This window comes from Enterobacter sp. BIGb0383 (assembly GCF_003751845.1).
Lineage (GTDB): Bacteria > Pseudomonadota > Gammaproteobacteria > Enterobacterales > Enterobacteriaceae > BIGb0383.
The window spans coordinates 286013-397877 of sequence record NZ_RJKQ01000003.1 but is presented as its reverse complement, the minus strand read 5'-3'; the positions used below and the strand labels follow the sequence as shown (position 1 = coordinate 397877).

Genomic DNA, 111865 nt, shown 5'->3' with positions numbered 1-111865 from the left:
TGCCGATCGACTCCGCCCGGCAGTTGAGCAGTTTGATGGGAAAACGTTTCGCCGGACTTCTGCCCGGCGCGTGGTGAAACTGCGGCAGCGCGCTCTGCATAAAAACCACATCCTGAGCGGCCGAGGTCGGATCTAACTGGCAGGGTCTGTCCAGCAGATTGCCGGTAAAGGCCATATCCGCCGCGCCACTCCCGCTCAGACACAGCAGCATCAGACAGAGGATGAGCTTAGCCATCGTTACGCCTTCTCCGCAGCCGTACACTGGCTGCCCGTGCAGCGGAACGGCAGCGTCGGACGACCGCCGTAGTCGTTAATAAAGGTCAGCCACGGCGTTCGGGTCTGCGGCGCTTTCACGCTTAGATCTGACTTCGGCGCGACCATGACCGCCTCAAACTCCCCGTCCTCGGCATCTTTGCGGGTCACGCCAAAGCCGATAATGGTGATGTAGTACGGCGTCGGGTTAGTGATGCGATATCCACCCGCTTCCGGGTGCAGCACCACCTGATCCTGCCAGGCCTTGTTCGGCTCGGCCTTGATCGCCTCCGGGCGCCAGAAGAGTTTGACCTGGGTCTGCAGGGCTATCTGCAGCACATTTGCTTTATCACTCTTCGGAGGAATTTCGCGCAGGTTAAAATAGAAAAGGCTTTCGCGATCCTGGGGAAGCTGACTGATGCCGGGCGTGGCCATCAGCCTGAGCTGGCTTTTTGCTCCGGCTTCCAGACGCTGGACCGGTGGCGTCACCACCAGCGGGCCGGTAGTGATTTTTTCATGCCGCTCATTTTCCAGCCAGGATTGCGCCAGATAAGGCAGCTGCTCATTTTCATTGGCAATATTCAGGGCCACGGACTTTTCATCACCGTTATAAATAATACGGGTACGGTCCAGTGAAATAGCGGCCTGTCCTGCCGACGCGGCACAAATACCGGCGATCAGCAGCAGCGATTTAAATTTAAACATCTTTATTTCCTCTTACTCTTTCGTTACCGCGCTGACTGGCACGGCAGTAATAATTGTTGGTCGGGTTTAATCACGGCCGGAATATCACTGCGGCACTGAACTTTCCCGTCCCAGTTAATATTAAGGGTTTCACCCGGATTCACGCCGCTGAGCCAGGCAAGGCCGTCATCGCCGACCATACCTAATTCCCGCCCTTTGGCGTTGAGCACGGCGGCACCAAAAGGCGGGTGGCCGTTGTCCGCCATACGCAGCACGGCAAATAACCGCGCCCCTTTCAGCACGTCAAATTTGCGGTAGCCGATGGCACCTTCCGTGAGCGCCGATTCCACCACGGACTGCCGGGCTTCCATGTCCTCCGGCAGCTTGTTGATATCCACGGATACCCTGTTGCGGTAGTAGCTGCTGACATCCGTTACCACGCCGGTTCCCCACAGGTTAGTGAACACTCGCCCACCGTCCACGGGCACACCGCCGATGCCGTCCGTAGAAACCAGCATCCGCGTCCCGCCGTTCATCCCACCCGCGTGCAGAGCGGCACCTTTCGCCGTCAGCGTCGCACCACCGGAGGCGCTTAGCCCCAGCGTGCTGTAGCTGTTCTGCACCGTGGCAAAGGAGGCCGACATATCGGCCAGCGAGCTGTGGCGGCTGTAATAACCGTTCAGCTGTCCACCCCGGCTATCGCTATCGCCGTGGTTTAATCCGGCATTAATGTTGTAACTGTCCATCCCCTCATTCAGGGTGCTGCTATAACCCACCGTCTGCGTAAAACGGCTGTCGTTCATACTGCCGTTATAACTGAGCATGCCATTGCCCAGCGGCACGGAAATACGCAGGTACCCGGCGTCGTTATCGCGGCCGAGATATTTTGTTCGCGATGCCGTCAGCCCGACGGAGAGATTTTTCAGTCCCAGCGCGTCGAAATACTGGTTAAAAGAGACCGTGTAATAATTCGACGCGCCCAGATCCCAGAATGTCTGATGGCTGTACTGAAGATTCACCGACATGCGCTGTTCGGCGAAATATTTATTCAGCGAAACCGTATAGAGCTCTTTATCGCGTCCGGCAATACCTTCCCGATAGCGGGCATCGAGATAGCCCTGCATCGTCATATAATTGCGCTCGGAGAAGCGATAACCCGCAAAGGTGATATCCGTATTGGCCTCATCAAAGCGCTTCGAATAACTCAAACGCCAGGATTTCCCCGTTTGTGTCCCTCTGTCATCCAGACGCGCAACGGACTGGGTAACGTCCGTCGACAGCGCGCCCCACTCATACAGATCCCGACCAATCCCCAGGGCCAGGGCGTTATAGGCATCGGAAAAGACGCCGCCGCCGTAGACCGACCAGTTATTGTCGACGCCCCATGACAGTTCACCGCCGGTAAACACCGGGCCTTCAGTCTCGTGCCCGATATAGCGGGAACGCCCGCCAACCAGCTTGTAGCGTACCTGGCCCGGACGCGTCAGATAAGGCACATAAGCCGTATCGACGTTAAAGGTCTTTCTCTGGCCGTTGCTCTCAATCACCTCCACGTCCAGTCGGCCACGAACGGCGCTATCCAGATCCTGGATGCTGAACGGCCCGGCAGGCACGGTAGAGTCGTACAGCACGCGGCCCTGCTGGGTCACGATCACCCGGGCGTTGGTTTCCGCCAGCCCGGTAATTTGCGGCGCGTAACCGCGCAGCCGGGGCGGCAGCATCCTGTCGTCACTCTCCAGGCTGGCCCCCGTATAGGACCAGGAGCTGAAAATATCCGAGTTAATATAGTTTTCACCCAGCGTCAGCTTTGACTGTAGCTGTGGGATCGCGCGGTACAGATAAAAGCGCGTCCAGGCAGACTGTCGCTGCGTACCGGATGCACTGCCGCCCGTCCGGTTAATGCTCCCCTGATAATCCCCTCTGAATCGCCAGGCATCGACATTAGCGCCCAGGGTGCCGTTATAGCTCAGCGACTGCGTCTGCCCACCCTCATTCGGACGCGTCAGATTGCCGTTCAGGTTGTAATCCACCAGCAGGCCAGGAATACCGTTTTCCCAGCGGGAAGGCGGTAGCCAGGAAGCATCGGAATACTCCAGCAGCGCCCTCGGCAGATTGATATTCAGCACGCCAGCGGCAAGATCCGCCTGAACCGTCGTACCGGATAACGGCGCCAGATCGACACAGGCCTGGTTATTCCACCCTGTCACCTTGCTTTGTGCCGCCTCGGTTAAGCCAATCTGCGCCACCATCTCCGGGGTCAGACAGACTTTTGATGTCGACTGGCCTTCGCCATCCGGCACATCAATAAAAGAGACCGCCGTTTCGCCCGCCGAGACGTTCTGACCATTGACCACCATCTGGAGCTGGTACTCTCCCGGCATGATGTATCCGGCCTGCGAAAAACGGGAAAAATCGATATTTTCACGATCGCTGGAATCAATCACATCGGTATTAAACTCAACAGCCTGTGCGTTTTTAAAAAGACACAGACAGAGCGCGGCCATAGTCATTTTAATGATGGCAAATAGATTATTTTTCATTGCAATACCGGTCATCGTTAAAATAACTAAAAACCATCCCTGGTTCGCTCCTTCCCTGGAAGCAGGGCATCCTGCCCTGCTCCTCTCCGGATTTACTGGTAGCTCAGGTTAAAGTTCGCGACCGCAGTAAAATCGCCCGCAGCAACGGTTTTGCCGGTGGCCTGCTTCACCCAGGTCTGGAACTGCAGCGTGTTCTGACCGGCACCCAGCGGGATAAAGTTGGTGGCGGTACCAAAGCTCAGGTCCGCACCGTTGTTGATGATCACCGCGGTATTGGTCGGGCCGGAGGTCGCCAACTCGGTCGCTACCGGCACCATTGCACCGTCGTCATCCGGTGCAGACAGGGTATTACCGGTAAAGGTGACCTGGACGCCTTTGGCGACATTTTTGATATCGCAGTTAACGAGTTTGATATCCAGGGTCTTCTGCTTAGAGATACCGCCTGCGGCCAGCGTCGCTTTTGAGATCTGACCAAAGTCGATGGACTGATCCGCAGAGTCAGACTCAATCCCGCACGGGGAATCGACGACGGTGCCTTTAAAGTTCACAACGCCTTCGCCCTGCGCTGCGCCTGCGCCAAAAGTTGCCAGCAATACGGAAAGCGCGCTCAGTTTTACTAATTTACTCATCTGTAAATTCCTTGTTTTAGGTTTCATTTAAAAAAGCCATAGGTATACAGAGTCGAGATGACCCCAATTAAAACACCTGCTTTATTTCACTTCAGTTCACGCCCATTTAACTGGCGAGTTCGTTCATCGCTGCAAAAATAGATTTTGCAAACAGATTCGATTATCACACCCTAACTTCAGCATTAAGTTTCTGCGGTGGGTATAAAATGTTTTGTAATTAATGCCTAATTTATCTGCCATCTCCTGATGCGTCGCCCCAACCGACATTAACGCCAGGATCTCTTTTTCACGCTGGGTTAAATTTCTTTTGGTGTGATAGGCACCGGAATCACGCTTAAGCAAAAAAAAATCGAGGATATCCTGCACGCTACTTTTTTTGTCTAAGACGTGGGGCATACCAAATTTTTCAGCCTTATAAAAGGCAATATCATTTGAAACAAAGGCGACTACCTCTTTATCTTCTGGAACGGGAAGAAGATCTTCATCTGCATATTGGCAGTCGAGATCGAAAACGATGAAAAAGTCGTTAAGAAACTCCCGGCTTAACAAGCCACAGAGACCGTAAACGAAAAATGCATCATCTGAAAAAACAGAGTTCGATACAGTCATATTTTTAGCACATCAATTCCATTCGTTTAAAAAAACCAACGCTCGCCCGGGCGTTCTCTTTTTCGCTCAGGCACTACCAGCGTTCAATGCTGGATAAATTATGCAACACCAGCATCTTCCGCCCAACAAAAACCAAACCAAAGACATTAAAAACCACTAATTAATTAAAAAGCAGTCATAAAAACCAAACCAATCGCAACAAGTCAAAATTTAACCCCGGAAAACTTCACAAAGCTAAAACTTAATCCCACACACTTAATAGGATTTTTTTATAACCATCGCGAGCATTGATAGGCGCACCCTTTATCCAGGATTTTTCCTGGGTATCTTTCTTTCATTACGAGAGCTGAAGATTAATCGGCCAGTCCTTACCCCTCCACGGCGGCGATCACCAGGAATGAGGGCCATTGTAGATTTTTCTTAGAAAGTGGCTATTTGTATCGCAAAAAATCACAGATAAGGAACATAATTCTGATTTACAAGAAAATACCAGTCCAATACAGACCAACACACCAGACGCGGAATCCAGTGAAATCATATTTTTCTTTAGAAAAGAAAGGCGTTATGCTTTTTAAGATGATTCTTCCCCCGGGAGTATGGGATGTTCTACACCATTAATAACACCATAAACTTCAGGGATACTGACGGTTTAATCTGGCTGGATCATGATGAAGCCTCCAGCATCGCATTAACCACGACGACGAGCCGCCTGCTGGCTTTTTTACTGGAGAGGCAGGGTGACGTTGTCAGCAGGGATGAAATACTCAGCCATGTCTGGGATGCCCACGGTTTACGCTCCTCAAATAACAGTTTGAATAAATATATTTCCGATCTCAGAAACATTTTTCGCAACCTGGGGCTTAACGAAGAGATAATCGTTACGGTGCCGAGAATAGGATTTATGCTCTCCGCCGATCTGCCGGTTGAAAAACATGTGTTAGGTGAACGGCAGCAGGATGTGCCGGTCCTGGTTATCGAAAATGATCCGAAGAAAAAACGGGGTGCCACCGCCCTTTTCATTACCGCCGGGCTGCTGGTTCTTGTGCTATTTCTGATAGTTAAAGACAGCGTCTTTATCAGTAAAAATAGCGACGAACCGCTTAGCCAAAAAACCTGGTCGGTGGGCGAAGTGAATGGCTGCCGGGTTTTTTCTTTTACGCCCGCAACGCCGGAAACCATCCCCATCAAGCTGGCGATAGTCAAAGATATGCTTGATGCAGAGAAAATGACCTGCCGTCCTGATGGCGATGTCTATTTCCAGGCAGCGGAACCGGTGAACTATGGTTCCAGCGGCCGGGTGTTTTTATCCATCTGCAGAAATACCGATCCGGCCAGAAAGTCGTTCTCTTCCTGCTCCAGTATTTACGAGACAGCTTATGAAATTAAAAAATAAAAAAATCATAATTTCACTGCTCGTGGCGCTGATTATTGTCATACTCGCCACCCTGTGGATCCTGACCCTGCAGGAAAAAACGCAGCGTCTTTTCGGCTCCGACTGTTCGGCTACCCTTTCCATGCGTGATAAATCAGCCCGCTTCGCGGCGAACCTGAATATTTACCTGAATATGCGGGAAGATCGCACCGGCTACTTAGATATGACGGGAACGGTGAACAGCGGGGGAGTCGATGAGAGGGCCGCACGATCCTATAGCTTCGATTATGCACTTCAGAGCGGTAATACCCTGCATTTGACGAATATCGTGCTGGACAAAAGGGCCGCCGATACGGCGAATGACGGCCTGATGGATAAACTGATCTTTAGTATCGATTCTCGCACCGGGCGCTACGTTAAGATCGCGGCATTCAATAATGCCTGGGCCATCGGTAATCTCTACTCGCCGCTGTTCGTCTGCGTGATCAATGCATCTTAATGCTCAAAGACCGCCGGTTTGCGTCATAAACTGCTTAATCACGTTCTTCACTTTTCTCCCCATGCAGAAATCGATCCAGCGGTAGTAAAAGGTAATCACCAGGAACAGTACGCCATAGACCGCTAATCCCTGCATATTGCCGGCAAGCCACTGAGCAATATCAAGGGTAACCTGCCTCGCATTGAAGCCTCCAGCCTCGAAGGCAAAGTAACGATCCAGCCCAATAATGGCGCCATAGCCCAGCACGGGCAGCGACACAATCGCGGTCAGGATACTCGCGATTCGCTTACGGCCGCGGAGTGCCGTAAAGTCAGTGCGTCCAAGGTAGCGTTCAAGCTCCTGAACCTGCGGGACCAGTTCATCCTTAGAAGTAACCGGGATACACTTCGCCTCAATATGCTGATGTAACTTTTTTAACTGCCGTGTGTTGCTGAAAATGCCCATGACTCCCTTCCCTTCTCCATCGTGTTTATTGTTGTTATTGCACATTTATTAAAACGCCAGAGTCTACAAAAATGAAGCCCCCAAAATTGATACGGGTTCTTCTGCAACGCCTTCTTATTTTTCTCGTTGATTTGCTAAACCGGTTTAGTCATATTTATGCCATACACATTATGGGAGAATGACATGTCAGCTCGAGTATGGTGTCTGGGTGATGCCGTCGTAGACCTCTTGCCCGACGGAGACGGAAAGCTACTGCAGTGCCCCGGCGGTGCGCCGGCAAACGTCGCGGTGGGGATTGCGCGCCTGGCGGGCAGCAGCGGCTTTATTGGCCGGGTCGGCGGAGATCCTTTCGGCCACTTTATGCGCCGGACGCTGGCCGCAGAGCAGGTGGACACAACGTATCTGTCGGTCGATTCAGACCAGCGAACCTCAACCGTCGTGGTGGCGCTGGACGATGAGGGCGAGCGCTCCTTTACCTTTATGGTCCGCCCGAGCGCCGACCAGTTTGTGGAGATCGGCGATCTGCCCGCTTTCCAGGCCGGAGAGTGGCTGCACTGCTGCTCGATAGCCCTGGCCTGCGAGCCTTCGCGCTCCACGACCCTGGAAGCCATGCGCCAGGTAAAGGCCGCCGGGGGTTTTGTCAGCTTTGATCCTAATATCCGGGCCGACCTGTGGCCGGATGCGCGGGCGCTACGTCAGTGCCTGGCCGATGCGCTGGCTCTGGCGGACGTGGTGAAACTGTCCGGGGAAGAGCTGGCGTTTATCAGCGGCTCTGTGGAGATCGAAGGCAGGATGCCGCAGCTGGCGGCGCGATTCGGGCTGCAGCTACTGCTGGTCACGCAGGGCAAAGCGGGCGTTTTCGCCTGCTATCAGGGCGAAGTGACGCACTATCCAACGCTGCCGGTTACCAGTATCGATACGACCGGCGCAGGAGATGCCTTTGTCGCCGGTCTGCTGTGGGGTCTGGCGCAGTACGGTCTGCCGCAAAATACGGCCCAGCTGGCGGCCCGCCTGGCCGCCGCCCAGGCCTGTGGGGCGCTGGCCACCACGGCAAAAGGGGCGATGACAGCTCTGCCCCACCTTCCTCAGCTTCAACTGGCCCTTTCCTGAGGTCGGGCCGCCTCTCCGGCGGCCCGTTTTGCGACTCGTCTCACAATCACTAAACCGGTTTAGCTATTTTGATTGCGCCCTGAATTTAAGCGTGATTATGATTCAGCACCTAAACCGGTTTAGCAAACTATTTTCTGACGATAGCCCCTCTTCCTCAGGGATACACAACAATGAAAAAAAGCACGATCGCCATTACTCTCAGCATGCTGTTAGGTTCCGGTTCCGCATGGGCTAACAGCGATATCAACAGTATTGAAGCGCGCCTGGCCGCGATGGAGCAGCGCCTCCAGGCGGCAGAACAGCGAGCCAACGCCGCTGAAAGCCGGGCTAATGCCGCCGAGAAACAGGCGCAGCAGATGGCTCAAACTCAGCAGCAGAGCCAGGTCGCCGCGACGCAGGTGGAGCAGCGCACCGCGAAGCTGGAGCAGAAATCGACCACGGAAAGTGGCTTTGAGTTCCACGGCTACGCCCGCTCCGGCCTGCTGATGAACAACTCCGCGACCAAAACTCAGGGCGGCCCGACCGTCACGCCAGCCGGGGAAACCGGCGGCCACGTGGGGCGTCTGGGTAACGAGCCCGATACCTATGTCGAGCTGAACCTCGAACATAAACAGACCCTGAGCAACGGCGCGACGACCCGCTTTAAAGTGATGCTGGCCGACGGTCAGCGGACCTATAACGACTGGACCGCCGCCAGCAGCGATCTCAACCTGCGCCAGGCCTTTACCGAGCTGGGCCAGCTTCCGACCTTTACCGGAGCCTTTAAGGACGCCACCGTCTGGGCGGGTAAACGCTTCGACCGGGATAACTTCGATATTCACTGGATCGACTCGGACGTGGTGTTCCTCGCCGGGACCGGCGCAGGTATCTACGATATGAAATGGGGCGACGACGCCCGCAGCAATATCTCCCTGTACGGACGCACCTTCGGCGATATCGAGAACAACGAAAATACCGCCCAGAACTATATCCTGTCCCTTAATAACTACGTCGGTCCGCTGCAGCTGATGGTCAGCGGAATGCGCGCCAAAGATAACGACGACCGTCTGGATCTGGACGGCAATAAGGTGAAGAGCGACGCGGCAGAGACGGGCGTACACGCGCTGGTCGGCCTGCATAACGACAGCTTCTACGGCCTGCGTGAAGGCTCGGCAAAAACCGCCCTGCTCTACGGTCACGGCCTGGGGGCGGAGGTGAAATCCATCGGCTCCGATGGTGCCCTGCTGTCCGAAGCCGATACCTGGCGTCTGGCGACCTACGGCATTACGCCGCTCGGCGGCGGCTGGCACATTGCCCCGGCCGTGATGGCCCAGAGCAGCAAAGATCGCTATGTCAAAGGCGACAGCTACGAGTGGGCGACGGTCAATATGCGCTTTATTCAGGAAATCACGCAGAACTTTGAGATGCAGTACGAAGGGACATATCAATATATGGACCTGCGACCAGAGGGCTACAATAGCCGCAACGCAGTTAGCGGTAACTTCTACAAGCTCACGGTGGCACCGACCCTGAAAGCCAGCGACGTGGGCGAGTTCCTGAAACGTCCTGAAATCCGCCTGTTCGCCAGCTGGATGGACTGGGATAAGCGCCTTGATAACTATGCCAGCAGCGACGCATTCGGCAGCACCGGCTTCCAGTCCGGCGGCGAATGGAACTTTGGCGTACAGATGGAAACCTGGTTCTGATAACAGGCCCCTTCGGGGGCCGTTTCGCCGGTTCTGAATCACAAAAACGACAAGACAGAGGTTTTTATGGATTTTGCACAAATTTCCCGGTCGTTACTGCCGCTGCTGGGAGGCAAAGAGAACATTGCCAGCGCCGCCCACTGCGCCACCCGCCTGCGCCTGGTGCTGGTTGAGGACGCCAAAGCCGACACCGCCGCCATCGAGAAAATCGAGGGCGTAAAGGGCTGCTTCCGCAACGCCGGCCAACTGCAGATTATCTTTGGCACCGGGCTGGTCAACAAAGTCTACGCCGCCTTTATCGAAGCGGCGGGCATCAGCGAGGCGAGCAAGTCAGAGGCGGCGGATATTGCCGCCCGCAAGCTGAACCCGTTCCAGCGTATCGCCCGCCTGCTGTCGAATATTTTCGTGCCGATTATTCCGGCTATCGTCGCCTCCGGTCTGCTGATGGGCCTGCTGGGGATGGTCAAAACCTACGGCTGGGTGAACCCGGATAACGCCCTCTATATCATGCTCGACATGTTCAGCTCGGCGGCCTTTATTATCCTGCCGATCCTGATTGGCTTTACCGCCGCCCGCGAGTTTGGCGGCAACCCCTATCTTGGCGCCACCCTTGGCGGCATCCTGACCCATCCTGCGCTGACCAACGCCTGGGGCGTGGCGTCGGGCTTCCACACCATGAACTTCTTCGGCCTTGAAGTCGCCATGATCGGCTATCAGGGCACGGTGTTCCCGGTGCTGCTGGCGGTGTGGTTTATGAGCCTGCTGGAAAAACGGCTGCGTAAAATTATCCCCGACGCGCTGGATCTGATCCTCACCCCGTTCCTGACGGTGATTATCTCCGGCTTTATCGCCATGCTGATCATTGGCCCGGCGGGCCGTGCGCTGGGCGACGGCATCTCCTTTGTGCTGAGCACCCTGATTGCCCACGCTGGCTGGCTGGCGGGACTGCTGTTTGGCGGGCTCTATTCGGCCATCGTGATCACCGGCGTCCACCACAGTTTCCACGCTATCGAAGCCGGACTGCTGGGTAACCCGTCAATTGGCGTGAACTTCCTGCTGCCGATCTGGGCGATGGCGAACGTAGCCCAGGGCGGTGCCTGTCTGGCGGTGTGGTTTAAAACCAAAGATGTGAAGATCAAAGCGATCGCGCTGCCGTCGGCCTTCTCTGCCCTGCTCGGTATTACCGAGGCGGCCATTTTCGGTATCAACCTGCGCTTTATGAAACCCTTTATTGCCGCGCTGATCGGCGGTGCAGTGGGCGGCGCCTGGGTGGTCTCGGTCCATGTCTATATGACGGCGGTCGGGCTGACGGGCATCCCGGGTATGGCGATTGTGCAGGCCAGTTCCCTGCTCAACTATGCTATCGGAATGGTTATCGCCTTTAGCGTGGCCTTTATCGTCTCTTACCTGCTGAAATACAAAACGGACGCTGAATAATGGACGCTCAATCCCTGCTTCCCGCCATTTTACAGGCGGTACTTAAAGGCCAGCCGAAGGCGCTACGGGACGGCTACTACCCGAGCTGGCACCTGGCGCCGCCCACCGGGCTGCTGAACGATCCCAACGGCTTTATCCATTTTGCCGGGCGTTACCATCTGTTTTATCAGTGGAATGCTCTCGGCTGCCAGCATCTGCATAAGTGCTGGGGCCACTGGAGCTCGGCGGACTTAGTCCAGTGGCAGCATGAGCCTATTGCCCTGATGCCGGACCAGGAGTATGACCGCACCGGCTGCTACTCCGGCAGCGCCGTGGATAACGATGGCGTGCTGACCCTGTGCTATACGGGGAATGTGAAATTTGACGATGGCTCCCGCACGGCCTGGCAATGCCTGGCGGTGCAGAACGCCGACGGCGGCTTTGATAAGCTCGGTCCGGTCATTCCGCTGCCGGAAGGCTATACCGGCCACGTCCGCGATCCGAAAGTGTGGAAGCATGAGGAGAGCTGGTACATGGTGCTGGGCGCGCAGGACGCAGAGTTACGTGGCAAGGTTCTGCTGCTGCGGTCTGACGATCTGCAAACCTGGCGCAACCTCGACGAAATCGCCGGAAGCGGCCTCGGCGGGCTGGGGGACGCGGGCTATATGTGGGAGTGCCCGGATATGTTCACCCTCGGCGGTAAAAGCTGGCTGATCTGCTGCCCGCAGGGCATCGCCCGCGAAGAGAAGCGTTTTCTGAATACCCATTGTGCTGCGTATCTGGGTGGTGAGCTTGACTATCAGCAGGCGCGTTTTACCCACGGTGACTTTACCGAACTCGATGCCGGGTTTGAGTTTTATGCCCCGCAAACCACCGAAGACGCCAGCGGACGACGTCTAATGGTTGGCTGGATGGGCGTGCCGGGTGGAGAAGAGATGCGCCAGCCGACGGTCGCCGCAGGCTGGATCCATCAAATGACCTGCCTGCGCGAGCTGAGCGTGCGCGACGGCAGGCTGTATCAAAATCCGGTTGCGGAACTTCAGGCTCTGCGCGGTGAGAAACAGCATTACCAGGGCAGCGTCAGCCAGGCTCCGGCACTCGATGCGCAGCGACTGGAACTGCTCGTCGAACGCCAGGGTGAGATCACCCTCGACTTTGCGAATACCCTGGTTCTGCGCTGGCAGGCGGACGAGCTGCGCCTGGCCCGTCGCAGCCTGGAAACCGGCGAGTGGCAATATCGCTACTGGACCGGCGCGGCCAGTAAGCTGCATATCCTCTGTGACCACTCCAGCGTGGAGATTTTTATCAACGACGGTGAAGGGGTGATGAGCAGCCGCTACTTCCCGAACCATCCGGCCCGCCTCACCTTTAGCGGCGCGGGAGAAGTGCAGGCCAGCTACTGGTCGTTACGCCCCTGCATGGTAGAATAGGTGCTTGTTTCATTAACCGATGCGAAGTCGTGAGAAAAACAAAACGCGTTACCATCAGTGATATCGCCGCGCTGGCAGGGGTGTCCAAAGCCACCGCCAGCCTGGTGCTTAACGGCCGTGGCAAGGAGCTACGCGTGGCGCGGGAGACGCGCGAGCGCGTGCTCAACCTCGCCCGGGAACACCACTATCAGCCGAGTATTCACGCCCGTCTGCTGCGTGAAAACCGCAGCCATACGCTGGGCCTGGTGGTGCCGGAAATCACCAACTACGGTTTCGCCGTTTTTTCTCACGCGCTGGAAAATCTCTGCCGCGAAGCGGGGCTGCAGCTGCTGGTCTCCTGCACCGATGAAAACGCCGGGCAGGAAACGGTGGTGGTCAATAACCTGGTCGCCCGCCAGGTCGATGGCCTGATCGTTGCCTCCAGCATGCTCAGCGACAGCGACTATGTGAAGCTGAGTGAGCAGCTTCCGGTGGTGCTGTTTGACCGCCATATGAGCGATACCCAACTGCCGCTGGTGATCACCGACTCCATTACCCCAACGGCGGATTTAGTCGAACGCCTGGCGCGGGCCAACCCGGATGAGATCTACTTCCTCGGCGGCCAGTCGCGCCTGTCGCCCACCCGAGATCGTCTCGAAGGCTTTATGCAGGGTCTTGCGCGGGCGGGCGTCACGCCCCGCCCGGAGTGGATCATTCATGGTAACTACCACCCCGGCAGCGGGTACGAGATGTTTGCCGCGCTCTGCGCGAAGCTGGGTCGGCCGCCAAAAGCGCTGTTTACCGCCGCCTGCGGCCTGCTGGAAGGGGTACTGCGCTATATGAGCCAGCACCATTTGCTGGAGAGCGAGATCCAGATCGCCAGCTTCGACGATCACTATCTGTACGACTCCCTGTCGATGAAGATCGATACGGTCGAGCAGAACGTGCCGCGCCTTGCCCAGGACTGCTTTGAGATTATCACCCGGATGATAGGCGGCCAGGAGCCCATCGAGCCACAGCGCGTATTGCCAGCCACACTGCGTCTGCGATCCTGAGTCAGCGAAACCCCAGCAGAATGGTATTCAGATGGTGAAAGATAGTGTTCATCAGATCGTTAAAGATCGGTGCAAAGTTAACCATCAGCAGCAGTAGCGCTCCCAGACCGCCGGTAATAGCGAGGGGAAAGCCGATCACAAATATAGAGAGCTGAGGCGTCAGGCGATTGAGCAGGCCGAGGGTCAGATTGAGCGCCAGCAAAAGCGTAATCATCGGCATCCCCACTTTTAGCCCGCAGCTAAAGATAACCCCCGCCGTCTGTAGCAGAAGATAAAAGCCTCCGGCATGAAGGGGCGCGGCGTTAACTGGCAGCAGGGTAAAGCTGTCTGCCAGAACCTGAATCAGATACAGGTGACCATTCAGCGACAGAAAAAGCAGCGTGAACAGCAGGTTCAGCAGCCTGGCGATCACCGGCGTATTCTGGTTACCTGAGGGATCAAAAAAGGAAGCGAACGACAGACCCATCTGCAGACCGATAATTTCCCCGGCGTTGCGCATGGCCGCAAAAATAAACTGAATTGTCAGCCCGATAGCGCTGCCGATGAGGATCTGCTTCGCGGTCACCCACAGCCCGTCCGCTGACACCAGAACGACATGGCTGTCCGGTAAATTCTGCCCAATAAGAAAAGCAATCAGGACGGCCAGCCCGATCTTAACCTTCCTGCCCGCCACTTTTTCGCTAAAAACGGGTGCGGCGCTGAACATCGCCAGAGTGCGGGTTAGCGGCCAGAAATAGTGGCCGATAAGACTGTAGAGATCGGCGAGTGAGAGGCTTTGCATAGCGCTAGCGGATCATCTCCGGGATCGCGGTAAAGACCGTGCGCATATAGTCCATCAGCGTCCCCATCATCCAGGGACCGAGGACAATCATCACCACGACGATCGTCAGTATCTTGGGGATAAAAGAGAGCGTCGATTCATTGATTTGCGTGGATGCCTGCAGGATGCTGACTACCAGCCCCGTAAACATCGAGCCGAGCAGCAGAGGCGCCGCGATGCTTAATGCAACCTTTACGGCCTGGAAACCCAGGCCCATTACGCTTTCTGGCGTCATTTCAGTGTCTCACTTAGCTGTAAAAGCTCTGGGCCAGTGAGCCGATAATCAGCTGCCAGCCGTCCACCAGCACAAAGAGCATCAGCTTGAAGGGAAGCGACATGGTCGCCGGTGGAACCATCATCATCCCCAGCGCCATCAGCACGCTGGCCACCACCAGGTCGATAATGATAAAGGGGACGAAAACGGTAAATCCGATTTGAAACCCGCTTTTCAGCTCGCTGGTCACAAATGCCGGAAGCAGGATACGCAAGGGCACATCGTCCCGGCTCTGGTAATTGGGCTGTTTCGCAATGCGGGTAAAGAGCGCCAGATCGGTTTCACGCGTCTGCTCAAACATAAAGTTACGCATCGGCACGGCGCCTTTATCCAGCGCGTCCTGGAGGCTGATTTTGTCCTGCGACAGAGGGAGCCAGGCCTGATCATAGACCTGGGTAAATACCGGCGACATCACAAAAAAGGTCAGGAACAGCGCCAGCCCCAGCAGTACCTGGTTCGGTGGCGAGGAACCGGTGCCGAGCGCATTGCGCAGCAGCCCCAGCACGATAATGATGCGGGTAAAACCGGTCATCATCAGCAGGACTGCGGGCAGCAGCGTCAGGGATGTCAGCAGCACCAGGGTCTGCACCGGCAGGGACCAGCTCTCCCCGTTGGCGCCATGGCCAATCACAAGATCGCCACCTGCGGCCCACGCCGCCTGCAGGGGCATCATCGCCAGCAGGCAAAATGGCAGAAGGCGGAGAACTAACCGCAGTATGCGCCTCACGAGTTGGCTCCCCGTTTTTCATCCTGCGTCTGGGTCAGAGCCTGCTGGAAAGATCCTGGCGACGGCATTTCGCCCCCGGCAGCACCGGCCAGTTCAGTGAGCAGCGTAATACTGCCGGGCGTCATGCCGAGCAGGAACCGGCGTGCGTCAACGTTGACGATTGCCAGCTGCTCGCGCTGGCCCAGGGAATAGCGCTGCTCAATAGTCAGCGGTGTTTTGCCTTTCGCCAGCGAGGTTCCCCAACCGCGACGGCGAATCAGCCAGCCAATCGCCAGGATCAGGGCCAGGATCAGGAGCAGCGCGCCGCTTAGCTGGAACAGCATCGCGCCTGAGGAGACAGGGTCGGCCGCCATATGGATGGCCTGACTCTGCGGTTGAAGGGGGGTTTTCATTACCGGCTCAGTCGCTGCATTCTTTCTGAAGGCGTAATAATATCGGTGATACGCACGCCAAATTTATCGGAAACGACCACCACTTCACCCTGCGCGATCAGATAACCGTTGATCAAAATATCCAGCGGTTCACCCGCCAGCCCTTCCAGCGGGACCACCGATCCCTGGCTCAGGCGCAGCAGCTCTTTGATGGTCATTTTGGTGCGTCCCAGCTCCACGGTCATTTTGACCGGAATATCCAGGACCAGGTTGAGATCTCCCGACAGGTTCATCATCTGTTCGTCCCGGGAAAGCGCTGGCGTATCCGTGCCGCTGTCGCCGGAGAGCTGTTCACTCATCGCCTCTCCCCAGAGATCGTCCATGGATTGCTCGTCAGCCTCAGACGGCGGATTAGTGGCACTCATCAGGTTATTTCTCCTTATTTAAAGACAGTAGCGAGGAGGCGAGAATTTTTTCGACTTTGATCGCCAGCTGTTTATTAAGCCGGCCATATTTACCGGAAAAGATGGGGTGTCCATCGGCAAAGACTTCAACCTTTTCAGGTTTATCGAGAGGGATAACATCCCCTTTTTGCAGAGTCATAATGCGGGAAACATGCGTGGGAATGTCTGCCAGTCGGGCAATTAACTCCAGCTCCGTATCACGGATCTGCACCGCCATGGTGCTATGCCACTGCTCATCTTCCTGCTTCGAGTTCTCCCGGGGAGGGTTGGTTAACAGTTCACGTAAAGGCTCAATAATACTGAACGGAATACAGATACTCAGCTCACCCACATGCGAACCTATTTCGACGGTGAACGGTGTCGTGATCACAATGTCATTCGGTGACGAGGTAATATTGGTAAATTTTATCTGCGTTTCCGAACGAACATATTGCGTTTTAAGCTTGAAGATAGAACTCCAGGCCTCATCGTAGGAGGACTGTGCCATCGACATAATACGGCGGATAATTCGCTGCTCGGTCGGCGTAAATTCGCGCCCGTCCACTTTTGTCGGAAAACGTCCGTCGCCACCAAACAAGTTATCGACGGCCATCGAAACCATATGCGGTGAGAAGGCAAATAACGCCGTACCGCGCAGCGGATTCATATGCACGAGGTTAAGATTGGTCGGCACCGGCAAATTGCGTGCGAACTCATGGTAAGGCTCTATTTTCATATTGCCGACGGTCACATCCGGGTTGCGGCGCAGGAGGTTAAACAGATCCATCCGGAACTGACGGGCAAACCGCTCATTGATGATCTCCAGCGACTGCATACGATCGCGGATAACGCGACGCTGGGTTCTGGGATCGTAGGGCCGGATATCATCCGTGCCCTCCGGCTCCTGAACACTCTCACTCTCCGTGCTGCTACCGCCATTTAACAGACGGTCAATTTCAGCCTGTGATAATAGACTGTCAGACATATAATCTACCGTAGAATAAATGCATTAAATAATACATCACTGACCATCACGCTATGCTGGTCGGCGAGTGGAAGATTGACCACGTCTTTAATTTTACTCATTAATTCAACCTTCCCATTATCCGTTTCCAGCACGTCAACGGTTTGCTGAGAAAAAAGCATCAGTAAGCGACTGCGGATCTCCGGCATAAATTGTTGCAGCAGCATCTTTGAACCTTCATCTTTCAGGCGCAGCGTTAATCCAATATATAAAACGCGATCGCTGTCCGTTGCTCCGGACTTCAGGCTAACGGTAAAGGTATCTAATGGCACATAAATAGGCGGTGGTAGTGCAATCGATTTTTTTACCGGCGTGGATTGACCGATCTCGCTCTGTATTTCAGATTTCATATTTTTAATTTGATAAAATGCATATCCGGCCAGCACGCCAAGGGCCAGGATCGCCAGAATCATGATTAAAAAAAATAAATGCGTAACCCTTTCCGCGAGCGGATTTTTTTTGTTTTACTTTCGACATTACGTAGAAAAGTCCTGTATATAACTGTGCCAGGCCCGATTAAATTAGTTATCCAATAAGCGGAGCATTCTATTATATCCCCGCACAGAGTAATTGATTTAAAAGGTCGAATTAGTGTCGACAATTGTCAAAATTAAGTGCAACGTCAGGCAAATATATTCACCCCATGGTTATAACTGACTGTTCTGACGGGAGTTTCAACAACCTCTTCGGTTAATACGGCGGGATCCTGCGAGTGCTCCCCGGCAAATTTTTCCTGCGACGTTTGCCCGGACCGGGCCGGATCATTCCACCCGGAGAAGGTCTCTGCCCCTACGCTGCTCTGGCCCAGCTCAATGCCCGACTCGGCCAGGGAGGTACGCAGATGCGGCACCGCCGCCTCAAGCGCGGCGCGAACCTGGTGGCTGGCGGCAACGAAATGCAGCTGCGCCTGCTCGTCTTTCAGCTGTAAATTAATCTGGATGGAGCCGAGTTCCTCCGGATGCAGACGCAGTTCGGCGTGCTGAACGCCACCGCGGGTAAAGCACGCGATCTGCTGACCCAGAGACTGCTGCCAGGCCGGTGTCCCCATGGTTTGCGCCAGAGCGCCCGTGGCTGGCGTGTTGGCCATCTCCGACGCATGGGCTGCGGTGGCCGTCACGTCAGCCAGCGGCGCAAATGTCGGCGTCACGGCGGCCCGCTCGCTTTCATGAGAAAACGTGTCCACCTTCTCAGCAGGCGGATGGGCTTCAATCGCGGGCAGTGGCGACTTCACCGTCTCTGACGGGCTGAACACGGTGGAAACACCCGCATCAGGCTCAGCCGACTTTCCGGAAGCAGAAATGTGCGGCCTGAAGGCGCTGTTTTCACCTGTTTCCGTCACGGGTTCTTTACCCATCCCCGCAGGCGTCATCCCTGGCAGCCGCTGCGCAGCCGTCAGGGCATCGGTTTCTGCAGGCAATTCAGTCGATGGCGCGTCGCTCCCGGCAATCGGCAGTAAAGGGGGAATACCGTCAGGTGAAGGCGGTACGTTTTGCCCGTCAGCACTGTCCGTCAGCGAGGGCAGAGCGTTATCCCCGTCTTCCTCTTTCACGTCGACGCTTGCGTCCAGAGTCTGATTCAGAAGCGTCAGCAGTGCGCTGTTCGCTGTATCCTCCTCATCAACCGGCCGGGTGCGTTCAGCCATTTTATGGAGCGGCGCAGCGGGTGGCTGTTTTACACCCGGCGTCTGCGCGGCCTGTTTCTCACCCAGCACGCTGGCAAACTGCGGCCCCTCAGACGGCGTCTTTTCCGGCGATGATGCCGGGGCGCCCGTCGGGCCAGCGACCGCTATCTTTGCAACTATCATGCGGAGTGTTTCCTTAAAAAGAGTTGGCTGGCGAATTCATCCATCAGCTTCTGTTCCTGACGGTTCTCTTTGGTTCTCGCCATCTCATCAGCACGCGCTTTGAGCGTCGTAAAGGCGTTAAGTCGACGACGATCGTTTTGCCAGTCACCGAGCGTCAGGGTGACGGTACGTTCACAGTCGGCCACGTGGGCACCGTGCTGTTTCACCACCTGACTTAAGGCCTGAATAAACCCCTGGTAGCTGAGGAGATGCATGATGGGCAAGCCGCTGCCGAGCGCTCTGGCCGTCAGCTGCTGCCGGTACTCCTGCTGATATCCCTCAAGCTGGCTAAGCTGGGTCCGTGCCTTTTCACAGCGCTGACGGTCCCGGCCTAGCTGCTGTGTGGTGTCGTTCAGTTTTTCTTCTGCCCGTTCGCGTAGCAGATCCATCGCGGTACGTGGTGCCATGTTAAAGACTCACTTGCGGATCGGTATTTTCAGGGAAAAGGGCATTAAGACGATCAGAGGCTGCGTCATATTCGCAGCACTCTTCAATCCCTTGCTGTAGATAGCTTTCCAGCTGCGGATAGAGCGCAATCGCCCGATCCAGCGTGGGATCGCTGCCTGCCGCATAGGCGCCGACGCTGACCAGGTCGCGGTTGCGCTGATACACGGAGAGCAGCTGTTTAAAGCGCTGAACGTTCTTATAGTGCGTCTTCGCGATCAGCTCCGTCATGGCACGACTAATGGAGGCTTCGATATCGATCGCCGGATAGTGTCCCGACTCGGCAAGACGGCGCGACAGGACGATATGGCCGTCGAGGATCGCCCGGGCAGCGTCAGCAACCGGATCCTGCTGATCGTCGCCCTCGGTCAGTACCGTGTAGAAGGCGGTAATCGATCCGCCGCCTTTAATGCCGTTGCCCGCCCGCTCGACCAGGGCCGGTAGCTTCGCGAACACCGAGGGCGGATAGCCTTTGGTCGCCGGTGGCTCGCCAATCGCCAGCGCTATTTCGCGCTGCGCCATGGCGTAACGCGTCAGCGAATCCATAATCAGCAGTACATCCATGCCGCGTGAGCGGAAATCTTCGGCGATACGCGTGGCATAGTCCGCCCCCTGCATACGCAGTATCGGCGACACATCCGCCGGAGCGGCGATCACCACAGCGCGGCGAAGCCCCTCCTGTCCGAGAATATTTTCAATAAAATCTTTTACTTCGCGGCCGCGCTCGCCGATCAGCCCGACAACAATCACATCGGCTTTGGTGTAACGAGCCATCATGCCCAGCAGGACGCTTTTCCCGACCCCGGAACCGGCAAACAGCCCCATCCGCTGACCGCGCCCGACCGAGAGCAGGCCATTGATCGCCCTGACGCCAACATCCAGCACGTCTTTAATCGGGTCACGCTGCAGGGGATTGAGCGGCGCGCTAAAGAGCGAACCGGTGGTTTTGCAGGTGGGCGGCCCCATGCCATCAAGCGGTCGGCCGTTGGCGTCAAGGACACGACCCAACAGCTCAGGCCCCAGGGGCAGGCTTTTGCCGTGGGCCATCGCCCCGGGATGAACGCAGACGCGTGCGCCGGGCAGGATGCCATCCACATTCTCCAGCGGCATCAGGTACAGGAGGCGATCGTTAAATCCGACCACCTCGCCTTCGACAAAATCCGTGCCGTTGCAGGTCGTCCGCTCAATCAGGCAGAGCGTCCCTATCGGTAAGCTCAGGCCCACGGCTTCCATCACCAGCCCGGTTGCCCGGACCAGTTTTCCGTACTGTTGCCAGGCCGGGCGTGAGACGATTTGTCGCTCGCGTACGTCAATCGCGTCGAGCCATCTTTTCAGGCGCGTGGTCATGGTCGGTACGCTTCCTGGCTGAGATCGCACAACCGTTGCCAGTTAACGGCGAGAGTCGCATCCAGCTCGCCCTCCTCTGCGGTAATACGGCAGTCGCCAGGGGCCATTTTCCCCTCGACGCGTAATGCCCAGCGGCGCGCCTCTAGCGCGTCTCCCAGCTGCGCCTTGACCAGCGGAAAGTCTGCCTCGCTGACCCAGAGTTCAGGGTTGTTGACCAGGCGGAGGTTGTTCTGCATCAGTTGCTGGATCGTCTCCAGCAGACGTTCGGGATCGCAGACAATATGCTTACCCAGCATGGCGCGCACCGCGTTAATCGAGAGCTGAACCAGGCGAGCGGGGATCACGCTATCGAGGCTGTCCAGTGACGCCTCGAATTCATCCACCAGTTGCGTAAAACGGCCAACCAGCGCCTGCTGCCGGGCGCGGGCTTCGGTTTCGCCCTGCTCCAGCCCCTTTTCTCTGCCCTGACTAACGCCCTCTTCGTAGCCTTTCTTCTGGCCCTCTTCCCGCCCGCGACGCTCTCCGGCCGCATAGCCTTCGTGCTCTGCCTGCTGGCGCAGCCGGGCCAGTTCGGCCTGAACCTGCGCATCTGTCACCAGGTCGACAGGCAAACTGGGGGCAGGCACAGCAAGGGGAGGTTCGGGATCCTCCAGCAGGCTTTCAGGCTGCCAGCGCTGCCAGTCCTGATGGAGTCCGCTATCAGACATAGACATCGTCGCTGCCTCCAATCACAATTTCGCCGGTTTCCGCCAGGCGGCGCGCAATCAGCAGAATGCTCTTCTGCTCGGCTTCCACCTGCGACATACGAACCGGACCTCGCGAGTTGAGATCGTCTTTCATGATGTCCGCCTGACGCTTCGACATATTGCGGAAGAACGCATCGCGTAGCGGCTGTTCGGCGCCTTTCAGCGCGATAATCAGCGATTCGTTTTCGATCTCCTGCAGCAGGCGCTGAAGGCTGCGGTCTTCGATCTCTACCAGATTTTCGAACAGGAACATTTCATCGATAATTTTCTGCGCCAGCTCGTGGTCAAACTCACGTACGGCGTCTATCGCCGCCTCTTCCTGCTGAGATTTCATCAGGTTGAGGATCTCAGCCGCCGGGCGCACCCCGCCCATTTTGCTGCGCTTCATATTCTGACCCGTCAGCAGATTATTCAGCACTTCGGTCAGTTCCTGCAGCGCCGCGGGCTGGACGCCGCCAAATGTCGCAATACGCAGCATAATGTCATTACGCTCGCGCTCTTCGAATTTGGTCAGAACATCGGCGGCCTGGCCGCGTTTCAGGTGAACCAGGATGGTGGCAATAATCTGCGGGTGTTCTTCGCGGATCACATCGAAGACCGACTGTGGTTCCATGAAGTTCAGGGTTTCAAGCCCGTTCACCTTCGAATGGGAATCAAGCAGATCTTCCAGCAGGCTGGAGGCCCGTTCCTCGCCCAGCGCCTTGACCAGCACATTGCGCAGGTAGTCGTTGGTATTGAAGTTCAGCGCCGCGAACTCGGACACGTCGTGGCCAAATTCCTTCATCACTTCGGCCAGGTTATCGTGCGTAACGCCGTTCAGGTTGTACATCGCGCTACTAATCTGGGTCACTTCATGCGAATGGAGGTGTTTGAACACCTCAGCAGCGCATTCATCGCCAAGGGTTAACATCACCATGGCACATTTATCGGCCGCATTCATTGCTATTTCTGCCCCTTCATCAGCCACTTACGCACAACAGCAGCGAGAACATGAGGTTCCTGTTCCGCAATGCTTCGCAGATGCTGGGTGGTGATCTCGGTGTCCACTCGCTGCTGTGCCTTCGATTTTTCAATGCTCTCTTTCTTGCGGATCTGAGCATCCAGCTCCGCCTGACGCGCCTCTTTCTCCAGCTCAAGCCGCTGTAGCGCCAGTTCCTGATGTTTTATCCAGAACGGCTGCACCGCTTTGCGCCACAGGATCCAGGCCACCAGCGCAATCAGCAGATAACGCCCCACTTCCAGGAGGAGATGGATCGTTTCCGGCTGTTTCCACAGCGGGATCGTATTTTCTTCATCCGGGGCGCTGAACGGCGAGTTAACAACGCTGAGGCTATCGCCACGCTGAGATGAGAAGCCCATCGCCTCTTTCACCAGCGCGTTAATCTGGTCCATCTGCGCTTTGCTGAGCGCAACGGGCGTACCCGTTTTATCGACGGCATAGTTCACGACCACCGCCGCCGAGAGCTGTTCAATCCCGCCGGGACTGCGGCGAATATGCGTCAGGGTGCGATCGAGCTCGTAGTTGACCGTCTCGTCATTGTGACTGTTCCAGGGAACCAGCTTGCCGCCGTTGCCCGTCGCCGATGGCGCGGAGGTCGTCTGGTCGATGGGCGCCGACGTCGGCACCGGCGGCTGGTTACTTAATGCGCCAGGTACCCCGCCCACCGCGTCTTTCCCTCCCTGTTCACTGCCGCTGGCCTGGCGGCTGCGGACCGCTTTCTTATCCGGGGCGCTGTTAGGCTGGTACTGCTCTGCCGTCTGTTCGTTAACGGAGAAATCGATTTTAGCGGTGACCTGCGCCCGGACGTTGTTGCTGCCCACAATTGGCGCCAGGATGGCCTGAATGCGATGCTGATAGTCTTCTTCAATCTTGTTGGTATAGCGAAGCTGCGAGGTCCGGGTCGCCTGCTCCCCGCCCTGCGTGAGCAGGCGTCCGCTTTGGTCGACAATCGTGACGTTATCGGCGGTCAGGCCCGGTACGGCGCTGGAGATAAGATGAGTAATGGCGCTAACCTGCCCCTCATCCAGCGAGCGTCCGCCCGCCAGTTCAAGCGTTACCGAGGCTGAGGGCGCTTTCTGGTCCTGGATAAACAGCGACTCTTTTGGCGTCGCCAGATGCACGCGGGAACTTTTCACCGGCCCCAGAGTGTCAATGGTGCGCGAGAGTTCCCCTTCCAGCGCACGCTGGAAGTTAACCTGTTCACTGAATTCGCTGATGCCAAATTTTTCCTGGTCGAGCAGCTCAAAGCCCACCGTTCCGCCTTTCGGCAGCCCCTGCTGTGCCAGCTTCAGACGCAGGTCGTAGACCTGCTCTTCCGGCACCAGGATGGCCCCTTGCCGCTCATCAAAGCGATAAGGCACATTCATCTGCGTCAGCTGAGCGACAATGTCCCCACCGTCCCGATCGTTGATATTGCTAAATAACACCCGGTAATCGGGTGCTTTAGCCCAGAATAAAAGCGCAATAATAATAGAAAGCGCGGCGGCGGCGGCAATAAGAAATATAACTCTGGGATTTGAACGAACCCGCTCAATAATTGCCATCAGGTCAGCAGGTTTTTTTATGTTATTACCGTTAGTTGCGGCATTCATACCATATTCCTGTTAAAAATAATGCCACAATGTAAACGTACATTAACGATTAAGGCGCCATTCATTGATAAGCCGCCATGCCGTTATGGCATTCAGGCAAGATAAATCAAGCGGCATATTATGGACAAACTATCGGGAATGTTAATCGGTGATAAGCTAAAACTTCTGCCAGCTATTTACGTTATATTTTCAGCGCAGCCCTCTGTTATCCTGCAGCGGTTGCTCGGGCACTAGCACCGTGCAGGAAAACGTAACCAGGGGTTATCAGGATGTCGATTCAGTCAATGACGGGTATTCTCAATCAGATTCAATTTCAGGCCCGTCAGGCGTCAGGTCTGAATACCAGCGGGAGCGTGCCAGAAACCGCAGGAAACGGCACCTTTTCCGATATGCTGATGGGCAGTATTAATGCCGTTAGCCAGGCGCAAACCACCGCCAAAAGCCAGGCTCAGGCCTATATGAGCGGAGCTTCAGGTATTGAGCTCAATGACGTGATGGTGTCACTGCAAAAATCGTCTCTGGCACTCAACCTGGGGGTCCAGGTCAGAAATAAAATGGTCAGCGCCTATCAGGAGATCATGGGGATGTCTTTATAAACCCCATGCGTTTCGCTGGTGTAATCCAGGGTAAATTATCTTACTAACTATAATGCTGCCGACAGGGCAGCATTGCGTCTTGTATTTGATAAAAAATACACGGACATTTTTATACGTTAAAAAAACAAACACCTGGCCGACAGGAACCTCTGGTATGTCTGATGACACTTACACCCATAATAATGAGCTAACGCATCGCTACGCACAATGTAATCTGACGGAGCAAGAGTTAGCAAAAATCATTACGCTTATTTATCAACGTGCCGGCATTGTCATTACCGACAAGCGACAGGATATGGTTTACAACCGGCTTGCGCCCCGTTTGCGTGCGCTGGGAATGAACAATTTCAGTCAGTATCTGCATTTTTTAGAAAGTGCGCTGAAGCATGACGAATGGCAGCAGTTTATTAATGCGCTGACCACCAATTTGACCTCTTTCTTTCGCGAAGCCTATCACTTCCCGATCCTCGCAGAGCATGCCTCTCGCCGGGCAGGAGGTTACAGCGTCTGGTGTACCGCAGCCTCGACCGGGGAAGAGCCCTGGTCCATTGCCATCACCCTCGATGAGGTTCTGGGGCAGAGCGTTGCCGGACCGCGCATTCTGGCCACCGATATAGATACCAGCGTGTTAGAAAAAGCCCGTCTCGGCACCTATCGCCTGACGGATTTAAACAGTGTTTCCGGGGAGCGGCGAAAAAAGTACTTCTTACGTCGGGCGCAGGCTGGCGGGCAGGAGCAGGTAAAAGTGGGCAGTACGTTGCAAAATGCCGTGCATTTTCAGCAGCTGAATTTAGTGGCCCCGGTCTGGGATATTCCGGCTCCGTTTGACGCGATATTTTGCCGCAATGTCATGATCTATTTCGATAAGAAAAACCAAAGCCAGATCCTGAATCGTTTTGCAAAACTGTTAAAGCCCGGCGGATTGTTGTTTGTCGGTCATTCAGAACATTTTAGTCATATGGATAGCCCGTTCCGATTAAAAGGCCAGTCGGTGTACTGCCTGACGGAGAAAAAAACATGAAAAAAATCAAGGTGCTCTGCGTCGATGATTCAGCCCTCATCCGCAACATTATGACCAGCATTGTGAACCAGCATCCGGATATGGAGATGGTGGCGACGGCGCTCGATCCGCTGATCGCCCGCGACCTGATTAAACAGCATAACCCGGATGTGCTGACCCTGGATGTCGAAATGCCGCGTATGGATGGCCTCGACTTTCTCGAACGCCTGATGCGTCTGCGGCCCATGCCGGTCATTATGGTCTCCTCTCTGACCAGCAAAGGCTCGGATATTACTCTGAGCGCGCTGGAACTGGGCGCGGTGGATTTTGTCACGAAACCACAGATGGGCCTGCAGGACGGCATGATGCAATACAGCGAACTGATTGCGGACAAGATCCGCGCCGCGGCGAAAGCGCATATCAGACGGCGCGATGCGCAAAGCGGGCAGCCGCAGATTATCAGCAGTCCGCTGGTCGGCAGCGAGAAGATTATCGCCATCGGCGCGTCCACCGGCGGTACCGAAGCCATCCGCCATGTCCTGATGCCGATGCCGGCCACCTGCCCGGGCATTGTGATTGCCCAGCATATGCCGCCGGGCTTCACCCGCTCTTTCGCCGAACGACTGGATAAAATTTGCCAGATCTCGGTCAAGGAAGCGGAAGACGGCGATCGCGTCCTGCCGGGCCACGCCTATATTGCGCCGGGTGGCAGGCATATGGAGCTGACCCGCAGCGGAGCCAATTATCATGTGAAGCTCAACGATCTGCCGCCGGTCAATCGCCACCGTCCCTCGGTGGATATGCTGCTGAATTCCGTGGCGAAATCAGCAGGGAAAAACGCCGTCGCCGCGATCCTGACGGGAATGGGCCATGACGGTGCCAGAGGCCTGCTCGCATTGCACCAGACCGGCGCCAGAACCCTGGCACAGAGCGAAAAAACCTGCGTGGTGTATGGCATGCCGCGTGAAGCCGTCGCCCTGAATGCCGTCAGCGAAATTGTCGACCTTGAACTGATCGCCCAAACCATTCTGAAAAGTATTGTCGGGCAGGCTCGCAGAATTTAAGCGTGCGGCCTGACCGATTCTTCTTCATCCCTTTCGCCCCCTTTAGGGCTTTATTACACAGGAACGCCTTATGGCTGATAAAAATTTACGTTTTTTAGTGGTTGATGACTTTGCCACTATGCGCCGCATTGTCCGCAACCTCCTTAAAGACCTTGGTTTTAATAATGTCGAGGAAGCCGAAGATGGCCAGGATGCGTTAAATAAGATGCAGCAAACCCCTTTCGACTTTGTGATTAGCGACTGGAATATGCCCAATATGGATGGCCTGCAGCTGCTGACGGCCATCCGCAATCATGCCGACTGGAAGAGTATCCCGGTATTAATGGTGACCGCCGAAGCCAAAAAAGAAAACATTATCGCTGCGGCTCAGGCCGGGGCCAGTGGCTACGTGGTGAAACCTTTTACCGCAGCCATTCTGGAAGAGAAGTTGAATAAGATTTTTGAAAAAATTGGATGGTAAGCACGTGGACACTCTCACCAATACTGCAGCGGCAGATAATTTTAAAAGCATCTTTTCCCGAATTGGTCATCTGACGCGCCAGCTGCGCACCAGCATGAGCAGCCTCGGCTTAGATCGCGCGATTATGGACGCGGCTGAAGCCATCCCCGATACCCGGGACCGGTTAAGCTATATCGTCAGCAAAACCTCTCAGGCCGCCGACCGGGCGCTGACCTGCGTGGAATCAGCGCGTCCTTTGCAGGACCGCATGCATCAGCAGGCTTCTCATCTGAGTGGGCGCTGGGATGAATGGTTTGAGCAACCGATCGAGCTGCCCGTCGCGCGTGACCTGGTCAGCGATACCCGTGACTTTTTGCGTGACGTCCCTGAGCTGTGCAATCAGACCAATAATGAGCTGATGGAAATCATGATGGCGCAGGATTTTCAGGATCTGACGGGCCAGGTTGTGCAGCGCCTGATGCATCTGATTGAGACTATCGAAAAAGAGCTGATCCAGGTGCTGGTCGAAAATGTGCCGAACATGGTGCCCGACTCGGACAGAGAGCTGGAGAGTCTGAAAAACGGCCCGCAGATTGACCATACCCAGAGCGGCGTGGTGGCCACGCAGGATCAGGTGGACGATCTGCTCGCCGACCTGGGCTTCTGATAGTCGCTGACAAAGATGAATGTAGCCCGTGTCTGACGAAAGCGATGTAGAAAAGACGGAAGAGCCCACGCCCCAGCGACGACAAAAAGCGCGGGAAGAGGGGCAGATCCCCCGCTCGAAAGAACTCACTTCCCTGCTGATGCTGCTGGCCGGCTGGTCGCTGATTTTTATCAGCGGCGAGCGCACCGCCGACCGGCTCGCTCAGCTTCTGCATGACGGACTGGTGTTTGATCGCCTGCTGATTGCCGATCCCACCCGTATGCTGCACAGGGCCAGCGAGCTCCTTTCGCTGATGTTAACCGCCCTGCTGCCTCTGCTGCTGGGATTGTTCTTTGTCGCGATCGCGTCAGGCGCCATTATTGGCGGCCTGCATTTCAGCACTAAATCGCTGAAGGTGGATTTGGCCCGCCTTTCGCCCTTCTCGGGATTTAAGCGCCTGTTCTCATTTCAGGTGGTCTCCGAGCTGATGAAAAGTTTGATGAAAGCTACCCTGGTGGGCTGCGCCTTTATTTTTTATCTGATTAAAAATAAAAGCCATTTTCTTCAGCTGGACAATGAGTCGCTCTCTGATTCCCTGCACGATGCTCACAGTCTGATCTCCCACTGTTTATTGATGGTGATTTGCGCCCTTATCCCGATGGTGGGCTATGACGTTTTTTATCAATTAATGAGCCACGTTAAAAAATTGCGGATGAGCCGCCAGGAGATCCGCGATGAATTTAAACAAAGCGAGGGCGACCCGCATGTAAAAGGGAGGATTAAACAGTTACGCCGCACGCTGGCCCAAAGCCGAATGATGGAAAGTCTTCCCGACGCGGACGTGATCGTGAATAACCCGACGCACTACTCGGTGGCAATCCGCTGGCAGGAAGGCAAGATGTCCGCCCCGGTCGTGCTGGCAAAAGGCGCGGGCGACATCGCCCTGCGCATCCGCGAGAAAGGCGCTGAACTCCGCATCCCCATGCTGGAAGCCGCGCCGCTGGCGCGTGCGCTTTATCGCCACTGCGAACCCGGCGATCCCATCCCGACCGAGCTTTACAGCGTGGTCGCTGAAGTCCTCGCCTGGGTCTACCGCCTGCGTCGCTGGCACAAAGCCGGTGGCAGCCAGCCGAAAAAACCCGAAAACCTTTCAGTGCCGCCGGCGCTGGATTTCGCCCATGAGAGCCAGGAATGATGGCCAATCTAACCACAAAACTCCGTTTACCGAATTTTAAAGAGACGCAATGGCAAATACTGGCCGGTCCGGTATTGATCATGATGATCCTTGCCATGATGGTGCTCCCGCTGCCCGCCTTTGCGCTCGATACGCTGTTTACTTTCAATATCGTGCTTTCCCTGATGATATTGATGGTGGCAATGTTTACGCAAAACACGCTGGATTTTTCCTCATTTCCGGTCGTGCTGTTGTTCTCCACGCTCCTGCGCCTGGCGCTTAATATTGCCTCCACGCGCATCATTCTGATGAAGGGCCATACCGGTGCCGGTGCGGCTGGCCGGGTGATCGAAGCCTTTGGTCATTTCCTGGTCGGCGGCAACTTCGCCATTGGCATCGTGGTGTTCGCCATTCTGATTATTATTAACTTTATGGTCATCACCAAGGGTGCGGGACGCATCGCCGAAGTCGGTGCACGCTTTGTGCTCGACGGGATGCCGGGCAAGCAGATGGCGATTGATGCAGATCTCAACGCCGGTTTGATCGGCGAAGAAGAGGCGAAACGTCGGCGCAGTGACGTGACCCAGGAGTCTGATTTTTACGGTTCGATGGACGGGGCCAGTAAATTTGTCCGCGGCGATGCCATCGCTGGCCTGCTGATCATGGCGATTAACGTGATCGGCGGCCTGATTATCGGCATCGTCCAGCACGACCTCTCCTTCGCCGATGCCGCACAGACCTATACGCTGCTGACCATTGGTGACGGCCTGGTGGCCCAAATCCCGGCCCTGATTATCTCGACGGCGGCGGGCGTCATCGTCACCCGCGTCGCCAGTGAAACCGACGTCGGGGAGCAGATGGTCAGCCAGTTGTTCAACAACCCGCGCGTGATGGTGCTGGCTGCCGGTGTGATCGGTCTGCTGGGGATCATTCCCGGCATGCCAAACCTGGTGTTTTTACTCTTTACCGCCGCGCTACTGGGCCTGGCCTGGTGGCTACGGGGTCAGGAGCTGGAAGGAAAAGGCGGCGCGAATGGCCCTGCCCGGGTGCCGGAGAATGATGACGTCGGCGACGAGGCGCAGGCGCTGGAGGCGTCCTGGTCGGATGTTGAGCTGGAGGATGTACTGGGACTTGAGGTGGGCTACCGCCTGATCCCAATGGTGGATCAGACCCAGGATGGTCAGCTTCTGACGCGTATTCGCGGTATTCGCAAAAAATTTGCCCAGAAGATGGGCTTTCTGCCACCCGCGATACATATTTGTGACAATCTCGATCTCAAACCGACCGGGTATCGCATCCTGCTTAAAGGGGTCGAAGTCGGCAGCGGTGAAGTGAAGCCCGAGCGCTGGATGGCTATCGATCCCGGCTGCGCGGAAGGTGAACTGGACGGTCTGCCCGGGCTGGATCCGGCGTTTGAGCTGCCCGCCGTCTGGATCGATGAAGTCATGCGAGAACGCGCACAGACTATGGGCTACACGGTGGTCGATCCGGCCTCGGTGATCGCCACCCATCTGAATCATTTGATCGATATGCACACCGACGAGCTGTTCAGCCGCCAGGAAACGCAGCTTCTGCTGGAGCGAATTACCAAAGAGATGCCGAAGCTGGTCGAAGATTTTATTCCGGGAATGATCTCGCTCGCACTGTTCCATAAAGTGCTGCAAAACCTGCTGGCGGAACGTATTTCCATCCGCGATATGCGCACCATTATTGACGCGCTGGCCGAACATGCTGGCCCCCACAGCGATGCCGATGAATTGACCGCCCAGGTACGTGTCCGCCTGGGACGCGCTATCACGCACCAGTGGTTCGGCAATAGCCCGGATATCGAGGTAATTGGACTGGATCCGCAGCTGGAAGGGCTGCTGATTCAGGCGACGCAGAATAGCAGCGCCCTTGAGCCGGGCATTGCCGAAAAAATGATTGAACATACGGGACAGGCAATTAGCCAGCAAGGAGGCCAGGGTTTCGCCCCGGTGCTGCTGGTCAGCCAGCCACTGAGGCAGATGCTTTCACGCTTTTTACGCCGGGTCTATCCGCAGCTGGTGGTGCTGTCTAATGCTGAAATTGGCAATAATCGCACGGTACATATGTCCTGCACCATTGGCGGCGCATCATGAGATACCTGCTGTTAACGCTCTGGTTTGGGGTGCTGGCGGCGCAGGCGGCCAGCGGGACCTGGACGGGAGAGAGTGTGGGTGGCCGCGTGAGCGTGGGTCAGCAAATCCTGGCCAGCCGACCGCTGAGCGCGGCAGGTCCGCTATTCTCATCGGCCACGATAACCCGCCTGGCCTGGCATATTGAGCTACTGACGCCGCCCCCGCCCGGCCTGCAGATCAAGCTCTGCGCCCGTTCCGTCTGCTTTCCGCTGGCGGGCTTATCGGGTGTGAAACAAATTAGCGCCCCGCTCTCCCCGGATGAGACCTTTCGTTTTCTCTATTCGGTCAACAGCCGTGGGCCGCTGACGCCCGCGCTGCAGGTCATCAGCAATCAGTTAACGGTGAATTATCATACGCCGTAAGTGCCCGCTTACCGCCGGGACATCTGCGCGGCATACTCCCGGCAGCAGGTCTTACTCTGGTGCAGTTTTGACATCTGCATGGTCAGTACTTTCTGCCGGGAGGCGATACGCTGCGCAATCTCGGCATCATGCACCTGCAGCTGGCGGAGCTGCTTAGTCAGCACCCTTTTTTTATCCGCCGCCGTTTCCTGCTGTGCCTGTGCGATAGCCCGCTGCACGGCCTCGATATACGCCTGCGAGAGGGCCGGAAACGCTTCCCACGCCTCCTGGCGCAGCGTCTCAAGCAGCGCCAGGTTCATCTGCATAAGTTCCGGGAAAATGTCGTGGCCAGGCTCGTTCATCGCTGACCCGCCCTGGCATGAGGCGCTATCGCGTCCCAGGCGCTGGAAATATCCATAATGAATTTATCGGCCAGCATCAGTTTTTCCACGTCGCTGTGCAGATTTGCCTGTATCAACAGCCGGGAAATATAGTCATAGAGCTGTTCAAGATCGGCCGCGATCTCCATCCCTTTTTTATGATCCAGCGCGGCCCGTAGCCCGTTATCAATGATGTTGATCGCTTTGGAGATCATCTCCCCACGCTTTGCCACATTGCCATTTTCAAAATAGATCTTCGCCCGTAATACCGCATTGTGCGCTCCCTCAAACAGCATGGCGATCAGCTGATGCGGCGTTGCGCCTGTCAGCCGACTCTCAAGCGAAACCTGAGCGTAAGCCTGGGGGCCTGATTGTTGATACATGGTTAACTCCGGGAAGATAAACAGGGCGCAATGCCCTGTTCACAGACAGATTAGAGAGAAGACATCAGGGAGGTAATCGATGCACTCATGCCGTTCAGTTTCGACATCACGCTATCCAGATTCTGGAACTGCGTCTTGTAGCGGCTGACCTGGGCATCGATCAACGCCTGGGTTTTATCAATCTGCGTACCGGCGAGGGTAAACTGTTTGTTCAGGTTATCCGTGGCACCTTTGATAATCCCGTCGGTTTTGCTTTCGCTATCCCCGGCATATTTGGTGAGAACCCCTCCCAGGGCGGAGGCCAGCCCCTCAACATCCCCGCTGCCTTTGAACATTTTGCTCAGCTCATCGGCATTGTCGGCAATAGCGTTATCCAGCGTATTCTCACTCAGCGTCATCTGGCCACTTTGCGCATCGATGGTAATGCCCAAATCCGCCAGCGAACCATAGGTAGCCCCTGAGTCGCCGTACCAGCCGTTGGCTGCAGAGCGGATTTCACCGACCATGCCGCGCAGGGTCGAGTCCCCCATCAGCGCCCCGCTGTCATTGCTTTTTGTTGCGACATCATCGCTGCTTAATCCGCTGGTATCCGCGGCCACATATTTGCTCGCGGCCGAGGTTTTCGACAGCAGGGCGTTATACTGGGAGACAAAATCCTGTAGCGTCTTTTTGATTGCGGAGGTGTCTACGGTCAGGGTGAGCTGCTCGGGCTGCTTATCCTTCGAGACCGCATTCAGATTCAGCGTCACGCCGGCCATAATGTCGCTGATATTATTGCTGGAGCGGGTGTAGTCAATCCCGTCCACCGTCAGCAGGGCATCCTGCGCGCCGGTCACCATTGTCATATTGTCCGTGTCGCTGCCGCTTTCGTCGGACCCTTTCCCACCTTTACTGGTGTTAAGAATGCCCGCCAGGCTACTATCGCCGTCAACGCTGACGCTCATTTCACCGGCGGTCCCGGTTTTTTTGGAACTCAGCATCAGCTGATACTGACCGTCGCTGCTGCGCTGAACGGAGGCGTTAACGTTCCCGTCCTGTTTGTTGATCGCGTTGGCAATTTGATGCAGCGACGTTTGATCGTCTTTGAGATCGACAGACACCGTACTGTCGCCCTGCTTGATGGTCAGGGTGCGCGTTGCCCCGTCACCCGCCGGGGTCCCCAGCTGTTTATCCGCGTCATCAATGGCTGCGGTGGTTCTGAGTTTATGTGCCGTCGCGAGCTGGTTAACGGTCACCGAGTGCGCATCCGCACTGGCGCTGGCATCTGCCGTCGCGGTGAATGCCGTATTGGTACTGACCGTCAGGGTATTAAACGCGCTGCCGTTCAGCTTCTTCACCGTGGCCTGGAGCGTGGTCATCGCGCTGCCGATCTGTCCCCAGGTCGAGATCTTACTGCTATAGCCCGTCTGCAATGCGGTATAGGGGGTCAGACGCAGCTGTTCAGCGGCCTGCAGCTGCGTCAGCATGCTGGCGGTATCAATACCACCGGTGCCGACACCCATGGCTGAAAAGCCGGATGAAATAGAGGACATGGTTTCTCCGTTATGATTAAGGTCTTTATAAAAATATCGGCACCGGCAGAGAAAAATAAATATCACTGATAAAATATTCAGCTACGTGTCATACGGTGCTAAAAAAAAGAAATACCAAAGAATACAGCAATAGCGATAGATTCAATATTGCCAGATATGGACACTATTGCGCGCATTTCACGACAATAGAAAAACTTCAGAAGTTTTTCCCCATGCCGATACTTAATATTATGCGAACGAAATCCGCATGATTATTTTGATATTAAATTACGAACAGAGGAATTAATAATGGCACAGGTCATTAACACTAACGCCCTTAGCTTAGTCGCGCAGAACAATCTGAATAAATCTCAGTCCTCACTGGGTACCGCTATTCAGCGTCTCTCCTCCGGTCTGCGTATTAACAGTGCCAAAGACGATGCGGCAGGTCAGGCAATCAGCAACCGTTTCACCTCCAGTATCAACGGCCTGACTCAGGCTTCACGTAACGCCAACGACGGTATCTCTCTCGCTCAGACCACTGAAGGCGCGCTGAATGAAGTGAACGACAACCTGCAGAATATCCGTCGTCTGACCGTGCAGGCAAAAAACGGCACCAACTCCGATAGCGACCGCGCCTCCATTCAGGACGAAATCACCGAACGCCTGTCCGAAATCGACCGTATCTCTGCTCAGACCGAGTTTAACGGCGTTGCGGTACTGGCATCCGATCAGACCCTGAGCATTCAGGTTGGTTCAAACGACGGCCAGACCATCGATATCAACCTGAAGCAGATGGACGCCGATAAACTGGGCATGAAGGATTTTGATGTCAGCACAACATCCGACAGCGACACACTGCTGGATACCGTGGACAAAGCGCTGTCGCAGGTTGACTCCCTGCGTTCTGGCCTGGGTGCGACCCAGAACCGCTTTGACTCGGTGATCAACAACCTCGACAGCACGGTAAACAACCTGTCCCAGTCTCGCTCCCGTATTCAGGACGCCGACTTCGCTACCGAAGTGTCCAATATGAGCCGCGCCAACATCCTGCAGTCAGCCGGTACCGCCGTGCTCTCCCAGGCCAACCAGGTGCCGCAGAACGTCCTGTCCCTGCTGCGCTAATCATAAAAACGATGCCTCGTTAACCCGACCTCTGGTCGGGTTTTTTTGTCTCTGATGAGCGATGGATAGCAAAAAATAAGGCCAGCAGAACGGGTATCCTGCTGGCCTGGCGATAAGAGGGGTCGATTACGCGTCGGGCGCTAACGCGGCACTTTTCTCCACCAGCTCCATCTCTTCGCTGTTGAGCAGCTTTTCAATATCGACCAGGATCAGCATTCTGTCGTCAACCGAACCCAGCCCCTGTAAATACTCCGTTGACAGCGTCACGGAGAAATCGGGAGCCGGGCGAATTTGTTCCGGGACCAGGGTCAGAACATCTGAAACGCCGTCAACAATAATCCCGACAACGCGGTTATCAAAATTGAGAACAATCACCACGGTATTGTCATCAAATTCCGCCGAGGTCAGCTGAAACTTAACGCGTAAATCAACAATAGGGACAATCACGCCGCGCAGGTTGGTGACACCAGCAATAAAAGCAGGGGTGTTCGCAATACGCGTTACGCGCTCACAGCTGCGGATCTCCTGAACTTTCAGAATATCAATACCGTACTCTTCATCCCCCAGTGTAAATACCAGATATTCATGGCCGGTAATATCACCGGCGATCTTATTTTCCGAACCAGATAGATTCATTTTTTTTACCTTCAATGAGGATGTTGTTAATCGGCTTTTTCTGTTTGCCGCTTTTCTTTTGCCAGCGTGGCAAGGACAGCCACGTCAAGTATCAGGGCCACGCTGCCATCACCGAGGATCGTTGCTGCGGAGATGCCAGGCACCTTGCGGTAGTTGAGCTCCAGATTTTTCACCACCACTTGATGCTGACCAATTAACTGATCGACCAGCAGGGCATAACGGCAGCCGGCGCTCTGGACAATAACGGCAATATTCTCGGTAATCGCACTGGCTTCGCCAGGAAGGTCAAAGACCTTACGCAGCTCAATCAGCGGCAGGTATTCTTCGCGTACCTGCAGCATCATTTCGTCGCCGGCCATACGGTAGAGCGCCTTTTCGGTAGGAAGGCGTGACTCCATGACCGTTCCCAGCGGAAGAACGTAGATTTCCTCGCCCACGCGCACGGACATGCCGTCAAGGATGGCCAGCGTCAGCGGCAGAACAATGCGCATCGTCGAGCCTTTATTCTGCTCGGAGCGAATCACCACGTATCCGCCCATCTCCTGAATATTACGCTTCACCACGTCCATGCCGACACCGCGCCCGGAGACGTCGGTGACTTTCTCAGCCGTCGAAAAGCCCGGAGCAAATATCAGCATCCAGACCTCTTCGTCGCTGATGTTGTCGCTCACGGCAAGTCCCTGTGAGCGTGCCCTGGCGAGGATTTTCTCGCGATTCAGTCCGGCACCGTCGTCGATCACCTCAATCACGATATTGCCGCCGTGATGCTCGGCAGAAAGGATAATGTTGCCTTTCGCCGGCTTGCCTTTGGCCAGCCGCTCTTCGACGGATTCGATACCGTGATCGAGGCTGTTGCGCACCAGGTGAGTAAGTGGATCGGTAATTTTTTCAATCAGGCTTTTGTCCAGCTCGGCCGAACCGCCGCGCAGGGTTAACTCCACCTCTTTATTGAGTTTTCCGGCCAGATCGTGCACCAGCCGCGGGAAACGACTGAAGACATACTCCATCGGCATCATACGAATCGACATCACCGATTCCTGCAGATCCCGGGCGTTACGCTCCAGCTGGCTGATACTGCTCATCAGGGCATCATGCTGGGAAGGATCGAGGCGGCCAGAGAGCTGCGTCAGCATGGCCTGAGTAATAATCAGCTCGCCGACCAGGTTGATGATCTGATCAACCTTATCGACAACCACGCGAATGCTGCCGCTCTCACTCTGGGGCGATTTCGCCCGTGCTTTAGACCGGGCCGCTTCAGGCTCCAGCGCGACGGGCGCGGGAGCCGCGACGACCGGAACCGGATGGAATGTTTCCCCGGCGGCTGGCTCAGCCCCGGACGCGGCCGTAATCACAATCTGCTGCGGCTCCAGTACAAAACACATCACCGCAATAATGTCGTCAGCGCTGGCGTCGGTGTTAAGCGTGACCTCGATCCTGTCACCCTGCTGCTGCTGGTGCGTGATGGTTCCCAGGTTGGCCAGCTCTTCCGTTAATGGTCCTTTATCCTGCTCCTTAATGCCCAGCAGGGTGACAGAGAGCGCCGTGCCTGACGATGCCCCCTTATCGTCCGTTATCGGCATCAGCTCTGCCACCGTCGGTTCGGGCTGGAGCAGCGCGGGTGCAGCGGTCGGCGTCTGGACAGATTGACTTTCAACTGCAATCTGACGAAGCACCTCGCAAATATACTTAAAACTGTCGCTATCCGGCTCCTGCGAGGATTTATATGCATCCAGCTGTTCCTGCATAATGTCTTTACTCTCGAGAAAAATATTAATAATTTCACTGGTGAGCGATAGCCCCCCACATCGGGCGTCATCCAGCAAGTTTTCCAGTATATGGGTAGTTTCTTGTAAGACCGTAAAACCAAAGGTTCCCGCGCCGCCTTTAATGGAGTGGGCAGCGCGGAATATTGCGTTCAGCTGTTCTTTATCGGGAGAAAGAGAGTCAAGATCCAGCAGATGCTTTTCCATATCCGCCAGTAACTCATCCGCTTCATCGAAAAAAGTCTGATAAAAATCACTGATATCCATATTATTTTTCTCCCTGCTGCGGGTGAGTGACCAAAGGTTTTACAGAGCGCCCGGGGACGCGTGCATCAGGAGACATAATGGTTAACTCCGATTTTAATTTTGCCGTTTCAGGCGTCGCGGTTAATTTATTTAACAGCGCATCTTCCTTAAGAATCTCGGCTTCTTTTTCTTTGCTGTGGACCAGGAGGGTGATGCGGCGATTAAGCGGGTTGTCATGGTCGGTGCTGTCTACGCTGACGCCATCGGCCATGCCGATAACGCGCAGAAATTTGTCTGCGGCTAGCCCGCCGCTAATGAGTGCCCTACGTGAGGCATTCGCACGGTCGGCCGAGAGTTCCCAGTTACTGTAGGCGGCATCCCCACCGGCGTAGGGCAAGGAGTCGGTATGTCCGGAAAGCGTAATACGATTGGGCAGTTCATTCAGAGCCGGAGCCAGCGCCTGAAGGATCGCACGCATATAAGGTTCGGGTTCCCGGCTGCCAATTCTGAACATAGGTCGATCGTTGCTGTCGGTGATCTGAATCAACAGCCCGCTATCCGTTAAGCGCAGCTGTAAATTTGACTGGAAATTACTCAGACGTGGATCGTTTTTAATCAGGCTGCGAAGTTTATCGCGCAGGTTTTGTAATTTTTCATCCCCCCTGTTTTTTCTTTTTTCCTGGGTCTGTCTGGAAACCTCACCGTCCTGTTTGATGATGTCAGCACCGCCGCCGGGGATCACGCTGTCGCTTAGACTCGACTTGTCCCCGTGCGCCAACGCGACGCTTAGCGGCATCTTAAAATACTCGGCAATCTGTTCACGTGCTTCGGGCGTCGAGGAAGAGAGCAGCCACATCACCAGAAAAAAGGCCATCATCGCCGTCATAAAGTCGGCGTAGGCGATTTTCCATGAGCCACCATGATGGCCGGCATGCTTGCTCTTTCTCTTTTTCCGCACCACCACGGTGGTATGAGAATTTTTACTCATGAGCCCGCTTCCGCCGCCTGGCTCTGCGCGGCCGCTCTCATTTGATGGATATGTTCTTCCAGCTCATAGAAAGTCGGACGAACGGTTGAGAAGAGCGTTTTGCGGCCAAACTCAATGGCGATTTGCGGTGCAGAACCGTTAATCGCTGCCAGCAAAACGGTTTTAATACAGAGCAGAACTTTTATTTTTTCCGCATTTTTCTGGCGCAGCAACGCGGCCAGCGGAGCCACAAAACCGTAGGCCAGCAGGATACCGAGGAAGGTTCCGACCATCGCATGCGCGATCAGCGCACCGAGTTCCGCCGCCGGACGGTCCGCCGAGGCCAGCGCGTGGACCACGCCCATTACCGCCGCGACAATACCAAAGGCAGGCAGGGCATCACCCAACGCATTTAAGCTGTCAGCAGGGACATCGGCCTCATGTTCAGCGGTCTCAATATCCTCATCAATCAACGCTTCAATTTCAAAAGCGTTCATGCTGCCACTTACCATCAAGCGCAGGTAATCCACCACAAAATTCATTATGGCGCTGTCGGCAAGCAGCCGGGGATAGTTCACAAAAATAGCGCTATTGCCGGGATCTTCAATATCGCCTTCCAGCGACATCATGCCGCTCTGACGGCTTTTCGCCAGCAGCTGATACAGCAATGCCAGCAAATCGAGATAGCCGGATTTAGTATATTGCGCACCTTTAAATAACAGCGGCAGAGCCTTCAGCGTAGCCTTCATGGCCTTGCCGTTATTGCCGACAATAAATGCACCAAGGCCTGCACCACCAATAATCAGAAGTTCCGTTGGCTGAAAAAGTGCGCCAAGTTCCCCACCCGATAGCGAAAACCCACCAATAACGGCAGCGAAAACGACAACATAGCCTAAAACAACCAGCACAATGACCTCTTTTATCTATTAATCTTTTATTCGCATACGCCGTCAGAGGGTGCAGGAATGGATAGTGTTGGGGTTGGGAAGTTCCTCTTCCGCAGCCAGGGAATTCACCAGGTTTGTTGATAAGATAATACCGGCATGAATGCCCTGAAGGGCTTCAAGGCGGGAGTTTCTGGTGACAGTATGCAAAACGGATTCGTTATCAATACGCAGCCGACAGATTAGACGATCGGTTGACGCGATCTGAATTAATTGCGGCAACGACAGATCTTTTAATATATCAATCAGGCTATCTTCAATCCCCAGGCTGAAGCCAGCAGCAAAACGGTCCTGTTTTATCATACGCTGAGCCAGTAATAAATAAGAAAGATTCAGGACATAGATACTTTGCAGTCGTTCATCATAGCTGGTGATCATATTATTCACACGCATACCTCAGAATCATATTAATGATAACGCTGACAGAAGGAATGCCACCGAAAACATGACGTTATTTACCTGAATCCATTCTGGCACGTAAACGTTTAATGGCCTGGCTATGCAACTGACTGACTCGCGTCTCGGTGACGCCGAGGATATAGCCGACTTCCTTCATATTTAACTCCTGCTGGTAGTAGAGATTAAGTAACTGCTGCTCCCTCTCCGGCAGGTTTTTTATTTCCTGGCTGATATGGGCTGACAGGCGAGTAAAAAGCGCGTCGTTCAAAGGATTCAACGCTTCATGACGACCATCAGGTTGCTCAAAGCTGTCGCCATATTCTTCCTGAAGCTCCTCCAGCGAATAAATCATACTGTTGTTGCTTTCAGCGAGCATAGAATGATATTCCGCCAGCGACACATTCATCTCTTGTGCAATATCAGCTTCTGAAGCCGACTGACCGCTTTCTTGTTCAAGACGCTGAATCACAGCAGAAAGCTGGCGGGAATTGCTGCGTACACGGCGAGGAACCCAGTCGCGTTCACGTAATTCATCAATAAACGCCCAGCGAATACGCTGAATAAGATAACCGCTGAGGGCAATCCCTTTTTTCGGGTCATAATGCTCAATGGCGTTTAACAATCCAAGCGCGCCGGCCTGGATAAGATCGTCAAGTTCGACACTCGCCGGTAATTTAACCTGTAAACTCAGGGCTTCTTTACGCACCCAATACCGATACTTCAACCACAGCACGCTCTTATCTATAAGACCCTCGGGGGTATAGATCCCATCCAAAATAAAACATTCCAGTGCGACAAAACAGAATGTAATTATTGTCGATGAAGGTCTAATCAAATAGTCTGATAAGCGAAAAGAAGTAAGCGTACTTCGGTCGAAAAAATCACAATCACGTTAACAACGACACCATGCCGTTGTTAACGTGTGATATGACCTCGCGGCTTAGTTAAAAGCTGATCCAGTCCTCTTCCGCTTTGCTTTTGATAAAAGCAGGATCGCGATGCGCGGTTGGTTTTTTCATCACAGCCTGACCCGCCGTTTTTTGAGCACGGACTTCACTCCCCCTTGCACTCTTCTCAAGAGAAAAACGGGAAACGGTACGTTCCAGGTCGTGGGCATTCTCTTCAACGCTACGGGCAATACTTGCCGCCTGCTCGACCATACTGGCATTCTGCTGGGTGACCAGGTCCATCTCGTTGACCGCCTGCGCGATTTGATTGATACCGGTACTTTGCTCCTCAGAAGCAGAGGTGATCTCAGCCATGATATCCGTTACCTGCGTCACCGATTTCACCACTTCCTTCATCGCCGTCCCTGCCAGCTCAACTTCCTGAGAACCGGTATTCATATTGGCGACGCAGACATTGATCAGTTGGCGGATCTCTTTCGCCGCATCCGCGCTGCGCTTCGCCAGGCTGCGGACTTCACCGGCTACCACGGCGAACCCACGCCCCTGCTCACCTGCGCGAGCGGCCTCAACGGCCGCGTTCAGGGCCAGGATGTTGGTCTGGTTAGCAATGCTGTCAATCACGCCATTAATGTCCGCAATCTGGCGCGAGTTTTCGGTAATTTCACGCATAATGCCGTCGAGGTTGACCATGACATCGCCGCCTTTGCGCGCGCTGTTGCTGGCCCCTTCCACCAGCTGTTTAGCGCTGTGGGCGTTATCCGCATTCTGGCGAACGGTAATTTTTAACTCTTCCATACTGGCCGCGGTCTCCTGCAATGCGGAGGCCTGCTGTTCAGTACGCGATGAGAGATCGCTATTGCTGTTGGCAATTTCCTGGGCGCTACCGTAGATACTGGTGGTACCAAGACGGATATCGGACACCGTCGCGGTTAATGACTGGCGCATTTTTTCCAGCTCAACCAGCATCTCACCGATTTCATTGTGCGCGCCCGTCTCAATCGGTCGGCTTAAATCACCGGATGCAATAATGGTGAAATTCTCTTTTGTCTGATCCAGGCGTCGGAAAAGAGCGCTTTTGAGCCACATCCGGGTGAGATAGACAATAATAATGGAGAGGAGCAGAATCATACCGGCAACGGTCAGCATGCGCGTGTTTTGCTGCTCCGTATCCTGCATACGCTGGGCAAGGGTGGTGGACAGTACCCTGTTATAGCTATCCGTTTCGGCTTTTAGCGCTGAGCGCAGCGTGTTTACCTGTACCCCGAGTTCGGTGAGGCTGGGTAACGTTTTCGTCGGATCAATCAGCGCCTCTTTTTGCCTGAGGGTAAACGCCATCAGGTCATCAAAAGCTTTATAAACCCGCACCAGCTCAGCATGTTCTGCCTCAGAGATATCAGGCTGGTCAACAAAATTTTTATAACTTGCTGCGGAGCGCCCGATAAGCATATTAATATTATTGAATGTCTCTTTAGCAGGTGAATAATTTGCGATTCCGCTGCGTTGGTAGCTCTCAAGAACCACTAATCCTACGGAATTATTCAGGTCGCTCACCGCATCCTGCAGGGTATTATTCGCACTGGCGACACTAACGGCCTCGTTGATCTGGCCGGAAAAATTATGGACGTTATTGAAATTTAAAGCGGAGACTGTTGCCAGGAACAGGACAAAAACAATCATCAGAGCATTAAGCCCTGTCGAAATATTTAAATTCTTAAGCATGATAAACCTGTAAAAATAAGAAGAAGCGTAAAAAACTGCACGCCCAATTCGTTGCTTTTTAGCTCACAAAATTGAAAAGTGTCATTTTTTGCATGGTCTGAAATACCGTCATCGAAGAGCTGAGGGCAAACTCTGACATTTTAGACTGGGAGATCAGCGTAATCATGGTGTCGGGATCTGACCCCACCGTCTGCTGATAACGCGACTGTAGGGTGATTTTTTGCGCGTCAGAACTGAACCCGAGTGACTCCAGCTGCTGTAGATTAGTCCCGACCTGGGACTGGATTTTACCAATATTATCAACGCTATTTTTGACAACCTTGTTCACGCTGTCGAGCACGCTCTGTAGCGCGGTACGGTCGTCATCATCGGCGACCGGCTGGTTTAGCGCCGTCACGGCCTTATCAATTGCCGCCAGCAGATCGTTGTCGCTCCCGCTCATAAACAGCTGCTGGCCCGTATGGCCAACCTGCATCTCCACGCTGTCGCCAACCTTCTGCGTCATCGGCGTATCGCCACCGGCATAGCTGCCGTCCTTCGCGAAAGGTTCAGCCCCGGTTTTGTACCCGGAGAAAATATAGCGTCCACTGCTGTTGCGGCTGTTGCCCAAATCGCGCAGATTGCCGCGGATCCCCTCCAGCTCGGTCGCCAGCGCCTGACGATCCTGGTCAGAGTGGGTTCCGTTACCGCCGGACACAATTTTTTCGGACAGGCTTCCCGTGAGAATATTCGCGATACTGCTCAGGACGTTATCCTCCTGCCCTAATGCATCCTGAGCATAGGTTCTGGCCGTATCATACTGGCTCATATCGGCCAACGCTTTTTGATACGTAATCGCCTGCGACGCACCGGCGGGATCGTCGGACGGCGTTAATAAGGTTTGCCCGGCAGAAAGACGGGAATAAATATCATTTCCGCTGGACATTGCTTTAGTCATACTTTCAATATTGTGCTGAAACATATAGTGAGTACTGAGACGCATCGCTATATCCTCTGATTTATTTAATATTCAGGAGCGTATCGAACAGGCTGGTGGCCGTTTGTAGTACCTGAGCATTAGCCTGATAGTATTGCGTGTACATTTGCAGGTTAATGTACTCTTCGTTGATATCCACCCCCGCGACCGACTGCTGCTGCTGTTGCCACTGCGAAGCCACATTGCTTGCGGTCGTGCGGCCTGCGTCCAGTGAAGTCATGGCCGAACCTACCGAACTGGACAGACGAGCGTAGGCCTCGCTTAGCGTTGAGTTCCCGATGACCTGCTGATTCTTTATGTCGATCATCTTTTTGATATTTTCGTTGTTGCTCTCGTCGCTGGCGTCAGAGGAGCTGGATGCCGCAATCTTGTCGCCATCGTCGATCGCCACGCTAATCGAGTCCGCCGCGCCAGAGACTGGGTTAAACACAAAACTATCATTCGCTTCTGGCGTTCCCTGCGGCTTAACCGTCAGCCCGTCAAAGCTGAGCGAGCCATCATCGCCCAGCGTCGGGGTAATGGTCCTGCCATCGCGGGTGGTGACGCTCCAGTCGCTTGCGGAAGGACCGGTGAAGGTCATCGTGTAATCCTGCGCGTTGACGGCCGAAGTGTCGCTACGCGTGATAGCCAGTGAGGCATCACCCGCGTTATTACGATTAGCAAGAGCCTGAGGATCGGCAAGGGAGAAAAGATCCCCACCCGCATCGCCATTCAGGTCGTAGCCCGCTTTATTCACCTCGTTGAATTTATTCGCCATCTGCAGGGCCAGCTGATTAAGCTGGTTGCGGGCATCCGGCAGGTCCGTATTGCGAAAGCTGAACAGTCCACCAAGTGAGCCTTCACTCATGCGGTCTTCATCCAGACGCATAGCATTACCTGACGCATCAATGTACGAGACCACGGTCTTGTTGGGATCTTCCGGCGAAGGCTGGGCCTGTAGCGCACACACGCTATCGCCGTTGACAAGGGAATAACCGTTCGCCAGGGTGACATCGACTCGCCCGGTGGTGCTGTTCTCATTGACCCGGATACCGGTCAGACTGCTTAACTGGCCCAGCATCTGATCCCGTTGATCGAGCAGGTCTGACGGCAGGCTTCCGCTTCCGGCCTGCACCTTCGCGATTTGCTGGTTGAGGCTGGCGAGCTGCTTCGCGCAGCTATTGATATCATCAACCGCCTGGCCGATTTTGGTATTGGTACTTTTTTCCAGTCCGTTCAGCGTGTTGCTATTGCTCCGGTACTGATTAGCCAGCGCTTTGTACTGGGACAGCACTTCCTGGCGTGCGGCTCCGCTGACGGGATCGCTGCTCATTTTTTCCATCGCGCCAAAGGCATTGCCCAGGGTGTTGGAAACATTGTCGGTGTCGTCCCCGAGCATATCGTCAATCTGGCTAAGCTGTTCATAACGCCCCTGCTGCGCCTGGAATTGCGACGTGGCCCCACGAACCTGGTTATTTAAAAAGGCGTCATAGCTGCGCTTAACATCATTCGTCTGGACGCCGTAGCCGAAAAAGCCATTGCGGGTGGTTCGTCCTCCCGCCTCGCCCAGAATAATATTCTGTCGGCTGTATCCTTCCGTCGTCGCGTTACTTAAATTGTTACCAACAACGTTCAGGGCCGACTGCGCAGCGCTTAATCCGCCCTGGGCAATATTAAACAGATTCATTGATTAACTGACCTCATATGTTATGAGGCGAGAGCGCACTCTGGCCTGAAAAATTCACACTGTTATTTATATATCGTGAGTTACGAAAAAAACTAAAACGTCGAATTTCAAAATAATGTGTCAAAATCCTTCTTATAGTTTTCGGCAGCGCCAGAAAGATTCTTTTCAACGTAGCGAATTATATTCATTAACTTCTTCGCATAATTCGGATCGGTGGCATAACCTCCGTTCTGTAATGCGTGTGCCGCATGCTCCAGCGACGGGCTATTGATGACGTTTTGATAACGTGGGTTGCGGGTTAAAAAGGCGGCGTAATCACTCAATGCGTCGGCATAGTTTTTGTAAACCCGGAACGTTGCCTTCACTTTTTCGGCTACCCCGTTGATATATTCCGTGGTGGCTATCTCGGTGGTTGCACCTTTCCAGTCCGGCGTGGCCTTAATTCCAAACAGATTAAAGCTCGGTTTACCCTCGCGGGTCAGGATCTGACGATTCCCCCAGCCAGATTCCAGCGCGGCCTGCGCGATAATCAGCTGATGGGGGATCCCGCTTTTACGTGCAATATCCCGGGCAGGCGACACCAGGCGGGCGACAAAGGCCCCATTATCGGGTGATTCGTCGTCGACACCGGTCTCTCTCTCCGGGTTATCCTGTCTCAGCGCGGCGTGTGCCACCGTTCTCGGATGCTGAGTCGCGGCCAGAAACGAGGAAATCAGCGCCTCGTGGCCCTGCCCACTGGCCGACGCAGGATCGGAGCCGTGCAGCTGTCTGGCGATCAAATCGGCAAATCCCAGCTTGCCCTGGGCCGCAATGTCCTGGGAGATCTGCTGATCGTACAGGGAGGTAAACATCTCTGACTGTTGATTATCAAAGAGCCCCCCTTTAAAGGAGGCATCACGCATACTTTTCAGCATCATCTGGACAAATAATCCTTCAAGCTGCTGTGCCGCGGCTTTCAGACCCTGCTGCGGAGACCGCTTCGCCGCCAGCCTGATGGCATCCAGATTATGCACATCGAAAGCCGCCCCCGACATAACGCCTGGCTTGTCCATTAATCCGTCTCCAGACGCGCGTGCAGGCAGCCTGCGCTTTTCATGGACTGCAGAATCGACATCAAATCGTTGGGCGTTGCCCCCAGGCTATTCAGCGCCCGCACCACGTTATTCAGATCGGCGCTGGTATTGACCCGCTGGAGCGAACCCCCCCCGGATCGGACCGCTACCGACGTATTGGGCGTCACCACGGTCTGCCCACCCGCAAGTGGCGTGCCGGGCTGGCTGACCTGATTGGTGCGCGCAATCTCGACCGTTAAATCCCCCTGCGCAACCGCGCAGGCATCCAGGGTGACATGGCGATTCATCACCACTGAGCCGGTACGCGAGTTGATGATAATTCTGGCATCGCCGGCCCCGGCGTTAATCGGGATATTCTGGATAGTGGCGAGGAAACGCACGCGGGCGGCGCTCTCCTGAGGCGCATACAGGCGAATCGTTCTGCCATCTTCCGCCGCCGCCGTTGCTCCACCGAAGCGACGATTGATCTCATCGCTGATCTGCTGAGCAACGGTGAAATCCTCTTCATTCATTTGTAATTTGAGCACGTTGCCGTTGGCAAAGTTGGTGGGGACTTCACGCTCTACCGTTGCACCGCTGCTGATACGCGCGCCGTTCAGCTGATTCACCTGGACCCGACTGCCACCGGCCTGGGCACCCGCGCCTGTCACCAGCAGATTCCCCTGTGCCAGAGCATAGATCTGGTTATCCACGCCTTTAAGCGGCGTCATCAGCAGCGTCCCGCCGCGCAGACTCTTTGCGTTCCCCATCGAGGAGACCACCACGTCAATTCGGTCGCCGGCATGAGAAAAGGCCGGGAGTTCCGCGGTGACCATCACCGCAGCCACGTTTTTCAGCTGCATATTGGTCCCGGCGGGGACCGTGATCCCCAGTTGAGAGAGCATATTGCTCAGGCTTTGGGTGGTAAAAGGCGTCTGCATGGTCTGATCCCCTGAACCATCCAGCCCGACCACCAGGCCATAGCCCATCAGGGAGTTACTGCGAATGCCCTGCACCGACGTTAAATCGCGGATGCGTTCTGCATGCGCGGCAGGCAGCGCCAGGAGATTCAGGCAAATGCAAAGCAGCCCCAGGGTGCGTGTAAGAAGTGCAATTTTCATGTTCGATGGACTAAAAGGGAGAAAGATTAAGGAATAAACGCTGTAGCCAGCCCATTTGCTGCGCTTCGTTAATGTAGCCATTGCCGACATATTCGATGCGCGCATCGGCGACCTGCGTCGAGGCGACGGTATTGCTGCCGCTGATCGTGCGCGGATTCACCACGCCGGAGAAACGGATAAATTCCGTTCCCTGATTGATTTCAATCTGTTTCTCCCCGACCACCAGCAGGTTGCCGTTTTCAAGTACCTGCTTCACCGTCACGGTGATGGTGCCGCTAAAGGTGTTTTGCGCCGCCGCTCCGCCTTTTCCTGAGAAATCATTTTTGCCGCTAATGGTGGTGTTCGCCCGATCCCCCCCAAAGGCGCCAGCCAGAAACCTTGGCGTCGCGTCGAATGCCAGGGAACCGGAGCCTCCGCGGCTGGTATTCGCGGATGAACTCTTACTGGCACTGACGTTTTCCTGTAGCACAATCGTCAGAATGTCACCCACGTTACGCGGTCGGCGATCTTCAAACATGGGCTGGTAGCCGTAATTCATCGCCTGCCCCGCCTGAAATACCGAGCCATTGATTGTGGCAGGAGCCGTTGGCGAGGGGGCTGCCGTTGTCTTGCCCTCGATCAGAGGCTTGTGCGGAATATAGGCGCAGCCGCTGAGCAGTAGCGTCAGCGTCGAGCACAGTGAAAGAGTGCGCAGGGAGTGCCGCACTGGAAGAGGCGCGATAACCGGTATCGCAGAGCCAGGCTTATTACGCATTTCACAACCAGGTAGTCATAAACGGCGGCAGGCCGCCGTCAGATTTAAAGATTCGATAACCGCTGCAGCATCTGATCCGATGTCGAGACGGCCTTGCTGTTTATTTCATAGGCGCGCTGGGTCTGGATCATATTGACCAGCTCTTCCGCGACGTTAACGTTCGAGGTTTCCACATAGCCCTGCTTCAGCGTGCCGCCGCCGTTAAGACCCGGCGTGGTTTCATTCGGCGCGCCGGAAGACTGGGTTTCGCGATACAGGTTCTCGCCCAGGCTTTCCAGACCGGACTCATTAATAAAGGTGCTGAGCGTCAGCTGGCCCACCTGCTGCGGGGCCGTTTGTCCCGGTACCGTGACGCTAACCAGGCCATCGTTGCCGATGGTCAACGACTGGGCATCCTGCGGGATGGTGATCGCCGGTTGCACCGGATAGCCGCTGGAGGTCACCAACTGGCCATTCTGGTCGAACTGGAAAGCGCCATCGCGGGTATAGGCTGCGGTGCCATCCGGCATCTGGATCTGGAAAAAGCCCCCGCCCTGGATCGCCACATCCTTGGTGTTATTCGTCTGCGTCAGGCTTCCCTGACTGTGGATGCGTTCCGTCGCCACCGGACGCACGCCGGTACCGATCTGCAGGCCGGAAGGAATGGTTGTCTGTTCAGAAGACTGGGCTCCGGGCTGGCGCAGGGTCTGATAAATCAGATCCTCAAATACCGCACGCTGGCGTTTGAAGCCGTTGGTGCTGACGTTCGCCAGGTTGTTGGATATCACATCCATATTGGTCTGCTGTGCTTCGAGACCGGTCTTTGCAATCCATAAGGAACGGATCATGCTCTACATTCTCCTCGCCGGGGATTAGCCCAGCGTTAGCAGCTGATTAGCGTTTTTTTCGTTGTCATCAACGGTGCTGATAATTTTCATATGCATATCGAAGCTGCGGGCGGTGGCTATCATATCCACCATGGTTTTCACCGGGCTGACGTTGCTGCTTTCCAGCATCCCCGGCATCAGCCGCAGATTCGGGTCCATCGGCAGCGGCGCATTGCTCCCTGCTGGGGCGTTATCGTTGGGATGAAATAGCCCGTCGTCGCCCATATGCAGGGCGTCAGCCCGGGCATTGACCATCTTCACTCGCCCCACCGCCGCCAGCGCCTTTGCCTCATCCCCCGCGTTAAGCACACTCAGGGTGCCGTCCGTCCCGATGGTGACCTTCGACTGCGGCGGTACGCTCAGCGGGCCGCCGTCGCCCATCAACGGCAGGCCACGCACGCGCAACCCTCCCTCGCTGTCCACCTCGATATTGCCATCCCGCGTATAGCCTTCACTGCCGTCCGCCATCTGCACGGCAAGCCAGCCATCTTTTGGCAGGGCAACATCCAGGTCGCGATCGGTCTGGTGGACCGCGCCCATCGTGGTGTCGTTAAAGGGGGTAGATTCAGTCACCAGGGTACGTGTCGCTACGGACGGACCGTTCACCGGCACCGCCCGGTACGCCATCAGCTGTGCGCGAAAACCGTTGGTTGAAGCGTTAGCCAGGTTATTCGCCGTAACCGCCTGGCGGTTCAGTGCGGCATTTGCCGCACCCATTGCCGTGTATATCGCACGATCCATAATGCGTTAGCCCAGGTTAACCAGGGTCTGGAGCAGCTCAGACTGGGTTTTGATGGTCTGTGAGTTAGACTGGTAATTGCGCTGATAGACGATCATGTTGACCATCTCTTTACTCAGATCCACATTGGAGGCTTCCAGCTTATTACCGTACAGCGTGCCAAGGTTTCCCGAACCGGAGGTGCCGGTGACCGGCTGACCGGATTCCGGCGTCTCGGTCCAGCAGTTATTCCCCTGCGAGGAGAGGCCGCCCGGGTTGGTAAAGTTGCTTAATACCACCTGTCCCAGCAGCTGCTGCTGGCCATTGCTGTAGGAGGCAATCACCTGGCCGTTATCACCGACGGTATAGCCGTTCATCAGACCCGGCGCATAGCCGGTGGTGCTCGGGCTATTCATCGCCGTTTCAGACGCCTGCTGCGTCATGCCCGTCAGGTCGAAATCAAAATTCAGCGCGTTCCCGCCGTTATACGCCGCACCCTGAACGTTAATCTTTGCCGGATTGGTGGTCAGCTGACCCGAGGCATCAAATTCGAGATCGGTCTGCTGATAGCTGTCGCCCGGCGCGGTAGAATCTTTAGAATAAGCGGTCCACTTGTTATCGGCCGTTTTGGCAAAGTAGATGTTGATGACGTGCTTATTGCCCAGGCTGTCATAGGCGTCGGCCTGCGTCACCGAGCTGTAGCTGGTGTTATCCGTCGGATCGAATGTCTTCGTGGTAACAACATCGGTACCGGAATCGAGGTTGCCGTTAAGCGTACCGGCGTCCGAGGCGCGCGCGGGCATCTGTCCCGTCGGGATTTGAATCGCCCCCACGGCAGCACCCGGTTGGATCGTGGGCGGCGTGCCGGTAGCCTGGTAGCCGGTCAGGAACATCCCCTGATTATTGATGATGTAGCCATTGGCATCGCTTTTGAACTGGCCGTTGCGGCTATAAAAAACGCGGCCGGCTTCATTGGTCAGACGAAAAAAACCGTTGCCCTGGATGCCCATATCCAGGCTGCCTGTCCCCTGCCCCAGGACCCCATCGGTGAAACTCTGGTTAACGGAGGAAACCTGGACGCCCATCCCAATCTGCGAACCCGCAAAAACATCGGCAAAGGCGATAGAGCCAGACTTAAAGCCAACGGTCTGGGAGTTCGCGATGTTGTTACCCACGACATCTAGGGCTTGAGACGCGGCATTCAGACCGCTAAGGCCTTGTGAAAAACTCATTGCTCTTTTTCCTGACAGCTAAACAAAATATTGAAAATTATAAGATTTCGTAAACATCGCCGAGTGAAGCCGTACCGTCGACCCCCAGCTGTAAAACGGAACCCGTAGAGGAGAAGGCCACGCTCTCAACCTTCGCTTTTTTGAGCGACACAATTTCAGGCGCATCACCGTCACCGTTGGCCGCAGCAAAAGACACGCTGTAGCTTGTTCCCCCCGGCGGGGCTGACGGCTGGAAATTACTGATATCATCGAGGCTGTAACTGTGGATCCCCGCCTTAACGTTTTTCAGCTCACCACGGTACGCGTTGCCTTCTTTGTCGGTTAAGGTCACAGCAACCGTGTCCGCATCGCTGTTCAGCGAGAATGAGAAGGATTTGTTCGCACCGTCGGCATCGGTGTTATTCACCACCGGCTGCCCTTCCACCATCACCGTGCGACCCACCCACTCTGCCGCATTCATCTGCTGCATACTGGAAACCAGGGTGCCGACATTGTTTAAAGTGGAGTTCAGCTGCTCCACGCCGGCCGCGGTGTTAAACTGCGCCAGCTGGGAGGTCATCTGATTGTTATCCATCGGGTTAGTCGGGTCCTGGTTTTGCATTTGCGCGACCAGAAGCGTCATAAAGTTATTCATCAAATCGGCGGTGCTGGTCCCGGTTACGCTATCCGCCGTCGTTGCGGCCTTCGTCTTCACACCGGTATTTGCACTGCCCATGACTGGCGCAACTGCCATTCTGTTATTCCTTTATTGACCAAGAGTTAGCGTTTTAAGCATCAGTGACTTCGCCGTATTCATCACATCGACATTGGCCTGATAGCTGCGCGACGCGGAAATGGTGTTGACCATTTCACCCGCCACGTCGACATTCGGCATGTGCAGATAGCCTTTACCGTCGGCTAACGGATTTCCCGGCTCATACACCAGCCGATCCGGTGCCGTGCTCTCCACCACATCGCTGACGCGTACCCCGCCAGTCTCCTCACCGGGAGCGCCATCAACGTTAAAAATCACCTGTTTTGCCCGGTACGGTTTACCGTCCGGCCCGGCAATGCTATCGGCATTGGCCATATTGCTCGCGCTGACGTTGAGTCGCTTAGACTGGGCGGTCATTGCCGAGCCTGAAATATTGAAAATAGTGAACAGTGACATATGGATAATTAGCCCTGATTAATCACACTCATCATGTTTTTAATTTGCGTACCGAGGATCGTCAGGCCGGATTGATACCTGACGCTGTTATCCGCAAAGTTAACCCGCTCGCGGTCCATATCCACCGTATTCCCATCGGCCGAAGGCTGATCGGGAACGCGATATAAAAGACGGCCATCATCGATAGCCGGTGCCGCCGCTGCAATATGTCGACCGGACGTCAGGGTTAATGCCAACGGCCCATTCACCCGCTCATCCCGGGCAACGGCATCTTTTAGCTGGGCTGAAAAATCAATATCCCGGGCCAGATAGCCGGGGGTATCCACATTAGCAACGTTGGCAGCCAGAATATTCTGGCGTTTATTCAGTAACGTTAATGCTTCCTGCTGAAAGCGCAGTTCGCGATCGAGTTTATCAAGCATAGTTTTTTGCTTCAGATAGTTTAATGCCTGCATTTTAGGGGAGAATAAAAAAAACCTATAACCTGAGAAATAAACACAACCAACGTTATTTGGCTGCTTTACTTTCCGCGTGATGAAAAAACCGCTAACAATTGATAAAAATAGCGTCATAGATGCCCGCACTTTCGCCATCCAGAAATTTAATTTTTGCGTACAATAACCTGGCAAAGAAAGTCGGGATTATTACTATGCTTACCTTTTCAATACGTTTTCTATCTATTCTCAGCGAACGACGAGCGCTCTTTCGGGCAGCAACATTGCTACTCTGTTTCGCCGCAGGCATTATTTCCCCGGCGCAGGCGGACGAGACGTCACTCGTCGCTAACATCACGACCCTGGTCAGGGGTTATACGCATGCGCCACCGCAGGCCGGGCTAACTCTGCATGTCACACTGCGCACGCCGCCCGGGCAGCTGGCCACTCTCTGTACCGATCCCGAGCTTTCCCTGAGCGGCAACCTGACCCGACTGGCAGGCCCTCATACTCTTATTGCCCGCTGCTCAGCGCAGCGGCACTTTATCCAGATTGATGTTGATGCCACCGCGACCTGGTGGCAGGCCGCGTATTTATTGCCTGCAGGACAGGCGGTCAGCCAGAACGATATTCGCCCCCAGCGCGGTTCGCTTGCACATTTACCCACAGGGCTGATCCTCGACCCACAGCGGATTATCGGCCGCGTCACCCTGCGCGCCGTGCACCCTGGCGAGAATATTGTGGAGAGTCAGCTTCGCCTGCACTGGGCTATCAGAGCCGGGCAGAGGGTAGAATTGACGCTGGCAGGAACCGGATTCAGCATCAAAGCCACGGGTAAAGCGCTGGAGAATGCTGCCCTCAACGCTCCGCTTCGCGTCCAGACCGCCTCAGGCCAGATCGTTGCCGCTACGGCTATCGCCGACGACAAAGTCGTCATAACGGCAGATTAGCCAAAAGGGGTAAAAGATAACGGCTCGCCACCTTTAGTATTTCCGGAAACTCCCGATTATTAATTAAAGGACTTAAAAATCATTTAGCGAAGCGCTTTTTTGAGGAAAATGATGAGCATCGAACGCACCCAACAGATCTCCCCGGCCACGCTGTCTGAGATCCACCAGGACAGCACCCGACGTGCAAACAGGAATATTTCCCGGCCCGCCTCTGACGCCAGCACGCCCCGCAACGGCACGAAGGTGAGTCTGGGTAATCACATTCAGGCGTTAAAAACCGACGACAGTCAGGATATTAATATCGAACGGCTGGATAAAATAAAAGCCGCGCTGGCCGCGGGCGACCTGCCGATTGATACCGATAAAATTGCTGCATCGCTGACCCAGGATATCTTTCAATTACGTTAATAAAGAGTTGTAAGCAGATGAATAGTCTACGTGCCACACTGAGCAAAATGCAGCACTTACTGGAGGAACTGGAATCGGTACTCTCGGAGGAGCTCAGTCAGTTAAAACGTCCCCAGGTTAATCCCGTTTCTTTGCAAATGTTATCCGACAGTAAAAGTCGGCTGCTATCCGCGATTAATTTTTATGATGAACAGCGTAAGACGGAGGAAAACCTGGCAGGAATTATCGCACCTTATCCCCACCACGCGCCTCTCAGGGCATCCTGGAGCAAAATCGTCGCCATCGTTGCCGTGACAAAAAAACTGAACCTCAGCGTTTACCCTCTTATTGAAATCCATATGCAAAAAGCTGCTTCGCTAAAAAATATGGTTAATAAAGCGGGTTCCGGCACCTCACTGTATAACGCTCACGGAAAATCACAGGATCAGGATACGGGAAAGGCTTACAATATTACTATCTGATTTATTAAATACATTAATATAAACACCTTTTTAAAAAGCTATGCCTTAATACTTTCATAGAAAAACTTATACCTTTCTCACGCTCACTACACAGAGACAGCCCTTCACGCTTCGCAAATTTTAAGCATTTCTTATAAGGACATACCATGAATAGTTTAATGAAAAAAATAAAATATTTTACTCAGTCGCCGCCTTCATCAATCCTCGCCAATGATAATTTCGCGCCTGACCCGGGGCATAATGTTCCCGCCTATGAACGTATTATTTGCTCCCAGTTGCTTAAAGGTGTTTCCACGCTGGAGGTGGTCAGGGACGCGTTACTAAAATCGAGCGAAGATTTGCGCAGTGAGCAGCAGGCCATCGATGAATTAAACAACCGTAATAACGGCGCAAAAAAGTCACTGGAAGATTTAGTCAACCTTATCAGTCAGGTTGATCTGAGCGTCGGCCAGTGTACCGACTCCCTGGCCCGGTTCAGACTCTCTTTTGCCGACATCAACAAATATATCAATGAGATTAACCAACTCTCGCGGCAAACCAACCTCATCGCGATCAACTCGGCGATCGAAGCCGCGCATGTCGGCAACAAAGGCGCAGGCTTTAGCGTGATTGCCAAAGAGATAAAATATCTCTCAGCCCAGGTCAACCGCAGCGCCGACAATATCTCATCCCTGACCACAAGTATTGAAGAGAGCGCCGGTACCGTCTGTTCTGTGGTATCCGATATGCACCCGGTGATCGAACGCATCAACCAGGATATCACCCACGTTGTCGCCTCCATCCAGACCGTGATTGAACGTTCAGCCAGAATGCAGTCGATCATTTCGTTTATTTCGACGCTGCAATTTCTGAATACGGTCAAGCTGGATCACGTTATCTGGAAACTTCAGGTGTATAAACTGCTGCTTGAGAAGCGGGAAGACTACTGCGTCAATGCCCATACGGATTGCCGTCTGGGTAAATGGTATTACGCGGGGGAAGGACGCAACTTCTCACAGCATGTCGCATATCGCCAGCTTGAAGAACCGCATGCCAGAGTTCACTCCGCCGGGCGGCAGGCGCTGGAGGCGTTCTTTAACGCAGACCTGCCCACCATGGAGGCGGAACTGATGGAAATGGAAGAGGCGAGTAATCGCGTTGTCCTGCTGGTGGAAACGCTGGCAACGGATATTAAATGTTAACGTTTGTTCGGCCAGGAACACGAATACAGCGGCGTGGTTCCACACCGCTGTATTCCGATTATTTGTCGTGATTATCCCGCGTGATGTTCCGCGAACGGCGTTGAAGAAACAGCGACACGCTCTTCATCAAAGGTAAATATTTCAACAATATCCGCCAGCGTTTTTGCCTGCACATTCATCTCCTGGGTGATCGCAGACGACTCCACGACCAGTGCCGCGTTCTGCTGCGTGCCGGTGTCCATCTCATTCAGCGCTCTGGCCACCTGATTCACACCGAGACTCTGCTCTTCCGAGGCGTTGCTGATCTCTTTCATAATCGCGCTGACCTGTCCTATTGAAGAGACAATATCATTCATGGCCTGGCCGGCTTCAGAAACCTGTAGCGTTCCCTCATTCACATTCACCATCGAGCCCTGAATCAGCGAACCAATCTCATCGGCGGCCTCTGCACTTCGCCTGGCCAGATTGCGCACCTCAGAGGCCACCACGGCAAAACCACGCCCCTGCACGCCCGCCCTTGCCGCCTCAACGGCCGCATTCAGCGCCAGAATATTGGTCTGATTCGCGATGCCGTTAATCACGCGGTTGATCTCGGCAATTTGTCGGGCACTCTTATCAATTTTCGCCATGCTATCAATGACATTTGTCATTATTCCCGCGCCGGTTTGCGCCACCTCATTGGCCTTTGCTGCCAGGGTGTTTCCATACCGGGCGTTATCGGTGTTCTGCTCCACGGCCGTTTTGATCTGCTCCATATTGGCGGCGGTAAGCTGCAACGCGCCGACCTGCTGCTCGGTTCGCACAGAGAGGTTCTGGTTTCCCTGAGCAACCTCTTCGGCAATATGCTCTATCCGCGACGAGGCGGTTTTCATCGAGGAAGCGATATGGGTTAACGATCCCCGCATTCCGTCCAGTTCGGAGTGAATGCCGTTGATATCTTCGCGATAGTGGCTCTCTTCTTCGGTGAGATCTCCGCGAGAGATACGACGGATATTCTCTTTGATATCCCCGGTGATGGACAGGAAGGCTTTACGCAGAATGCGGTAAATCACAATAGATAAGATCAGCAATACCAGAATGGTTAAGCCGATAATCGTTTCAGCGGTGTCGTAAGCATCGTGAATACTCTCTTTTGTCCCCTGAACATCATACTTGAGAATCAGCCCACGGAAATCGAGGGCCAGTTTATCGAATGCCGCAATATTGGCTTTCGTGGGATCGCGCTTAACGTTGGCAATTGCCGCCTGCATTTCGTGGGTTTTCTGCCTTCCGCTTTCCGATTTGACTGGCGCAATGGCAACAAATTCGTCAAACATCTGCCAGGCGTTTTTCAATGAAGCGGCCCTCTCTTCTGGCGTTTCGCCCTCCTCATGTAGATAGCTGCTGGTCTTCGCCAGATAATCATGCTGGAAAAAGCCAATCGCGAAACTGTCAACACGTTCACTGATCGTCGCCATAGAATATAAAAAGCAGGCGGATATCAACAGGAAAAAAGTCAACAGCAAGACAAAGGTGCCGATAATTTTCCCTTTTAATTTATTCTTTTTAACCTTCATACAACCTCGCATAGATTTATCCCAGGCATTAACATTGAGCCCCAATAAGAATTACACTTCAGAAATTATTAAGCGCAGGAAGGAAATAGAAAGACCACACTAAATTAGCATTTACCTTCACGTCTCTCAATAAAAGGGAAAAAGAGAGAAAACAGCATTCGTGTTGGCTTTTTAACGAACGAGCATATCCTATTGATTTAACTCTTATTACGAATAAAAGCCCCTCAGGCTAGCACCATTCAGCTTCTGCAACGTAGTCTACCAGGATAAAACCCCGATATTTTGTTACTTATTTATGGCTTTACCCCGACTCATTTAATATCCATTGAGATTTATAATGCTATTTTCTGACCGTTATCGATACTACGTAGGTTTGGCGACAGTCATTGTTATGATGTCGTCACTGCGTGAAAAGGATTCACCATAAACACCAGGATGGAAATTAACAAGCAGGTTACAAAACCCAGGAGTAATTACAAATGCCCAACATTGAAGCTCAATATGAGCAAGTGCAAAATATCAATGATCTGAATCTGTCTTATCTGATGCTGGCACAATCTCTGATAAAACAGGACAAAAACGCCGCCTGTTTCCGCCTGGGTTTAACCGACTCGTTAATGGAGCTATTGAAAAATCTTTCCGCCCCGCAACTCATCAAACTCGCCTCAACCAATCAACTTATTTGTCAGTTGCGCATTAACAGTGAGGCGGTGATTGACTGCCTGACCAAAGACTCCCGCATTGATGCCCTGCAGCGGGTTCATACGGGGATCATCCTTTCAACCGACCTGCTCCATTCCCTGTCGAATCCCGGCAGTGCAGAGTGATATTAACGCGATGAAAGACCAAAGTATTCTCAGTGAAGTCAATGATATACATATCGCTATCGCGCTGATTTCCGCAGGCGCACGTATGCAGGTCCTGGAGAGTGAAACCGAACTCAGCCGCAGAAAATTATTGCGACTGTATAAAGAAATTAAGGGGTGTTCACCCGCGAAGGGCATGCTTCCCTTTTCCCCCGACTGGTTTATGTCGTGGGAACAGAACATCCACTCATCGCTGTTCTATAATATTTTCCTGTATCTGCATAAAACGGAAAAAAAACGCTCGGTCGAATCACTGCTGAAGGCCTATCAGCTTTATATTGAGCAGTGTCCGTGCGCAGCAGAGGAAAAACCAGTACTGGAAATAACCCGAGCCTGGACCCTGTTACGTTTTGTCGATTGCGGTATGCTTGAGGTCGTTTCCTGCTCGGGGTGTGGCGGAAGCTTTATTTCAACATCCCGTTACACCAACGCACTATTCACCTGCAGTTTGTGTCACCCACCGTCACGGGCCTGTAAGAAAAACAGTGCCACGACGCAATGATCCCTTAAGATATGTTTACCTTTGCCCACGCGGTGGGCAAAGGTAAATAGCTATTCAGCTTAACGCCTTAGTGAGAAATAAGCTGACAAATGTTTCCGCTACTCCGGCAATATCGGAGAAAACCCATCATGTAAAATACCCCTCGCGCTTAATTAAAAGCCAAGAAATCATTTCGGTAAATCCTCATGAAAAACACGTCTGTATCCTTCGACGACATTGAACAACAGTTCCTCAAGAGCGACGCGAAAGTCTTATCCCTGGACTGTTTTGACACGCTTTTCTGGCGTTACGTCTCGCGACCCTTTGATATATTTACCCGTCTTCAGCCCGGGCTGTGCCCAACCGCCCGCGCAAAAGCTGAAATGCTGGCACGAAGCAAAAAACGTCTGACAACCGGTATGGAAGAAGTCAGCATTGAGGAAATTTATTCGGAACTGAGCGGCCATCTCGATACCGGCGAACAGCAAAAAGTGATTGAGCGCGAGTTGGCACTGGAAATAGAGCATGGATTCCTTTTTCCTCCCGCGCTGGCGCTATTGCGGAAGGCAAAAGCGCGTGGTCTCCGTACTATCATCGTCAGCGATACCTATTTCAACGCGGAGCAGTTGCACCGTCTGCTCCGTTCGCACAGCGATGAACTCCCGACGCTTATCGATCATATCTACTGTTCATCGGAATTCGGCCACGGAAAATGCACCCAACTCTGGCCGGCCATCCTCGGCCAGGAGCAGATCGAGCCCCGGCACATTTTTCATGCGGGTGATAACTCCGAGGCTGATTTTACCCGCCCGATTGCGCTGGGTATTCATGCCGTTCACTTTAAACAAAATGAAGCCGCGATTGTCAGCATCCAGGCACAGCGCCAGGTCGCCGCCAGCATCCTGTTCCCGTCAAGCCACACGACTGCTCCCGTCCCCTCATTTTTCCACGCCTGCCATTCCATCGCCCTGCGCAACGAGATTAGCGGTGAAAAACTGACGGCCTGGACGATGCTCGGCCCAGTGATGTATGCCTTCGCCCATTTTATTAAGCAACAGCGCGATAGCCTCCCCGGCGTAAAGCTGGGTTTTCTGATGCGCGATGGCTATATGCCCCACGCCGCGTACCAGGCTCTCTTTCCGCAGGACACCGACGCCGCCGCACTGAAGATTTCGCGTTTTACCGCGATTTGCAGCGCATTCCATGACCGACAGAGCATCATTAATTATCTGAGCGAAAAGCTGCAGGGGATCACGAGGGTCACCCCTGCCGGATTTGCCCTGATGGCCCGACATCTGATGCTCAGCCAGGCGCGAAGCCAAAAAATCGAAGCCCGGCTGAAAAAGCGGAATTACTCTCCTGAATATCTCGGCAAGGCGCTGCTGGCCAACGATGTGGTACAGGAAACCCTCGCCCGCTCGGCAGCATTTCGCGGACGCCTTATTGCCCATCTGCATAATGCGTTACAGCTTCGGGCGGGCGATACGCTGATGCTGGTCGATTTGGGATACTCCGGCACTGCGCAGAATCTGCTGGCTCCTCTGCTGGAAAAAGCGCTGGGGATAACCGTTCGCGGATGCTATCTGATTGCCGCCTGGATGCCCGGCTGGCATAAAAACCGTACGGCAATGATGAATCCCGACAACGCCGATTTTCGCCTTATCCGTACCCTGACCCGTTTTATCACCTCGTTTGAAATGCTCTGCTCTTCACATGACTTTTCAGTCGTTGACTACAGCGAAGAGGGCGTTCCGCTCGGCGAAAACACGAGTCTGTCCCAGCCTTTTCTGCCGAAGATCCGCCAGATCCAGCAGGAGGCATTAACCTGCATACGTATGGCGGCCGGGCTGGGGATCCCCACCACTCCCGCATTATGGGATGCGGCGGCTATCGACCTTGCCCGCTATATCTATCTCCCTCAGGCAGAAGAAACCCACCTGCTTGCAGGCCTCAACTTTGATATCAATCTGGGCACGGACCTGGTCAAAAAGATGGTCGATGTAACGGAGGCTGTTGACTATATGCGCCGCTACGGCGCATCCCGCCTGACGATGGATGAAAACGATGAGAGCCGGACCAATCACGCTTCCGAACTGCGCAGCTGCGGGATGGAATACGCTCTGTCGCTTTTCGCCAGCGCGCGCTATGCCCTGTCATGGTCGATGGGCAATGGCACCCAGCGCCAGCAGGCTCTCGACGTGATGTTTGTTCAGGACAGCCAGAACGCCAGATGTGAAACCCTGCATGCCACCAGCACCTTTGACGGCTATTATTCACTCTATATTCCGCTGGTCACCCCGGAGCTGGCGATACTGGCAGGCAAAACCCTGCGCGATATGGAAATTCATAGCGCCAGCCTGGTCCCACAGAAAGCCCTGTACAAAGACCGGGAGTCCCGGCAGTCGCAGCCGCTGGTGCTGAACGAGGACTATTTTATTGATGGCGCGACACGTTCGAACAACCTGGTGCTGAATATGCAGGATGACAGTTTTCTCTATTTCCGGCCGCAGCAATGCCCGGAGCCGATGGTTTTACACCTGGTTTACCGGCCGCTGAATGAGAAATCCCCGGCTTATTTGCGCGAGCAGCAGGCAATATAGTTCAGCCGATGGCGGTTGCGGCGAAAGAAGCGGAACATCCCAAGAAAGCGCGCCCGGTTGTCACGAGTGCGCAGGCCGTTAAAGAGGATTTTTGCCGCGCGCGGCAGACCCTCATCGCGGATCAGCCCCGCCGGTGACATCAGGGACATCGCGCCGTGGTGGGTATCTACCGACTGGAAACCGCTGGCGCTAAACAGCGCTTTCCACGCGGGCTGAGTCATCGGGCTAACGTTGGATCTCACAATACTTTCCAGCTGCGTCTGCCTGCCCTCTTCCAGTCGATCGCTGGTGAACATAATGTCGTGGGTCAGCAGGCGACCGCCGGGCTTGAGCACCCGATAATATTCGCCAATCAGCCGGGTTTTGGCCTTGTCCACGTACATGGTCAGCATCGCTTCGTTAATCACCACGTCGAAGGCATTGTCGGCAAAAGGCAGCTTGTTGGCATTGGCCTCAAGCACCTGAATTTTGTCCTGTAGACCGGCGGCGGCAACGTTTTCCCGCGCCTTAATCAACGCGTTCTTATCCATGTCGATGGCGTAAATCGTGCAGCCAAAACGCCGGGCCAGTTCGATAGAGGTCGTGCCCATATTGCAGGCGACTTCCAGCACAATGCTGTCCGGCGTGAGCTGCGAATGACTGAATAGCCACTCCGTTGCGTCAACGCCGCCGGGCCGCAAGCGGGTTTTTCCCAGGCTGGCTAAGAAGGTGTGTCCGGCTTTCTCACTTGCGCTCATGGCTGCGTCTCCGCTCATAACGTGTATTTATAATGCAACTTATCATAAAAACGGGCGAATGCGAATGATTTTCATCAGGCAAAAAAAAGGGAGCTTTCGCTCCCTAAGGGTTAATTACGGTGGGTATTGACCACCTGGCCAATCCCTTTACCTTCCAGGGGTTCATCCGGGTCGGCAAAGAAATCGAGGTTGAAATAAGTGTCGTCGGTCAGCAGCTCAACGCGGTGCCAGTACTGGGGCGGGCTGATACCAAAATGCCCCGCCTCAATCACCACTTCGATCTCCGGCGTCTCATCATGCTCGTCGCGAAAACCGATATACTTCACCGCGCCCTGCATCACCGACAGCCGCCCGAAGACGCCCTTTTTGGTGTTGTGATGGGTCAGCAAAGCCTGAGGAACCGTCTGTTTGTTCCAGAACGGCGTGGACCGGGTATGACGGAAATTTTCAGGAATTTTTAACGCCATGGTGTGATCTCCAGAGTGCAGACATCCGTCGGGGCTACCAGCCGCAAACGTTAGTCTCTTCATCAGATTCGTAGCCGCGAACGATATTCACCAGATCCTTCACCGCATCCGCGACAATAAGGGGATCCTTCAGCTCCTGAAGGCCGTCAAAGTCATTATCCACCGACACCCCATTGTTTTTATTGGTGACGGTGAGGACAAAACCTTTGTCATTATTCGCGGCGGCCGGTAAACCGGCAAGCAGTTGGGATACGGCTTCAATCGCGATATCCGGCACGTATAATGACATGGGTTTCAGATAAATTTTTTCGCTGATTTCGCTGCTGCTGCGGTCAGTCACCGCTAAGGAATAACCTTTATTTTCCGCTGTCATAATGAGTACCTCAGCCTTCAATCAAAATTTTCGGATCGACATAAAAATCGACGCTGAATATTGTGTCATCGGAGAGTGCTTCTATTCGGTGCCATTTCTCTGGCGGAAAAACGCCAAACTCTCCGGCCTCAATGGTCAGGGTTTCAACCGGCTCCGGACTGGTTTCGTCGGCATAGCCGTAATAACGGATAGTCCCCTGCATCACGCTCAGGCGTGGGTAAACGCCCTGCCGCGTTCCCGCGTCGAGATGCCGCTGCCAGATGGACGCGGGGGCCGTTTCTTTGTTCCAGAACGGCGTGGTACGGGTATGGACATGGTTCGCTGGTATAACAATTCGCTGCATGTTTTAACCTCATTCTTTCCCGACCATCGGGTCTGGCCGGAGGGTAAAAACGTATGTTGCATATCATATACCTCTTTTTGAGATTTTGAATGATTTTTTTAATGGATATTTTTCGATAATTTTCAGAACGCCCGATAATAACAACAAAAAACAGTTACCTGCGGTTACCAAACGGGTTTTAAATACTCAGAAGGGGTTATTGTGAAAAAATGAAAAATGCGTAAAACAGGTGCCTGTTATTAATTAAAAATAGGGTCAGTCCGATATGAAAAAGAATGTAAAACTCAGTTCATTCTATTACGGCTTCCCGGTATTTCTCGTCACCACAACGGACGGTAATAACGGAAATGTTAACGTTTGCGCAGCCTCCTCATCTATTTCGCTGGGCGATAAAATTATTATCGGCATCAGCAAGGGCGGTAAAACGCACGCTAACCTGGTGGCCGGTTCCGACGTGGTGATCAACATTCCCGATCCTTCTCTGTGGCAAAAAGTAGAAGCCATCGGCAGGCTGACGGGCGGCGATAGCCTGTCGGAAGGCCAGATCAAGTGGGGCGTGGAAATTTGCCACGATAAGCTCGCCAAAACCGGGCTAAATACGGAAGCCTCCACGGCCGTTGCCCCGCCGCGCATCGCCGAGTGCCCTATTCAGGCCGAGTGCAGGCTGGTCGGCACCACCGATAAGGGTCGCTTTATCCTCGCCGAACTGGATATCGTCCATACCTGGATCGACACCGGCCTGCTGAATGAGGATGACACCGTGGACTCCGCCAAATGGAAGCCGCTGATCTACAACTTCCGCGAATACGACACCACCGGCGACACCCTCGGTTATAACCTTAAGTACGGTCATTAGTCCCGTCGACCAGATGGCAGGCCACCCGGTGCGCATCGCCCACCTCCCGAAGCGCCGGGATCTCCTGGTGACAGCGCGCGCTGGCCTGCGGGCAGCGGGAGGAAAAGCGGCATCCCGACGGCGGGCGTGACGGATCGGGGATTTCACCTCTCACTACCTCAACCGGCTCGCTGTCCGGGTCCATTGTGGGAACGGCCGCCAGCAGGGCCTGGGTGTAGGGATGCAGGGGTCGGCTAAAAAGCGTATCCCGGCTGGCGGTTTCTACCAGCTGCCCGAGATACATCACCGCCACGTCATCACACAGATGCTCCACCACGCCGAGATCGTGGGAGATAAACAGAAAGGTCACGCCGCGTTCATCGCGCAAATCGGCAAACAGATTGATGATCTGCGCCTGAATCGAGACGTCGAGGGCGGAAATCGGCTCGTCGGCGATAATAAAATCCGGGTTCAGGATCAGGGCCCGCGCAATGCCGATCCGTTGACGCTGACCGCCGGAAAACTCATGGGGAAAACGGTTATAGTGCTGCGGGGCCAGGCCGCAAATCTTCATCACCTCAATAACCTTGTCCCGCAGTTCCGCCCGGGTGCAGAGCTTATGCTCCAGCATCGCTTCACCGATGGCGTCGCCGATACGAATGCGCGGGTTCAGGGAGCTGTAAGGGTCCTGAAATACCAGCTGCATTTTCGGCCGCAGCGCCCTGAACTCTTTCGCCGTCAGATTTTCCAGCGCCCGGCCGCGATATCTGACGCTACCGGCGGTTTTATCGTACAGCCCGAGCAGCGTGCGCCCGACGGTGGTTTTGCCGCTGCCGGATTCGCCCACCAGGCCGAAAATGGTGCCCTGACGGATCTTAAAGCTGACGCCGTCGACCGCACGCAGCTGGCCGGTTTCCTGACCAAACAGCCCGTCGCGCAGCGGAAAGTGCATTTTCAGCCCGTCTACTTCAATCACATATTCACTGTTCATAACTCAAGCCCACTGTAAAAACACGCCGCTTTCCGCCTCTGACCCGCAAGCGGAGGGATCCCCTGACGGCAGCGCTCCGTTGCCCGCTCGCAGCGGTCGGTAAACGCGCAGTACGGCGGCAGATCGGCCAGATCCGGTACCTGTCCGGGAATGGAGTAGAGCCTACGACGACGCTCGCCGGGAACAGGCCGGGAGGCGATAAGACCGCGGGTATACGGATGCAGCGGCTGGCGCAGAACGTCGGCGGTCGGTCCCTGCTCGACAATGCGCCCGGCGTACATCACCACCACGTACTCCGCCATCTGAGCGATCACGCCCAGATCGTGGGTGATCAACATCAGGGCCATACGGTGCGCCCGGGCCTGATCCCGCAGCAGGCGCAGGATCTGTGCCTGGACGGTCACGTCGAGGGCGGTCGTGGGTTCGTCTGCAATCAGCAGCTGTGGCTTACAGCTCAGCGCCATGGCGATCATAATGCGCTGCAGCATTCCTCCCGAGAGCTGGTGCGGATACGCAGCCATCAGGCTTTCCGCCCGCGCCAGTCCGACCTCGTTAATTAGCGTAATGGCCTGCTGCCAGGCGTTTTTCGCCGACAGGCCGCGATGGCGGATTAACGGTTCACAGAGCTGCTCCCCGATGGTCAACACCGGATTCAGGGCGGTCATCGGCTCCTGAAAAATCATCGCCAGCTGGTTACCGCGCAGGTCGGCCATCTGCGCGGGCTTCAGCCCGAGCAGATTCTGGTCCTGAAAGGTAATTTCCCCGCCGTCGATACGCGCCGCCTGCGGCGGTAACAGGCCCATCAGGGCCATGGCCGTTACGCTTTTGCCGCAGCCGGACTCGCCGACGATACCCAGGGTCTGCCCCGGCATAACCGAAAACGACACATCCTGCACGGCGCGAACCCGGCCCTGCTCTGCCGCAAAAGAGACGGAGAGGCGGTCAAAGTGAATTAAGGGTGCGGTCATTTCAGCCCCCGCTTCATTTTTGGATCGAGCGCATCACGCAGGGCGTCACCCAGTACGTTAATGACAATTACCGTGATAAAAATGGCGATGCCGGGCGGCATCCACAGCCATGGCCTACGCTGGAAATCGATCAGGCTGTTGGCAGCGTCCATCATATTGCCCCAGGAGGGCGTGGGCGGCACCACGCCAAGGCCGAGATAGCTGAGCGCCGATTCGGTCAGGATGGCGTTGGCCACCGCCATGGTGGCCATCACCACCAGGATGGGTACCGTGTTGGGCAGCAGATGGCCAAACAGACGCCGACGTGGAGAGAGGCCCAGCACCCGGGTCGCCAGCATAAAATCACGCTCGCGCAGGGAGAGGATCTGACCGCGTACCAGCCGGGCCAGCTTCGGCCACTCCAGCAGGCTGAGCATAATCACCACCATCCAGATCCTTGATTCCGGCGAGAAATCCAGCTCCGAAAGCATGGCCCCGGCGACAATCAGCAGCGGCAGGCTGGGAATGGTCATCACCAGATCCGCCAGGCGCATAATCAGCTTATCGGTCAGCCCGCCCGTATAGCCCGACAGCGCCCCGAGCAGATAGCCCAGTGCCACCGACAGCAGCATGGTCAGCAGGCCGATAATCAACGAGATCCGCCCGGCCAGCAGCAGGCGGGTATAGACATCGCGCCCGAGAAAATCGGTGCCCAGCCAGTGCTCTGCGCCGGGCGGCTTATTGATCATCAGGGCATCGGTCGCATCATCCTTCCACGGCGACCACAGGGGGCCGAGCACGCACCAGATGGCCATCACCACCAGCAGGAGCAGGCACAGCATCGCCAGCCGGTTGCGGCGCAGCGCCTGCCAGGCCTGACGCCAGGGAGAAGGCGTTGCCTGCGCCATCGCCGGAATGGTCGCCTTACGCAGGCGACGGGTCGAAAACAGGGTGCTCAACATTATGACCTCACCCGAATGCGCGGGTCGGCCCACGCGTAGAAAACATCGGCAAGCAGATTACCCAAAATCGTCAGCACCGCCAGAAACAGGGTAAACCCCATCAGCACCGGATAGTCGCGGGCGGCCAGCGAGTCGATATGGATATGCCCTGCGCCCGGCCAGTTAAAGACTTTCTCGGTGATAATGGCCCCGGAGAACAGCCCCGGCAGCTCAAACCCCAGCAGCGTGATAATCGGCAATAGCGCATTGCGCAGGGCGTGTTTGAGGATCACCGTACGCTCGCGCAGCCCTTTGGCCCGCGCGGTGCGGATAAAATCCATCTTCACCACGTCCAGCATACTGGCGCGGACATAGCGGGTCAGGCTCCCCGCCTGCAGCATCACCAGCGCCAGCACCGGCAGAACCAGATGCGCTGCGACCTGCATCACCCACCCCCAGCCGCTCTCGTCGCTGCCGGTATTGGTCATGCCGCCAACCGGCAGCCAGTGCAGATCCACCGCGAACCATTTGATCAGCAGCAGGCAGAGGAAAAAAGTGGGGAATGACATGGCGGCAAACACCAGCACGCTGACCAGATAATCAAACGCCGAATTTGGTCTCAGCGCCGACACCACGCCCACCGTCAGCCCGATCCCCCAGTAGAACACCAGCGCCACCGACGCCAGCAGGAAGGAGTTCCAGATGTACTGGTTCAGCAGCGTACTGACCGGGATTTGATACTGTAACGAAAAGCCCAGGTCGCCCTGCAGCAGCTGGCCGAGCCAGTGCAGATAGCGGGTCAATAAAGGCTGGTCGAGGCCGTAGATGGCCTTCAGCTCGGCGGCGCGGGCCACGGTCAGGGTGATATTGCCGTCGATAAAGTCGCCGGGCGTTTTGGCAAACAGCATAAAAATGATAAACGAGGCAAGAAACAGCATCGGCAGGGTTTGCAGCAGACGCCGCAGGATAAAATTTCGCATCACGTTCTCACGGCAGCGGCCCGCTTATCACGGGCCGCTGCGAGTATGGCTGAGTTACTTAACAATCTTCACATCCGGCAGGCTGCCGGTCAGTCCGTTATAGATATCCGGCTTAAAACCGGTCACGCGGGCGCTGCTCGCCGACAGGATCTGGCGATAGCCCAGCAGGATCACCGGCGGATCGTCCGCCAGCACTTTGTAGAGCTGGTGATAGATAGGCTTGCGTTTTTCCACGTCCAGCTCTGCGTTACCGGCGTCAATGAGCTTATCGACCTGAGGATTGTTATAGCCCGACTCTTTCGCTTCGGTGCTGTAGAAATCCCAGACGCCATCATGCGGATCGTTCAGGGTGCTGGTGCTAAAGGAGGCCAGGTCATAGTTGCCTGATTTACGCTGCGCCATCAGGGCGTTGAAATCCACCACCTGAGGTTTAAGCACCACGCCGATCTGCTTCCAGTTCTCTTTAGCAATCGGGATCAGCGCATCGTTAAGCACTTTTTTGCTCGCCAGCAGGGTCAGCTCCAGACGCTTGCCGTCCTTAACGCGGATCCCGTCCGGTCCCGGCTTCCAGCCCGCTTCATCCAGCAGCTTCTCTGCCTGAGCTTTATCGTATTTGTAGGGGTTCACGCCTTCCGGGTTATAGGCCCAGGAGATCGGCGCAATCGGCTCAATCGCCACCTTGCCATATCCCTGATAGACCACGTCGATCAGCTTCTGGCGATCGAGGCCGTAAATCAGCGCCTGGCGGACCTTCACATCCTGCAACGCCGGGCGACGAACGTTAAATTCCACTTCGCTGTAGTCGCTGGAGCCGTAGAGATTGATATTGGCAAAGCCGAGCAGCTGGAGCTGTTCAATATCGTCCGGACGCGAGGTAAAGGCGTCGTAGTCCGTCTCACCGGTCTGGAACAGCTGGAAGTTGGTTGACGGGTTGGTTATCCGGTAGATAAAGCGCGCTGTCGGTGGCGTTCCGCGATAAAAATGGGTATTGGCGTGGAAGCGGATCTCCTGGCCGGGGATGTACTTCTCATAGACATAAGGGCCATTGCCCAGCGGTTTGCCGTGCAGGGTACGCAGATAGTCGAGATTGCCGCGCTGGTACTCTTTCCCGTAGTACGCCTTCGACAATACCGGGCCACCGATTTTAGACAGGGTTGTGGCCCCAGGCTGAGTGGTGGTGACCTGAATGGTTAGCGGGTCAATGACCTTCAGGCCGCTGACGCTGTCGGCTGTTCCGGCCTTATACTCTGCCCCGCCAAGAATATTGGCCTGGGTGATATCAATATCACCGTCATATTTCGGGTCGTAGAGCACGCTAAGGGTAAAGGCGATATCTTCCGCGCTCAGCGCTGAACCGTCGCTGAACGTCAGGTTCGGGCGCAGCTTAATGGTATAGGTCTTGCCGTCCGGGCTGACCGTCCAGCTCTCGGCCAGGCCAGGCACCAGATTACCGTGGCTGTCCCAGTCGATCAGACGTGAGAAAATGACGTTGGTGACATTTTCATCCCAGCCGTTAACAAAAAAGTAAGGGTTAAAAATCCCCTGCGGCTCGGAGATCCCCGCGACCACGGTATCCTTGCGCAGTTTTGCTGCCGCAGGCACCTGACTTGCGTCCGTCGCCGGAGTAATGCCCGTTTTAATCTCATCGGCAAAGGCGGCAGAATTAAACGCCACGGCGCCGCCAAGCAGCGCGATTTTCAGCGCAAGGCTAAAGCGCGTGGGTTTTGTCATTAATGCGTTCAGTAAGCTGGCCAAAAGCGTTCCCTCATCAAAGAATTGCGGCGGAAATTGACAAATCATGACAAAAGATAAGGGTGCTCTTCCCCTGCTGTCCAACAACGAAAAGGCATGACTTATATTCTTTATTTCCATAGGAAGGGCAGCAGATAACACATATCTTTTAATTATATTAATGACCTTATAATTACGTCCTCCGGTTCACTCGGGTAACTATTCACAATGTAATAACCCACAGGGTAAACAACCTTATCCGAAACTCCATATCCCATTATTTTCTAATACCTTTTTGTTCTTAACAAAAAAGCAACTCGGGCCGATGAAATTTATGGCTCGTGTTTTTCACGATCCCGGTGCTATCACCGTTTTTTTATTTATCGAGGTTCCTGCACTGCATTCTTTTAGCAACATTTACCGGGGTTATATATGCAATTAGTAAGTAGTCTTAGAATTAAAGTGGTCATGATGGCTATTTTAATTATTTTCACGCTGATCTGGGGCGGAGTGTCGTTCTTTTCTCTGCACTCGTTGAGCAACCTGACCAAAGAGATCGCCCTCACCAACGTTCAGCAGGTGAACGGCGATATCATCAACAATGCCAGCGACCGCTACTATCAGGTCAAGCTGGCAATGGACAAGGCGATGGTGTATCAGGCCAGCGGCGATGCCGCCAACGGCCAGAAAACGCTGACGCAGATCGGTAAGGATATCGACTTTCTCCAGGGCGGGCTGGATGCCTTTAAAGTGACGGATCACGCCAATATCAGCAGCGCCTCCATCGACAGCATTTACAACAGCTCTCTGACCCTCTTTAACGAAGGGATCAAACCGATGTTTGAGGCGGTAAAGGCCAACAATGCGGAGAGCTTTACCCGCCTGGCCAATGAGAAATACAGCCCGCTGCGCACCGGTTTTACCGAGGCTATCGTGGCCTATAACCAGGAGATCCAGCAGCTGAAAGCGGCGGCAAACGACCGCATTGGCAGCTGGGTATCCCTGTCACGCACCATCATTATTATTGCGATGGTGATCGGTCTCGCGGTGCTGGTGATGACCGAACGTTACCTGGCGCTGTTTATGGGACGCTCGCTGGAATGGGTCAAAAACCATCTGCAGGTGCTCTCTGAAGGCAAGCTGGATAAACCGACGAAGGATCTCGGCAAAAACGAGGTCGGGCAGCTTATCCCCTTCCTCGATACCATGCAGTCCAACTGGGTGAAAACCGTCACCCAGATCCGCAATACCGCCGGGGATATTTATCAGGGCACCAGTGAAATTGCGGCCGGGAATACGGATCTCTCCTCCCGTACCGAAGAGCAGGCTGCAGCCCTGACGCAGACGGCGGCCAGCATGGAAGAGCTGAGCGCGGTCGTTAAGCAAAATGCCGATAACGCGGGTGAAGCCAGCGTGCTGGCAAAAGCGGCCTCAACGGCAGTGAACAAAGGTGAAGAAATGGTGCAGTCGCTTATCGACAGCATGAAGAACATCACCGGCAGTTCGCAGAAGATCAGCGATATTATTAACGTGATCGACAGCATTGCGTTCCAGACCAATATTCTGGCGCTGAACGCGGCCGTTGAAGCGGCCCGCGCCGGCGAGCAAGGCCGCGGCTTTGCCGTGGTCGCCAGCGAAGTGCGTAACCTGGCCCAGCGCAGCGCGGGTGCGGCGAAGGAGATCAAAGGCCTGATCGACGAGTCCGTCACTAACGTTAACAACGGTTATCAGCAGGTTTCTCTCACCAGCGAGTCGATGGACAACATCCTCAAATCGGTCACCAGCGTGACGGATATTATGGGTGAAATCGCCTCAGCCTCGACGGAGCAGAGCAAAGGGATCTCTCAGGTCGGGACGGCCATTTCCCAGATGGACAGCGTCACCCAGCAAAACGCAGCGCTGGTGGAGCAATCCTCCGCGACCTCTGCCTCGCTGGAAGAGCAGGCTTACCGCTTAACGGAAGTGGTCTCGGTCTTTAAGCTGCCGGGCGACGCGCCGGGTGCGGGCCAGCCACAGGCGCGAAAAGTGAAAACCGCAGCCAAAAGCCCGGCGCTTGCCAGCACGGGTAAACCACGTGCTGCCGACGCAGAATGGGAAGCCTTCTGACGCACGCGTAACCCTCCACGGATGCAGAGTTCTGCATCCGTTTTTCCTGCCTCTCATTCCCGGTTTGTATCAACAAATGTAATTAAAGTTTTGTAAATGTGAATTTCTGTGCCCGTCGCAAGATTGTAGACAAGAGTGATTATCATTTAAGGTATCAGTTGCACACTGAAATAGTTCACCTGTTGAATTAATTAGACCGCTAACCACTCTGGAAATCACTCAATGAAACAGTTTGCTTTGCCTCGCACCGGACTGCGCTGCATCACGCTGGCATCCGCTCTGATTGCACCCGTTAGCTTCTCCGCCCTCGCCAGTGACGATCTGACGCTGTACACCACCCGCGAACCGGGCCTGATCCAGCCATTGCTGGATAGCTGGACCAAAAGCAGCGGGATCAAGGTCAACACCGTCTATATCAAGGACGGGATGCTGGAGCGCGTGAAAGCCGAGGGGCAAAACTCCCCGGCCGATCTGCTGATGGCCGTCGATGTTGGCAACCTTGTCGATCTCGTCGAGGCGGGCGTGACCCAGCCGGTAGAGTCTGAGGCGCTGAAAACGGCGATCCCGGCCAACCTGCGCGGTGAGGATAACCAGTGGTTTGCGCTGTCCATGCGTGCCCGCGTGCTCTATGCCGAAAAAGATCTGCCGATCGATAACTGGCACTACGAGCAGCTCGCTAACCCGGAGTACAAAGGCAAGGTCTGCCTGCGCTCCGGCCAGCATCCGTACAATACCGCGCTGGTCGCGGCGATGATTTCTCACCACGGCGAAGCCAAAACGGAAACCTGGCTGCGCGGCGTGAAGGATAACCTGGCGCGTAAAGCGACCGGCGGCGACCGCGACGTTGCCCGCGATATTCTTGGCGGTATCTGCGATATGGGCCTCGCCAACTCCTACTATGTCGGCCAGATGAAGAGCGCCAAAGAGGGCAGCGACGCCCGTAAATGGGGCGACGCCATCAAAGTCGTGAAGCCGACCTTTGAGCAGGGCGGAACCCACGTCAATATCAGCGGTGCGGCCGTTGCACGCCATGCGCCAAACAAAGATAACGCGGTCAAGCTGATGGAGTATCTGGTCTCCGCTCCGGCCCAGCAGATCTATGCCAAAGCGAACTACGAGTTCCCGGTGCTGAAAGGCGTGGCGCTGGACCCGATTATCAGCGAGGCCATCGGTGAGATTAACGTCGACAGCATCCCGCTGACCGAGATTGTGAAACACCGCAAACAGGCGAGCCTGCTGGTAGACAAAGTTGGATTCGATCAATAAATCGTCGGGTTTAACCACGATCCGCGGCCTGGTTTCCGGGCCGCAGTCGCTTTTTACCCCGCTGCATCTTACCGCAACCCTGATTGCGCTGGGCGTCTGCGCCCCGATTCTGGCGCTGGCCTGGCAGGCGTTCCACGCCGATCTCTCCCACTGGGAAAACCTGCTGCGCTTTGTGCTACCCAACGCGGCGATCAATACCGCACTACTGCTCTCCGGCGTGGCGCTGATGGTCACCTTTATCGGCGTCGGCTGCGCCTGGGCGGTGACGGCCTGGGATTTTCCCGGCCGCAGAATTCTGAGCTGGGCACTGCTGCTGCCGCTGGCGATGCCCACCTATATCGTCGCCTTTGCCTGGCTGGATCTGCTGCATCCTATTGGCCCGCTGCAGACCGCCATCCGCTGGCTGCTGGGATACGACAGCCCGCGTCAGTTCCGCCTGCCGGACCTGCGCTCTCTGACCGGCGCGATTTTGCTGCTGGGGATGGTGCTCTACCCCTACGTCTATTTAACCACCCGGGCGATGTTTATCAGCCAGCCGGCCAATCTGCTGGAGGCGGCAAGAACGCTGGGCTGTAGCGCGACCGGTGCGTTTTTCCGGGTGGCATTGCCGATGGCGCGTCCGGCGCTGGCGGTCGGGCTAAGCCTGGCCCTGCTGGAAACCCTTAACGATATCGGCGCGTCGGAATTTCTCGGCGTCCAGACCCTGACGGTCACGGTTTATACCACCTGGATCACCCGCTCCGACCTCGCCGCAGCGGCGCAAATCGCCTGTCTGATGCTGGTGCTGATTTTCGCCATTCTGTCGCTGGAGATTTATGGCCGCTCGAAGCAGGGATTCAGCAGCCGTAGCAGCCGTGACATTGCCCCTGCGAAAGTGGACGGCTGGCGCGGCAGAGTGCTCTGTTCCCTGGTGGCCCTGCCGGTGGTGCTGGGTTTTGTCGCCCCGGTCAGTTTCCTTGCCTGGGAGAGCGCAAAACGGTTGATGGATGAAGCCCCCATTTCTTCCCAGTTGCTGGGTGCCCTGCAAAACACCCTGACCCTGGCCGCAGGCGTCACCCTGGTGGTGGTTGCGGTGAGTATGATCGTGGCCTGGAACGCACGAAATATGGCGATGGGCAATCCGGCTCCGCGCGTGCGTCGCGGCGTGATGCGACTGGCTTCGCTGGGCTACGCGGTACCGGGAACTATTCTGGCGATTGGCTTCCTGACGCCGGCGATGGCGATGGACAAGTGGCTGGCGGACCTGCTGGGAATGCGGGGTCTACCGCTGATGTCGGCGGGCGTGCTGCTGGTTATCTGCTGCGCCATTCGCTTTCAGACCATTGCTATCGGTGCCCTGGATTCCGGGCTGGCGCGCATTCCACCTTCGCTTGAGCAAGCCTCACGTTCGCTGGGTGAAAGCGGCGGCGGCACCTTTGCCCGCGTTCACTTTCCCCTGCTGCGCCCGGCCCTGGTCAGCAGCGCCCTGCTGGTGTTTGCCGACGCGATGAAAGAACTGCCCACCACGCTGCTGCTGCGCCCGGTGAATTTTGAAACCCTCGCCACCCTGCTCTACGCCGAAGCGGCTCGTGGCACTTATGAAGATGGCGCCGTGGCCGCCCTGTTGATTGTGCTGGCGGGCGTCCTGCCGGTGATCCTGCTGATGCGCCATCAGATGCGACGCTAAGGAAGAGATAATGTCAGAGATTGCGCTACGTCTTGAGAATATCCACGTTGCCTACGGCGCAGGCCTGCAGCGGGTACTGAACGGTTTTTCTCTCTCGCTGCGCAAGGGCGAGCTGACCTGTCTGCTGGGCGCATCCGGCTGCGGGAAAACCACCGTCCTGCGCGCCATTGCCGGGTTTGAGCGGGTCAGCGAAGGCGATATCTGGATTGCCCGCCAGCAGGTTGCGGGACACCGGCTGCATCTGCCGCCGGAGAAACGCCAGACTGGAATGGTCTTCCAGGAGTATGCCCTGTTTCCACATCTGACCGCCGAAGAGAATATCGCCTTTGGCCTGCGTCGCCTGCCCCGCGAACAGCAATCGCAGAGAGTCGATACGCTGCTGAAAATGGTCGAGCTCGGCAACCATGCCCGCCACTATCCCCACCAGCTTTCCGGCGGGCAGCAGCAGCGCGTGGCGCTGGCTCGTGCCCTCGCGCCCCGACCGCAAATCCTGCTGCTTGATGAGCCTTTCTCCAGTCTCGACAGCCGCACGCGGGAGCGGATCGGCATCGAGGTACGGGATATTCTGCGCGAAGCGGGCCAGACGGCGCTGATGGTCACCCATAGCGAAACGGAAGCGCAGATGATGGGCGGCCATATCGGCCAGGTTCATCAGGGCCAGTACCGGGCGCTTTAGCGCTGCATACCCCAGCGCTTAACCGTGGCCTTCTCGAGGGTCGAAAACACCACGCCCTCAACCAGCAGGCCGATAATAATCACCGTCGCCAGCCCGGCAAATACCCGGTCGGTAAAGAGTTCATTGCGGTTCTGGAAGATATACCAGCCCAGCCCGCCCTCGCCGCTGGAGGCACCAAACACCAGTTCGGCGGCAATCAGCGTGCGCCAGGCAAAGGCCCAGCCAATTTTCAGCCCGGAGAGGATCGACGGCAGCGAAGCCGGGATCAGGATCGTCAGGACATAGCGCGGACCGCTCAGACCATAGTTACGCCCGGCCATACGCAGAGTTTCCGGCACGCTGCTAAACCCTGACCAGGTATTCAGCGCGATGGGCCACATAACCGAGTGAACCAGCACAAACACCAGGCTGACGTTGCCCAGCCCAAACCACAGCAGCGCCAGCGGCAGTAGCGCAATCGCCGGGAGCGGGTTCAGCATCGCCGTTAAGGTGCTGAGCAGATCGCGGCCAAACCGGGTGGTGATCGCCAGAGCGCTGGCCACCAGCGCCAGCGCGCTGCCGATCAGATAGCCTTTCAGCAGGGTACTCAGAGAATTGACGATCTTCTCCGGCAGCTCGCCGCTGTGCATATCCTCAATAAACGCCCGCAGGGTATCCACAACCCCGGGCAGCATCAGGTCGTTTTGCTGATAGCGGGCCGCCGCTTCCCACAGGGCCAGCACCAGCACGACCACCACGCCTTTGCGCAGCCAGGTCTGGTTCCAGAGTCGTCGGGAGAGCGGCAGCGCTTCATCGACGGCGACATCGCGCAGCGGGGTCAGGCTACGCTCGTATTCAGGACGAATGAACGGTGGCAGTGACATAATCCGGCTCCTGACTCGCGGAAGGTAATGGGGTGTTCACGGCGGGCGGGAACAATAATTGGTGTATATGGCTGGCTGCCGACTGAAAGGCGGGGCTGCCGAAATCATTCAGGCCAAACTGGTGGCAGTTCAGCTCGGCGCGTACCCGGCCTGGATGAGGCGAGAGCACCAGGATGCGGCTGCCGACCACCAGCGCTTCTTCAATCGAGTGGGTGACGAAGAGCAGCGTAAAGCGTTCCTCTTCCCACAGGGCCAGCAGCTCCTCCTGCATGGTTCGTCGCGTCAGGGCATCCAGCGCGGCAAAAGGTTCGTCCATCAGCAGCATCCGCGGGCGCATCGCCAGGGCACGGGCAATGGCAACCCGCTGCTTCATGCCGCCGGAAAGCGTGTGCGGCAGGGCATCCGCAAAGCTGGCCAGCCCGACCTTATCGAGAAAATGCAGCGCCTGCTCACGCGCCTCGGCTCGCTTCGCCTTGCGGCTGGCCAGCAGCGGGAACATGACATTCTCCAGCACCGTTTTCCACGGCGGAAGCTGGTCGAACTCCTGAAAGACCATCATTCTGTCGGGACCGGGTCCGCGAATATCGCTGCCTTCCAGAGCGATCTCACCGCGCAGGGGCTGGATAAAACCGCCCACGGTTTTGAGCAGGCTCGATTTGCCACAGCCCGACGGTCCGAGCAGGATAAAGCGATCCCCCGGCCAGACGTCAAAGCTGACGTCGTGGGTGGCCCGCACCCGCCGCTCGCGTGTGCGGTACTCGATATCAAGCTGCCTGACCTGCAGCAGCGGCTCAATGGTGGCCTGTGGCATATGCCCTCCTGCTTCGCGTTAGCTGCCGGGATTTTCCCAGGCATCGTTAAAGAAATAGTCTTTCCAGGACCCGGCTTTGTTCTTGATAACGCCCAGCTCCTGGAGCTTTTCGGCGTAGACAAAGGTCCGCTCTGGCGACACCGTAAAGCTGATTTCCGGATCGTTGACAATCTTCTGCACCAGCGACAGCGGCAGGCGCGACTTCTCAACCCGGATATAGGTTTCCGCTGCGGCGTTCTTATCGGCATTGATAATCTTCGCCGCCTCGCTCAGCGCGCGATAAAACGCCCGGTAGGTTTTCGGGTTTTCATCGTGGAATTTCTGCGTGGTGTAGAGCACGTTAAAGGTTGCCTGTCCGCCCAGCACGTCATAGGAGCTGAGGATCTTATGCACGTTGTCATGCTCCAGGGCCTGATACTGGAACGGCGGGCTGGAGAAGTGGGTGTTAATCTCCGAACCGCCGGCAATCAGCGCCGCGCTGGCGTCCGGGTGCGGCAGGCTGACGCTGATCCGGTCGAAACGCTTATAGTCGGCGTTGCCATAGAGTTTCGCGGTTTCGATTTGCAGGGTCCGGGACTGGAAGCCCACTCCGGCGGCGGGCACCGCGATGCGGTCTTTATCGCTCAGATCGCCTACGCTTTTTACCGCCGGATTGTTGCTAAGCAGGTAGTTAGGCATCGACCCGAGCGAGGCGATGGCCTTAACGTTCTGCCGCCCGTGGGTGCGATCCCAGAGCGTCAGCAGCGGCGGCACGCCCGCCGAGGCCACGTCCAGCGCGCCGGAGAGTAGCGCCTCGTTCATGGCCGTCGCCCCGGAAAGCGTGCGCCAGTCCACCTCTATCTCCAGCCCCTCTTTTTTGCCCTCTTTTTCAATCAGATTCTGGTCCCGCACCACGTCGAGGATCAGATAACCAATACCAAACTGCTGCGCAATACTGATTTTCCCTTCCGCCTGCACCCCACCGCTGAATGTCGCGAGGGTCACGGCAATGGCCATTCCGGCCAGGAGCTGCTGACGCTTTTTCATCTATTTTCCCGGAGATATTTGGCTAAAGGGAAAACATTGGCGATATTACCCGTAAAAAAGAAATGATTTAATTGGCATTGCTTATACCCATTCTGGAAATAAACTTCCATTGTCGCCAGATGGCACAGCTAAGTTATTTTTCATGGTTATGTTAAAAAACCATTCTGTTTATAGTCGGGACTCAGATTTATTTTAACCCGATAAGGTTACCCTATGCCGGTACTCAGCGCGCAGCAGCTACGAACGCTGTTACAGCACCATCTTTTGCGGGTGGATACCCCCGCCGATACCGCCCGTCAGGTGGCGGATAACCTGGTCGAGGCCTCGCTAAAAGGCCACGATTCCCACGGCGTCACCCTGTTGCCCCGCTATATTCAGGCTATTGAGGCCGGGGATCTCAACCCCCGTGGCGAACTGCGCCTGCTCCGCGATGAGGGCGCGCTGCTCTCTTTTCACGGCCAGCGCGGCTTTGGCCAGGTGCTGGGCCAGAAAGCGATGGATGCGGGTATTCAGCGGGCGCGGGACTACGGGGTCGCCATCATCGGCATTGCCGAAGCGCATCATCTGGGGCGTATCGGGGCCTGGGCTGAACAGGTAGCGGAAGCCGGTCTGGTTTCCCTGCACTTCGCCAACGTCAGCGCCCCGTCGGCGGTATTGCCCTTTGGCGGGCAGCAGCCGCGGCTGGGAACAAACCCGCTCTGCGTCGGTATTCCACGCGCTCAGGGCGATCCGGTGATCCTCGATTTCGCCACCAGCGCTATCGCCGGGAATAAAGCGCGCATTGCCTGGAATGAGGGCCGTCCGCTGCCGGAAGGATGTGCGGTGGATCATCTTGGCAATCCCACCACCGATGCAGGCAGCCTGATGCAGGAGCCACGCGGCTCTCTGCTGGCCTTCGGCGGGCACAAAGGGGCCGGGCTGTCGTTAATCTGTACCCTGCTGGGAGCCGCGCTGACCGGCGGCCAGACCGAGAGCCACCGCTTCCCGCCGCGTCCCGGCATTATCAATAATATGCTGTCGATTCTTATCGATCCGCTGCGTTTAGGGGCCGGAGAGCAGTATCAGCAGGAGGTGGAAGCCCAGCTGGCATGGATCCACTCCTCCGGCGGCGAGGCGCAAATCCCCGGCGAGCCGGAGGCGCGCCACTACGCCCGTCGCAGCGTCGAAGGTATCTCTGTGGATGCGGTGAGCTGGCAGCAGTTTATCGATCTGGACCCGGCCCGACCGCTGTAATACGGCGGGCCGTTTTCTTCAGAAGGCGTGATGGCTGGCGTGCAGCGCCCGCTCAATCGCGCCGGAAGAGACATCGAACGGCAGACGTTTTGCCGCCGCCGGGGAAAGCGCCACGTCGCGGGCGATATCGGCAAACGCCGCGGCGCCGAGCGGAGCGAGAGTGAGCGGCATATCGTACTGGCGCAGAAACGCCAGCAGTTCCGGATCCGGCCCGGTATCACCCCGCTCAAGCAGGGACTGGACCAGCAGACAGTAGCCGACCTTCTCCCCGTGCAGCCAGTGGTGTAGTTCAGATTCCCAGGTCAGACGGTTGTGGATGGCGTGCGCCACGCCCGGCGTGGGCTTGTCTTCGCGGATACTGTTGGCCATTCCGGCCATCGCAATGGCGGCATCAATCACCTGAACCAGGGCTTCGCTGACCACGCCCTGCTGGTTATCGCGCAATGCCTGCGCCCCGTGCTGACGGAAGGTTTCCAGCGCCTGGCGGGCGGTCTGCACCTTCAGATTAAGGGCCAGGCTGACCGGCTCCAGCCGCTGATACGGGGCAAACTCATACCATTTTGCCAGCGCGTCCACGATGCCCGCCTTCAGGTAACGCACGTCGGAGGCGGCAATAATCTCGCTGTCCACCAGCACCGCTTTCGGGAGTTTATCCAGCAGCAGACGGCGCTGATAGCGCCCGGCATCGTCATAAATAATGCTCAGGGGTGACCAGGCCGCACAGGTAGCCGCGATGGTCGGAAAGGTGACGGATTCCGTCTGCGGCAGACCGTTAGCCACCGCTTTGGCGGTGTCCAGCACCCGACCGCCGCCGACGCCCACCACCACGCTGGCATCCAGCTCAACGGCACGCTGAGTCAACCGGGCAATTGTCGTCTCCGAGCATTCGCCGTCCATGATGTCGACCTGCCAGCGCACGCCGTGCTGACGCAGGCTCGCCTCCAGCGCCGGACCGGTTCGCGCCCAGGCCTGCGGGCTGGTAATCAGTAAAACCGTCTGGCCCAGCCCGGAAATGATTTTCCCGGCTTCATGGCGCAGCCCGGCCTGATGGTGATAAGTCTCCGGTGATTTAATTGCCAGCATGGTCCTGTCCATAATAATGCGTTATCGGGAACGCGATAAATTAAAGAGAATTCATTCATGCTACGGCATTAATAATAATGTGCAATCCGCCGTTTCGGCTTTCATTTTCATTATTTCTGCTATCTATAGATAAAAACCAGATAAGGGGGCAAAGCGCTTGCATTTAAATACCCTGAAGAAGACGATGAAACACAATATCTCCCTCAGGAAATAACCTGGTTAATGACAGGCGTACACTTCATGGCATCCCATCCTATCGACTTTCTGTTAATTGGTAATAACTTTTCCACCCCTGAAATGCGCGACGTCTGGTCGGAGAAAAACCGGCTGGCGCAGCACGTTGCCGTCGAGGTGGCGCTGGCTGTGGCTCAGGGCGAGCTGGGCGTAATCCCGCAGACGGCGGCGCAGACCATCGCCGAACGCGCCAATGCCGACGCGCTGGATCCCGCCGATATCGCCCGTCAGGCGGCCACCATGAAGCACTCCTTTATGCCAACCCTGACCGCGCTGCAGGAGCAGTGCGGCGACGCAGGCGAGTATCTGCACTATGGCGCAACCACACAGGATATTGTTGATACCGGCACCGTGCTGCAGCTCAAGTCTGCGCTGGCGATCGTCCGCCGCGATACGGTCGAGGTGGCTCGCGCCCTGTACGCTCTGGCCGACCGCCATCAGCACACCCCGATTGCCGGACGCACTCACGGTATGCAGGCCCAGCCGACCACCTTCGGCTTTAAAGTGGCCGTCTGGCTGGATGAGTTTTTACGTCATCTGACCCGGCTGCAGGAAATCAGCCCCCGGGTGCTGACGGGCAATATCAGCGGGGCCGTCTGTACCTATGCCGCCCTCGGCGAGGTCGGCCCGGCCGTGGAACGCCGTGCGCTAACTCTCCTCGGCCTGCAAACGCCGACCATCGGCTGGCAGGCCGCACGGGACCGCTTTAGTGAATTCGCCTCGGTGGCGGTGCTGATTAGCGGCTCGCTGGGCAAAATCGGCAACGAGCTTTACAACCTGATGCGCAGTGAAATCGGTGAAATCGAAGAGCCGTTCAGTGCCGGTAAGATTGGCTCGACCACCATGCCCCATAAACGTAATCCGGCCCTGCTGGAAGGGCTGGCCAGCCTGACGCCGCCGGTACGCCGCAGCGCGGCGCTGATTTATGAATCGATGCACGTTGAGCACGAGCGTGACGCCATGAGCTGGCGTGCCGAATGGATCGCCCTGCCGGAGATCTGCCTCTATCTTAGCGCCCAGCTCCAGACCGCCATTGGCGTGCTGAAAGGGCTGCAGGTTAACGAGACGAAAATGCTCAGCAACCTGCAGCTGCAAAACGGCCTGCTGCTGTCGGAAAAAATCATGTTTGAAGCGGGGAAAACCCTCGGCAAACAGACCGCGCACCATCTGGTCTACGACTGCGCCATGCGCGCCCAGGAGAGCCATCGCCCCTTCGCCGAGGTGCTCGCAGAAGATCCGCAGATTGCCCGCGCCATTTCCCTTGATGCGCTGAATGCCTGGCTGGATCCGGCCCAGTATATTGGCTGCGCGCCGCAAAAAGTGCAGGCGGTACTGGAGAGCGCCGACCGCTCTGGACTGCTGCAATGACCGAAAGCTATCGTCAGTTGACCTGCGCCGACAGCGGGGCGTTTTTCCGCCTGATGCTGACCGCCTTTGCGCCCATCCGCGAGATGGGGATCCGCTTTGATGCCGCCAGCGTCAGCGAGGCGCAGGCGGTGCAGCATCTGCAGGATCACGGGGTCTTCGGCCTGTTCGTTGACGACCGGCTGGCCGCTTCCATCACCCTGCGCTATCCCTGGGGACCGCTGCCCGGTCCGTTCGGCCTGCCGCATATCGGCTGGTTTGCCGCTGACCCGGCCTTTCGCGGCCAGCATCGGGGACGTCAGCTTCTGGACTGGCTGGAAACGCATATTCTGCGCGAGGTGCTCAAAGCGCCCGCCGTCTCGCTGGGAACCGCCACTCGCCACCCCTGGCTTAAAGAGATGTATCTCAGCTACGGCTTTACGCCCCAGCATGAAAGCGACCTGGGGAAAGGCCATATCACCCTGTTTATGAAAAAGATCCTCGACGACGCGCAGCACGACCGCTGGCTGACGCGACGCTCAGGACATGAATCAAAGGACACCCGATGACCGACATCGCCCTGAATCACTGGCTGACCGAATTCCGCCGCGAGCTGCACCGTTTCCCTGAACTCTCCAATGAGGAGTTTGAAACCACCCGCCGTCTTCGCGAGGCGCTGGAGGCGAAGCAGATTCGGATTCTGGACCTCCCTCTGCGTACCGGCCTGGTGGTCGAAGTGGGCGGACAACGTCCCGGTCCGCTGGTGATCCTGCGTGCCGATATCGACGCCCTGCCGATTGAGGAAGTCTCCGGCGTGCCCTGGCCGTCGGAAAACCCTGGCGTGATGCACGCCTGCGGGCACGATTTTCACTCTGCCGCCGCCCTCGGCGCGGCGATCCTGCTGCGGGAAAAAGAGGAGAGCCTCGCCGGGACCGTGCGTATTATCTTCCAGCCGGCGGAAGAGACCGGCCACGGCGCACCCGCCGTGCTGGCCACCGGCGCCCTTGACGGGGCGAAGGCAATCTTCGGAATTCATAACGATCCGGCCCTGCCGGTCGGGGTTATCGGCAGCAAGGCCGGCGCGCTGACCGCCGGGGTGGATCGCTTTAAGATCGACGTCCGCGGGCGCGGCAGCCATGCGGCACGACCGCACGAAGGTAACGATCCGCTGATTATTGCCGCGCATCTGGTGACCGCCCTGCAAACTCTGATCAGCCGTAACCTCGACTCGCGGGAAAACGCGGTCGTGTCGGTGACCCAGGTTCACGGCGGCAGCACCTGGAACGTGATCCCGGAAACCGCCTGGCTGGAGGGCACGGTCCGCACCTTTAGCCAGAGTGCACGAGAAGGTCTGGAGCGGCGCTTCCACGACGTGACCGAGGGCGTAGCCCGGACCTTTAATGCTGAGGTGACCCTCGACTGGCAGCCCGGCCCACCGTCGATAATTAACACCGCTGAATGGGTCGACTTTGCCCTTGAAGTCGGTGAGAAAAGCGGTTTTGAAACCCGCCGCCTGGAGGAAAACCCTATCGGGGAGGACTTCGCGTTCTATCTGCAAAAGCTACCCGGCGCCTTTATTATGGTCGGATCCGGCGGCCCGTTCGCCCTCCATCACCCGCAGTTCCGGGTCGATGACGCGGCGCTCTACCCGACCGCACAGTGGCTGGCCGGGCTGGCGGAAGCCGCTCTGATCTCGGGTCATCTCAAGTGAGCCTGACCCAAAACCTGGCGCGCCTGATTGTCCAGAGCGCACCGGATGAGACCGCCCGCGAGAGTGCCCGGGAGAGCGTAAAAGATCTGCTGGCCGTCACCCTCCCCGTCCTTAGCGGCACGCTCGCCGATCCCGGCCTGACCGCGCTGCGCCGCATCTGGCCGGGTGCCGATCCACAGACTCAGGCCCTGCTCGGCGGCTACTGCGCCCACGCCCTCGATTTTGACGACTTCCACGCCGATTTTCGCGGCCACCCCGGCGCGGCGATCCTGCCCGCGCTGTTTGCGCTGGTCCAGACCCTGCCCGGGCTGAGCACGGAACGCTTTCTTGACGCCCTGGTTATCGGGGTGGAAACCGCCGGACGGCTGGGACTCGCCATCGGTCAGGGCCACTATGTGCGGGGATTCCACAATACCGGCACGCTCGGCACTCTGGCCGCCAGCGCCGCAGCGGCACGGCTTTGTAGAGTGGATGAAGCCACCGCCATCACCGTGCTCTCCCTCGCCACCAGCCAGGCAGCCGGGCTGCGGGTACAGTTTGGCTCGACCGCCAAGCCTCTGCACGCCGGTCTGGCGGCACGCGGAGCGGTCACCGCTCTGGAGCTGGCCGTCGCGGGCATTGATGCCGGTAGCCCGGACGCGCTGGAGGCGTTTATCACGGCCTATGGCGATAAAGAGAGCCGTCCGGCGGCGCTCACCGACGGCTGGGGCGCGCCCTGGCGTATCGTCACGCCGGGGCTGGAGTATAAAAACTGGCCGACCTGTAGCGGAACCCACGCCGCCGCGGTGGCTACTCTGCAACTGCGTGAACGCGGGGCGTTGCCCACCGACATTGACCATATCACCGTCGCCTTCCCGCCCGGCGGCGATGTGGCCACGGCCATTCATCAGCCGAAAACCGGGATCGAAGCCCGCTTTAGCCTGGAATATGTCATTGCCCACTGCCTGCTGCACGGGGAGCCGCGTATCGCCGACTTCAGCCTCCAGCCCCTGGCCCCGGACACCTCGGCCCTGGCCGCACGGGTTACCCGCACGCCGGACCTGAACGCGCCGCCGGATGCGCTAAACCCTGCAGCGCGTTTTCATGAGGTGACACTCTTTCTGCGCAGCGGCGAGATCCTGCGCCAGCGCATCACTCGCCAGCAGACGCTGGCCCGTGGGGTAAACGTGGAGGAGAAGCTACGCCGCAGTTTGTCGCCGCTCCCCATCGAGGCGCAGCAGCGCTGGTTACGGCTTAGCGAGTTGACAAACGACGCCGGGCTACAGGAACTCGCGGAAGCGCTGCGGCTGCGCTAAACCTGAACATCGGTTACAGAACGGTGGAGAGAAATGCCGAAACGCGGGGATTGCCCGCCTCTTCCAGCACCTGACGCGCCGGGCCGCTGGCGATAATTTTGCCCTCTTCCATAAAGACAATATTGTCCGCCACCTCGCGGGCAAAGCCCACTTCGTGGGTGACCACCACCATGGTAATGCCGGAGTGCGCCAGGGTGCGGATCACCTGCAGAACTTCACCGACCAGCTCGGGATCGAGGGCGGAGGTGGGTTCATCAAACAGCATCACATCCGGGTCCATCGCCAGCGCCCGGGCAATGGCCACGCGCTGCTGCTGACCGCCGGAAAGCTGCTGCGGCCAGTCATTTTCCCGACCGGATAGGCCAACCTGAGCCAGCAGCAGGCGCGCTTTCGCCACCGCGTTAACCCGGCTCTCTTTTTTGACCCTTATCGGGGCATCGATAATGTTCTGCAGCACGGTGCGGTGGGGGAAGAGATTAAACTGCTGAAATACCATGCCAATACGGCTGCGCTGCCGGGCAATCACCCGATCGCTGACTTCATGCAGGTTCGTGCCGCGCTGCTGATACCCGACCAGTTCCCCACCGACGCGGACGGTGCCGCCGTCGAGTTTTTCCAGATGATTAATGCAGCGCAGCAGGGTCGATTTTCCCGAGCCGGATGGCCCCAGAATCACCGTCACCGAGCCTGCGGCAACGGAGAGATCGACCCCGTCGAGCACCGTTTTACCGGAAAAACGCTTGCTGATATTGCGCAGTTCAATTGCTTCAGCCATTGCTTGCTCTCCTTGCGCCCAGGAAAAGGACGGGCAGTTTGCGGGCGATCCACGCGGTTTTCTCCTGACGGTTCACGCCGCGACCAAAGTAGCGCTCAACGTAGAACTGGCCTACCGACAAAACGGAAGTCAGCAGCAGGTACCACAGGGTCGCGACCAGCAGGAGCGGGATCACCTCGTAGGTGCGCTGGTAAATTATTTGCGCCGAGTAGAGCACGTCCTGGAGGGAGATCACCGACACCACCGCAGTGGTTTTTAGCTGACCAATCACTTCGTTACCGGCGGGCGGCAGAATGGCGCGCATCGCCTGGGGCAGAACCGTATGGCGAAAGATTTGTCCGCGACCGTAGCCCAGGGCGCGGGCGGCTTCCAGCTGGCCGCTGCCGACGCTCTGGATCCCGGCGCGAATAATCTCCGCCGCGTAGGCCGACTGGTGCATCACCAGGGCGATCACCGCCGCGCTGAAGGGACTGATTAGCGCGTTCGCTGAGGCGCTCCACAGCTCACCCACGCCCGGCAGGGAGAGAGTGATGGTCGGATAGAGGGCAGCGATGTTGTACCAGAGGAAAAGCTGTACCAGCATCGGCACGCCGCGAAAGAACCAGGTATATCCCCAGCTGACCGCCACCAGCACCGGGTTGGACGACAGACGCATCAGCGCCAGCAGCGTTCCACCGGCAAACCCCAGCACCACGGAGATCGCCGTCAGCTGCAGCGTCATCAGCACGCCCTGGATAATCGACTCTTCGGTAAAGCTGGCGGCAACCACCGACCATTCGAAGCGCGGATTATTCAGCACCGAGTGCAGAAGCCCAACCAGCAGTACCAGCACCAGGGCGGCGCTGAACCAGCGGCCGTAGTATTTTTTACCGACGATGCGCAGGGCATCGTCGTCAGCAGAAGGGGATAGTCGTGACATCAGAAGATCTCTGCATTGCGCTTAGACGCAGGGACCGCGCCATAGCCAATGGACCAGTGGTCGAGGATTTTCTGGTAAGTCCCGTCGGCAATCAGCGCGTTCAGCGCCGCCTGAACCGGGACTTCCAGTTCCGAACCTTTCGGGAAGGCGATAGACACCGGCGCGTCATTCACGGTGATTTGCCCGCTCATGGTCAGGGCTTTTACCTTGTTCACCTGCCAGGTCAGGCCCTCATAGGGGCCAAAGAACAGCGGTACGCGTCCGCTGACCACCGCCTGCACGCCCGCCGGACGATCCGGGAAGGTGGCGATCTTAATCGCCGGTTTTCCCTGCGCCTGACAGGCCTTGCTGGCTTCGCTCAGACGCGTCAGCTGCGTGGTGCCCGCGCCCGCGCCTATTTCCAGACCACAGGCTTCCGTCAGCTGAGTGAAGGGTTTGATGCCCGCATCCTGACGGGAGATCACCCCCAGCCGGGAAGCATCGAAGTAGCTGACAAAATCGACCTGATCCAGCCGTTTTTGGGTGGCGTTAATATTGGACAGTGCCACATCGTAACGCCCGGACTTCAGGCCCGGAATAATATTGTCGAAGCCGCCGGTATCGTGCCACTGAACCTTAACGCCGAGTTTTTCCGCCACGGCGGTCATTACGTCGATTTCCCTGCCCGCCAGGGTTTTATTGTCTTCTTTGTAGAACGTCGTCGGAGGCGTGTTAGGGTTGGTTCCCGCGACAATATAGCCGCGCGTCCGAACCGTCTCCGGCAGGCTGCCGTTAAGCGCGCTGTCGGCACGCGTCTGGAAATTGCTGTCCGCCGGAACCTGGGTTTCAGCTGCCATTACGCCGTGCGTGGCCATCATTGCCAGCAGTACCGCTAATCCTTTTTTTTGCATTTTTAAATCCTGTTTGCCGGAAATATCCGGCGAAAAATAAGCCATAATCTGAGGTCGATTGTGTGGGAGCCGGGGTGATGAGAAAACGAATAAAACCGGCAAAGCATTGCCGCTGCGTGCATAAGTCAGAGGTTTTTTTGCGGTTAGCCCTGACGTGGCAACGCAACGTAGCGGAAACGCCGGAGGATTTGGGTTAAGATTGACGCAATGCGAGGGGAATACGACGCCGGTTAGCGTTTTTTATCGGCGGATAACGCCTGGAAATCAAGAATCCAGCGGCTTTCTTTTATCTTATTAAAACAGTGATATATAATATCGATACGTAGGTGACCGGACGACGGCAGTAAACGTATCTGATGCTTTACAGGTAATGGGGACAAGTGTATGTATTCATTCGTTGCAAGGCAGCCGATTTTCGACGGAAACAGGGTAACAGTAGCCTATGAGCTGCTGTTCCGTGACGGCATGAGCAACCGCTTCCCCACCAATGTCTCGTCCGAGTATGCCACCAAGCGTATTATCTCCGAGCAGTTTTTAAGCACTCCACTACCGGCGCTGGTGGGTCACCACACCTCGTTTATCAACTTCCCGCCCGAACTTATCGTGCAGGGGTTTGCCAGCATTCTGCCGCGCGATCAGGTGGTGATTGAGATCCTCGAACACGATACCCCCAGCGACGAGCTCTATATTGCAGTGCGCAGGCTCTATGCCGACGGTTTCAAGCTGGCGCTGGACGACTTTACCCTCGATCGAAACTGGGATCGTTTTCTGCCCTATATCTCCATTATCAAGTTTGATATCCGGGCGAAAAGCTACGACGAGATCACCCAGTACATTCAGACTAACCGGCACCGCCTGCGTGACGTGAAGTTCCTCGCGGAAAAGGTCGAAACCAAAGAAGAGTTTGACGCCTATAAAGACTACGGCTTTCATCTCTTTCAGGGCTATTTCTACAGCAAGCCGGAGATCATCAAGCGGCGGCGTCTGTCATCAAACGATGTCCTGCTGTTCCGTCTGATCGCCGAAATTAACGTCGGGGAACCGGATTTCCAGCAGATTGAAAAGATCCTGCGTAACGACCTGAATCTGTCGTACAAGATTATGCGCTACGCCAAAAACGTGCTCTACAAGAGCCGCGGCGTCAATATGGCGCGAAACCCCACGCTGAAAGACACTCTGCTCTATCTCGGCCTGTACGAGCTGCGGCGCTTTGTGTCGGTGGCCTGTCTGACCAATATTGAGGACACCAAAGGCAACGAGCTGTACCACACCAGCCTGGTGAGGGGCATGTTCTGCGAGCTGGTGGCGAAGTCGTCAGCCCATCGCACGCTGGTCAACGACGTCTTCTTCTGCGGCCTCTTCTCGCTGCTGGATGTGATTCTGGATATTGCGCCTGAAGATCTGTTTACCCAGATCGGCCTGCCGGAAACGGTGACCGACGCCCTGACCAAAAAAGAAGGGGTGATCTACCAGTTCCTGCGGCTGGCGATTCTGTACGAAAAGCACAGCTGGGACGAAGCCCGCACCGTCGCACGAGAACTGGGCGTCGGCGAAGATACGGTGGTGGATTCCATGCGTCAGGCAACGGAGTGGGCGGATAATATTATTTCCTGACCTAAAAAAATGAACCCTGTGCTGTGCTCAGGGTTCATTTCCATTAATAAGCTTACAGGGGTTAAATTGTCATATCGCCCCACTGCTCGGAGTTTTTATTAAACAGTTCCAGAGATTTATCCCAGCCGTTTACCAGACCGTAAAGAATGCCCTGGGCCATCCCCATCGTCGCTCCCCAAATAGCGCCCCCCAGCATGGAAAACACGCCCAGGCCAAAAATACCACCGGATGAACCTCCTGCAACCCCGCCTTTCATCGCCCCTGCGCTAAGACCCGCCATACCTGCCAGAATTGCACCGCCGATATTGGATAAGCAACCACCCGAAACCGTTTCGAGTTCCATAATAGTTAATTCACGCATTTTCTTTCCTTGAATAGAAATTTAGTTATTAAATGAAAAAAATCCTGAGTGGAGCAATCATTATTAATGAATCACCCTCTCGATTTTATTATTAATAATAAAAACATCAATTTCTTTTCACTCTACCATTCGGAATGCACTTAATAAAACGCGAGGGGGAAACACGATAAAAATCACTACCAGGCTTTGCGCCTGGTAATAAGGCCCACGAGGCGGTAATTCCATTGCACTATTATCGGAATAGTCGCCTCGCCCTGTCTTGCAGCAGATGATGTGACTGCCAGCGCAGGTTAATCCGCTTCCGGGGGCAAAAAGCGTGCCGGCATCTGCCCGGCACGCTTCTGGTGAATATAGTCATGGCGGTAGCGCAATCGCGCCCCGGCGCCCGGTCCGGGCACTATCTCATAGCGATCGATAGTCAGCGGCTGGCCAGTCTCCTTATCCACCACGACAGCCGTTATCGGTCGCCCGCTGGCGGTATCCACCGGCAGCATTGGCGGCTGGCCGTTGACACAGTGGCGATTGCCCCACTCGGTGAGCATCAGCATGATCGGGTGCAGCTCGCGACTTTTATCGGTCAGCCGGTATTCATGACGCGGCGGGGCGCTGGAGTAAGACACCCGGACAAGCAGGCCATCCTTCACCATCTCTTTGAGCCGTCGGGAAAGAATATTCGGCGCCACATTACAGCTTCTCTGGAACTCATCAAAACGCGTCAGCCCGGCGAAAGCATCGCGCAATATCATTAGGGTCCAGCCATCACCCATCCGACCCAGACTGCGGGCTATCGGGCAGGGTGCATTTAACAACGCTTCATTTTTCATGATTATCGACCCGCTCACGCTCCTGTATTGTGCATCACAAAGGTAACCCGCCAGATGGCGGGTTACCTTGCGTCACTTATCAGAACCAGGCTTCCCACATCGCGCCGACGTTAAAGGAGTCGAGCTGTGAATCCTCTGTTCCGTTAACCCGAGCGGTGCGTTTGTTGTCCACCTCGCCGCCGGTCACGTAGAAACGCAGCATCGGGCGGAATTCCGGTCCCATGGCGATAGACATGTTCTGGGACAGAGTGAGTTTCCAGCCGTTGTTATCACCGCCCTGGTCGTAGTCAACGCGCTGATAGCCCGCTTCAAGCCAGGTGGAGTGCACCTCGTTCCACCAGTGCATCGGACGGACGATGGCGACGTAGTTACGACGGTTATCCGTGTTGTCCTTGCTATTGTCGTAGTCATGGAAGCCGAGCAGGTACTCAATCTGCGTCTGCTGAGTGAACTTATAGCTCCCCTCAAAACTGGCGTAGATCGTCGACAGACCGTCGGTTTTGTTATAAACGCTGTTGTCTGCGTTGTCGGAATAGCGCGCAATCACTTTATTGACGCTATTGTCGCCGGTATGGCTCAGCACCACCCCGCCCTGCCAGGCTTTCAGACGGTCGTCGCTCTCAATGGTTTTCGAGTCAAAACCGTAGTTCGCGTACAGCTCTAAATCCAGCGGCCCGACTTTCATACCGTGAATTTTTGAGGTTGCCGCATAGTTGCCTTTATCGCCGGTGCCGGAGCCGCCGGTACAGTTAATGCGTGACGGGTTAGAGCCGTCGTCCAGCACTTCCGGATTACAGGACTCCACGGCCGCCACCGCCGCCACGTCGAACTGTACGCCGCCGATATCGAAGTTTTTCACCCCGGCGCCCTGACCATCATGGGTCATCCAGAAGTAGTCGTTGATCCCCTGCTGCGGACGCTGATGGAAATCACGACCGGCCCAGAAGTAAGCATTCGGGTTGGATTCAAGAATGTTGGTCACGCCCGCATAGGCTTTTTTGAGGTTAACCTCATCGCCCCAGTGGTCGAACATTACGTTCACGTCCCAGATAGCCCCGTTATCGCCTTTAAAGGCTTTAGAGAGCTGGAATTCGCCGCCGTTACCTTCGTTACCCAGACGACCAATACCTGAGGAGCCGTTATAGGAACCGTCCACGCCGATATATTTCTGATCGCCCGCCTTAAAGTGCGCGCCGTAGCGGGCGTAGCCGCTGAACTTCACGCCAAAAGGAATGGCCATATCCGGCGACTGGGCCGCCGTTTGTGGTTCGGTAATCACATCTGCTTTTTTATCGATGGCCGCATCCATTTTGGCCTGGCGCTCGGCGAGCGCCTTATCGACAGCTTTTGCCACAATGGCGTCGATTTGTTCCTGAGTAAATTCCTGCGCGAGTACAGAGCCGGAGCAAAGCGCAGCCATTACTGCCAGTGCAACTGGAAGTTGTTTTTTCATTTTCATGGCTATCTCAATATAGTTAGTTATTTACTTTCCAGACAATAACCAACTCCTTCAGGCCGACATAATTAAATGCCGGACCTGAACGCGTTGATTAATACTTTTACTCACTTCAGTAACAATCTTATTTATTCGGTTCCCAATCCTGAAAACCAGAAAGGGAAATTAACGCTGGTATAAATGAATAATCTCTTCCGAGAGTTCACGGGCCAGCAGCGAATTCATTAAATGATCCTGCGCGTGCACCATGATCAGGGTCATCGGCTGCCGGGCCTCTCCGGCGTCCTGTTCAATCAATTTGGTCTGCATATGGTGAGCCTGACGGGCGTAGCCGTCCGCCTCCTTCAGCAGGCTCTTCGCCTCGTCGAAGTTCCCCTGCCGTGCCGCGTGCAGCGCCTCAAAGCACAGGCTGCGCGACTGACCTGCATTGACGATGATCTCCATCACCGCGTCTTCTAAACCGATCAACGTTGATTCACTCTGATTCAAAACCATTCCTCCCGGCGACCGCAGCAAACCATTCGCCGCTTTTTTTAATCGTTCGCTGCTGGGTGGTTAAATCCAGCTGCACGAATCCGTATCGGTTTTTATAACCGTTACACCAGGACCAGTTATCAATAAAGGTCCACATATGATAGCCAAGGCAGTGAGCCCCTTCGCTAATTCCTTTATGCAACCACGCCAGATGACCGGCGACAAATTCAATACGATAGGCGTCATCAATTTGCCCGTCGTGAATAAATCGCTGTTCATTTTCCACGCCCATTCCATTTTCAGAAATAAAACAGCGAGGGTTGCCGTAGTTCAGCCGTAAATTAGTGAGGATATCGTAAATACCCGGTTCATAAATTTCCCAGCCACGATACGGATTCATTTTACGGCCGGGCATTTCGTAAGCGTCGAATAACCATTCCGGCATAAAAGGCGCATCCGGATTAATCGCGCTGTCGCGGCACTTCACCCGCCGTGGCTGGTAGTAGTTAATCCCCAGCAGATCAATTTTGCCGTCGGCAATCAGCGCTGCGTCGCCGGGCTGGCAGGCGGGAAGCTGGCCGTACTTATCCAGCAGCGCCACCAGATCGGTGGGATATTCGCCCAGCAGCACCGGGTCGAGGAAACTGCGGTTAAACAGCAGATCCGCATGGTGCGCCGCCTTCAGGTCCGCCGGATTCTGCGAACGCGGGTAAGACGGCGTCAGGTTCAGCACAATGCCAATCTCGCCGCCGAATTCCCCGTCGCGGAATGCCCGCACCGCCGAGGCATGTGCCAGCACCGTGTGATACGCCACGGTCGCTGCCCGTTTGAAATCCACCACGTTCGGGTAGTGGAAGTCATACAGATAGCCCCCTTCCACCGGTACAATCGGCTCGTTAAAAGTAAACCAGTGCTGAACCCGGTCGCCAAACAGCTCGAAACATATCCGGGCGTAGCGGCTGAATGCCGCGACGACCTGACGGTTTTCCCAGCCGCCTTTCTCCTGCATCACCATCGGCATATCGAAGTGGAACAGGGTAATAAAGGGTGCGATCCCCCGTGCCAGCAGCTCGTCAATCACCCCGTTATAAAAGGCGACCGCCTCATGATTCACTTCCCCGGTTCCGTCCGGTATCAGTCGTGACCAGCTTATCGAGGTGCGAAAGCTGTTGTGGTTCAGCTCGGTGAGCAGCGCAATGTCATCACGCCAGTTGCGGTAAAACGTCGAGGTCTCATCCGGCCCGATCTGCTGGTGAAAGCGCAGCGGCTGCTGGCTGTACCAGGCATCCCAGGTCGTCGGACTCTTACCGCCACCGCGGCTTTCCCCTTCGGTTTGCAGCGCAGAACAGGCGCTACCCCACCAGAAGCCTTCGGGAAATGTGTATTTCATAACGCGTCTCTCCGCTGTTTTAGTTACTGCTGGCGGTTTCTGCCAGAGGTGCGCCGTTTTGCGCTTTTTGCTCTTCGGTCACCATCAGGGAGCGCTCATAGGCACGCAGGAACGGCAGGTAAATCAGCGCCGACATCAGCATACAAACAAAGCACATGATCACCGGGCTAAAGGCCCAGTTGGCGGCCCAGGAGGCACCGATAGGCGCCGGTGTGGTCCACGGGGTAAGGGAAACCACCTGCGGGATCCAGTCCAGACGGGTGGCGCACCAGGCCAGGATGGCGTTAATCAGCGGCACACAGACGAACGGCAGGAACATCATCGGGTTCATAATGATCGGCGCGCCGAACATGATGGGTTCGTTGATGTTGAAGAAGCTCGGCACCACGCCCATTTTTCCGATGGTACGCAGATGCGTCACGCGACTGCGCAGCAGCAGGAAGGCCAGCGGCAGGGTTGAGCCTACCCCACCAATCAGCAGATAGTGGTCCCAGAAGCCCTGCAGATAGACGTGCGGCAGCGCAGCGCCGGCCGCCAGCGCCGCCTGGTTTGCCGAGAGGTTCGCCATCCAGAACGGGTTCATAATCCCGGTCACGATCAGCGATCCGTGGATCCCGGCGAACCAGAAGATCTGGCACAGCAGGACGGAGAGCAGCACTGCAGGCAGAGAGTCAGATGCGGAAACCAGCGGCTCCAGCACGTGCATAATGGCCTGTGGGATAATCATTCCGGTGGTCGATTCGACCAGCAGATTCAGCGGATGCAGGGTCGCAATCACCACCAGCACCGGGATCAGGATTTCAAAAGAGCGCGCCACGCCGGTCGGCACCTCTTTCGGCAGGCGGATCGTCACGTTGTGCTGCTTCAGCCAGGCATACATCCGGGTGGAGTAGATAGCGGTGATCAGCGCGGTAAAGATCCCCTGCCCGGAGAGATACTGGGTAGAGATTTTGCCGTCCGCGTAGGGCGCAGCCACCAGCAGGAAGGCCATAAAGGCCAGCAGGCCGGACATCACCGGATCGAGATTAAACTGACGGCCCAGACTGGCGCCAATCCCGACCGAAATAAAGAAGGTCATCACGCCCATGCTAAGGTTAAACGGCAGCATCAGCTGTTCACGGTAGGTCTCAGAGAAAGTCAGCCAGCCGCGAGCAAAACCGTTGGTGGTTTCCGCCGAGAACGGTGGAAAAATAAACACCAGCATAAAAGAGCCGATAATCATAAAGGGCAGCGCGGCGGTAAAGCCGTCACGGATTGCAATCACGTACTTCTGCTGGCCCAGTTTTCCCGCCAGGGGCGTGATGGATTGCTCAATCACGGTAATCATGGACTGATATAACGAACTCATAGTGACACCTTTGTTATTGCGCCGCGGCTATCAGCGACAGCGCATAATCGAGCACCTTATCACCGCGCTGCATTCCGTAATCCATCGTGTCGATGGACTGTACCGGAATACCCCGAGCGGCAGCCTTTTGCGACAGCGTCGCCAGCATATACTTCACCTGGGGGCCAAGCAGCACCACCTGGTAGTTGGGAAACTGCTCATCAAATTCCGAAACGCCGTAGGCATCAATCTGCACCGGAGTGCCTCTTTCCTTTGCCACTTCCACCATTTTCCGCACCAGCATGCTGGTGGACATCCCCGCAGAACAGCACAACATAATCCTGTACATCGACTTTATCCTCGAAAATGTAAAAATTGTTTCGAGGCTGATTGGATACTTTACGGAAACCGTTTTCCATCCTTAAAAAACAGAAGTGTGAAATGCTTCAAAAACCGCGTGTGTATTGAGTTCGCGAATTGGATTGGCATCACACATTTTCTTCACAAATGTAAGATTTGGATAAGCTATGGAAAATCGGTTTCCACAAAAAAGCTAAGCCGTTATACTGCCTGTGGTTCTGGAATGTGAGCCACAGCATGTTTTGGCGGCCAGACAAAGGGATTGCCCGTCTGCCAGGAGAGAAAGATGTCTACTATCAACGATGTATCGCGACTTGCCGGGGTTTCCAAAGCCACCGTCTCGCGCGTGTTGAGCGGTTCACGCGGCGTTAAAGAAGCCAGTCGTCTCGCCGTTCTTAAAGCGGCTGAAGAGCTGAACTACCGGCCGAACGTTATTGCCCAGTCGTTATTGAGCCAGTCAACCGGCTGTATCGGGGTGATCTGCGCCCAGGAGAATATCAACCAGAGCACCGCTTATCTCTATGCCCTGGAAAAACAGCTTAGCCAGCATCAGAAGCATCTGCTGCTGCGTTTTGCCAGCAGCCAGGTTGAGGTGCAGAACGCGCTCGACGAGCTGAGCTGCGGCCTGTGCGATGACGTGGTGATTATCGGCGCACGCTTCGAGCTGGAAGTTCCGCATGAGAACGTGATCGTCGTCGACTGTATGGATGCCGATGCCAGCAACAGCATTCAGTTCGACCACGCCTTTGCCGCAGAAACCGCCTGCAACTATCTGATTAGCCAGGGAAGACGGCAAATCGCAGTCATCACGCCGACGGCCAACCGCTTCGCCGAACATATTCTGCTGGGCTACAAGCTGGCGCTGGAAAACAATTTCCTGCCCTTTAACCGCAACCTGGTCTTTATGGAGAACAGCATCTCCTCGCTGGTCGCCCTGCAAATGCTGATGAACAACAGCACCACGCTGAATTTCAATGCGCTGCTGGTGGCCGATGAGCTGGAAGCCCAGCGGGTGATTACCCAGCTCCAGGCCTTTAATAAGCAGGTGCCAAAAGACATTATGGTCTTCAGCCTTGCCGGGTCGCTAAATCTGCCTGGCGTACCGGCGATCCCGGCCATCGAATATCCGGTTGAAGTGATGGCAGCACGTATTGTGAAATGGCTGACTCAGGAGCCACAGAGCACGCCGGTTCCGCAGCTGATGCGCGGCGATCTGGTGGTACCCTGACCCGCAGATTCCTGACGGGATGACATTGGCATCCCGTTCATTTTTGTTAGAGTGTAACCACGATTATCAACAAAAATGAGCAACAGGAGTCAGCATGAGTCAGCAACCAGCCCTCAGCGGCCAGCCGCTGGAGTGGGGCCACGGCCCTCGCACCTTTGAAGTGTTCCTCGAACCTACCTGCCCGTTCTCCGTTCGTGCTTTTAATAAACTGGATGCGCTGCTAAAACACGTCGGTGAAGATAAACTGACCGTTAAGATCCGCCTGCAGTCGCAGCCCTGGCACCTTTTTTCCGGCGTCATCGTCCGCTGTATTCTGGCCGCCTCAACGCTGCCGGACGGCAAGGCCGCGGCGCATAAGGTGATGCAGGCCGTTGCCGATCATCGGGAAGAGTTTGAATTTACCGATCACTGTAGCGGTCCGAATATGGATGCCACCCCGCAGCAAATCGTCGAGCGTATTGAGCGCTACAGCGGTGTGCAGCTGGGAGACGCCTTTGCGGTTCCTGCGCTGCAGAATCTGATTAAGTGGCACTGCAAATATGCCCGCCAGAACGGCATTCACGTGTCGCCGACCTTTATGGTCAACGGCCTGGTCCAGGCGGACCTCGGCAGCGGCGATGATGTCAGCGTCTGGGCCGAGCGCATTCTCGCCTGATCCCTCTTACCCCTCAGCACAAGGCAGAACAGTATGTCAGACAATCAATACCAGCCGCCAAAAGTGTGGACCTGGGAACCGAACGCCAACGGCGGCCCGTTTGCCAATATCAACCGCCCCGTTTCCGGTTCAACCCATGAGAAAGACCTTCCGGTCGGCAAGCATCCGCTCCAGCTTTACTCCCTGGGCACGCCTAACGGCCAGAAAGTGACGATTATGCTCGAAGAGCTGCTGGCCGCCGGCGTCAGCGAGGCAGAGTACGACGCCTGGCTGATCCGCATTGGCGAAGGGGACCAGTTCTCCAGCGGCTTTGTTGACGTTAACCCTAACTCCAAGATCCCGGCTCTGCGCGACCACGCCACCACGCCGCCGACTCGCGTCTTTGAGTCCGGCGCAATCCTGCTCTATCTGGCGGAAAAATTCGGCCACTTCCTGCCGAAAGACCCGGCCGGGCGGACCGAAACCCTGAACTGGCTGTTCTGGCTGCAGGGTTCCGCGCCTTTCCTCGGCGGCGGCTTCGGCCACTTCTATCACTATGCGCCGGTGAAAATTGAGTACGCGATTAACCGCTTTACGATGGAAGCCAAGCGTCAGCTCGACGTGCTGGAACAGCAGCTCGGCCGTCATACCTTTATCGCCGGGGAAGAGTACAGCATCGCCGATATGGCCATCTGGCCCTGGTACGGCAATATCGTGCTCGGCAATGCGTATGAAGCGGCGGAGTTCCTTGATGCCGACAGCTATAAAAACGTGCTGCGCTGGGCGAAGGCTGTCGCTGCTCGTCCGGCGGTTCAGCGTGGTCGTATCGTTAACCGCGCCGTTGGCCCGCTGAACGAACAGCTGCGTGAGCGTCACGATGCGGCAGATTTCGACACGCAGACGGAAGATAAGCGCCAGGCGTAAATAAAAAAAGGGGGCTAAATTAGCCCCCTTTTCAGTTAGTGAGTGTCTGTCAGAATGCGACCCACTCTTCTGCATCGTTGCCTTTTTGCGGGCTACGCGCAGCTGCCGGTCGTTTCAGTTCGGTCGTCACGGCCACCGGCTCTTTGCTGGAGAGGCGGAACTTCTGCACCGAACGCTGGAGATCTTCCGTCTGGCGCTCCAGCGCTGCGGCCGCAGAAGAGACCTGCTCAACCAGCGAGGCGTTCTGCTGGGTAACGCTGTCCATCTCGGTGATCGCGATTCCCACCTGCGAGATGCCTTTGCTCTGCTCTTCCGAAGCGGCAGCAATCTGCTTCATGATGGTGGTCACTTCTTTCACCGCCCGCAGAATCGCTTCCATGGTGGTGCCGGTTTCGTTCACCAGCTGGGCGCCTCTGTCCACGCGATTGACGGAGTCGGCGATCAGCGTTTCGATCTCCTTCGCCGCACCGGCGCTGCGACTGGCCAGGTTACGTACTTCGCCCGCGACCACGGCAAACCCACGCCCCTGTTCACCCGCACGCGCGGCTTCTACCGCGGCGTTCAGCGCCAGAATGTTGGTCTGGAAGGCGATGCTGTTAATCACGTTGGTGATCTCAGCGATCTTCTTCGAGCTGGCGGAGATGCCGGTCATGGTATCGACCACTTCACCGACCAGGGAACCACCTTTGCTGGCGGTGGTGGAGGCCACTTCCGCCAGTTCGCTGGCCTGACGCGCGTTATCCGCGTTCAGTTTCACCGTTGCGGTAATTTGCTCCATACTGGCCGCCGTCTCTTCCAGCGCCGACGCCTGCTCTTCAGTACGCGAAGAGAGGTCGTTATTGCCGGTAGAGATTTCCGTTGCGCCACGCCAGATGTTCTCACTACCCGAACGGATAGAGGCCACGGCTTCACGCAGACTGTCCTGCATCGCGTTAAGCAGCGGCACCAGCTGGCCCACGCAGTTGCGGCCGAAATCACCCAGAGACTGGCTGAGATCGCCCTGGGCAATCTGGCGGAACTGTTCGCGAATAATATCCAGCGGTTTCACCAGCATGGTCACCAGATAGCGATCGGTGAACACCAGGATCAACAAACCAACAATCACGGCGACGATAATGCTGATACGGGTGGTTTTGGTCTGGCCATCAACGGAGACACGCGTTTGATCGAGCATCACGCCCGCCGCCTGGTTGAACGCTTCGGTGCTGGCGCCGAAGGCACGGCTTAAGGGTGGCGTAACGTTGTTAGCCTGCTGACGATATTCGTCCAGCGTTCCCTGCTGGGCGCGCTGCATTTGCGGCACCACACCCTGTTCCAGTAATGCCTGCCAGGCGCTAAGCACCTGTGCCGACACCTGAGGATCCATTGGTCCCGGTGAGACAGCACGCATCTCATCGAGTTTTTTGCGCATATTATCCAGCGCCTGTTGCACGGGAGCAAAGTCAGCATTTGCACCGGCAGCCTTGTTTTCCATCGCCCGGCTCAGGCGCGTAACGAAACGAAAGTACTGGTCATTTCCCTGGCTCAGTACGGTCATTTGCGTTACAAGCTGACGGTCAACTTCATTACCATCCGCTACTTTCGACAGCGCATAGACGCTGTACAGGCCGACGCCCGACCACATAAGACAAAAGATCCCTAATATCACCAGCATGACAAAGCGGATCGTGAAATTGCGAAGAAATTGCATATAAACTCCTGACCGTAAGGGTAGAGTTCTTCAGTTGGAGAACTCATATCCTTGTTATCGGCAAATCGGCGGGAATTTATACCGTTTCGCAATTATTTTTTTTAACAGCTTTTTAACTCAAGTACTTCGCAAACCAGTCCAGGGTTCGCTGCCAGGCTAACTCGGCCGCAGCCTTGTCATAGCGGGGGGTAGAGTCATTATGAAAGCCGTGGTTAACCCCCGGATAAATATGCGCTTCATACACTTTCTTATGCGCTTTCAGGGCCGTTTCCATCGCCGGCCAGCCTTCGTTAATTCGGGTGTCCAGCTCGGCATAATGCAGCAGGATCGGGGCGTTAATACGGGCCACCTCGTCTGCCGGTGCCTGCCGACCATAAAACGGTACCGCACAGGCTAATTCGGGATACGCCACCGCTGCCGCGTTGGAGACGCCGCCGCCGTAGCAAAAGCCGGTAATGCCCACTTTTCCCGTGGCGTCCGGGTATTTTTGCAGGAATTCAACGGCGGCAAAGAAGTCGTTCATCAGCTTTGTCGGGTCCACCTTCTGCTGTAGCTCGCGCCCGGCGTCATCGTTGCCGGGATAGCCGCCCACCGAGCTCAGGCCGTCCGGGGCCAGCGCGATGTAACCCGCTTTGGCGACGCGACGAGCCACATCTTCGATATAGGGATTGAGCCCACGATTTTCGTGAACCACCACCACCGCAGGCACTTTGCCCTCGGCCTTCGCCGGTTTCACCAGATAGCCTCGCACCTCGCCGTGCCCGTTGGGTGAGGGATACTGGATATACTCCGCCTTGATCTCAGGGTCGGTAAACTCAACCTGGGTCGCGAGGGCGTAGTTCGGCTTGAGTAAATTAAACAGCGCCAGGGCCGTTACTCCGCCGACGGCGTACTTTGCCGCCACCTGCAAAAACTCGCGCTTGCTGATCTTGCCGTGTGCGTAATAGTCGTAGTAATCGAGCAGTTCTTGCGGGAAATCTTTCGCTGTGAGTCGGGTCATCAGAGTGTCTCCATCGATTAAGGCCCCTGTAAGCAAAGCATAAAGCGTGCTTTTTGCCCAACGGCGATCCCGGTTCTGAATGCTGAGGGTTGCCGTCAGGTACACAATGGATAGTATAGAAACAGTGTTTCAGAACTGAATATCCTAAGGAGAACTCATGGCCTGGTTTGCCAACCCCGCCCGTTATGAACAGATGCAGTACCGCTACTGTGGAAAGAGCGGACTGCGTCTGCCCGCATTTTCACTGGGACTCTGGCACAGTTTCGGTCACGTTCAAGCCCTGGATTCCCAACGTGCGCTGCTGCGCAAAGCCTTCGATCTGGGCATCACCCACTTTGACCTTGCCAACAACTACGGCCCACCGCCGGGCAGCGCCGAGGAAAACTTTGGCCGCCTGCTGAAAAGCGATTTCGCCGGGTACCGCGACGAACTGTTAATCTCCACCAAAGCCGGATATGACATGTGGCCGGGCCCATACGGGTCAGGCGGATCGCGTAAGTATGTGCTTGCCAGCCTCGACCAGAGCCTCAGCCGTATGGGGCTGGACTATGTCGATATCTTCTACTCCCACCGTGTGGACGAGAATACGCCGATGGAAGAGACCGCCGCCGCGCTGGCTCAGGCGGTGCAAAGCGGCAAGGCGCTCTATATCGGGATCTCCTCTTACTCCAGCGAACGCACGCAAAAAATGGCCGAGCTGCTGCGTGAGTGGAAGGTACCGCTGCTGATCCATCAGCCCTCCTACAATCTGCTCAACCGTTGGGTGGACAGCAGCGGCCTGCTGGATACGCTGGAGAGCAACGGCGTGGGCTGCATCGCCTTTACGCCGCTGGCACAGGGTTTGCTGACCGGTAAATACCTGCAGGGCATTCCGGACGGTTCACGCATGCAGCGCGAAGGCAAAAAGGTGAGAGGCCTGACGGAGAATATGCTGACGGAGAGCAACCTTAACAGCCTGCGGATGCTGGATGAGATGGCGAAACAGCGCGGACAGACGATGGCGCAGATGGCCCTGAGCTGGCTGCTGAAGGATAACCGGGTGACCTCGGTGCTGATCGGCGCGAGCCGCCCGGAACAGCTGGAAGAGAACGTTCTGGCACTGAATAATCTGACCTTCAGCGCGGAAGAACTGGCGCAGATCGACCGGCACGTGGCCGACGGTCAGCTGAATCTGTGGCAGGCGTCGTCGGACAAGTAACCCTCCATAAAAAAGGGCGCCTCGCTGCGCCCTTCTTTCATTTTTTGTCGCGGCTGAGACGGTCCAGATACCCCATCACAAAGGCCGACAGCACAAAGGTCAGGTGGATAATCACGTACCACATCAGCTTGTTGTCGGGCACGCTTTTGGCGTCCATAAAGACCCGCAGCAGATGGATGGAGGAGATCGCCACAATCGACGCCGCCACTTTATTCTTCAGCGAGGTGGCATCCATTTTCCCCAGCCAGCTCAGCTTCTCCCTGCCCTCTTCGATATCCAGCTGGGAAACGAAGTTCTCATAGCCGGAAAACATCACCATCACCAGCAGACCGCCCACCAGGGCCATATCCACCAGCGAGAGTAAAATCAGGATCAGATCGGCTTCCGCCACCGAGAAGATATTGGGCAGGACGTGAAAGATTTCCTGAAAAAACTTGATTGTCAGGGCCAGCAGCCCAAGAGAGAGGCCAAAGTAAACCGGCGCCAGCAGCCAGCGCGACGTATACATGGCATTTTCCAGAAAGCGTTCCATAGTGTCCTGTCAGTCAGTAAAAAAAACGGCGTTCAGTATACCCCAATCAGGCAAACCGATTGCAACAACTGACTAACAGGATCCCGTCAGACCTCGTCCGGGTTGACCTCAGGACGTTCATACTGCGGCCAGACGAGGGCCACAAGAGAGGGGTACGCGTTCATGCTGAACTCGCGGAAACACTGCTGCAGGTTGAGCACGTCGAGGTCAGATCGTGCGACCTTCTCGCCGTTCAGGCAGCGTTTTTTTATATTATCGTAATACTTATACACTGCAGAATTAAGGTCGCTACAACGCCGTTGCGCATCAAATAAACCAGGCGTACTATTTAATTCGGCCATGTTCATGCGCTTTATCGTCGCATGGATAAAATCGATATATTCGTGATTAACCCGCCAGTACCATACCGGGGTAATCGCGTTCATCAGCAACGAGAAATGGTCCTCCCCCTCCTCTTTGCTCATCGGCAGAGCTCCGGATGGTTGGGTGACCTCGGGTTCTGCTCGGCCTTTATTGAATTCTCGCATCAATAAAAGAATAAAGCCGGTGAGTATCAGTAATGTAAATACAAAATAAATCATACGGCTCCCTGAGACTGCTCTCTTTTTTTTGATTTTAAAAGTGTGTCATGATATTGTCAACGAGCCTTGCACTCTTATTTAACATATCCTTCTGAAATTAAAGGATTTTTAACATGTTACCCGAGAATTTAATCCCGGAACGCTTTCACATTTCTGCAGAAGGGAAAGAAACCGGGAAGGTAGAAGCAGAGTCAAATTTAACTCAGGGTAAAAGAACGCTCTCTGACTTTGAAGCTGATATATTAGCCGCTGCAACCCGTTCCGGGCAATCCCGTAATATGTTGCTGGAAGAGCGCGACCGTCATATAACCGACCGACTGTTCCGCGTCATCAAAATTGAAACATTTGCCAGGGTACTCAACGACCTGCAGGAAGAGACCGAGATCGATCCTCAGGAATTAAGTCAAATTATTGCCGAAAAAACCAAAAAAATTAATGAAGAAGGCAATACAATTTGGCTTAATCTGATTACCCGCGATAAAACTGCGCCTATGTTCTACGATTTAGGGGAAGATTAACGTGAGCGAAATTAACAATAATAACGTTTATTTGACTTTAAATGACAAGAATAGCGACGAGTTTATCTTAAAGCATAATCTTGAATTTTTAATTCAGGATAAAAACGCCACTATCGAAGAGATGGCGCATGCCCTGGTCTCTATTCCCGCCGCGCTGGTCCAGCTGAAGTGGAAAAACCGTCGGGAAATTTATGCGTATCAGGTCAAAGAAGAGATCTACGGCGCGGCCATCGCGGAAATTATCGCCCGCAAGCCCGAGCTGAAAGACAAGATAATGGCGCGCATTGAGTCAAATTATCAGCATATGATTTCCCGGGAAACCGCCACCCTGCGCCTGACCCGCAAACTGTCCGGCAGCGGCCACCGCACATCGAATATCAATCAGGTTGCCCCGAAAGAGAAAAAACCCGCTCCGCAGACCGCGAAAACCGCGACATCTTCGGCGAAATTTGTTCCCGGAGCCATGAAGATTAGCCCGACTCCCGCCAAAAAATAGCGCCCCACGCCTAGCCAAAACGGAAGACGGAGATCGCCGCCTTCAGTTCGTCCGTCTGCTCCTGCTGCTGTTGGGCCATCTGAATGGTCTGCGCCACGTGCCGCACGTTCTCCTGCACGCTGGCATCAATGCTGGCGATACTGCCGTTCATCTGCAAAATACTGGCCCGTTGCTGCTCGCTCATGCGGGAAAGATCGTCCACAAATTCCCGCAGCTGTTCAATATGCACAATAATCGACTGCATCGTATTGCCCGCCCGCTCAACTTCTCCGGCTCCCTGCTGCGTCCGCTCAACCGACGTGGCAATCAGCTGACGGATATCCTTTGCCGCCCCTTCGCAACGTAGCGCCAGGGTACGGACTTCCGAGGCCACCACGGCGAACCCTTTACCGTGCTCGCCAGCACGGGCAGCCTCAACTGAGGCATTGAGCGACAGAATATTGGTCTGGAAGGCGATCCCGTCGATCAGCTCCAGAATTCCGTTAATGCGCAGCGACTCATCGCGGATTTGCTCCATTGAGCGGGTGGCAGCAAGAATATCTTCACCGCCTTCGCGGGCCACCTCGCTGGCGTTAATCGCCAGACGTCGCACTTCGCTGGCCTTCTCGCTGGTTTGCGTCGCCGACCCGGTAAGCTGCTCCATCGCGCTGGCGGCATCCGCCAGGGAGGACGCCTGTTTATCCGTGCGTGCCGACAGAGAGGTGTTGCGCTGTAGCATCGCCAGCGATCCTTCCAGCAGCTGTCCGACATTGCGGCTGGCCTGCTGGAGCGTGTTGCGCATGGTATCCAGCGTAGTGCTGAACGTCCGGGCAAAGGTACTGCTGCTGGAATGATCGTCAGCGGCCAGCGTCAGACAGCCCGGCTCGCGGTTGATAATCGCCGCCAGCTGCGCCACCTCGCTGGCGGTACGCGCATCCTGCTCCATGCGGATCGCCAGGAAGATCAGCACGGCCGTCTGCATTACTACAAATAGACCGTGGAATATCACCATATGCAGGCCGGGATGGATAAATACTTTGATGCCAAAAAGCCCCCACTCCTGCAGATAGTTAAAGACCAGATGGTGAACCGCCGCCACGCCCGCCCCCACCAGCAGCGGCAGCCAGTCGCGCCATGCGAGCAGAGCCGACATCAGCACAAAGACCGAGAAATGGTATTCGGTTTCCCCTTCGCCGATTTGGATCAGCAGCGCGGCGAAGGCCAGCAGGATCACCGCATAGCCCACCCGCACCGGCCGAGTACCGTGGAAAAGCGCTTTCAGCAGCGTCGCGGCAATCGCCAGCGCGCTACCGGCGATCAGTGCCAGCCAGAAATCATCATGATGGAAGCCCGCCGCCAGCGAGACCAGCCACAGCGCCCAGATCAGGGTCAGCATCAGGTTATCGGCGCGTCGCCGAATGGCATCGAGGGAAATCAGGTCCTGCTGCGGGGCGTCAGAGTCAAACAGGTTCATCGTCGCCATACGGAGTTCTCGCGCTGTGGAGTCGAAATATTGTCAGAAGGGCTTTCATTAAAGCGTAGAGGCTAACCTGCAGGCCGCTACTTTTTTATAACAATATATTCTTTTTAAACTTTAGTAACTTAAAAGCTTTCTGCGTGATTTTTGTCCCGCCGCCAGCTTAAGGATAATCCTGGTTATTTTGCACAGGGCAGCATGAGCCACCAGGCTTAACCTGATAATTCACTACGATGGAGGTCACTGATGGCGAACAATCGAACAAACATCCGTAACCCGGTCACTCTCTACTATGGAGGGGACTATCCACAGCAGAAACAGCCCGCGCCGGGCGTGCAGGCCCAGATGGTGCCGGTACCCGACTGCGGTGAAAGAAGTTACATCGGACATGCGCGACTTGAGGGACGTAAAGCCCTGGTCACCGGCGGCGATTCCGGGATTGGCAGAGCCGCAGCCATTGCTTACGCGCGTGAAGGGGCCGACGTGGCGATTAACTATCTTCCCGCCGAGGAAGAGGATGCCCAGGCGGTGAAAGCCCTGATTGAGGAAGCCGGACGCAAAGCCGTCCTGTTGCCGGGGGATCTGAGCGATGAGGCCTTTTCCCGTTCGCTGGTCCATCAGGCCCATGATGCGCTGGGCGGGCTGGATATCCTCGCCCTGGTGGCCGGGAAGCAGACCGCCGTCGAAAAGATTACCGATCTCACCAGCGAGCAGTTCCGGCAAACTTACGCGGTCAATGTCTTCGCCCTGTTCTGGATTACTCAGGAGGCTCTGCCTCTCCTGCCCGCCGGAGCCAGCATTATCACCACCTCGTCGATCCAGGCTTATCAGCCCAGCCCGCATCTGCTGGACTACGCCTCGACCAAGGCGGCCATTCTGAACTATAGCCGGGGCCTTGCGAAGCAGGTTGCGGAACAGGGGATTCGGGTCAACGTGGTCGCACCAGGCCCCATCTGGACGGCGCTGCAGATCTCCGGCGGCCAGACTCAGGAGAAAATTCCCCAGTTTGGTCAGAAGACGCCGCTTAAACGCGCCGGACAACCCGCCGAACTGGCCGGGGTCTATGTTTATCTCGCCAGCGAGGAGTCCAGCTACGTGACGGCGGAAGTCCACGGCGTCTGCGGCGGGGAGCATCTGGGCTAAAAAAAAGGCCGACGCTAAGGTCGGCCTTTCTACTTTCGCAGCGCTTACTGCTTCGCGGCAGCGACTTCTTCACCCACCAGGCCTATCTTCAGATAGCCCGCCTGATGCAGCGTATCCATCACTTTCATCATGGTTTCGTAGTCGACCGTTTTATCGGCGCGGAAGAAGATCGTGGTGTCCTTTTTACCTTCCGTCAGCGCATTCAGGGCGCTGACCATATCTTCATCGGTGACCTGATCGTTGCCGATAAACATGCTCTTATCGGCTTTTACTGACAGATACACCGGTTTTTCCGGACGCGGCTGCGGCTGGCTTGAGGACGCCGGCAGATTGACCTTCACATCAACGGTGGCCAGCGGGGCCGCCACCATGAAGATAATCAGCAGAACCAACATAACGTCGATAAACGGCGTGACGTTGATTTCGTGCATTTCGCCGTTATCGTCCAGATTTTCATTAAGACGCATCGCCATGGGGCATTAACCTACACGTAATTTCTGGGCTGCACGCACCGGCTGAGCAGCACCGCCGTTGAGATCGAGGTCGCGGCTCTGCAGCAGCAGTACCTGTGCGGCCACGTCACCGAGGTTGGCTTTATAGCTGCCGATCATACGGGCAAAGATGTTGTAGATAACAACCGCCGGGATTGCCGCAACCAGGCCGATAGCCGTCGCCAGCAGCGCTTCTGCGATACCCGGTGCCACGACCGCCAGGTTAGTGGTCTGGGTCTGAGCAATACCGATAAACGCGTTCATGATCCCCCAGACGGTGCCGAACAGGCCGACAAACGGGGAGATAGCACCGATAGTCGCCAGATAGCCGTTACCACGACCCATATGACGCCCAACAGCAGCAACGCGACGCTCCAGGCGGAAGCCGGTACGTTCTTTGATGCCTTCGTTATCTTCAACGCCTTCAGAAAGTTCCAGCTCGTTCTGCGCTTCGTTAAGGAGAAGCGAGCTGAGGCTCTTGCTGTGGAAACCATCGGCGATTTCGCTGGCGTGATCCAGAGAGCGAGCTTCAGCCAGTAACTGCTGTTCACGTTTCAGACGGCGCTTCTGGGAAAAGAGCTCGGCGCTTTTGCTAAAGAAAATCGCCCAGGTCACAACGGACGCCAGGATCAGGCCAATCATGACCATTTTTACAACGATGTCGGCATGCTGATACATGCCCCAGACGGAGAGATCAGTCTGCATCAAATTATTACCCACGGTGTATCTCCACGACGCAAATCACAAAATCTGCGGCCAATAATATCAAAATGCTCTGGAATTGATAGTGGTTCTCATTAGTATTTACACACTGCCAGAAATTCGCCTCTGTTTCATTGCGCTTACGCAGTAAAAGAAGTGTCAACGCGGGATCCGACAAAATATTCTGCTTTATCGCCCAGGTTACGCGTGCACCCCTCGTTAAACATGGTAGTTTAGACATCCAGACGTATATATAAGGAAGTGCTGCGATGACAGATAAGCATATCGATACCGTGCTGGTGAACGCTGGCCGGAGCAAAAAATACACGCAAGGCTCGGTCAATAGCGTGATTCAGCGGGCGTCTTCTCTGGTTTTCGACACCGTTGAGGCCAAAAAGCACGCCACCCGCAATCGGGCGAAAGGCGAGCTTTTTTATGGCCGTCGCGGCACCCTGACCCATTTCTCTTTGCAGGAAGCGATGTGCGAGCTGGAAGGCGGTGCGGGCTGCGCCCTGTTCCCCTGCGGCGCGGCAGCGGTAGCCAATACCATTCTGGCCTTCGTTGAACAGGGCGACCACGTCCTGATGACCAATACCGCCTACGAACCCAGCCAGGATTTCAGTACCAAGGTGCTCGCCAGACTGGGCGTGACCACCAGCTGGTTTGACCCGATGATCGGCGCCGATATCGCCCACCTTATTCAGCCCAATACACGCATCGTGTTCCTGGAATCTCCCGGCTCTATCACCATGGAAGTTCACGATATCCCGGCCATCGTTGAGGCGGTACGCCGCGTTGCGCCCGAGGCGATCATTATGATCGACAATACCTGGGCGGCCGGCGTGCTGTTTAAGGCGCTGGATTTCGGGATCGATATCTCCATTCAGGCCGGGACCAAATACCTGATAGGCCATTCGGATGCGATGGTCGGCACCGCCGTCGCCAACGCCCGCTGCTGGGAGCAGCTGTGCGAGAACGCCTATCTGATGGGACAGATGGTCGATGCCGATACCGCCTATATGACCAGCCGCGGCATCCGCACGCTGGGTGTCCGCCTGCGTCAGCATCATGAAAGTAGCCTGCAGGTTGCCGAGTGGCTGGCACGCCATCCGCAGGTGGCTGAGGTGAAACATCCGGCACTGCCGGGGAGTAAAGGGCATGAGTTCTGGAAGCGCGATTTTACCGGCAGCAGCGGCCTGTTCTCGTTCGTACTGAACAAGCGTCTGAACGACAAAGAACTTTCAGACTACCTGGACCACTTTAGCCTGTTCAGTATGGCCTACTCCTGGGGCGGCTATGAGTCGCTGATTCTGGCGAACCAGCCGGAACAGCTTGCCACGATCCGCCCCGACGGCGAGGTCGATTTCAGCGGCACGCTGATCCGTCTGCATATCGGCCTGGAAAATGTAGCGGATTTGCTTGCCGATCTTAGCGACGGTTTTGCTCGTATCCGGTAATATAGGCCCGTGCGGCGCGTTTTTTGCACCACTAGCAGAAAAGTCTGCATTTGTTGCGTCCGGGATCAAGGTGTCCCGGGCATTTCAGGCGTACAATAGCGGCAAAGTGCTGTTTCACGGGAATCTCCATGGCTGTAATTCAAGATATTATCGCTGCGCTCTGGCAACACGATTTTGCCGCGCTGGCGAATCCGCACGTGGTTGGCGTTGTCTGGATGGTGATGTTTGCCACGCTGTTTCTGGAAAACGGCCTGCTGCCCGCCTCGTTTTTACCCGGAGACAGTCTGCTGCTGCTGGCCGGTGCGTTAGTGGGCAAAGGCGTGATGGATTTTGTCCCGACGGTGGTGATTCTGACCTCTGCCGCCAGCCTCGGCTGCTGGCTGAGCTATGTCCAGGGACGCTGGCTCGGTAATACCCGCGTGGTGAAAGGCTGGCTGGCCCAGCTGCCGAAAAAATACCACGACCGGGCAACCTTTATGTTCGACCGTCACGGCCTGCTGGCGCTGCTTGCTGGTCGCTTTCTGGCATTTATCCGCACTTTACTGCCCACTATGGCGGGCATTTCCGGCCTGTCGAACCGCCGCTTCCAGTTCTTCAACTGGCTCAGCGCCCTGCTGTGGGTTGGCGGAATTACCGGCCTGGGCTACGCCCTGAGCATGATCCCGTTTGTTAAGCGCCACGAAGACCAGGTGATGACCTGTCTGATGATCCTGCCGATGTTCCTGCTGCTGGCCGGGCTGTTCGGCACTCTGGTGGTGGTGATTAAGAAGAAGTACTGCAGCGCCTGAATCGCATTATGCCCCTCTCTCTGACGAGAGAGGGTTTGCTTTACGCTCCCTGCATCATGCGGATCCGCGCCGCATCCTCACCCGGCGTCACGCCAAAGTAACGTTTAAACTCCCGACTGAACTGGGATGGGCTTTCATAGCCTACCCGTATTGCCGCCGCGCTGGCCTTCATCCCGTCATGGATCATCATCATCCGCGCCTTATGCAGCCGGTAGGTTTTGAGGTACTGCAGCGGCGAGGTACTGGTGACTGATTTAAAATTATGGTGGAACGCGGAGACGCTCATATTGGCTTCCGACGCCAGCTGGTCGACGCTCAGGTTCTCGGTGTACTGGCTTTCAATCCGTTTCAGCACCCGACTAATCAGGCTGAAGTGGGTCTGGCGGCTCACCAGCGCCAGCAGCGCTCCGCCCCGCGGCCCGGTCAGCACGTGATAGAGAATTTCACGGACAATCTGCTGGCCCAGGATACGCGCATCCATCGGCCGCTCCATCACATCCAGCAGCCGCTCGGCGGCGCAGAGGATTTCATCGGAGAGGACGGCAGAGTTGATGCCGCTGGCCGAGCAGCCCGGCTGAAAATGCTCATCCTCGCCAATGTCCATCAGCAGCTCCTGGAGCTGGAGAATATCGACGTTCAGACGCATCCCCGCCAGCGGCACGTCCGGCGTAGCGAAGGTTTCGCACTCAAAGGGCAGCGGCACCGTCAGCAGCAGATATTCATTGGTATCGTAGCGAAACACCCGCTCATTGATATAACCAATCTTATGGCCGGAAAAGAGAAAAACGATGCCCGGCTGATACATCACCGGGGTGCGCGTGCCCGGCTGGGTGCCATACATCAGGCGCACGTCCGGCAGCAGCTCACTCAGCTTATTCTCATTAACTTTCAATTGCTTAACTTTATCCGTCAGCAACTGACAGATGGCCTGACGATTCATAATGGGCCGCTCCGATAATCATTTTCCACCCATGCAGTGTGCGCAGTTTTTCCCATTTTCTCCAGCCCTCTGTAGAAATGGGCAAGACTACGGCAGGAATGTGCATTGAGAGGATTGCCCCGGGCGACCACAATGTTGAGCATCCGGCAAATTCATAACGCCGCCCGTTTTTAACCCAACGAGGGAAAAGAGCAATGAACAATTTTAATCTGCATACCCCCACCCGCATTCTGTTTGGTCAGAACGCTATCGCCGAGCTGCGCGCTCAGGTACCGGCGGACGCCCGGATCCTGATTACCTACGGCGGCGGCAGCGTGAAGAAAACCGGCGTACTGGACCAGGTTTACAGCGCGCTTGAGGGCCTGAACGTGCTGGAGTTTGGCGGTATTGAGCCAAACCCGTCCTACGAGACCCTGATGAAAGCGGTCAAAATTGCCCGCGATGAGAAGGTGACCTTCCTGCTGGCGGTCGGCGGCGGCTCCGTGCTGGACGGCACCAAGTTTATTGCGGCGGCGGCCCACTACCCGGACGGCGTCGATCCCTGGCATATCCTGCAGACCGGCGGCAGTGAGATCAAAAGCGCCATCCCGATGGGCTCTGTCCTGACGCTGCCCGCCACCGGGTCTGAATCCAATAACGGTGGGGTGATTTCCCGTAAAACCACCGGTGACAAACAGGCATTCCGCCATCCTCACGTCCAGCCGATTTTTGCGATTCTGGACCCGGTCTATACCTACACCCTGCCGCCGCGCCAGGTCGCCAACGGCGTAGTCGATGCCTTTGTGCATACGGTTGAGCAGTACGTGACGTATCCGGTTGATGGCAAAATCC

116 protein-coding genes (2 of these 116 cut by a window edge) are annotated in these 111865 nt (G+C 55.9%); 44 read left to right on the top strand and 72 right to left on the bottom strand.

What is annotated here, in order from left to right; genetic code table 11:
• From EDF81_RS17490 to EDF81_RS17470, 5 genes are all read right to left on the bottom strand, one after another.
• On the bottom strand, positions 1 to 235 hold the beginning of the coding sequence (locus tag EDF81_RS17490) for a fimbrial protein (RefSeq protein WP_123349427.1). The gene continues 293 nt to the left of window position 1, outside the view; only the first 235 of its 528 coding nucleotides appear in the window; its start codon is at positions 233 to 235; its stop codon lies beyond the left edge, outside the window.
• A gap of 2 nt (positions 236 to 237) precedes the next feature.
• Positions 238 to 957, bottom strand: coding sequence for a molecular chaperone (locus EDF81_RS17485; protein WP_123349426.1), 720 nt, complete (start codon positions 955 to 957; stop codon positions 238 to 240).
• Between the two features lie 23 nt (positions 958 to 980).
• On the bottom strand, positions 981 to 3476 hold the full coding sequence (locus tag EDF81_RS17480) for a fimbria/pilus outer membrane usher protein (RefSeq protein ID WP_123349550.1): 2496 nt from the start codon (positions 3474 to 3476) through the stop codon (positions 981 to 983).
• A gap of 92 nt (positions 3477 to 3568) precedes the next feature.
• Positions 3569 to 4105, bottom strand: coding sequence for a fimbrial protein (locus EDF81_RS17475; RefSeq protein ID WP_123349425.1), 537 nt, complete (start codon positions 4103 to 4105; stop codon positions 3569 to 3571).
• 123 nt (positions 4106 to 4228) lie between these two features.
• Positions 4229 to 4714, bottom strand: a complete 486-nt coding sequence (locus EDF81_RS17470; protein WP_123349424.1) for a response regulator transcription factor — start codon at positions 4712 to 4714, stop codon at positions 4229 to 4231.
• Positions 4715 to 5315: 601 nt separating this feature from the next.
• On the opposite strand from EDF81_RS17470, the gene EDF81_RS17465 reads away from it, so the two are divergent.
• Positions 5316 to 6107, top strand: a complete 792-nt coding sequence (locus EDF81_RS17465; protein WP_123349423.1) for a helix-turn-helix domain-containing protein — start codon at positions 5316 to 5318, stop codon at positions 6105 to 6107.
• Positions 6091 to 6585 carry a hypothetical protein gene (locus tag EDF81_RS17460; protein ID WP_123349422.1) on the top strand — a complete coding sequence of 165 codons (495 nt, stop codon included), beginning with the start codon at positions 6091 to 6093 and terminating at the stop codon, positions 6583 to 6585. The genes EDF81_RS17465 and EDF81_RS17460 overlap by 17 nt, the downstream gene beginning before the upstream one ends.
• Before the next feature lie 3 nt (positions 6586 to 6588).
• Here EDF81_RS17460 and EDF81_RS17455 read toward each other — a convergent pair whose 3' ends face one another.
• Positions 6589 to 7029, bottom strand: coding sequence for a DUF6097 family protein (locus EDF81_RS17455; RefSeq protein WP_123349421.1), 441 nt, complete (start codon positions 7027 to 7029; stop codon positions 6589 to 6591).
• Positions 7030 to 7212: 183 nt separating this feature from the next.
• Between EDF81_RS17455 and EDF81_RS17450 the strand changes: the two genes are divergently transcribed.
• The 5 genes from EDF81_RS17450 to EDF81_RS17430 all read left to right on the top strand — a co-directional run bounded on the left by EDF81_RS17450 (position 7213) and on the right by EDF81_RS17430 (position 13704).
• Positions 7213 to 8139, top strand: a complete 927-nt coding sequence (locus tag EDF81_RS17450; RefSeq protein ID WP_123349420.1) for an aminoimidazole riboside kinase — start codon at positions 7213 to 7215, stop codon at positions 8137 to 8139.
• A gap of 170 nt (positions 8140 to 8309) precedes the next feature.
• A complete protein-coding gene (locus EDF81_RS17445; protein WP_123349419.1) occupies positions 8310 to 9824 on the top strand; it encodes a carbohydrate porin in 1515 nt (504 codons plus the stop codon).
• A gap of 66 nt (positions 9825 to 9890) precedes the next feature.
• Positions 9891 to 11261: a sucrose-specific PTS transporter subunit IIBC gene (locus EDF81_RS17440; protein WP_123349418.1), complete on the top strand. Its 1371-nt coding sequence runs from the start codon at positions 9891 to 9893 to the stop codon at positions 11259 to 11261.
• On the top strand, positions 11261 to 12670 hold the full coding sequence (locus EDF81_RS17435) for a sucrose-6-phosphate hydrolase (RefSeq protein ID WP_123349417.1): 1410 nt from the start codon (positions 11261 to 11263) through the stop codon (positions 12668 to 12670). The genes EDF81_RS17440 and EDF81_RS17435 overlap by 1 nt, the downstream gene beginning before the upstream one ends.
• Before the next feature lie 29 nt (positions 12671 to 12699).
• Positions 12700 to 13704, top strand: a complete 1005-nt coding sequence (locus tag EDF81_RS17430; protein WP_123349416.1) for a substrate-binding domain-containing protein — start codon at positions 12700 to 12702, stop codon at positions 13702 to 13704.
• 1 nt (position 13705) lies between these two features.
• On the opposite strand, the gene fliR is transcribed toward EDF81_RS17430, so the two are convergent.
• The 13 genes from fliR to fliF all read right to left on the bottom strand — a co-directional run bounded on the left by fliR (position 13706) and on the right by fliF (position 24335).
• Complete coding sequence (gene fliR / locus EDF81_RS17425) at positions 13706 to 14485, bottom strand: flagellar biosynthetic protein FliR (protein WP_123349415.1); 780 nt, start codon at positions 14483 to 14485, stop codon at positions 13706 to 13708.
• Between the two features lie 4 nt (positions 14486 to 14489).
• Positions 14490 to 14759, bottom strand: coding sequence for a flagellar biosynthesis protein FliQ (fliQ, locus tag EDF81_RS17420; protein WP_123349414.1), 270 nt, complete (start codon positions 14757 to 14759; stop codon positions 14490 to 14492).
• A 13-nt stretch (positions 14760 to 14772) separates the two neighbouring features.
• Complete coding sequence (gene fliP, locus EDF81_RS17415; protein ID WP_260232724.1) at positions 14773 to 15468, bottom strand: flagellar type III secretion system pore protein FliP; 696 nt, start codon at positions 15466 to 15468, stop codon at positions 14773 to 14775.
• A gap of 53 nt (positions 15469 to 15521) precedes the next feature.
• On the bottom strand, positions 15522 to 15917 hold the full coding sequence (gene fliO / locus EDF81_RS17410; RefSeq protein WP_123349412.1) for a flagellar biosynthetic protein FliO: 396 nt from the start codon (positions 15915 to 15917) through the stop codon (positions 15522 to 15524).
• A complete protein-coding gene (gene fliN / locus EDF81_RS17405) occupies positions 15917 to 16321 on the bottom strand; it encodes a flagellar motor switch protein FliN (RefSeq protein ID WP_123349411.1) in 405 nt (134 codons plus the stop codon). Before fliN ends, fliO begins: the two co-directional genes overlap by 1 nt.
• Before the next feature lie 4 nt (positions 16322 to 16325).
• Entirely contained in the window at positions 16326 to 17324 is a 999-nt protein-coding gene (gene fliM, locus EDF81_RS17400) for a flagellar motor switch protein FliM (RefSeq protein ID WP_123349410.1), read from the bottom strand.
• Positions 17325 to 17329: 5 nt separating this feature from the next.
• Positions 17330 to 17776, bottom strand: a complete 447-nt coding sequence (fliL, locus tag EDF81_RS17395; RefSeq protein ID WP_123349409.1) for a flagellar basal body-associated protein FliL — start codon at positions 17774 to 17776, stop codon at positions 17330 to 17332.
• A gap of 209 nt (positions 17777 to 17985) precedes the next feature.
• On the bottom strand, positions 17986 to 19167 hold the full coding sequence (locus tag EDF81_RS17390) for a flagellar hook-length control protein FliK (protein ID WP_260232720.1): 1182 nt from the start codon (positions 19165 to 19167) through the stop codon (positions 17986 to 17988).
• Positions 19164 to 19613 (bottom strand): flagellar export protein FliJ, encoded by a 450-nt coding sequence (gene fliJ, locus EDF81_RS17385; protein ID WP_123349408.1) that lies wholly within the window; start codon positions 19611 to 19613, stop codon positions 19164 to 19166. Before fliJ ends, EDF81_RS17390 begins: the two co-directional genes overlap by 4 nt.
• 1 nt (position 19614) lies before the next feature.
• Complete coding sequence (fliI, locus tag EDF81_RS17380; protein WP_123349407.1) at positions 19615 to 20997, bottom strand: flagellar protein export ATPase FliI; 1383 nt, start codon at positions 20995 to 20997, stop codon at positions 19615 to 19617.
• Positions 20994 to 21710, bottom strand: a complete 717-nt coding sequence (locus EDF81_RS17375; RefSeq protein ID WP_123349406.1) for a flagellar assembly protein FliH — start codon at positions 21708 to 21710, stop codon at positions 20994 to 20996. Before EDF81_RS17375 ends, fliI begins: the two co-directional genes overlap by 4 nt.
• Positions 21697 to 22683: a flagellar motor switch protein FliG gene (gene fliG, locus EDF81_RS17370; RefSeq protein ID WP_123349405.1), complete on the bottom strand. Its 987-nt coding sequence runs from the start codon at positions 22681 to 22683 to the stop codon at positions 21697 to 21699. Before fliG ends, EDF81_RS17375 begins: the two co-directional genes overlap by 14 nt.
• 2 nt (positions 22684 to 22685) lie before the next feature.
• Positions 22686 to 24335, bottom strand: coding sequence for a flagellar basal-body MS-ring/collar protein FliF (gene fliF, locus EDF81_RS17365; RefSeq protein WP_123349404.1), 1650 nt, complete (start codon positions 24333 to 24335; stop codon positions 22686 to 22688).
• A 269-nt stretch (positions 24336 to 24604) separates the two neighbouring features.
• On the opposite strand from fliF, the gene fliE reads away from it, so the two are divergent.
• The 8 genes from fliE (at position 24605) to EDF81_RS17325 (ending at position 31775) form a co-directional block, all read left to right on the top strand.
• Positions 24605 to 24931, top strand: a complete 327-nt coding sequence (gene fliE, locus EDF81_RS17360; protein WP_123349403.1) for a flagellar hook-basal body complex protein FliE — start codon at positions 24605 to 24607, stop codon at positions 24929 to 24931.
• Between the two features lie 154 nt (positions 24932 to 25085).
• Positions 25086 to 25952 (top strand): CheR family methyltransferase, encoded by an 867-nt coding sequence (locus tag EDF81_RS17355; RefSeq protein WP_123349402.1) that lies wholly within the window; start codon positions 25086 to 25088, stop codon positions 25950 to 25952.
• Positions 25949 to 26995, top strand: coding sequence for a chemotaxis response regulator protein-glutamate methylesterase (locus EDF81_RS17350; protein ID WP_123349401.1), 1047 nt, complete (start codon positions 25949 to 25951; stop codon positions 26993 to 26995). The genes EDF81_RS17355 and EDF81_RS17350 overlap by 4 nt, the downstream gene beginning before the upstream one ends.
• A 70-nt stretch (positions 26996 to 27065) precedes the next feature.
• Positions 27066 to 27455: a chemotaxis response regulator CheY gene (cheY, locus tag EDF81_RS17345; RefSeq protein WP_123349400.1), complete on the top strand. Its 390-nt coding sequence runs from the start codon at positions 27066 to 27068 to the stop codon at positions 27453 to 27455.
• Positions 27456 to 27459: 4 nt separating this feature from the next.
• The gene (gene cheZ / locus EDF81_RS17340) at positions 27460 to 28101 is read left to right on the top strand and encodes a protein phosphatase CheZ (protein WP_123349548.1); all 642 of its coding nucleotides are present in this window, start codon (positions 27460 to 27462) and stop codon (positions 28099 to 28101) included.
• Positions 28102 to 28129: 28 nt separating this feature from the next.
• Positions 28130 to 29275 (top strand): flagellar biosynthesis protein FlhB, encoded by a 1146-nt coding sequence (gene flhB / locus EDF81_RS17335; RefSeq protein ID WP_123349399.1) that lies wholly within the window; start codon positions 28130 to 28132, stop codon positions 29273 to 29275.
• Positions 29275 to 31374, top strand: a complete 2100-nt coding sequence (gene flhA, locus EDF81_RS17330) for a flagellar biosynthesis protein FlhA (protein ID WP_123349398.1) — start codon at positions 29275 to 29277, stop codon at positions 31372 to 31374. The genes flhB and flhA overlap by 1 nt, the downstream gene beginning before the upstream one ends.
• Positions 31371 to 31775, top strand: a complete 405-nt coding sequence (locus EDF81_RS17325) for a flagellar protein FlhE (protein ID WP_123349397.1) — start codon at positions 31371 to 31373, stop codon at positions 31773 to 31775. Before flhA ends, EDF81_RS17325 begins: the two co-directional genes overlap by 4 nt.
• A gap of 8 nt (positions 31776 to 31783) precedes the next feature.
• Here EDF81_RS17325 and fliT read toward each other — a convergent pair whose 3' ends face one another.
• Genes fliT through fliD form a run of 3 tightly spaced genes read right to left on the bottom strand, consistent with a single transcriptional unit; the run spans position 31784 to position 34049 of the window.
• Positions 31784 to 32116 carry a flagellar protein FliT gene (fliT, locus tag EDF81_RS17320; RefSeq protein WP_123349396.1) on the bottom strand — a complete coding sequence of 111 codons (333 nt, stop codon included), beginning with the start codon at positions 32114 to 32116 and terminating at the stop codon, positions 31784 to 31786.
• Complete coding sequence (gene fliS / locus EDF81_RS17315) at positions 32113 to 32517, bottom strand: flagellar export chaperone FliS (protein ID WP_123349395.1); 405 nt, start codon at positions 32515 to 32517, stop codon at positions 32113 to 32115. The genes fliT and fliS overlap by 4 nt, the downstream gene beginning before the upstream one ends.
• 50 nt (positions 32518 to 32567) lie before the next feature.
• Complete coding sequence (fliD, locus tag EDF81_RS17310) at positions 32568 to 34049, bottom strand: flagellar filament capping protein FliD (RefSeq protein WP_123349394.1); 1482 nt, start codon at positions 34047 to 34049, stop codon at positions 32568 to 32570.
• 288 nt (positions 34050 to 34337) lie between these two features.
• Between fliD and EDF81_RS17305 the strand changes: the two genes are divergently transcribed.
• Positions 34338 to 35153 (top strand): flagellin, encoded by an 816-nt coding sequence (locus EDF81_RS17305; protein ID WP_123349393.1) that lies wholly within the window; start codon positions 34338 to 34340, stop codon positions 35151 to 35153.
• Positions 35154 to 35279: 126 nt separating this feature from the next.
• On the opposite strand, the gene cheW is transcribed toward EDF81_RS17305, so the two are convergent.
• From cheW to flgB, 18 genes are all read right to left on the bottom strand, one after another.
• Positions 35280 to 35789 carry a chemotaxis protein CheW gene (cheW, locus tag EDF81_RS17300; RefSeq protein ID WP_123349392.1) on the bottom strand — a complete coding sequence of 170 codons (510 nt, stop codon included), beginning with the start codon at positions 35787 to 35789 and terminating at the stop codon, positions 35280 to 35282.
• 26 nt (positions 35790 to 35815) lie between these two features.
• On the bottom strand, positions 35816 to 37819 hold the full coding sequence (cheA, locus tag EDF81_RS17295) for a chemotaxis protein CheA (RefSeq protein ID WP_123349391.1): 2004 nt from the start codon (positions 37817 to 37819) through the stop codon (positions 35816 to 35818).
• A 1-nt stretch (position 37820) separates the two neighbouring features.
• Entirely contained in the window at positions 37821 to 38786 is a 966-nt protein-coding gene (gene motB, locus EDF81_RS17290) for a flagellar motor protein MotB (RefSeq protein WP_123349390.1), read from the bottom strand.
• Positions 38783 to 39673: a flagellar motor stator protein MotA gene (gene motA / locus EDF81_RS17285; RefSeq protein ID WP_123349389.1), complete on the bottom strand. Its 891-nt coding sequence runs from the start codon at positions 39671 to 39673 to the stop codon at positions 38783 to 38785. Before motA ends, motB begins: the two co-directional genes overlap by 4 nt.
• A 42-nt stretch (positions 39674 to 39715) precedes the next feature.
• The gene (flhD, locus tag EDF81_RS17280) at positions 39716 to 40087 is read right to left on the bottom strand and encodes a flagellar transcriptional regulator FlhD (RefSeq protein WP_123349547.1); all 372 of its coding nucleotides are present in this window, start codon (positions 40085 to 40087) and stop codon (positions 39716 to 39718) included.
• Positions 40088 to 40160: 73 nt separating this feature from the next.
• Complete coding sequence (locus EDF81_RS17275; RefSeq protein ID WP_123349388.1) at positions 40161 to 40883, bottom strand: RNA polymerase sigma factor FliA; 723 nt, start codon at positions 40881 to 40883, stop codon at positions 40161 to 40163.
• 169 nt (positions 40884 to 41052) lie between these two features.
• The gene (locus EDF81_RS17270) at positions 41053 to 42735 is read right to left on the bottom strand and encodes a methyl-accepting chemotaxis protein (RefSeq protein WP_123349387.1); all 1683 of its coding nucleotides are present in this window, start codon (positions 42733 to 42735) and stop codon (positions 41053 to 41055) included.
• A 58-nt stretch (positions 42736 to 42793) separates the two neighbouring features.
• The gene (gene flgL, locus EDF81_RS17265; protein WP_123349386.1) at positions 42794 to 43717 is read right to left on the bottom strand and encodes a flagellar hook-associated protein FlgL; all 924 of its coding nucleotides are present in this window, start codon (positions 43715 to 43717) and stop codon (positions 42794 to 42796) included.
• Positions 43718 to 43733: 16 nt separating this feature from the next.
• Positions 43734 to 45377: a flagellar hook-associated protein FlgK gene (flgK, locus tag EDF81_RS17260; RefSeq protein ID WP_123349385.1), complete on the bottom strand. Its 1644-nt coding sequence runs from the start codon at positions 45375 to 45377 to the stop codon at positions 43734 to 43736.
• Positions 45378 to 45484: 107 nt separating this feature from the next.
• Entirely contained in the window at positions 45485 to 46429 is a 945-nt protein-coding gene (gene flgJ / locus EDF81_RS17255; RefSeq protein WP_123349384.1) for a flagellar assembly peptidoglycan hydrolase FlgJ, read from the bottom strand.
• Positions 46429 to 47550 (bottom strand): flagellar basal body P-ring protein FlgI, encoded by a 1122-nt coding sequence (locus EDF81_RS17250; protein WP_123349383.1) that lies wholly within the window; start codon positions 47548 to 47550, stop codon positions 46429 to 46431. Before EDF81_RS17250 ends, flgJ begins: the two co-directional genes overlap by 1 nt.
• Before the next feature lie 10 nt (positions 47551 to 47560).
• Complete coding sequence (locus EDF81_RS17245; RefSeq protein ID WP_123349382.1) at positions 47561 to 48304, bottom strand: flagellar basal body L-ring protein FlgH; 744 nt, start codon at positions 48302 to 48304, stop codon at positions 47561 to 47563.
• Between the two features lie 44 nt (positions 48305 to 48348).
• Entirely contained in the window at positions 48349 to 49131 is a 783-nt protein-coding gene (gene flgG / locus EDF81_RS17240; RefSeq protein WP_123349381.1) for a flagellar basal-body rod protein FlgG, read from the bottom strand.
• 24 nt (positions 49132 to 49155) lie between these two features.
• Positions 49156 to 49911: a flagellar basal body rod protein FlgF gene (locus EDF81_RS17235; RefSeq protein WP_123349380.1), complete on the bottom strand. Its 756-nt coding sequence runs from the start codon at positions 49909 to 49911 to the stop codon at positions 49156 to 49158.
• A gap of 6 nt (positions 49912 to 49917) precedes the next feature.
• Entirely contained in the window at positions 49918 to 51120 is a 1203-nt protein-coding gene (gene flgE / locus EDF81_RS17230) for a flagellar hook protein FlgE (RefSeq protein WP_123349379.1), read from the bottom strand.
• 37 nt (positions 51121 to 51157) lie between these two features.
• Positions 51158 to 51853, bottom strand: coding sequence for a flagellar hook assembly protein FlgD (locus tag EDF81_RS17225; protein WP_123349378.1), 696 nt, complete (start codon positions 51851 to 51853; stop codon positions 51158 to 51160).
• A 12-nt stretch (positions 51854 to 51865) separates the two neighbouring features.
• A complete protein-coding gene (flgC, locus tag EDF81_RS17220; RefSeq protein ID WP_123349377.1) occupies positions 51866 to 52270 on the bottom strand; it encodes a flagellar basal body rod protein FlgC in 405 nt (134 codons plus the stop codon).
• Positions 52271 to 52278: 8 nt separating this feature from the next.
• Complete coding sequence (gene flgB, locus EDF81_RS17215) at positions 52279 to 52692, bottom strand: flagellar basal body rod protein FlgB (protein WP_123349546.1); 414 nt, start codon at positions 52690 to 52692, stop codon at positions 52279 to 52281.
• A 296-nt stretch (positions 52693 to 52988) separates the two neighbouring features.
• Here flgB and flgA point away from each other — a divergent pair, with 296 nt between their 5' ends.
• From flgA to EDF81_RS17195, 4 genes are all read left to right on the top strand, one after another.
• Entirely contained in the window at positions 52989 to 53654 is a 666-nt protein-coding gene (flgA, locus tag EDF81_RS17210; RefSeq protein ID WP_184999541.1) for a flagellar basal body P-ring formation chaperone FlgA, read from the top strand.
• Positions 53655 to 53762: 108 nt separating this feature from the next.
• On the top strand, positions 53763 to 54062 hold the full coding sequence (flgM, locus tag EDF81_RS17205; RefSeq protein ID WP_260232719.1) for a flagellar biosynthesis anti-sigma factor FlgM: 300 nt from the start codon (positions 53763 to 53765) through the stop codon (positions 54060 to 54062).
• 17 nt (positions 54063 to 54079) lie between these two features.
• Entirely contained in the window at positions 54080 to 54523 is a 444-nt protein-coding gene (locus EDF81_RS17200) for a flagella synthesis protein FlgN (RefSeq protein ID WP_123349374.1), read from the top strand.
• 158 nt (positions 54524 to 54681) lie between these two features.
• Positions 54682 to 55704: a methyl-accepting chemotaxis protein gene (locus EDF81_RS17195; protein ID WP_184999542.1), complete on the top strand. Its 1023-nt coding sequence runs from the start codon at positions 54682 to 54684 to the stop codon at positions 55702 to 55704.
• Positions 55705 to 55775: 71 nt separating this feature from the next.
• Here the strand turns inward: EDF81_RS17195 and EDF81_RS17190 are convergent, their stop codons facing one another.
• A complete protein-coding gene (locus tag EDF81_RS17190; RefSeq protein ID WP_184999543.1) occupies positions 55776 to 57161 on the bottom strand; it encodes a methyl-accepting chemotaxis protein in 1386 nt (461 codons plus the stop codon).
• Between the two features lie 578 nt (positions 57162 to 57739).
• Here EDF81_RS17190 and flhD (EDF81_RS17185) point away from each other — a divergent pair.
• The 3 genes from flhD (EDF81_RS17185) to EDF81_RS17175 all read left to right on the top strand — a co-directional run bounded on the left by flhD (EDF81_RS17185) (position 57740) and on the right by EDF81_RS17175 (position 61207).
• Complete coding sequence (gene flhD, locus EDF81_RS17185; RefSeq protein WP_123349371.1) at positions 57740 to 58087, top strand: flagellar transcriptional regulator FlhD; 348 nt, start codon at positions 57740 to 57742, stop codon at positions 58085 to 58087.
• Between the two features lie 10 nt (positions 58088 to 58097).
• A complete protein-coding gene (gene flhC / locus EDF81_RS17180) occupies positions 58098 to 58628 on the top strand; it encodes a flagellar transcriptional regulator FlhC (RefSeq protein ID WP_123349545.1) in 531 nt (176 codons plus the stop codon).
• 185 nt (positions 58629 to 58813) lie between these two features.
• Complete coding sequence (locus tag EDF81_RS17175; RefSeq protein WP_123349370.1) at positions 58814 to 61207, top strand: haloacid dehalogenase-like hydrolase; 2394 nt, start codon at positions 58814 to 58816, stop codon at positions 61205 to 61207.
• On the opposite strand, the gene EDF81_RS17170 is transcribed toward EDF81_RS17175, so the two are convergent.
• The 4 genes from EDF81_RS17170 to EDF81_RS17155 form a co-directional block, all read right to left on the bottom strand.
• Complete coding sequence (locus tag EDF81_RS17170; protein WP_123349369.1) at positions 61180 to 61944, bottom strand: class I SAM-dependent methyltransferase; 765 nt, start codon at positions 61942 to 61944, stop codon at positions 61180 to 61182. The two genes, EDF81_RS17175 and EDF81_RS17170, sit on opposite strands and share 28 nt — an antisense overlap.
• Before the next feature lie 110 nt (positions 61945 to 62054).
• Positions 62055 to 62411: a DUF1971 domain-containing protein gene (locus EDF81_RS17165; protein WP_123349368.1), complete on the bottom strand. Its 357-nt coding sequence runs from the start codon at positions 62409 to 62411 to the stop codon at positions 62055 to 62057.
• Between the two features lie 34 nt (positions 62412 to 62445).
• Entirely contained in the window at positions 62446 to 62784 is a 339-nt protein-coding gene (locus EDF81_RS17160) for a DUF1869 domain-containing protein (RefSeq protein ID WP_123349367.1), read from the bottom strand.
• A gap of 10 nt (positions 62785 to 62794) precedes the next feature.
• Positions 62795 to 63127 carry a DUF1971 domain-containing protein gene (locus EDF81_RS17155; RefSeq protein WP_123349366.1) on the bottom strand — a complete coding sequence of 111 codons (333 nt, stop codon included), beginning with the start codon at positions 63125 to 63127 and terminating at the stop codon, positions 62795 to 62797.
• 265 nt (positions 63128 to 63392) lie between these two features.
• Here EDF81_RS17155 and EDF81_RS17150 point away from each other — a divergent pair, with 265 nt between their 5' ends.
• Positions 63393 to 63983 (top strand): flavin reductase family protein, encoded by a 591-nt coding sequence (locus EDF81_RS17150; RefSeq protein ID WP_123349365.1) that lies wholly within the window; start codon positions 63393 to 63395, stop codon positions 63981 to 63983.
• Here the strand turns inward: EDF81_RS17150 and EDF81_RS17145 are convergent.
• The 5 genes from EDF81_RS17145 to EDF81_RS17125 are packed head-to-tail and all read right to left on the bottom strand — an operon-like array spanning position 63967 to position 69552.
• Positions 63967 to 64953, bottom strand: coding sequence for an ABC transporter ATP-binding protein (locus EDF81_RS17145; RefSeq protein ID WP_123349364.1), 987 nt, complete (start codon positions 64951 to 64953; stop codon positions 63967 to 63969). The two genes, EDF81_RS17150 and EDF81_RS17145, sit on opposite strands and share 17 nt — an antisense overlap.
• Complete coding sequence (locus EDF81_RS17140) at positions 64950 to 65921, bottom strand: ABC transporter ATP-binding protein (RefSeq protein WP_123349363.1); 972 nt, start codon at positions 65919 to 65921, stop codon at positions 64950 to 64952. The genes EDF81_RS17145 and EDF81_RS17140 overlap by 4 nt, the downstream gene beginning before the upstream one ends.
• A complete protein-coding gene (gene opp4C / locus EDF81_RS17135; RefSeq protein WP_184999544.1) occupies positions 65918 to 66862 on the bottom strand; it encodes an oligopeptide ABC transporter permease in 945 nt (314 codons plus the stop codon). Before opp4C ends, EDF81_RS17140 begins: the two co-directional genes overlap by 4 nt.
• Positions 66862 to 67821: an ABC transporter permease gene (locus EDF81_RS17130; protein WP_123349362.1), complete on the bottom strand. Its 960-nt coding sequence runs from the start codon at positions 67819 to 67821 to the stop codon at positions 66862 to 66864. The genes opp4C and EDF81_RS17130 overlap by 1 nt, the downstream gene beginning before the upstream one ends.
• 54 nt (positions 67822 to 67875) lie before the next feature.
• Entirely contained in the window at positions 67876 to 69552 is a 1677-nt protein-coding gene (locus EDF81_RS17125; RefSeq protein ID WP_123349543.1) for an ABC transporter substrate-binding protein, read from the bottom strand.
• Between the two features lie 432 nt (positions 69553 to 69984).
• Between EDF81_RS17125 and EDF81_RS17120 the strand changes: the two genes are divergently transcribed.
• The 4 genes from EDF81_RS17120 (at position 69985) to EDF81_RS17105 (ending at position 75266) form a co-directional block, all read left to right on the top strand.
• Positions 69985 to 71658, top strand: a complete 1674-nt coding sequence (locus tag EDF81_RS17120; protein ID WP_123349361.1) for a methyl-accepting chemotaxis protein — start codon at positions 69985 to 69987, stop codon at positions 71656 to 71658.
• A gap of 222 nt (positions 71659 to 71880) precedes the next feature.
• Positions 71881 to 72924 carry an extracellular solute-binding protein gene (locus tag EDF81_RS17115; RefSeq protein ID WP_123349360.1) on the top strand — a complete coding sequence of 348 codons (1044 nt, stop codon included), beginning with the start codon at positions 71881 to 71883 and terminating at the stop codon, positions 72922 to 72924.
• The gene (locus tag EDF81_RS17110) at positions 72908 to 74590 is read left to right on the top strand and encodes an iron ABC transporter permease (protein WP_123349359.1); all 1683 of its coding nucleotides are present in this window, start codon (positions 72908 to 72910) and stop codon (positions 74588 to 74590) included. Before EDF81_RS17115 ends, EDF81_RS17110 begins: the two co-directional genes overlap by 17 nt.
• Before the next feature lie 10 nt (positions 74591 to 74600).
• Positions 74601 to 75266 (top strand): ABC transporter ATP-binding protein, encoded by a 666-nt coding sequence (locus EDF81_RS17105; protein WP_123349358.1) that lies wholly within the window; start codon positions 74601 to 74603, stop codon positions 75264 to 75266.
• Here EDF81_RS17105 and EDF81_RS17100 read toward each other — a convergent pair.
• The 3 genes from EDF81_RS17100 to EDF81_RS17090 are packed head-to-tail and all read right to left on the bottom strand — an operon-like array spanning position 75263 to position 77936.
• Complete coding sequence (locus EDF81_RS17100; RefSeq protein WP_123349357.1) at positions 75263 to 76129, bottom strand: ABC transporter permease; 867 nt, start codon at positions 76127 to 76129, stop codon at positions 75263 to 75265. The two genes, EDF81_RS17105 and EDF81_RS17100, sit on opposite strands and share 4 nt — an antisense overlap.
• Positions 76101 to 76940, bottom strand: coding sequence for an ABC transporter ATP-binding protein (locus EDF81_RS17095; RefSeq protein ID WP_123349356.1), 840 nt, complete (start codon positions 76938 to 76940; stop codon positions 76101 to 76103). The genes EDF81_RS17100 and EDF81_RS17095 overlap by 29 nt, the downstream gene beginning before the upstream one ends.
• Positions 76941 to 76958: 18 nt before the next feature.
• Positions 76959 to 77936: an ABC transporter substrate-binding protein gene (locus tag EDF81_RS17090; protein ID WP_260232723.1), complete on the bottom strand. Its 978-nt coding sequence runs from the start codon at positions 77934 to 77936 to the stop codon at positions 76959 to 76961.
• 243 nt (positions 77937 to 78179) lie between these two features.
• On the opposite strand from EDF81_RS17090, the gene EDF81_RS17085 reads away from it, so the two are divergent.
• Complete coding sequence (locus EDF81_RS17085; RefSeq protein WP_123349354.1) at positions 78180 to 79199, top strand: malate/lactate/ureidoglycolate dehydrogenase; 1020 nt, start codon at positions 78180 to 78182, stop codon at positions 79197 to 79199.
• Positions 79200 to 79217: 18 nt separating this feature from the next.
• Here the strand turns inward: EDF81_RS17085 and EDF81_RS17080 are convergent, their stop codons facing one another.
• Positions 79218 to 80282 carry an iron-containing alcohol dehydrogenase family protein gene (locus EDF81_RS17080; RefSeq protein ID WP_123349353.1) on the bottom strand — a complete coding sequence of 355 codons (1065 nt, stop codon included), beginning with the start codon at positions 80280 to 80282 and terminating at the stop codon, positions 79218 to 79220.
• A 240-nt stretch (positions 80283 to 80522) separates the two neighbouring features.
• Between EDF81_RS17080 and purB the strand changes: the two genes are divergently transcribed.
• Genes purB through EDF81_RS17060 form a run of 4 tightly spaced genes read left to right on the top strand, consistent with a single transcriptional unit; the run spans position 80523 to position 84866 of the window.
• On the top strand, positions 80523 to 81884 hold the full coding sequence (gene purB / locus EDF81_RS17075) for an adenylosuccinate lyase (RefSeq protein ID WP_123349352.1): 1362 nt from the start codon (positions 80523 to 80525) through the stop codon (positions 81882 to 81884).
• Entirely contained in the window at positions 81881 to 82429 is a 549-nt protein-coding gene (locus tag EDF81_RS17070; RefSeq protein WP_123349351.1) for a GNAT family N-acetyltransferase, read from the top strand. The genes purB and EDF81_RS17070 overlap by 4 nt, the downstream gene beginning before the upstream one ends.
• The gene (locus EDF81_RS17065) at positions 82426 to 83571 is read left to right on the top strand and encodes an amidohydrolase (RefSeq protein WP_123349350.1); all 1146 of its coding nucleotides are present in this window, start codon (positions 82426 to 82428) and stop codon (positions 83569 to 83571) included. The genes EDF81_RS17070 and EDF81_RS17065 overlap by 4 nt, the downstream gene beginning before the upstream one ends.
• Complete coding sequence (locus tag EDF81_RS17060; RefSeq protein WP_123349349.1) at positions 83568 to 84866, top strand: MmgE/PrpD family protein; 1299 nt, start codon at positions 83568 to 83570, stop codon at positions 84864 to 84866. Before EDF81_RS17065 ends, EDF81_RS17060 begins: the two co-directional genes overlap by 4 nt.
• A 13-nt stretch (positions 84867 to 84879) precedes the next feature.
• Here EDF81_RS17060 and EDF81_RS17055 read toward each other — a convergent pair whose 3' ends face one another.
• Genes EDF81_RS17055 through EDF81_RS17045 form a run of 3 tightly spaced genes read right to left on the bottom strand, consistent with a single transcriptional unit; the run spans position 84880 to position 87450 of the window.
• Positions 84880 to 85641 (bottom strand): amino acid ABC transporter ATP-binding protein, encoded by a 762-nt coding sequence (locus EDF81_RS17055; protein WP_123349348.1) that lies wholly within the window; start codon positions 85639 to 85641, stop codon positions 84880 to 84882.
• Positions 85634 to 86560 (bottom strand): amino acid ABC transporter permease, encoded by a 927-nt coding sequence (locus EDF81_RS17050; RefSeq protein ID WP_123349347.1) that lies wholly within the window; start codon positions 86558 to 86560, stop codon positions 85634 to 85636. The genes EDF81_RS17055 and EDF81_RS17050 overlap by 8 nt, the downstream gene beginning before the upstream one ends.
• Positions 86560 to 87450, bottom strand: a complete 891-nt coding sequence (locus EDF81_RS17045) for an ABC transporter substrate-binding protein (RefSeq protein WP_123349542.1) — start codon at positions 87448 to 87450, stop codon at positions 86560 to 86562. Before EDF81_RS17045 ends, EDF81_RS17050 begins: the two co-directional genes overlap by 1 nt.
• Positions 87451 to 87834: 384 nt before the next feature.
• Between EDF81_RS17045 and EDF81_RS17040 the strand changes: the two genes are divergently transcribed.
• Positions 87835 to 89064 carry an EAL and HDOD domain-containing protein gene (locus EDF81_RS17040; protein WP_123349346.1) on the top strand — a complete coding sequence of 410 codons (1230 nt, stop codon included), beginning with the start codon at positions 87835 to 87837 and terminating at the stop codon, positions 89062 to 89064.
• 61 nt (positions 89065 to 89125) lie between these two features.
• On the opposite strand, the gene EDF81_RS17035 is transcribed toward EDF81_RS17040, so the two are convergent.
• The 7 genes from EDF81_RS17035 to EDF81_RS17005 form a co-directional block, all read right to left on the bottom strand.
• Complete coding sequence (locus EDF81_RS17035) at positions 89126 to 89425, bottom strand: hypothetical protein (RefSeq protein WP_123349345.1); 300 nt, start codon at positions 89423 to 89425, stop codon at positions 89126 to 89128.
• Positions 89426 to 89715: 290 nt separating this feature from the next.
• The gene (locus EDF81_RS17030) at positions 89716 to 90249 is read right to left on the bottom strand and encodes a helix-turn-helix domain-containing protein (RefSeq protein WP_123349344.1); all 534 of its coding nucleotides are present in this window, start codon (positions 90247 to 90249) and stop codon (positions 89716 to 89718) included.
• Between the two features lie 79 nt (positions 90250 to 90328).
• On the bottom strand, positions 90329 to 91708 hold the full coding sequence (locus EDF81_RS17025; RefSeq protein ID WP_123349343.1) for a carbohydrate porin: 1380 nt from the start codon (positions 91706 to 91708) through the stop codon (positions 90329 to 90331).
• A gap of 162 nt (positions 91709 to 91870) precedes the next feature.
• Entirely contained in the window at positions 91871 to 92173 is a 303-nt protein-coding gene (locus tag EDF81_RS17020; protein WP_148049941.1) for a PTS lactose/cellobiose transporter subunit IIA, read from the bottom strand.
• Positions 92174 to 92180: 7 nt separating this feature from the next.
• Complete coding sequence (locus EDF81_RS17015; RefSeq protein WP_123349341.1) at positions 92181 to 93569, bottom strand: glycoside hydrolase family 1 protein; 1389 nt, start codon at positions 93567 to 93569, stop codon at positions 92181 to 92183.
• Between the two features lie 19 nt (positions 93570 to 93588).
• Positions 93589 to 94917: a PTS sugar transporter subunit IIC gene (locus tag EDF81_RS17010; protein ID WP_123349340.1), complete on the bottom strand. Its 1329-nt coding sequence runs from the start codon at positions 94915 to 94917 to the stop codon at positions 93589 to 93591.
• Between the two features lie 13 nt (positions 94918 to 94930).
• Positions 94931 to 95245 carry a PTS sugar transporter subunit IIB gene (locus EDF81_RS17005; protein WP_123349339.1) on the bottom strand — a complete coding sequence of 105 codons (315 nt, stop codon included), beginning with the start codon at positions 95243 to 95245 and terminating at the stop codon, positions 94931 to 94933.
• A gap of 297 nt (positions 95246 to 95542) precedes the next feature.
• Between EDF81_RS17005 and EDF81_RS17000 the strand changes: the two genes are divergently transcribed.
• The 3 genes from EDF81_RS17000 to yghU all read left to right on the top strand — a co-directional run bounded on the left by EDF81_RS17000 (position 95543) and on the right by yghU (position 98042).
• Positions 95543 to 96484 carry a LacI family DNA-binding transcriptional regulator gene (locus EDF81_RS17000; protein WP_123349338.1) on the top strand — a complete coding sequence of 314 codons (942 nt, stop codon included), beginning with the start codon at positions 95543 to 95545 and terminating at the stop codon, positions 96482 to 96484.
• Positions 96485 to 96578: 94 nt separating this feature from the next.
• Positions 96579 to 97139, top strand: coding sequence for a thioredoxin (locus EDF81_RS16995; protein ID WP_123349337.1), 561 nt, complete (start codon positions 96579 to 96581; stop codon positions 97137 to 97139).
• A 33-nt stretch (positions 97140 to 97172) separates the two neighbouring features.
• Positions 97173 to 98042 (top strand): glutathione-dependent disulfide-bond oxidoreductase, encoded by an 870-nt coding sequence (yghU, locus tag EDF81_RS16990; RefSeq protein WP_123349336.1) that lies wholly within the window; start codon positions 97173 to 97175, stop codon positions 98040 to 98042.
• A 49-nt stretch (positions 98043 to 98091) separates the two neighbouring features.
• Here the strand turns inward: yghU and EDF81_RS16985 are convergent, their stop codons facing one another.
• Positions 98092 to 99732, bottom strand: a complete 1641-nt coding sequence (locus EDF81_RS16985) for a methyl-accepting chemotaxis protein (protein WP_123349335.1) — start codon at positions 99730 to 99732, stop codon at positions 98092 to 98094.
• Between the two features lie 112 nt (positions 99733 to 99844).
• A complete protein-coding gene (gene yghX, locus EDF81_RS16980; protein WP_123349334.1) occupies positions 99845 to 100732 on the bottom strand; it encodes a YghX family hydrolase in 888 nt (295 codons plus the stop codon).
• A gap of 157 nt (positions 100733 to 100889) precedes the next feature.
• On the opposite strand from yghX, the gene EDF81_RS16975 reads away from it, so the two are divergent.
• Positions 100890 to 101930, top strand: coding sequence for an aldo/keto reductase (locus tag EDF81_RS16975; RefSeq protein ID WP_123349333.1), 1041 nt, complete (start codon positions 100890 to 100892; stop codon positions 101928 to 101930).
• A 37-nt stretch (positions 101931 to 101967) separates the two neighbouring features.
• On the opposite strand, the gene EDF81_RS16970 is transcribed toward EDF81_RS16975, so the two are convergent.
• Positions 101968 to 102462: a TIGR00645 family protein gene (locus tag EDF81_RS16970; protein ID WP_123349332.1), complete on the bottom strand. Its 495-nt coding sequence runs from the start codon at positions 102460 to 102462 to the stop codon at positions 101968 to 101970.
• A gap of 86 nt (positions 102463 to 102548) precedes the next feature.
• Entirely contained in the window at positions 102549 to 103043 is a 495-nt protein-coding gene (locus EDF81_RS16965) for an ESA_00282 family adhesion-associated protein (RefSeq protein ID WP_123349331.1), read from the bottom strand.
• Between the two features lie 113 nt (positions 103044 to 103156).
• Between EDF81_RS16965 and EDF81_RS16960 the strand changes: the two genes are divergently transcribed.
• Positions 103157 to 103561, top strand: a complete 405-nt coding sequence (locus tag EDF81_RS16960) for a hypothetical protein (protein WP_123349330.1) — start codon at positions 103157 to 103159, stop codon at positions 103559 to 103561.
• 1 nt (position 103562) lies between these two features.
• Entirely contained in the window at positions 103563 to 104057 is a 495-nt protein-coding gene (locus EDF81_RS16955) for a cytoplasmic protein (protein ID WP_123349329.1), read from the top strand.
• A gap of 10 nt (positions 104058 to 104067) precedes the next feature.
• Here the strand turns inward: EDF81_RS16955 and EDF81_RS16950 are convergent, their stop codons facing one another.
• Complete coding sequence (locus EDF81_RS16950; protein WP_123349328.1) at positions 104068 to 105519, bottom strand: methyl-accepting chemotaxis protein; 1452 nt, start codon at positions 105517 to 105519, stop codon at positions 104068 to 104070.
• 240 nt (positions 105520 to 105759) lie between these two features.
• Between EDF81_RS16950 and EDF81_RS16945 the strand changes: the two genes are divergently transcribed.
• Complete coding sequence (locus EDF81_RS16945) at positions 105760 to 106656, top strand: SDR family oxidoreductase (RefSeq protein ID WP_123349327.1); 897 nt, start codon at positions 105760 to 105762, stop codon at positions 106654 to 106656.
• Positions 106657 to 106700: 44 nt separating this feature from the next.
• On the opposite strand, the gene exbD is transcribed toward EDF81_RS16945, so the two are convergent.
• Positions 106701 to 107129, bottom strand: a complete 429-nt coding sequence (gene exbD, locus EDF81_RS16940; RefSeq protein ID WP_123349326.1) for a TonB system transport protein ExbD — start codon at positions 107127 to 107129, stop codon at positions 106701 to 106703.
• A gap of 6 nt (positions 107130 to 107135) precedes the next feature.
• Positions 107136 to 107867, bottom strand: a complete 732-nt coding sequence (gene exbB / locus EDF81_RS16935) for a tol-pal system-associated acyl-CoA thioesterase (RefSeq protein ID WP_123349325.1) — start codon at positions 107865 to 107867, stop codon at positions 107136 to 107138.
• A gap of 251 nt (positions 107868 to 108118) precedes the next feature.
• On the opposite strand from exbB, the gene metC reads away from it, so the two are divergent.
• On the top strand, positions 108119 to 109306 hold the full coding sequence (gene metC / locus EDF81_RS16930) for a cystathionine beta-lyase (RefSeq protein ID WP_123349324.1): 1188 nt from the start codon (positions 108119 to 108121) through the stop codon (positions 109304 to 109306).
• Between the two features lie 128 nt (positions 109307 to 109434).
• Complete coding sequence (locus EDF81_RS16925; protein ID WP_123349323.1) at positions 109435 to 110094, top strand: DedA family protein; 660 nt, start codon at positions 109435 to 109437, stop codon at positions 110092 to 110094.
• Between the two features lie 40 nt (positions 110095 to 110134).
• On the opposite strand, the gene EDF81_RS16920 is transcribed toward EDF81_RS16925, so the two are convergent.
• A complete protein-coding gene (locus tag EDF81_RS16920; protein ID WP_123349322.1) occupies positions 110135 to 111034 on the bottom strand; it encodes an AraC family transcriptional regulator in 900 nt (299 codons plus the stop codon).
• 194 nt (positions 111035 to 111228) lie between these two features.
• Here EDF81_RS16920 and yqhD point away from each other — a divergent pair, with 194 nt between their 5' ends.
• Positions 111229 to 111865 carry the 5' portion of an alcohol dehydrogenase gene (gene yqhD, locus EDF81_RS16915; protein ID WP_123349321.1) on the top strand. 527 nt of this gene lie beyond the right edge of the window, so 637 of the gene's 1164 nt are visible here — the first part of the coding sequence; it begins with the start codon at positions 111229 to 111231; its stop codon lies beyond the right edge, outside the window.

Bases quoted from the DNA above. Each gene is read 5' to 3' on its own strand.
- fliF (WP_123349404.1), bottom strand. From the start codon at position 24,335: ATGAATGCCGCAACTAACGGTAATAACATAAAAAAACCTGCTGACCTG.
- fliQ (WP_123349414.1), bottom strand. From the start codon at position 14,759: ATGACGCCAGAAAGCGTAATGGGCCTGGGTTTCCAGGCCGTAAAGGTT.
- EDF81_RS17115 (WP_123349360.1), top strand. From the start codon at position 71,881: ATGAAACAGTTTGCTTTGCCTCGCACCGGACTGCGCTGCATCACGCTG.
- flgL (WP_123349386.1), bottom strand. From the start codon at position 43,717: ATGCGTCTCAGTACTCACTATATGTTTCAGCACAATATTGAAAGTATG.
- EDF81_RS16945 (WP_123349327.1), top strand. From the start codon at position 105,760: ATGGCGAACAATCGAACAAACATCCGTAACCCGGTCACTCTCTACTAT.
- fliG (WP_123349405.1), bottom strand. From the start codon at position 22,683: ATGAATGCGGCCGATAAATGTGCCATGGTGATGTTAACCCTTGGCGAT.
- EDF81_RS17130 (WP_123349362.1), bottom strand. From the start codon at position 67,821: ATGCGAAATTTTATCCTGCGGCGTCTGCTGCAAACCCTGCCGATGCTG.
- EDF81_RS17140 (WP_123349363.1), bottom strand. From the start codon at position 65,921: ATGACCGCACCCTTAATTCACTTTGACCGCCTCTCCGTCTCTTTTGCG.
- EDF81_RS16970 (WP_123349332.1), bottom strand. From the start codon at position 102,462: ATGGAACGCTTTCTGGAAAATGCCATGTATACGTCGCGCTGGCTGCTG.
- EDF81_RS17250 (WP_123349383.1), bottom strand. From the start codon at position 47,550: ATGAAAATTGCACTTCTTACACGCACCCTGGGGCTGCTTTGCATTTGC.
- fliS (WP_123349395.1), bottom strand. From the start codon at position 32,517: ATGTATCAACAATCAGGCCCCCAGGCTTACGCTCAGGTTTCGCTTGAG.
- opp4C (WP_184999544.1), bottom strand. From the start codon at position 66,862: ATGTTGAGCACCCTGTTTTCGACCCGTCGCCTGCGTAAGGCGACCATT.
- fliI (WP_123349407.1), bottom strand. From the start codon at position 20,997: ATGACCACGCGCCTGAAAAGATGGCTCGACGCGATTGACGTACGCGAG.
- fliT (WP_123349396.1), bottom strand. From the start codon at position 32,116: ATGAACGAGCCTGGCCACGACATTTTCCCGGAACTTATGCAGATGAAC.
- EDF81_RS17305 (WP_123349393.1), top strand. From the start codon at position 34,338: ATGGCACAGGTCATTAACACTAACGCCCTTAGCTTAGTCGCGCAGAAC.
- EDF81_RS17475 (WP_123349425.1), bottom strand. From the start codon at position 4,105: ATGAGTAAATTAGTAAAACTGAGCGCGCTTTCCGTATTGCTGGCAACT.
- EDF81_RS17000 (WP_123349338.1), top strand. From the start codon at position 95,543: ATGTCTACTATCAACGATGTATCGCGACTTGCCGGGGTTTCCAAAGCC.
- flgM (WP_260232719.1), top strand. From the start codon at position 53,763: ATGATGAGCATCGAACGCACCCAACAGATCTCCCCGGCCACGCTGTCT.
- flhD (WP_123349547.1), bottom strand. From the start codon at position 40,087: ATGATCACCAGCTATGATGAACGACTGCAAAGTATCTATGTCCTGAAT.
- EDF81_RS17445 (WP_123349419.1), top strand. From the start codon at position 8,310: ATGAAAAAAAGCACGATCGCCATTACTCTCAGCATGCTGTTAGGTTCC.
- EDF81_RS16985 (WP_123349335.1), bottom strand. From the start codon at position 99,732: ATGCAATTTCTTCGCAATTTCACGATCCGCTTTGTCATGCTGGTGATA.
- EDF81_RS17325 (WP_123349397.1), top strand. From the start codon at position 31,371: ATGAGATACCTGCTGTTAACGCTCTGGTTTGGGGTGCTGGCGGCGCAG.
- EDF81_RS16975 (WP_123349333.1), top strand. From the start codon at position 100,890: ATGGCCTGGTTTGCCAACCCCGCCCGTTATGAACAGATGCAGTACCGC.
- fliM (WP_123349410.1), bottom strand. From the start codon at position 17,324: ATGTCTGACAGTCTATTATCACAGGCTGAAATTGACCGTCTGTTAAAT.
- EDF81_RS17040 (WP_123349346.1), top strand. From the start codon at position 87,835: ATGTATTCATTCGTTGCAAGGCAGCCGATTTTCGACGGAAACAGGGTA.
- flhD (WP_123349371.1), top strand. From the start codon at position 57,740: ATGCCCAACATTGAAGCTCAATATGAGCAAGTGCAAAATATCAATGAT.
- EDF81_RS17455 (WP_123349421.1), bottom strand. From the start codon at position 7,029: ATGGGCATTTTCAGCAACACACGGCAGTTAAAAAAGTTACATCAGCAT.
- flgJ (WP_123349384.1), bottom strand. From the start codon at position 46,429: ATGGACAAGCCAGGCGTTATGTCGGGGGCGGCTTTCGATGTGCATAAT.
- yghU (WP_123349336.1), top strand. From the start codon at position 97,173: ATGTCAGACAATCAATACCAGCCGCCAAAAGTGTGGACCTGGGAACCG.
- EDF81_RS17070 (WP_123349351.1), top strand. From the start codon at position 81,881: ATGACCGAAAGCTATCGTCAGTTGACCTGCGCCGACAGCGGGGCGTTT.
- EDF81_RS17035 (WP_123349345.1), bottom strand. From the start codon at position 89,425: ATGCGTGAATTAACTATTATGGAACTCGAAACGGTTTCGGGTGGTTGC.
- fliD (WP_123349394.1), bottom strand. From the start codon at position 34,049: ATGTCCTCTATTTCATCCGGCTTTTCAGCCATGGGTGTCGGCACCGGT.
- EDF81_RS17080 (WP_123349353.1), bottom strand. From the start codon at position 80,282: ATGCTGGCAATTAAATCACCGGAGACTTATCACCATCAGGCCGGGCTG.
- EDF81_RS17235 (WP_123349380.1), bottom strand. From the start codon at position 49,911: ATGGATCGTGCGATATACACGGCAATGGGTGCGGCAAATGCCGCACTG.
- fliN (WP_123349411.1), bottom strand. From the start codon at position 16,321: ATGAGTGCCACTAATCCGCCGTCTGAGGCTGACGAGCAATCCATGGAC.
- flgK (WP_123349385.1), bottom strand. From the start codon at position 45,377: ATGAATCTGTTTAATATTGCCCAGGGCGGATTAAGCGCTGCGCAGTCG.
- yghX (WP_123349334.1), bottom strand. From the start codon at position 100,732: ATGACCCGACTCACAGCGAAAGATTTCCCGCAAGAACTGCTCGATTAC.
- EDF81_RS16960 (WP_123349330.1), top strand. From the start codon at position 103,157: ATGTTACCCGAGAATTTAATCCCGGAACGCTTTCACATTTCTGCAGAA.
- flgB (WP_123349546.1), bottom strand. From the start codon at position 52,692: ATGCTTGATAAACTCGATCGCGAACTGCGCTTTCAGCAGGAAGCATTA.
- EDF81_RS16920 (WP_123349322.1), bottom strand. From the start codon at position 111,034: ATGAATCGTCAGGCCATCTGTCAGTTGCTGACGGATAAAGTTAAGCAA.
- flgC (WP_123349377.1), bottom strand. From the start codon at position 52,270: ATGTCACTGTTCACTATTTTCAATATTTCAGGCTCGGCAATGACCGCC.
- fliE (WP_123349403.1), top strand. From the start codon at position 24,605: ATGTCGATTCAGTCAATGACGGGTATTCTCAATCAGATTCAATTTCAG.
- EDF81_RS16950 (WP_123349328.1), bottom strand. From the start codon at position 105,519: ATGGCGACGATGAACCTGTTTGACTCTGACGCCCCGCAGCAGGACCTG.
- EDF81_RS17150 (WP_123349365.1), top strand. From the start codon at position 63,393: ATGAAAAAGAATGTAAAACTCAGTTCATTCTATTACGGCTTCCCGGTA.
- EDF81_RS17170 (WP_123349369.1), bottom strand. From the start codon at position 61,944: ATGAGCGCAAGTGAGAAAGCCGGACACACCTTCTTAGCCAGCCTGGGA.
- EDF81_RS17390 (WP_260232720.1), bottom strand. From the start codon at position 19,167: ATGATAGTTGCAAAGATAGCGGTCGCTGGCCCGACGGGCGCCCCGGCA.
- EDF81_RS17155 (WP_123349366.1), bottom strand. From the start codon at position 63,127: ATGCAGCGAATTGTTATACCAGCGAACCATGTCCATACCCGTACCACG.
- flhC (WP_123349545.1), top strand. From the start codon at position 58,098: ATGAAAGACCAAAGTATTCTCAGTGAAGTCAATGATATACATATCGCT.
- fliP (WP_260232724.1), bottom strand. From the start codon at position 15,468: ATGCCCCTGCAGGCGGCGTGGGCCGCAGGTGGCGATCTTGTGATTGGC.
- EDF81_RS17030 (WP_123349344.1), bottom strand. From the start codon at position 90,249: ATGAAAAATGAAGCGTTGTTAAATGCACCCTGCCCGATAGCCCGCAGT.
- EDF81_RS17055 (WP_123349348.1), bottom strand. From the start codon at position 85,641: ATGGCTGAAGCAATTGAACTGCGCAATATCAGCAAGCGTTTTTCCGGT.
- EDF81_RS17100 (WP_123349357.1), bottom strand. From the start codon at position 76,129: ATGTCACTGCCACCGTTCATTCGTCCTGAATACGAGCGTAGCCTGACC.
- EDF81_RS17225 (WP_123349378.1), bottom strand. From the start codon at position 51,853: ATGGCAGTTGCGCCAGTCATGGGCAGTGCAAATACCGGTGTGAAGACG.
- EDF81_RS17440 (WP_123349418.1), top strand. From the start codon at position 9,891: ATGGATTTTGCACAAATTTCCCGGTCGTTACTGCCGCTGCTGGGAGGC.
- EDF81_RS17175 (WP_123349370.1), top strand. From the start codon at position 58,814: ATGAAAAACACGTCTGTATCCTTCGACGACATTGAACAACAGTTCCTC.
- EDF81_RS17375 (WP_123349406.1), bottom strand. From the start codon at position 21,710: ATGTCTATGTCTGATAGCGGACTCCATCAGGACTGGCAGCGCTGGCAG.
- EDF81_RS17005 (WP_123349339.1), bottom strand. From the start codon at position 95,245: ATGTACAGGATTATGTTGTGCTGTTCTGCGGGGATGTCCACCAGCATG.
- EDF81_RS17245 (WP_123349382.1), bottom strand. From the start codon at position 48,304: ATGCGTAATAAGCCTGGCTCTGCGATACCGGTTATCGCGCCTCTTCCA.
- fliJ (WP_123349408.1), bottom strand. From the start codon at position 19,613: ATGGCACCACGTACCGCGATGGATCTGCTACGCGAACGGGCAGAAGAA.
- EDF81_RS17050 (WP_123349347.1), bottom strand. From the start codon at position 86,560: ATGTCACGACTATCCCCTTCTGCTGACGACGATGCCCTGCGCATCGTC.
- EDF81_RS17195 (WP_184999542.1), top strand. From the start codon at position 54,682: ATGAAAAAAATAAAATATTTTACTCAGTCGCCGCCTTCATCAATCCTC.
- EDF81_RS17120 (WP_123349361.1), top strand. From the start codon at position 69,985: ATGCAATTAGTAAGTAGTCTTAGAATTAAAGTGGTCATGATGGCTATT.
- cheA (WP_123349391.1), bottom strand. From the start codon at position 37,819: ATGGATATCAGTGATTTTTATCAGACTTTTTTCGATGAAGCGGATGAG.
- EDF81_RS16965 (WP_123349331.1), bottom strand. From the start codon at position 103,043: ATGATTTATTTTGTATTTACATTACTGATACTCACCGGCTTTATTCTT.
- flgG (WP_123349381.1), bottom strand. From the start codon at position 49,131: ATGATCCGTTCCTTATGGATTGCAAAGACCGGTCTCGAAGCACAGCAG.
- EDF81_RS17090 (WP_260232723.1), bottom strand. From the start codon at position 77,936: ATGGCCATTGCCGTGACCCTCGCGACATTCAGCGGTGGGGTGCAGGCG.
- cheW (WP_123349392.1), bottom strand. From the start codon at position 35,789: ATGAATCTATCTGGTTCGGAAAATAAGATCGCCGGTGATATTACCGGC.
- EDF81_RS17010 (WP_123349340.1), bottom strand. From the start codon at position 94,917: ATGAGTTCGTTATATCAGTCCATGATTACCGTGATTGAGCAATCCATC.
- flgE (WP_123349379.1), bottom strand. From the start codon at position 51,120: ATGAGTTTTTCACAAGGCCTTAGCGGTCTGAATGCCGCGTCTCAAGCC.
- EDF81_RS17065 (WP_123349350.1), top strand. From the start codon at position 82,426: ATGACCGACATCGCCCTGAATCACTGGCTGACCGAATTCCGCCGCGAG.
- EDF81_RS17485 (WP_123349426.1), bottom strand. From the start codon at position 957: ATGTTTAAATTTAAATCGCTGCTGCTGATCGCCGGTATTTGTGCCGCG.
- EDF81_RS17015 (WP_123349341.1), bottom strand. From the start codon at position 93,569: ATGAAATACACATTTCCCGAAGGCTTCTGGTGGGGTAGCGCCTGTTCT.
- exbD (WP_123349326.1), bottom strand. From the start codon at position 107,129: ATGGCGATGCGTCTTAATGAAAATCTGGACGATAACGGCGAAATGCAC.
- EDF81_RS17480 (WP_123349550.1), bottom strand. From the start codon at position 3,476: ATGAAAAATAATCTATTTGCCATCATTAAAATGACTATGGCCGCGCTC.
- EDF81_RS17085 (WP_123349354.1), top strand. From the start codon at position 78,180: ATGCCGGTACTCAGCGCGCAGCAGCTACGAACGCTGTTACAGCACCAT.
- cheY (WP_123349400.1), top strand. From the start codon at position 27,066: ATGGCTGATAAAAATTTACGTTTTTTAGTGGTTGATGACTTTGCCACT.
- EDF81_RS17105 (WP_123349358.1), top strand. From the start codon at position 74,601: ATGTCAGAGATTGCGCTACGTCTTGAGAATATCCACGTTGCCTACGGC.
- EDF81_RS17435 (WP_123349417.1), top strand. From the start codon at position 11,261: ATGGACGCTCAATCCCTGCTTCCCGCCATTTTACAGGCGGTACTTAAA.
- EDF81_RS17270 (WP_123349387.1), bottom strand. From the start codon at position 42,735: ATGCTTAAGAATTTAAATATTTCGACAGGGCTTAATGCTCTGATGATT.
- EDF81_RS16995 (WP_123349337.1), top strand. From the start codon at position 96,579: ATGAGTCAGCAACCAGCCCTCAGCGGCCAGCCGCTGGAGTGGGGCCAC.
- EDF81_RS17355 (WP_123349402.1), top strand. From the start codon at position 25,086: ATGTCTGATGACACTTACACCCATAATAATGAGCTAACGCATCGCTAC.
- fliR (WP_123349415.1), bottom strand. From the start codon at position 14,485: ATGCAAAGCCTCTCACTCGCCGATCTCTACAGTCTTATCGGCCACTAT.
- EDF81_RS17095 (WP_123349356.1), bottom strand. From the start codon at position 76,940: ATGCCACAGGCCACCATTGAGCCGCTGCTGCAGGTCAGGCAGCTTGAT.
- EDF81_RS16925 (WP_123349323.1), top strand. From the start codon at position 109,435: ATGGCTGTAATTCAAGATATTATCGCTGCGCTCTGGCAACACGATTTT.
- EDF81_RS17350 (WP_123349401.1), top strand. From the start codon at position 25,949: ATGAAAAAAATCAAGGTGCTCTGCGTCGATGATTCAGCCCTCATCCGC.
- fliL (WP_123349409.1), bottom strand. From the start codon at position 17,776: ATGATTCTGGCGATCCTGGCCCTTGGCGTGCTGGCCGGATATGCATTT.
- fliO (WP_123349412.1), bottom strand. From the start codon at position 15,917: ATGAAAACCCCCCTTCAACCGCAGAGTCAGGCCATCCATATGGCGGCC.
- metC (WP_123349324.1), top strand. From the start codon at position 108,119: ATGACAGATAAGCATATCGATACCGTGCTGGTGAACGCTGGCCGGAGC.
- EDF81_RS17460 (WP_123349422.1), top strand. From the start codon at position 6,091: ATGAAATTAAAAAATAAAAAAATCATAATTTCACTGCTCGTGGCGCTG.
- EDF81_RS17200 (WP_123349374.1), top strand. From the start codon at position 54,080: ATGAATAGTCTACGTGCCACACTGAGCAAAATGCAGCACTTACTGGAG.
- EDF81_RS17145 (WP_123349364.1), bottom strand. From the start codon at position 64,953: ATGAACAGTGAATATGTGATTGAAGTAGACGGGCTGAAAATGCACTTT.
- motB (WP_123349390.1), bottom strand. From the start codon at position 38,786: ATGAGTAAAAATTCTCATACCACCGTGGTGGTGCGGAAAAAGAGAAAG.
- EDF81_RS17450 (WP_123349420.1), top strand. From the start codon at position 7,213: ATGTCAGCTCGAGTATGGTGTCTGGGTGATGCCGTCGTAGACCTCTTG.
- flhA (WP_123349398.1), top strand. From the start codon at position 29,275: ATGGCCAATCTAACCACAAAACTCCGTTTACCGAATTTTAAAGAGACG.
- purB (WP_123349352.1), top strand. From the start codon at position 80,523: ATGGCATCCCATCCTATCGACTTTCTGTTAATTGGTAATAACTTTTCC.
- EDF81_RS17160 (WP_123349367.1), bottom strand. From the start codon at position 62,784: ATGACAGCGGAAAATAAAGGTTATTCCTTAGCGGTGACTGACCGCAGC.
- EDF81_RS17045 (WP_123349542.1), bottom strand. From the start codon at position 87,450: ATGCAAAAAAAAGGATTAGCGGTACTGCTGGCAATGATGGCCACGCAC.
- EDF81_RS17125 (WP_123349543.1), bottom strand. From the start codon at position 69,552: ATGACAAAACCCACGCGCTTTAGCCTTGCGCTGAAAATCGCGCTGCTT.
- EDF81_RS17025 (WP_123349343.1), bottom strand. From the start codon at position 91,708: ATGAAAATGAAAAAACAACTTCCAGTTGCACTGGCAGTAATGGCTGCG.
- EDF81_RS17165 (WP_123349368.1), bottom strand. From the start codon at position 62,411: ATGGCGTTAAAAATTCCTGAAAATTTCCGTCATACCCGGTCCACGCCG.
- EDF81_RS17190 (WP_184999543.1), bottom strand. From the start codon at position 57,161: ATGGCGACGATCAGTGAACGTGTTGACAGTTTCGCGATTGGCTTTTTC.
- EDF81_RS17465 (WP_123349423.1), top strand. From the start codon at position 5,316: ATGTTCTACACCATTAATAACACCATAAACTTCAGGGATACTGACGGT.
- EDF81_RS17470 (WP_123349424.1), bottom strand. From the start codon at position 4,714: ATGACTGTATCGAACTCTGTTTTTTCAGATGATGCATTTTTCGTTTAC.